Genomic DNA, 113,562 nt, shown 5'->3' on the forward strand with positions numbered 1-113,562 from the left:
ACTGCAGTCGCTCGCTGGTTCGACGGCCCAGCTCGACGTTTCCGTGGAGCGGCGCCCCTCGCTGGGAGCCCTGCAGGTAGACGAGCGCACGAGCCTTAAGGTGAGCAGCGCCGAATCCGCCTCCTCCGGCACGCTGACGGTGGATCTCACGAAGCCACTGCCCGTGGCGGGGCGCGTCGACGTCGCCACTCGCGTCATCTATCGCGACGAGGAAGCGGAGGAAGTGGTGCAGGATTCTTCTACATCTGTGGAGTTTCGCTAGCGCCGTCCTCGGCCACGCACGTCGGCGGCACCTGCTCCGGCGGAAGGGTGTTTTCGACGAGGACGCAGGCCCAGGACTTGCCGATCTTCCATGTGTTGTCCTCCCAGATGAACTCCACCTTGTCGGCGGTGGTCGGCTCCCGGTCCGGGGCGGTGATGCTCACGACGGCGAGCACCGAGTTCGGGCTGTAACCCGGCAGCACCGGGTCCACCACCTGCAGCTGTGCCCCGCTTTCCTGCTGAGAAGCCGTCAGCGCGTCGAATACAGACTGGTCAACGCCTTCGCCGCCTTCGACGGTGCGCCGCCGCTCCTCGATCGGCAGTTCCGGGTTCGCCGCGGTGGTGAGCACCTCATTGAGTTGCCCGGCCGTCGGCAGTTCCACCGTAGCGGCGGGCGCCGGGGCTGCTCCCGTGGTGCGGTCGGTCGGTGCGTCGGCGGCCTCACCGGCGTCGTTTCCGCATGCGACCAGCAACGCGCTGAGCCCTGCCGCAACGATGATGCCCCCCAGTTTGCGTGTCAACACTTTTCCTACCGACTCCTTCACTAGCTGTTTGGCAAGAATGATACACGTTACCGTTTTGTTATTGTGCTGTGGCAACGTAGGTTTCGTGATTTCCCTACTTACGACGGGCGGCACCATCGCGTGCACCCAGGTCGACGGGGCACTGGTCCCCACCCTCGGCGGCGCCGAACTGCTGGCCTCCGCCCACCGCGTGGCCGCGGACCTTCCCCCGACCCGCGTGACGGACCTCTCGCTCATTGACTCCTCGGCTATGGACTTCGCGCTGCTCGACACGGTGCTCGACGCCGTCGCCGCCGCTTTGGACGACTCCTCCGCGGTGGTCCTCACCCATGGCACCGACTCCCTGGAGGAGACCGCCCTGGCGATGGACCTGCTGGGCGGACCTATTGTCCTCACCGGCGCCCAGCGACCGGCTGACCATCCTCATCCCGACGGGCCCGGAAACCTCGCGGCGGCCCTCACCGCCGCTGCCAGCGTCGAGCGGGCCGCCATCGCCTTTGGCGGGCGCGTAATTCCCGCCCGCGGAGCGTACAAGACCGACACTCACGCGCTAGCGGCCTTCGCCAGCAACGATGCCCCTACCCGGGCTCCGGCACCACGAGCGCGACTTGGCACCGTCCGCATTCCCATCGTGGCGGCCTACCCGGGTGCGCCGGAGTGGATTATCGACGACGCCGTCCGACGCGGCGCCGACGGCCTCGTGGTCGAGGCACTGGGTTCCGGAAACATGTCGCCGGCCTGCGGTGACGCGGTGGCACGCGCGGCGGCATCGATTCCCGTGGTCATTGCCACCCGGGTGGCACGCGGCGGCGTCGCCCTCGCATACGGCGGGGCCGGTGGCGGGGCCACTTTGTCGGGGCACGGGGTGCTTAGCGCAGGTCGGCTCAGTGCCGGGCAGGCCCGCATCGCCTTAGCCTGGGCGGTCGCTGCCGGAGTGGACCCGGCCTCGCTACTCTAGGTTTTCCCAGGCCAGCGAGTCCAGCGGGTCGGCTGGGCTCAGCGCCGCGTCGTCGGCGGAGAACGTGCGCGCCACCCCGGGCCCCGTCGCCCGCGTTTCGAAACGGACCGTCACCACCCCGTGCCCGGCGCCCTGGACCCAGCCGTGTCCGTACTCCTCGTGCCGAACGTCCTGCGTGGCCCGCCACCCGCGGTGGGCAATGCTCAGCTGCGGCGGTTCGATGTCCACCGGGGCGTCGGCGCGGTCTAGCTCGGGGAAGAGTACGTCCTGGCGGGCGGCCTCCAACCCGGAGTAGCTCACCCCCACGAGGCGCACCGGCCCCACCTGTTCGGGATATCGCGTTACGCGGAAGGCGGTGGCGATGAGGACCTCGACGTCGTCGGTGGCGTAGGCGAGCGTGGCCGACCGGGATTCGATGTGGAAATCCGCCATCCGCAGCTTGACGGTCACCGTACGCGCCCCGCGCCCGTCGCGTTGCAGCCGGCGGTGGGCGTCGCGGGCCGCCCTCACGACGGCTGCTGCCACCTCGGACCGGGTGGTGAGGTCCTGCGGGTAGGTGTGCTCGGCGGACGTCTGCTTGGCTTCTGCTCGCGGTGCCACGACGCGATCGTCGATCCCGCGAGTTAGCTGCCACAGCCCCACCCCGACGGTGGCTCCCAGGGAGATCTCGACTTCGCGCTGGCTGAGTGCGGCGAGGTCGCCGATGGTTTCCACGCCGATAGCGTTGAGCTTGCTCTTGGTCACCGGCCCCACGCCCCAGAGCTCCCCCACGTCCATCGGATGAATCGTCTCCAGCAGCCTCTCCGCCGGGATGACGCACACCCCGTCGGGTTTCGCCACGCCGGAGGCGATCTTCGCGTATTGCTTGCCTGGGCCAGCACCTAGGGAGGACGGCAGCCCCGTTTCCTGTTTGATGAGGTGCCGGAGTTCATTCGCCCACTCCGTGACTTCATCGACGCTCGCCCCATATAGCTCAGTGGGTTCGAGATACGCCTCGTCGATGGACAATTGTTCGACCGCGTCCACTCGTTCGTGGATGATTCGCATCACCCGGCGCGACGCGGCCGAGTACACCTCCTTGCGGGGACTGACGAGCACCACACGCGGCCCGACGAGCCGCGCCGCCTGGGCGGTGGGCATAGCCGAGCGAGCACCAAACGCCCGCGCCTCGTAGGAAGCGCCGGCCACGACGCCGCGGCCGCTGACGCCGGCGACGAGGACCGGACGCCCTCTCAACGTCGGGCGGGTCAGTTGTTCGACGGACGCGAAAAACGCATCCATGTCGATATGGAGGACCCAACGCTGCATGGAAAATGAGTCTACCAGCACCATCACCCCCGCGATACCCCCGTGTAGGCGCCATGGTGTAGAGTGCCAGGTGATCGAACACATGGTCTAGCAATCGGGGTTTACCATGACGCTCATCCACGACCTTCCACTCCTGTCCACCGACGAACTCATCCACCACATCGCCGCCCATCTGCACACCAGCGACCTGGCCAAGGCTGCCGCGGTCCTCGCCGTCGGCGAGTACGGCAACCGGGCCCACACCAGGGCTGATGACATCGAGGATTGTACCGGCATGCTTATTCGCCATTGCGGACAATCGAAATCCTCTGCTAATGAGATGCTCCGCGTGGGAAAGATCCTGTTGCGTCATCCCGAGGCCGCCGAGGCCTTCCTCCGAGGTGCCTTCTCCTATTCCGCTGCCCGCATCCTCACCCGCTACCTCACCGCCGCCAACGTCGACGAACTCATTGCGCTAGCCCAGTCTCTGACGTGCGCCGAACTCGCCGATGAGCTCAGCGGCCGGGAGCGCCCCGACGCGGTACCCACGCCCGAGTCCGTGACGTGGCGGCGCAATGCCGATAACGGCACCACCACCTACACCATCGTCCTCAATGCCGAGAACGCTGCCGACTTCGAAGCGGCACTGAAACTCGGCCAGCTGTCATTCCTGCGCTCTCTCACTGCGGAGGACCGCACCAAGTCCCCCGCGGAGCTCGACGCCGCCATCGGCGATGCCACCTCCACCGAGCACTGCCCCGGCGTGCAGGAGAGCGAAGGAAAACCGGAGCTTCTACCGGCAATTTCCCGCTTCGGGGAGGCGGCGAAGAAGCATGCGCTCGCCGGACTGCTGGCCGTCATCAAGATGGTGCGGGCTAAGGGCCAGTCCACCCGTCGCAGCCCGGGGGCGCAGACTCACGTATTGATCGATACCGAACGCTTGGCCCGGCTCGCGTACCACCCAGAGGCCACGCCATCGCTGGTGGAGAACATGATCTTCAACTCGTCGGTGGTTTATCACCTGCTCGACGACGATGGGGTCACCCAGCTCATGACACGGCCTCGTCGGCTGTTCGACAACGCCCAGGCCACTGCATTGCTCGCGAAGTGGGGCTTCCAGTGCGCCATGCCCGGATGCAACCACTCGATGTTCATGCAATTCCATCACGTCAAGGACTACGCCGACGGCGGAGAGACCAGCATCGCCAACGGCTTGCCGTTGTGTTCTTACTGCCACTCGCTGGTCACGGACGGGACCATCACCATCCACGTGGACCCGGCCGACTCGGCGGTGGTGCATTTCCGCTTCCCGGGCGGGCGGTCCTTTAGTTCTTACTCGCGGCAGCGGCCTCGACGCAATCCCGACCTCGGCCCGGGGGATACCTACGATTCCGGCCCGGTCCCCCATGGTGACGAGTCCCACGATCCTCACCGGGAGGGAGACCATTTCGACGATTAGCGGCTACACGTGTAGCCGCTAGCGCCGCAGCGCCACCGCGCACACGACCAGCCCGATGCCAATCACCTCAGCCACGCTCAGCCACTGACCCAACGCCACGGCACCCACCACGGCCGCCACGACGGGCAGAATCGCCTGCAACAGCGCGAACACCGACGGCCCCGCAATCCTCAGCACCTTCTGATCCAGCGAATACGGGATAGCGGCGGATAGCAGCGCCAACCCGGCGATCATGCCGGCCATGCTCACCGTTGGGCTGAGGGCGCTCGGCCAGAGGGACCAGGCCAAGGGGGCAGTGAGCAACCCTGCCCAGAAGAACCCCACGCCGATGGGACTGCCGTTCGCCATCCGCGAGCCGAGCAGAATATAGGCTGCCCACGCCCCGCCGGCGGCCAGTGCACAGGCCACGCCCACCGCCGAGTCCGAGATGGCAGCGCCGCTGAGCGTGAGCACACCGACGCCGGCCAGCACGAGAGCTATCCAATCCCGCGCGCTTCGCGAACCCCAGGCCGCCACCAGCACCGGTCCCAAAAACTCGATGGCCACGACTGTGCCCATCGGGATCCTGGCGATGGCCTCGTAGAACGCGACGTTCATCGTCAGCGTCGCGAGACCGTACAGCGCCGCCCGCAACCCGGGCCGGCCAACGAAGGCGGCCGGCTTCGGGCGCGCAAGCAGCAACAGCATCACCGCTGCCCCGCTGACCCGGAACCAGGCAACAAGCGACGGCGGCAGTATCCCAAACAGGCCCACGGCCAGGGCCGCGCCTAGGTAGAGGGACACCCCCGAGGCCACCATGATTAGTGGCGCGCGCACCTTAGACTCGGGCCACCGTGGCAGTCACGCCCACGACGATGTCGTGCGCATCGGACAGCTCCTCGGTGACGACCTCGAAGCTGGTCGACAGCGTCTCGGCGGCGATGTGCTCCGCATGGCGCGCGGCCCACTCCTGCTTGTCCGCCGGGACGGACAGCACGGTGCGGATGCGGTCAGACACGTCGAAGTCTTCCTTCTTCCGGGCGTCCTGCAAGCCGCGGATGACATCGGCGGCCCACCCTTCGGCTTCGAGCTCCTCAGTGACGTTCGTGTCCAGGACCACGAGGCCGCCGAGGCCGTCGATGGCCGCAGTCGACGCCGGGTCTTCCGCAACGAGCCGCTGCGTGAACTCGCCCGGGTTGAGGACAATACCGCCCGCGACGACGGTGTCGCCCTCCCGGGTGTAGTCCCCGGACTTCACCGCGCGGATGACCGTCTGCACGTCACGACCGAGACGCGGTCCGGCCACCTTGGCGTTAACAACCACTTCGAAGCGGCCGACGGAGTCGACGTCGTCGGTGAGCACCACGTTCTTGACGTTGACCTCGTCGCCGATGACGGCGGCGAAGTCCGCGAGCCGGGCCGAGTTGGGCAGCGCCACCGTCAGGCTCGGCAGAGGCAGACGGTTGCGCAGCTTGTTCGACTTGCGCACGCTCGACGCCGAGGAGCACACCGCGCGGACGGCGTCCATGGCGGCGACCAGGTCGTCGTCGGCCGGAAGGGCGTCAGCCGTCGGGTAGTCCTCCAGGTGCACGGAGCGCCCGCCGGTCAGGCCGCGCCAGATGACCTCGGTGACGTAGGGCAGCAGCGGGGCGGTGACGCGGCAGAGGACCTCCAGCACGGTGTACAGGGTGTTGAAGGCCTCGGCGTGGGTGTCCTCACCGGCCCAGAAGCGGTCACGGGATCGGCGGACGTACCAGTTGGTCAGGGCGTCGGCGAACTGCCGTACCTCCTCGGTGGCCGCGGCGATGTCCGTGGCGTCGAGCGCCGCGGTGACGGTTTCGACGAGGTCGTGCAGCTTGGCGAGGATGTAGCGGTCGAGGACGTCGGTCGAGTCGACGCTCCACGTGGCGTCCTGAGACGCGTAAAGCTGCAAGAAGGTGTAGGCGTTCCAGATCGGCAGGATGGCCTGGCGCACACCCTCACGGATGCCCTGCTCGGTGACGATGAGGTTGCCGCCGCGCAGAATCGGCGAAGACATGAGGAACCAACGCATCGCATCGGAGCCGTCGCGGTCAAACACCTCGTTGACGTTCGGGTAGTTGCCCTTGGACTTGCTCATCTTCTGGCCGTCGTCGCCCAGCACGATGCCGTGGGCGACGACGCGCTTGAACGCCGGCCGATCGAAGAGGGCCACGGACAGCACGTGCAGCAGGTAGAACCAGCCGCGGGTCTGGCCGATGTACTCCACAATGAAGTCCGCCGGGTGGACGGATTCGAACCATTCCTTGTTTTCGAAGGGGTAGTGGAACTGGGCGAAGGGCATCGAGCCGGAATCGAACCAGACGTCGAGGACGTCGGAAACGCGGCGCATCGTCGAGGCACCGGTCGGATCGTCCGGGTTCGGGCGGGTGAGCTCGTCGATGTAGGGCCGGTGCAGGGACTTCGGGCGGACGCCGAAGTCTCGCTCCAGCTCATCAAGGGAACCGTACACGTCGACGCGCGGGTAGTCGTCGTTGTCGGAGATCCACACCGGGATCGGCGAGCCCCAGTAACGGCTACGAGAGATGTTCCAGTCGCGGGCGTTTTCCAGCCACTTACCGAACTGACCGTCGCGCACGTGGCCAGGGAGCCACTCGATGTCCTCGTGGTTGAGCTCCACCATGCGGTCGCGGATCTCGGTGACCTTGACGAACCAGCTCGGCAGCGCCATGTAGATGAGCGGCGCGCCGGAGCGCCACGAGTGCGGGTAGGAGTGCTCGATGGTGCGGTGCTGAACCACCCGGCCGGCAGCCTTGAGGTCGCGGATGATGTCCTTGTTGGCGTCGAACACCAGCTGACCCTCGTAATCCGGGACGAGGGAGGTGAACTTACCGTCCATATCCACCGGGATGACCAGCGGAATGTCATAGGCGTTCGTGGTATTCATATCGTCCTCACCGAAAGCCGGAGCCTGGTGGACGATGCCGGTGCCGTCCTCGGTGGTGACGTAGTCGGCGAGCAGGATCTGGAAGGAGTTGGGGTTGTCGGCGAAGTAACCGAAGACCGGCTCGTAGGTGAGCCCCTCCAGGTCACGGCCCGGAAGGGAGGAGACGAGCTCATACTCCCCCAGCTCCTTGCTGTAGGCGCCGAGCAGCGCCTCGGCGAGCAGCAGCTGCTGGCCGCTGCCTTCGGCGCGCACGACGACGTACGTGACGTCCGGGTGAACCGCCAGTGCCAGGTTCGACGGCAGCGTCCACGGGGTCGTCGTCCAGGCGATAGCCGCGGTGTCGGCAAGCTCCGGGTGAGCGGCCCAGGTGGCCTCACCGCGGGAGCCCTCACGTGCGCCCGTCAGCGGCATGGTCACCGTCAGAGTGGGGTCCTGGCGCATCTTGTACGAGTCGTCCAGGCGGGTCTCCTGGTTGGACAGCGGAGTGTGCTCTGCCCAGGAGTAGGGCAGGACGCGGAAGCCCTGGTAGATGAGGCCCTTGTCGTAGAGCTGCTTGAAGGCCCAGATGACGGACTCCATGTAGGTGGCGTCCATCGTCTTGTAGCCGTTATCGAAGTCCACCCACCGGGCCTGGCGAGTGACGTATTCCTTCCACTCCTGCGTGTACTTGAGCACGCTCGAGGCGCAGTATTCATTGAACTTTGCCAGACCCATCTCGTGGATTTGGCCCTTATCGGTGATGCCAAGCTGCTTCTCGGCCTCCAACTCGGCGGGCAGACCGTGGGTGTCCCAGCCGAAAACGCGCGGGACGTGGTAGCCGCGCATGGTCCTAAACCGGGGGATGATGTCCTTGACGTAGCCGGTCAGGAGGTGACCGTAGTGAGGAAGGCCGTTAGCGAAGGGCGGGCCATCGTAGAACACGTACTCTTCGGCGTCCTTGCGATTGTCCAAAGAGGCTTGGAAGGTCCCATCCTCCTGCCAAAACTTGAGGACCTTTTCTTCCATCTCGGGGAAGCGATTGGACCCTCCGGAAAGGTCCTTCTTGGGGTACACGGAACCAACGGACACGATGCTAGGTCTCACCTTCTACTCGTGCGGGGACGTGCCTTGGGCACGCGGTACCACCCCGCTTGAGCGTTGTGTGTGACGCTCCACTTCGTTTGTGTTGGGCCCGGTTCTAATGAGCGCCGGTAGGCGCCGTTCTTCCGGAAAGCTCCCCGGTGATGGCCGGATCATAGCCGTTACGAGACATGCAGTATACACCACGACCGCCGCATAGGCGACGGTCGTGGTGGTAGCGGAATCTAGTTGCCGCTCGGGGCGGACGTTCCGCGGGATTCCAGCTCGTCGAGCTGGGACTGCAGCATGGTCTTCATGCGGGTACGGTACTCGCGCTCGAAGGTGCGCAGCTCGGCGATGCGCTCCTCAAGGGCCGTCTGCTGCTTCTTAACCGTGGCCATAATCTCGGTGTGCTTGCGCTCGGCTTCGGCCTGCAGCTGTGCGGCCTTCTCTTCGGCGCGACGGATCTGCGTAGCGGCGCGGTTCTCGGCGTCGCGGGTGGTCTGGGCCGCCTGGGCCTCAGCGTCGGACACGAGCTTCTCCGCCTGACGACGAGCCTGCTCAACCTGCTGACGGGACTGGGTTTCGGCGTCAGCCAACTGCCGTTCGGCGGTGGAGCGCGCCTCGCTTAGCATGGTGCGGGACTCGTTCTGCGCGTCGGAAGCCAAACGGTCAGCCATCTCCTGGGCCAGGGCCAGGACGCGGGCGGCCTGCATGTGCGTATCGGCGGTGGCCACCTCAGGCGCCGGGGCCGCGGTAACGCGCTCGGAACGAACGGCCTCCGCCTCGGCGCGGGCGGCCTTGGCCTCCTCCTCGGCGCGCTTAATGGCACGACGGGCGTCAACTAGCTGCGCCTCATAGGAGCGACGCAGGTCCTCTTCCACCTCGCGGCGGATTCGAGACTCGTCGACAGCCGGGGCGGCTGCGGGGATCGGCTCAGCGGGCATCGAGCCAGCGCGGTCGAGCTCGGCGCGCAGGCGCTCGTTCTCATCCTGCAGCTGGGCGAGGGAATCCTCGACGAGGTCGAGGAACTGATCGACCTCGTCCTCGTTGTATCCGCGCTTTCCGATTGGCGGCTTGCTGAATGCAACGTTGTGAACGTCGGCGGGGGTCAGCTGCATGGTTTTCCCTTCGATAACTTAAGGCTTACGCCACCAACGACGTGGAAGCCCCGGAGGATCGTTGTTCTATATTCTGTTTTGCCGTCTCGGCCGCCCGACGCGGACAGCCACCTTTGTGTAGCAGTGTAACAATTTAGCTAAGAACGACGCTACATCAACCTCAAGCTTACCCCAAGGTTTGAGCGACGACGACCCGAATGACCTGGAGCAAGAAAAAGAGGACGAGGACGCTGAGGTCGATTCCCACCCCACCCGACTGCAGCGGAGGGATGAGCCGGCGGAAGAACTTCACGGGCGGATCCGTGACGACGAAGATGGGCTCCGCCACGTAGAAGAACCAGCTCGGGGGTCGGAAGTTGCGGGAGAAGGCCTGCACCATCTCGGTGATGAAACGGAAAATGAGCAGCAGGACGTAGAGATCAATGACGACAAGGATCGTCGCCGCAAGAACGCTCATCGGTTAGATGCCCACCGCCCGGCACAGTTCTTCCTCGGTGGCGTCGCACTCCGCGGGGATAATCGCGAACACTCGACGGTCGGTGTCCGCGTTCCGGCCGACCTTGAGCATCCGCCCCTTCAACGCAAAGCACAGGCCAGCGGCGAAGTCGATGAGCCGCTTAGAGGACGCGTTGTCCACGTGCGTGAGGTCAAAGGTGACGATGTCACCGTCCGCAAACGGCCGACCGATCTCCGGCGCGTCCTGGTACGTACGCGGCTCGACGGACACGATGGCCGCCTCGCGACGGATCGGCCGGACCGGTGCTGGTGCCGGCGCGGGAGCCGGCGCATAGGTCCGCTCCGGCTGGTAGCTGGGCCGGTAGTTCGACGCCGGGTAGGCGGGTTCGTCGTCGTAGTACATGTCGTCCCGCTCGTCGTCGAGCGGTGCGAGACCGAAGAATTCCTTAGCGCCCTTCAGAATGGACATCAGTGTCCCTCTCCGTTTTTTCGTTGCGTGCTAGTGTGCCTTTAACCTACTGGTCGCGGTCCCAGGATATCCGTTCCGACACGCACCAGATCGGAACCGGCCGCAATTGCCTGCACCAGATCCGCAGACATGCCGGCGGACAACGCCATCCCGGGCCCGAGGCCGTCGGCCAGTCGCCTCGCCTCGGCGAACACCCGGGCCGGATCGGCCCCAATCGGTGGAACCACCATGATCCCCACGAAGCGAAGGTGGTCGCTAGCGGCTATCGCCTCCGCGACTGCCTGCGGCTCCGCTGTGCCGCCACGGCGCGTGTCACCGTCGGCCGACCACTGCACGAAGCAATCAAGAACACCCTGCGTGCGCTCGCCTCGCTCCAAGGCCAACGCGACCCCACGGTTGAGTCCTTCCGCCAGGCGCACACTGTCCACGGAGTGGCACGCGGCCGCCCACCGGGCGACGGCGTTGGCCTTCTTCGTCTGCACTTGGCCGATCATGTGAAAGTCCATCTCCGGCACCGCGGCCGCCTTCGCGCGGGCTTCCTGCTCCCGGTTCTCCCCCACGGCCGTGACACCCAATTCGCTGAGCACGGCCACGTCCTCGGCCGGGTGGAACTTGGTCACGGGCAGCAGGGTCACGCTCCCCGGCGCCCGCCCGGCCGCCACTTCTGCCTCGCGGATGCGGGCTCGGACCCGTTCTAGCCGTTCGGAAATCTCCGTCGCCCGATTCACGCCGTCCTCCAGATCAGACCTGCCTGGCGACCGGTTTTGCCGTCGCGCCGGTAGGAAAAGAAAGACTCGTCCTCGATGGTGCAGCGAGGATCGGCATCGACGTGCGTGACACCCATGCTCAGCAGTTGCCGAACCAGCCCGGCCCGCACGTCGATGCCCGCGGTCCCCCGGTGAGTACGCGTGCGCGAGCCCGGCAGGTGCGCCTCGACGTCGGCAGCCATCTCCTCCGGCACCTCGTAGTTCTTCCCCGAAGCCGCAGGCCCCATGAGGACCTGGATGTTGTGGGCGGCGGCTCCCAATGACACCATCGTTTCGACGGTGTTGCGGACGATGCCATTTCGAGCGCCGAGGCGGCCGGCGTGAGCTGCGGCGACGACGCCGGCGTCGGCGTCGTGCAGCAGGACCGGAACGCAGTCCGCCACTAGCACCGCGAGCGCCAGGCCGGGCTCGGTAGTCACGAGGGCGTCGGTGGCCTCGACGGGTTGATCCTGCGGCGCAGAAACGACGGTGACGGTGTTGGTGTGCAGCTGCTCCATCCACACGATGCGCTCGAGATCGAGGCCCACCGCGTCCGCCAGGCGGCGGCGGTTAGCGGCCACCGCCGCCGGGTCATCGCCCACGTGGTGACCGAGGTTGAAGGATTCATAGGGAGCGACGGACGCCCCGCCGGCACGGGAGGTAAACACCATGCGGACGGGGCGGTCGGTGGGATTCATGGCCATGAGGCCAGTCTAACTAGCGCATGAAATCCGGGATGTCTAGGTCATCGTTGTCCCGGGGCTCCCGGGGCTCAGGCGCAGAGTAGGTGGACTCGGTGAACAGACCGGTGCTGCGGCGCTGCGGGCGCGGCGGGGTCGCGCGTTCCTCGAAGAGGGAACCGCGGGTGGAACGCTGCGGCTCCGGCGTCGGGTTCGTCTCCAGGGCGTGCTTCGGCTCCGGCTTCTTCTCGCCGTTGTCCAGCTCGAAACCGGTGGCGATGATGGTGACGCGGACCTCGTCGCCGAGGTTGTCGTCGATGATCGTGCCGAAGATGATGTTGGCGTCCTCGTCCGCCTGCTCCTCGACGATGCTCGCTGCCGAGTGAACCTCCTGCAGGCCCAGGTCGGAACCGCCGGCGACGGAGAGCAGGATGCCGGTAGCACCCTCCATGGTGGTCTCCAGCAGCGGGGAGTTGATCGCCTGAAGGGTGGCCTCCATGACGCGGTTGTCACCCCGGGAGGAGCCCACGCCCATGAGCGCGGACCCGGCGTCGGCCATGACGGAGCGGACGTCGGCAAAGTCGACGTTAATCATGCCCGGAATGGTGATGAGGTTCGTGATGCCCTGGACTCCGTTGTGGAGGACCTCGTCCGCGGCGCGGAAGGCTTCCATCATGGTGAGGTCCTGGTCTCCGAGTTGGAGGAGCCGGTCGTTCGGAATGACTATAACCGTGTCACACACCTGGCGAAGCTCGTCGATGCCGGCCAGAGCCTGGCGGGTACGGCGCTTGCCCTCGAAGGAGAAGGGGCGGGTGACGACGCCGATGGTCAGCGCACCCATCTTCTTCGCGATTCCCGCCACGACCGGGGCGGCGCCCGTTCCCGTTCCGCCGCCTTCGCCCGCGGTCACGAAGACCATGTCCGAGCCCTGCAGCGTCTCCTCGATCTCGCTCTTGTGCTCCTCGGCGGAGGTGCGGCCCACCTCAGGGTTGGCGCCGGCGCCGAGGCCACGGGTAGCTTCACGGCCGATGTCCAGCTTGGTGTCGGCATCGGAGAACAGCAGCGCCTGGGAGTCGGTGTTGACAGCGACGAACTCGACGCCCTTGAGGCCTTCCTCGATCATCCGGTTGACGGCGTTGACACCGCCGCCGCCAACACCGACGACCTTGATGACGGCGAGGTAGTTATTCGGGGAAGTCATAGTGGGATTATCTCGCCTTTCGGTTGTGAGAATTGTCGTGAACGGCTTGTGTTACATCTTGTCTAAAGGTGACGATTTTTGGGCGTTCATTTGCAGCGTGTCGGCACCTTCAAGTTTAACTTTAGAGTTTTGACCAGCGGTTTTAGCGCCGGGTAACCATCGTAGGGTCGGAGATGTTCCATTGGCCACTCTCCTGGCCCAGGAGGGTTTGCGCCGCGAGGGCTTTATTGCGATTGTCCTCCGGTGCACCCCAGATGAAGGTGGAGCCGTTACGGACGTGAAGCACAAATTCGGCCGGCCCATGGATGCTGAGGTGGTCGATGTGCTGGGCGACATCCTGCTCAGCCAGAGCAGCGATGACCTCGACAGCCTTGCTCAGTAGCTCCGCGTCGTCGGGCGCCACGCCCTCTATGCGCATCGCGTCGGGCGGCGGACCGGCGTCGATCGGGTCGGCAAAGGTCTCGCCGCGGTCGTCGACGAGCACCGTCGATCCGGTGTCGATCCACGCCACCACCTTTCGCTCCACCACGTCGATGGCGACGGTGCTCGGCAGGCGCCGCTTCACCGTCGCTTCCCGGACGCGCGGGATCTGGACAACCCGCTGCGCGATCCCCGCTGCGTCGAGACGAAGGAGGTTATCGCCCACCGGAACGCCCGCGGCATCGACGACCACCTGCTCGCTGAGGGTCGTCGTACCGCGAACGGTCACTTCGCGGACGGTGAACACGGGCGCAAACACGAGGATGACGCCGAGGAGCACCAGCACCACCACCGCGGCGGCGATCTTCTTAGCCATCGGCCGCGTTCGTCATCTCGTGATACAGCTCGCTGGCCAGCATCGTGACGGTGCCCGCGCCGACGGTGAGCACCAGGTCACCGGGGCGCGTGAGCTCCATGACGGTGGCCGCCGCGGCGGAGAAGTCCGGCTCGAAGCGCACCTCTGTGCGCGACGGGTCCATGCGATCGGTGATGATGCGGGACGTGACGCCTTCGACGGGAAGCTCCCGGGCACCGAAGATGTCGAGCACGACGGCGGCGTCGGCGAGCATGAGGGCGTCGGCGAACTCCTGCTGGAAATCGATGGTCCGGGAATACAGGTGCGGTTGGAAGCACGCGACGACCCGCGCCGTCGAGCCCTCGGCGGCTACCTTTTCGCGGGCGGCGGTGAGCACCGCGGTGACCTCCGTCGGGTGGTGTGCATAGTCGTCATAAACGCGCACCCCGGCGAAGGGCCCCTCCGCGATCGTGCCGTGGTATTCGAAGCGACGCCGCACACCCCCAAAGGAGCCGACGCCCTCAGCCACCCGGTGAGGCTCGCCACCGCAGAGAACCCCGGCCAGTACTGCCGCCGCGGAGTTGAGCACCATGTGGCTGCCGGGGATCTGCATGACGTACTCGACCTCCACGCCGCGAACGCGGGCGCGCACGGCGGTGCCGGACGCCGCCACCTCGGCAGAAAGTATCTCGACGCCCGTTTCGATGCTCGGATGCGCCGCGATCGCCTCGGAGAAACCGTAGCCAAGGGTGGGCACACCGGCTTCGACCGCCCGCTCACCCAAGGCGGCGGCGTGCGGGTCGTCGACGCACACCACCAGGTGCCCGCCGGGCTGGATCTTCCCCACGAAGTCGTCGAAGACCTGGAAGTAGGCCTCCGGCGTGCCGAAGAAGTCCAAGTGATCGGGCTCGATGTTCGTGACGATCGCCACGTTCGGCCGGTAGCGCAGCAACGAGGCATCGGACTCGTCGGCCTCCGCCACGAACACCTCTCCCCCACCGTGGTGGGCGTTAGTGCCGGCCTTGTTGAGCTGGCCGCCGATGGCGAAGGAAGGATCCTCGCCCGCGCCTTGCAGGCCGGCGACTGTCATCGAGGTCGTCGAGGTCTTGCCGTGCGTGCCGGCGATGAGCACCTGGGTGTAGCCCTCCATGAGCTCCCCGAGCAAGTCCGAGCGGCGAATAATGGGGATGCCGGCGGCGGTTGCTGCCGCCAACTCCGGGTTGTCCTTCGGAATGGCGGCGAAGGAGGTCACCACCACCGTCGGGAGCTGACCGGACAGGGTGAGGTTCTCCGCGGCGTGGCCCACGGCCACGGCGGCACCGGCGGCTTCGAGCACCCGAACCGGGCGCGAATCCTTGATGTCGGAACCCGACACCGTCGCACCCCGAGAGAGCAGAATGTGCGCCACCCCGGACATACCGGCCCCGCCAATTCCGACGAGGTGGACGCGACTGAGATCAATCATGGGCTACTTCTCCTTGCGAAGATCGCGGACAATGCGGTCGGCTAGCTGGGCAGCGACGTCGGAGGCGCCGGATTTGGCGAGGCTTCCGCGCATGGCGGCAAGGTCGGCGCGGCGGACCTCGGCGACGAGGCGGTCCCCGTCGAGCTCAGCGTCCGGCACCTGCACTGCCCCGCCGGCGTCGACAATGTGCTGGCTGTTGCGGCCCTGCTCGCCGTTTCCGTGCGGCAACGGCACGTAGATAGCGGGCAGCGTCGACGCGGACACCTCGGCCACGGTCATTGCGCCGGAGCGACACACCGTGAGATCCGCCACTGCCAGAGCTGCCGGCATGTCATCAATGTACGGCAGGCCAACGTAGTGCTCCATCTCCTCCGGCTGAGGGTTCTTTGGTCCATAGGCGTGCAGGATCTGCCAGCCGTCGGCGATGAGCCGTTCTCGCGCCGCGTTCACCGCAACGTTGAGGCTCACCGCCCCCTGAGAACCGCCGGTGACCAGCAACACCGGCCGATCGCTCAGGCCCCACTGTTCGCGGGCGCGGGTCGCCGCCTGGGGGTCGGAGAGGTTCGGACGCACCGGGATGCCCACGGTTTCCCCCGGCATGCCGGAGTTGTCCACCGCGTTGAAGCCCACCCCGCCCAGGCGCACGCCAAGCTTATTGGCAAGCCCTGCCAAGGCGTTGGTCTCCAGCACGTAGAAGGGAACCCCGAGGCTCTTGGCGGCCAGGTAGGCGGAGGCGGAAACATACCCGCCGGTGCCGAACACGGCGTCGGCGCCGGTTTTCTTCAGCACGGCGCGCGCCTGGCGCACCGAGGCGGCCACTTTCGCCGGCACGCCGATGAGCTTCAGCGGCTTCTTCCGCGGAATGGGAACCGGGTCGATCATGTGCAGGGAAAAGCCGCGGGCCGGGACGATGTCTTTCTCCAGGCCCTTCGGGGTGCCCAGCGCTTCAACCTGGGCGTCGTGGCGGTGGCGCAGGGCCTCCCCCACTGCGAGAGCCGGTTCAATGTGACCGGCGGTACCGCCGCCGGCGAGCAGGATAGTCAACGTGTCAGTCATCGGGATCATCGTCTCCTGGGATCGTCGTATCGGCCGCGCGGTGGAGTCCGCCGGGGAGTGTACATGCTAGCAGTGCCGTTTCGGGGCTGTTTCCGGGACGTCACCGGGGTGGTGTGGTTCGTTCGACGCCGCCGGACGTCGACGCGGCGGGGCGCGTTTTCCAACTGGGGTTCACCGATGCCGAACACCACGTCCAAAATGGGCCGGCCGTAGTTCTGCATCGCCGACACCGCCTCCGGCTCGTGGCGGGCAACGGAGGCGAGCAGGCCCATCGAGCCGATGGTGATGACGGCCGACGTTCCGCCGGCGGAAATCATCGGCAGCTGAATACCGGTGACGGGAAGCAGGCCCACCACGTAGCCGATGTTGACGAATGCCTGCGAGACGACGCCGAAGGTCAGCGAGATCGCCAACAATGCCTGGAACTGGTTTTGGGCCCGGCGCGCCGTGCGCATTCCCATCACACCGAGCGCCCCGAACGCGCAGATGACTAGGGCGGCACCGAGCAGACCCATCTCCTCGCCGATGATGGCGAAGATGAAGTCATTCTTCGCCTCCGGCAGGTAGAACCACTTGGCGCGGGACTGGCCGATGCCGACGCCGGTGAACGACCCTTCCGCCAGGGAAAGAAACCCCTGGTAAGCCTGGTAGTCCGCGCCCCGGGTGTCGGAGAAGTGGCCCGTGAGGGCGTCGAAGTAGGTAGTAAAGCGGGCGCTTCGATACGTGCCGCTGAAAAAGACCACCACGAGGCCCACCGCAACGGCGACAGCCGCGTACGCGATGAATCGGAAGCTGATGCCGGCAAAGATGAGGGTGATCGCCACGACCAAGCCGAAGGACAGCGCCATGCCCAGGTCACCCTGGCCGGCGATGAGGCCGAAACACAGGGCCGCGACGACGCTGTATCCCACGTAGTAGTTCTGCGTGAGGCTTCTGGCGGTGGTGGGCTTATCCGCCAGGAAGGCAGCTCCCCACACTGCGATGGCCACCTTGGCCAACTCCGAAGGCTGGATCTGCACCACTCCGAGAGAGATCCACGACTGGGATCCGACGGACTCACGGCCTGTACCAATGCCCGGGATGAGCACGGCGACGAGCAAGGCGATGGTCACGAGCATGAGGACCGGGGCGAGCTTGCGCACTGTCCGCATGGGCATCTTCAGCGCAATCCACAAGGCAACGACGCCGAGACCGACCATGATCGATTGGCGGAGGGCGGTGCTGAACACGCCGGCGCCCTCCGCGATGGACCAGGTCATCGAGGCCGAGAAGACCATGACCACGCCCAGACCAGACAGAAAGATCACCAGCGCCATAATCAGGTAGTAGTCAAGGACCGGTTTGTTGCCCAGGGATTCTAAGGTCCAGGCGCGCCGCTCAGCCGTCGGTGAACTCACGGCGCCTCCTGCGGGTCGACGGCCGCCGCTGCCGCGGCAAAAAGGTCTCCGCGCTGAGCCATTCCGGTGTACATGTCCAGGCTGGCGGCGGCCGGCGCCAGCAGCACGACGTCCGCCTCCTGCGACGCGGCGAAGGTTGCCAGCTCGGTCATCGCCGCTACCGGCTCGGTGTTGGCGGTGACGAAGAGCTCAGCGTGAGGCGCTAACCGGGCTACGGCCTCGGCAATGATTTCTCGATCGACGCCCAACACGCCGACGGCCGACAGGCGGTGAGCGTGGGTGGCGATGAGTTCCTCCACCTGGGCGCCCTTGAGCTGCCCGCCGGCGATCCACACGACGTTGGTCCCGGCCCCGGCCAACGCGGCATCCGCTGCGTGCGGGTTGGTGGCTTTGGAGTTGTCGATCCACGTCTTGCGGCCACGATGGACCGTCGCGCCCCGGTGTCCGGCGACGGTGAATCCGGCCAGGGCAGCTTCGATGATCCCGGGGGCGACGTCCTGGGTGCGGGCCACGGCCACCGCCGCCAGCGCATCGAGGACGCCGGCCGGCCCGGGCGGGTCGATGCCCTCTGCGGACATGATGTCCACGGGCTCTCCGGTGCGGTTATCGACGATTCGTCCGTCAACGATGCCCACCTGCCCCGGTTCGGGCTCGGCAACGGTGAAACCGATCACCGGCTTAGGGGGCTGTAACTGAGCCACCTCAGCGCGCACGGCTGGGTCGTCCACACCGGCGACGGGGTGCTCCGCGCGGAACACGCGCGCCTTGTCTGCCGCGTAGGCGGCCATGGAGCCGTGCCAGTCCAGGTGGTCCTCGGCGAGGTTGAGCAGCACGCCCGCGGCCGGGCGCAATGACGGCGCGTAGTGCAGCTGGAAGCTGGACAACTCGGCAACGAGGATATCGACCCGGAGGGGGTCGAGCAGCGCGTCGCTCACCGCGGTCCCGATGTTGCCCACCGCCTCAGCTCGCTGGCCTCGCTGCTGCGCCGCAGCCTGCATGATGGCGGCCAACATGGCGGTCGTCGTCGTCTTGCCATTGGTTCCTGTGACGACGAGCCACGTCCGGGGCTGGCCAAAGCGTCCCTGCTGGTCCAGGCGGTAGGCGAGTTCGACGTCTCCGATGACCTCGATGCCACGTGTTCGTGCCGCGGCGAACAGCGGGGTGTCCGGGCGCCAACCCGGGGAGGTGACCAGCAGATCAATCTCATTGAGGCGAGCCTCGGCCTCGGCCACCCGGCAGGCGTCAACGGCCGGGTTGTCATCCACCAGGATGACGTCCGTGCCCAGGGCGGCGAGTAGGCGGGCACTGCCCTGCCCGGACACGCCGGCGCCGGTAATCATGACTGTGCTCATGCCACTCCTAGGGGTGCGGAGGCCGTGAGAGCCTCAGAGTAGAACAGGGCCACGCCCAGCATGGCGGCCATGACGGCGATGAGCCAGAAGCGGATGACGACGGTGGTTTCCTTCCACCCGAGGGCCTCGAAGTGGTGGTGGAAAGGGGCCATCTTGAAGATGCGCCGCCCCGTCGACCGGAAGGACACCACCTGTAGGACCACCGACGCGGCCTCGATCACGAAGAGCGAACCGACAACAATCATGAGCAGCTCCGTGCGGCTGCCCACCGACAGGCCAGCCACCAAGCCGCCAAGCGCGAGCGAGCCAGTATCGCCCATGAAGATCTTGGCCGGTGAGGCGTTCCACCACAGGAAGCCCAGGCAAGCGGCGAGGCCGGCGGCCGCCAGCACGGCCAGGTCCAAGGGATCGCGCACCTGGTAGCAGCCCGGGGTGGGGTTCGTCGCCGGCATGCACGAGTTACGCATCTGCCAGTAGGTGATGAGCACGTAGGCGCCCATGACGATGGAGGTGGTGCCAGCCGCCAGACCGTCGAGTCCGTCGGTGAGGTTGACGGCGTTCGACCACGCGGCGATGAGGATGTAGATGAACAGCAGGAAGACGAGGATTCCGAGGATCCCACCACCCATGGCGATGTCCACCGTCTCGATGTCACGGATGAACGACAAGTTCGTCGAGCCCGGGGTCAGGCCCTGCTCGTCCGGGAACTGCAGCACGAGGATGCCGAAAACGATGGCGATACCCAGCTGGCTGATGAGCTTGGCCTTCTTGTTAAGGCCAAGGTTTCGGCCCATAAACAGCTTGATGAAGTCATCGGCGAAGCCCACTCCGCCGAGAGCCAGCGTGAGGCCGAGGACCAACAGACCCGTCGCGGAGAAGCCTCCTGTATCGGTCACCAGCGCATAGATCGACGACGCCAGGTAGGCGAACGTGATGCCGGCGAGGATGGCGATGCCGCCCATCGTCGGGGTTCCGCGCTTGCGCAGGTGCGAACGCGGCCCGTCCTCGCGGATCTCCTGGCCGAGGCCTTCGGCCGAGAAATAGCGGATGAGCAGCGGGGTCACGAAGATGGACACCAAAAAGGCGACCGTCGCAGCGATGATGATCTGAACCATTTACCTCAACCTTTATAGGATGCGCTCGGCTACACGCCATAGCTGCGCGGAATTGGAAGCTTTCACGAGTACCACATCGCGGACCTCGGGCCCGCCACGGCCTAGCAGTGAATTCACCACGTCCGCCGCCTCGCCGACGTCCGCGGCCTGGTACACGGTGAGACCGCGCTGGACAGCGACGTCGGCGGTGGCGTGGGTGAGCTCACCGGCACCCACGGTGACGAGGGTGTCGATGTGGAAAGTGGCGAGGTCCTCGCCGAGTTTCCGGTGGGCCTCGACGCCGTCACCGCCGAGCTCCCCCATCTCGCCGAGGACGGCAATGGACCGAGAACCCGGATGGGCGGTAGCCGTGTAGGCGAGCGCCGCGATAGCGGCTCGCATGGATTCGGGGTTCGCGTTGTACGAGTCGTTGATGACCGTCACTCCGTCGGCCCGCGTCTGCACATCCATGCGGTGCGCACTGGCCGCGGTGTGGCTGCTCAGCGCGGTGGCGACGGCGGCGGGATCGAGGCCGTGCTCGATGGCGGCCGCGGCGGCGGCCAGCGAGTTGGACACTTGGTGGGCGCCGAAGACCTTGAGGCTGACGCGCAGCGGTGCGAAGCCGGGCCCGTTGAGGGTGAAGGAGGCGCGCGCGACGTCGTCGAGTTCGACGTCCGTGGCCGTGTAATCCGCGTCCCGGTCACCCGCGGCCGAGAAGGTCACCACCCGGGCGGAGGTACGCGAGCGCATCGACAGGACCGCGTCGTCGTCGGCGTTGAGCACTGCCACGCCGTCGGCCGGCAACGCCTCGACGAGCTCGCCCTTGGCCAGCGCGATGTTCTCTCGGGAGCCGAACTCGCCCAAGTGAGCCGATCCCACGTTGAGGACCACGCCGATCTCCGGCCGAGCAATCGTGGCGAGGTGTGCGATGTGTCCCACCCCCCGCGCCGACATCTCGGCGACGAGGTAGCGGGTCGATTCCTCGCAGCGGAGCACGGTGTAGGGGTGGCCGAGTTCGTTGTTGAAGGATCCGGGTGGGGCTACCGTGGGGCCGGCCGCGGCGAACACCGCCGCGAGCAGGTCCTTGGTGGAGGTCTTGCCCGCGGAACCGGTCACGCCGATGATGGTCAGACCCTTACCTGCCAGCGTCTCGGAGACGTGGCGGGCCAGCGCGGAGAGGGCAGTGAGGACGGCGGCGGTGACGTCGGCATCGGAGTCGGAATCCGCCGGCACAACGATGGTCGGGGCATCGGTCTCGCGGGCCGCCAGCACCGCGACGGCGCCCTGCTCAACCGCAGACGCGGCGAAGCGGTGTCCGTCGACGCGTTCGCCTGGCAGCGCGACGAACAACCCTCCCGGGGTGATTTTGCGCGAATCGAATTCCACGAAACGGGTGACAACGGCGTCCGGGTCGGCGCCGCCGGCCAGCCGTCCGCCGGTGATCTCAGCGATCTCGGCGATGCTCAACGTAATCATGCGTTCTCCTTAGCGAGGGCGCGGCGAACTTCCTCGCGATCGTCGAAGTGGAGCACGGTGTCGCCCACGATCTGCCCGACCTCGTGTCCCTTTCCGACTACGACGACGGCGTCGCCGGAACCAGCCCACGCCACGGCTGCCTCGATCGCCTCCCGGCGGGAAGCATACTCGACAATCTCGGCGTTCGTCTCCGCCTCCCGGGCTCCGGCGACGACCGCCGCCCGAATGGCCGCGGGGTCCTCGGAACGGGGGTTATCGTCGGTGACGACGACGAAGTCGGCACCGCGGGCAGCCTCGGCACCCATGATTGGTCGTTTGGAGGCGTCGCGGTCTCCGCCGCACCCCACGACGACGCCGATGCGCCCATCGACCTGCGCGCGCAGCGTGGACAGCACCGCGGCGACCGCCGCCGGCTTGTGGGCGTAGTCAACCACGGCCAGGAAATCCTGGCCACAGTCGATGCGCTCCATCCGGCCAGGCACTCTCACGCGCGCTAACCCTTCGGCGACCCGTTCGAGGTCAACGCCCACGGCCTGGGCCAGCCCGACGGCGACGGCCGCGTTAGCAATGTTGAAGTCTCCGGGTAGGTGCAGCTCGAAGGAGACGGTGGTAGCCGCCTTTACTTCGACTACCTGCGCCCCAAGGGCGTCCTTGCTCACAGCCCGCGCCGTAATGGTCGCGTCCTGGCCGCGGGCGGCGACCGTCATCGGGTGCTCGGCCAGCTCGGCCATGCGCTCGCCCCAGGCGTCGTCTATGCAGATCACCGCCTTGTCGGCGGCCAGGGCGGAGGCTGGATCGAAGAAGCGGGCCTTCGCGGCGAAGTAATCCTCCATAGTGGGGTGGAAATCGAGGTGATCCTGCGAGAGGTTGGTGAACCCAGCGGCGTCGAAGTGGGAGGCGTTGACGCGGCCCAATTCCAGGGCGTGGGACGAGACCTCCATCACCACGTGGGTCACTCCGGCGTCGACCATCTGGCGGAACAACGCCTGCAGAGTCGGCGCCTCCGGCGTCGTGAGAGAGGTGGGCACCGCCTCGCCCGCAATACGGGTGCCGGTGGTGCCGATGAGACCCACCTTAAGGCCCGCGGCGGCTAGGCCCTGCTCCAGCAGGTAGCTGGTGGTGGTCTTGCCAGACGTGCCGGTGATGCCGATGAGGGTGAGCTCCGCCGAAGGATGGCCGTACACTTCCGCTGAGACGGCCCCAAGGATGGCTCTGACGTCGTCGACGACGAGCACCGGGCGACGCTCGTCCGTGCCCTGAATGATGGCGAAGCCGTCCTCATCGGTGAGGATGGCGCCGGCGGGGCTGTCGAAGGCGAACCGGGCGCCGTGGACCCGGGTTCCGGGAAGGGCCGCGAAGAGCGCTCCCGGGCTCAAGGTCGCGGTGTTGAGCCCGACCTCCGCCACGCGCAGCGTCTCGCCGCCGTATTCAATTCGGGCGCCGGCGATGTCGGCGAGTTTACGCAGGGTAGTCCCCTCAGCCATGTCCACTCTCCTTATCTTGTGAGTTCATCTTAAATCTAGCGCTGCAACACGAGCGGCTCGGCGGGCGGCGAGGGCGCAATGTTCTCCCGATCCAGCAACCAGCTGGCAATGTCGTGGAAGACCGGGGCAGCCGATTGCCCGCCGGCGCCGCCCGCTTCGGTGCCGCGCTCCGGGTCGTCGAGCATGATGGCGACCACAAAGCGAGGGTCGTCGGCCGGGGCAATGCCGGCGAAGGTGATCCAATAATCGCTGTGCGAGTAGGCGCCGGTCTGCGGGTCGACTTGCTGGGCTGTGCCCGTCTTGCCGGAGGTCTGGTACCCCTCGATCCCGGAGCCGGCTGCGGTACCCGACTGCTCGCCGTCGGCCTGCAGGGTTGCGCGGAACATGTTGAGCACCGTGCGGGCGGCCTCCGGGGAGACGACGCGGGTGCGCCGCCCGGGCTCTGCGGCGACGAGTTTGCCCTGCGGATCCCGGAAGGAATCGACAATGCGCGGCTCGATGCGCACACCGCCGTTGGCGATGGTCTGATAGACACTGGCCAGCTGCAACGAGGTCCAGCTCATACCCTGTCCGATCGGCAGGTTCGCGAAGGTGCCGCCGCCCCAGTCCTCAAAGTCGGGCCGAAGGCCCGGGGATTCGGCGGGAAGGTGGATATTCGTCGGCTGGCCGATGCCGAAGAGATCGAGGTAGTGGTCGTAGCGTTCCTCGCCCAGGCGCTGCGCCAGCATCAGGGTGCCGACGTTGGAGGACTTACCAAAGATGCCGGTGGTGGTGTACAGCGCGTCGCCGTGCTCCCAGGCGTCGCCGACGGTCACGCCCGCCATCTCGATGCTGCCCGGCACGGTATGCACCTCATCCGGAGTCGTGAGGCCGTCGTTGATGGCCGCGGCGGCGGTGATGATCTTGGCCACCGATCCAGGCTCATAGGGATGGGAGATCGACGAATTGTCGAAGTGTTTGCCGGCCTCCGCCTGCTTGGCGATGTCGCCATTGGGATCCATGGTGTCCGTGTTCGCCATGGCCAAGACGTGCCCAGTCTGGGCGTCGAGGACCACCGCTTCGGCATGCTCGGCCATGGAATTGCGCTTGGCGTCCTCCAGTTCGCGCTGGACGAAGGTCTGCAATTCCAGGTCAAGGGTGAGCTTGATGTCGGTTCCGTCCACGACATCAACCACATCGCGCAGGGTGCCGGGGATGGCAACACCGTCGGCGGAGACGTCCTCGGTGGACTGGCCATTGACTCCGGCCAGCGTCTCGTCAGCGGAGGCCTCCAGCCCGAACTGACCGATGCCGTCCATGGAGACCTTGCCGACGATGTTCTCCCCCACCATTCCGTTGGGGTACATCCGGATCGACTGGTGATCCGAGGCCACGCCGTGGAAGGTCGTGGCGATCTCGTGGGCCACCTCCGGGTCGACGTTGCGCACGAGCACCTCGTAGGAGCTGTCCTTCGCGAGCTTGTCGCGGATCTCCCGGGAGTTGACGTGGTCCGTGCTGGCGCCCGTGTCGGAGATCATCTTCGGAATCTCGGTAGCCATCTCGTTGAGGATCTCGGCTACCCCGTCCTTGACTTCCTGGGTATCCGTCTCCACGTTGAGGAGTTGACGCTGCTGCTCCGCGAGCTCCTTGCGCAGCATGTTCGGGGAGACGGTCAGCGACCGGGCCATCATTGTGTAGGCCAGCTCGGAGCCGTCGTGGTCGACGATGGCCCCGCGGCGAGCCGGCTCTGAATAGTACCGTGCTCGCTGCTCTTCTGCCTGCGAGGAGAACTCCGGACCCCAAATCAGCTGAACCAGCGCCAGGCGCCCAATAAGGACGACGACGATGGCGAAGAGGACCATGACCGCGATGCGGCTGCGGTGCTGCAACACCACCGCCTGCTTCGGTTCCGCGTGTGGCCGCTGGCGTGGCGTTCGATACGGCATATGGTGACCGCCACCCTTTCTTCTCTAATTTCCGCCGCTAGCGTACGGGGCTAGTCCAATGCTCGGAGGTTCTGGCGCTGCGGGCCGAATAGGTTGGGGATTGACGTCGCGAGTTTCCGCCGGATCGCTCGACGCCTGCTGCGGTTGCGGCACCGCCTCCGTGCCGCCAATCCTCACGGTATCGGGGGTGCCTTCCCTCGTGACCGTAGCGACGCCGGCGTCGTCCACGCTCAGGACGGCTGGCTGTTCGGGAATGACCATTCCCAGCTCCGTGGCCCGGCGGGTGATCGACGCCACCGAGGAAGCCTCCTGGACGTCTCGGTTGAGGGACTCCACTTCCCGGGCCAGCGCCCCCTCCTCGGCGACCAGCCGGTCAATGGCGAAGGTCTGGGAAGTGGCCAGACCGGTCAGCCACATGAGGAGCGCGATCCCGGCGAGGGCGACGGCGAAGGCCGTAGCCGTGAGCCGGGGGGCCATCGACGGCGCCCGGCCGGCCGACACCCGCCGGCCTCGTTCGGACACCACCTGGCGGGAGCCGATTCGGCTGCCGCGGCGACGGGTGATCGTGTCGTCATCGCGGCGAGGCCGGACCACACGTGGCGGCGGGGCGAGGGTGCCATCTGGCGAGGAAAAGTCCCGGCTCCGGCCGGACTGGCGCTCGGTGGTGCGTTCCTGACGCTGTCGAACAACGGTGGTAGCCATCAGTTCTCCTCGTTCGTAGCGATCCGCTCAATGACCCGAACCCGGACCGGGTTCGCTCGCGGGTTCTGCTCTATCTCGGCCTCACTGGCCCGTTCGGCGCCGCGGGTGACCAGCCGGAAGGCCGGGGCGGTGCCGGGCAGATCCATGGGCAAGCCGGGAGGGGTCGTGGACGTCGTGAGCTCCTTGAAGGCAGACTTGACGATCTTGTCCTCCAGGGACTGATAACTCATGTACACGGCCCGGCCGCCGACGCGCAGCCGGCTCGTGATCGCCGGGATGGAGGCCTCGACGGATTCCAATTCGCGATTGACCTCGACCCGCAGTGCCTGGAAGGTCCGCTTTGCGGGATGCCCGCCGGTACGCCTCGTGGCGGCCGGGATGGTCGCGTAGAGCAGCTCAACCAGCCGGTGGGAGGTGCTAAATGGCTCCTTCCGCCGTTCGGCGACGATCGCGGAGGCAATCTTGCCGGCGAAGCGTTCCTCGCCATAGGTCTTGAGAATCCGTGCGAGATCGCCGTGGCTGTAGGTGTTGAGGACGTCGGCAGCCGTCGGTCCCTGCGTGGGGTCCATGCGCATGTCGAGCGGTGCGTCGGCACGGTAGGCGAAACCCCGGTCCAGCTGATCTAGCTGCATGGAGGACACGCCAAGGTCGTAGAGGGCTCCGGCGATGCCGGCACGCCGCGCCAGGCCGGCCACGGGATGGTCGAGGGTGTCCACGGCGGTGACCAGGTCGTCGAAGCGGGCGTACACCCCGATGAAGCGCTCCGCGAAGGGCGCGAGCCGCTTGGTCGCGTTGGCGAGAGACGCCTGGTCCCGGTCGATGCCGATGACCTTGAGGTTTCCGAAGGTACGCAGCAGGTGTTCGGTGTGGCCACCGGCCCCGAGGGTGCCGTCGACGACGACGGCGTCGTCCCCGGCGGACGTAATCGCCGGAGCCAGCAGCTCGGTGACGCGATCGCGCAGGACAGGAACGTGGCCGTGATGGTCGGTGAGGTGGGTATCAGTCGAGTGTGCCACGCTGCACGTTCCCCCTTTGTGAGTCCTCGGGCGATGCGGGGCGCGCATAGAGCCCTGTCCGGGCGGGGGATCTGATGTCGGGGAAGTACACCAGATCTCACCCTCCCGGGCAGAGTTCTACCCGTACCCTGCTCTCCGGCCTATAGAAGGCCCGAAAGTATGTCGTCTGCGTCAGCCGCCGAGTAGGCAGCCTCCGTATCTTCTTGATATGCGGCCCAGGATTCGGCATCCCAGATTTCGAGAAAATCCACCGAGCCAATGACAACGCACGCCTTAGTCAGTCCGGCGTACGCGCGGTGCGCGGCTGACAAGGTGATACGCCCGTGGCCGTCCGGCCGTTGCTCATCCGCGCTCGCAGCGAGGTTACGGATGAAGGCGCGGGCCGCGGGATTGGTCCGTGATACCGCCGCGGCCTTGCGGGCGCGGGCGGCGAACTCCTCCCGGGGGTAGACGGCCAGCGAATGATCCTGACCTTTGGTCACCATCAGCCCGCCGGCGAGCTCCTCGCGGAACTTCGCCGGAAGCGTCAGGCGTCCTTTGTCATCGAGCTTGGGGGTGTAGGTGCCGAGAAACATCCCGGGCTTCCCCCTCTCGACGATCGGCAGGTGTCATCGCTTCGTGTCACGTGGTCTCAGATTCACTTCTCTCGCGGTTCCCCCTAAGGTTCGCCGCTTGCCCCACTTTAACCCACTTCCCCCCACTTCCACCACCCTTGGGAGCCTATAGCTCCGATAATGCCAAGGTATTCGCAGGTCAGACACACCTTGGGCGGTGGGGAATCTGCCCACATAAGCTCGCCCCATGCGTCACTTCTGCCCCTCTAATGCATATTGATGCACGTTTTTCACACCTCTCAGCACGGCCCGAGGGGCAACGTGGGGCAAAGTGGAGCACGGTGTGACGGCATGAGAAAACCGCGCGCCCCTGGTGGGGTCGCGCGGCAAAAGAGGGTTTTTAGCGCTCGAAGCGGCGGCGGAAATTCTCTTCCATCGTCGACGGACCGCGGGCGGCACGCCCACTCGACAGCGAGGCGTCAGAGCGAGCTGAGTTCCGGGCGCCGGCCGATGAGCTGCCGGACGATTTGAGAGCCCAGATCCCCGACAGGAACATGACGAGGAAGCCGGCGATACTCAGGGCAATGAACCACAGGCTGATCTGGGAGGCAGCCACGCCGCCAATAAGCATGAGCAGGCCAACCATGCCGATGGCGACAGCCTTCAACTTGACCTGGCCGCCGGAAACGGCGAAGGGCTCGACCGTTGATACGGAACGGCCAAATTTGGGGTCATCAGCAAAAAGCGACTGCTCAATCTCCCGCAGGGCTCGTTGCTCCTGCTCTGACAGCGACATAGCGTCCTCCCGACTCGGCGGTTACTACCCCTTTTAACGGTTAGCCTAACTGGTTTGTTCCCTACTCCCAAAGGATTCCGTTAAGCAGCCTCCCCCACCCCGTCACCCAGCTCAATCACCGTCAGGTAATGACGGGCTAAGGCCATCAGCTTGTCCACCTCCGCCCGCGGAGGAACTGAAATGACCCCGGAGCCGACGTGGCTGCGCAGCCTGGAGAAAGCCCGAAAGCTGCGCGCCCACTCGCGGGAGGCGGCATCGAGCAACTCGAGCTTGTCCCAGGCACTCGACGGCAACCGCCGGCGCCGCGTGAGCTGTGGAGCGCAGGTCAGCCGCGCCCCCGCCGCCCGCAATGCGGCCTGGTAGGCGTACTCCAGAGCCAGCCCGAGGTCCCCGACCCGGTAGGCCTGATCCGCCTGTTCAAGCAACGCGTGCGCCGCCCGAAGAAACCGCTCCTGCCGGCCGGCGGAGGGGTGAAACTTGTCTACCGCCGAAACCACATTTCCCATCAGCGCCTCCCATCTCTCACCTGCTCACCCTACGATCACGACCACACACCACCTCAGCAAATTAGAACATACGTTCCCGCTCTAGACTGGGTGACGTGACTGTGACTTACCGCCGTCTCACCCCCACCGATTTCTGCATCGTCGCCCCTCAGCTCATCGGCGTTCACCTCGCCGCCATGGCCTACCCGGCGAGCCTCGCCGGCCGGAAACTCGCGTCGTGGAAGGCCGACTCCCGCCAGCCTGGCTTCCGCGCCATCGCCGCGCTCACACCCGACCGCATAATCGGCATTGCCTATGGCTTCCTCGGATCCCAAGACACGTGGTGGGACCAGCAACTTCGACGAGCGATCGCCGATGCCGGCACCGACCCAGCCGTCGCCGAGCACTATTTCGAAGTCGCCGAGATACACGTCGCTCCCGGCTATCAGGGCCATGGTGTGGGTAGGACGCTGCTCATCGAGCTACTCCGCGGCGTTGCCGCTCCCCGCGCGTTGCTGTCGACCCCCGAGGTCCCCGGGGAGGCAAACGCGGCGTTCGCTCTCTACCGTCGTGCGGGGTTCACCGACGTCGCCCGCGACTTTCACTACCCGGGCGACGAGCGCGGCTTCGCCATTTTAGCCTGCCGGCTTCCCCTTGACGGGCCAGCCGACTAGTAGGGTACGAACCATGACATCCCTCGATGCGACCCGCCTGTCTCCCGGCGACATCCCCGCCGCGGTCGCCCACGTCCTAGAGGACTATCTCGCGTCCCGCCGGCCGGAGGTTGACGCCATCGGCGCACCGGCCACCGAGGCTGTGGCCCACCTGGAGAGCTTCGTCCTCGGCGGGGGCAAGCGCATTCGACCGTTGTGCGGCTGGCTCGGCTTCGTCGGCGGCGGCGGTCTCTCCGGCCCTGAGGACCCGAATGCCGTCCTGCGTGCGGTCAGCTCCCTAGAGTTTATTCAGGCCTGCGCCCTCATCCACGACGACATCCTCGATGCTTCGGATACTCGCCGCGGACAACCCACCGTCCACCGAGCGGTGGAACAGAGCCACCGAGACCGTGGCCACGAGGGCGACGCCGCCCACTTCGGTGAGTCCGTCGCTATCCTCGTCGGCGACCTGGCCTTGGCGTGGGCGGATGACCTGTTTTTCGACTCCGGTGTCTCCCCCGCCGCCCGAGATCGCGCCTACGCGCCCTGGCGGGCGATGCGCACTGAAGTCATCGGCGGCCAACTGCTCGATATTTCCCTTGAGGCTTCCGGGTCCGAGGACATCTCCCTGACGCGCTCGGTCAGCCGGTACAAGACCGCCGCCTACACCATCGAGCGCCCCCTACACATCGGCGCAAGCCTCGCCGGCGCCTCGCCGGACATCATTGAGGCCTTCCGGGGCTTCGGCGAGAACATTGGCATCGCCTTCCAGCTTCGCGATGACATCCTCGGCGTCTTTGGAGACCCGGCAGTAACCGGAAAGCCCGCCCGCGATGACCTCCGGGAAGGCAAGCGCACCGAACTGCTCGCCATCGCTCTGGCGCGGCTCGACGCCTCCGACCCGGCGGCCGCGAAGCACCTGCGCGCCGGCCTGCGCTCGGAGGACCCGCGAACCCTGGCTGACCTCGCCAACATCATCGCCGACAGCGGAGCCCCAGACATTATTGAAGATCGCATCCGCCAGCTCACCGCCACCGGGCTGGCCTTCCTCAAGGACGCCCCCGTCGACGACAGCGTCACGGCCCTGCTCAAAGACCTCGCCCGACGTGCGACGGAGCGGCGATTCTGATGAGCACGCCGACGGATACCCGCCCGCCGCTGCTCAGCCGCCAGGTGCTCGACTACACCCTCGAGCGCCTGCCAAACCCGATCCTGCTCGGCACGATAGGCACGACTCTCCTTGCGTTGTCCTCCCACGGCGCCGGCGCCACCCGCAACCGCGGCGGAGTCCTCGAATGGCTTGGCTGGGAGGCGTTGTCCTTCGGACGGGGAGCCACTCTCATGGCCATCGCCTTCGGGCTCGGGATGATCGTCGTCGTCTTCGCTTGGGCGCTACTCGGGCGCCGCGTCTTCGCCAATGACGGCGATCACACCGCGTCGGTACGACGAGCCCTGCTCGCCTGGTGCGCGCCGTTGCTGCTCGCGGCCCCCATCTTGTCGAGAGACGTCTATTCCTATCTCATGCAAGGCGCCATGGTCCGCGACGGCTTCGACCCTTACAGCCAGGGCGCCGCCGTGAACCCGGGACCGTATCTGCTCGAGGTCTCCCACGACTGGCGAAACACCACGACGCCCTACGGTCCGCTGCACCTGTGGATCGGCGAAATAATCACGACGCTGGTTGGCGACAATGTGACAGCAGGAGTCATCGCATACAAGGCCGTCTCCGTCGTCGGCTTCGCCGCCATTGCCTGGGGTGTTATCCGCATCGCCAGGCACCTCGACGGTGACCCGTCGGTTGCCCTATGGCTGGGTGTGGCAAACCCGGTGATGATCTTCCATATGGTCGGCGGGATGCACAACGAATCGGTCATGGTGGGGCTGGTTTCCGTCGGATTGGTGCTGTGCCTGCGCCGGCGCTTCCTCGGCGGGGTAGCGCTCATCGCCGTCGCCGTCTCGCTCAAGGCCACCGCGGCCATCACGCTCCCCTTCGTCGTGTGGATGATGACCTACCACTACGCGCCGCAGCCCAAGCCGTTCCGACGTCGGGCCATCGCCTTCCTTGCCTCCGGCACAGCGGGGGTCATCACGACCGTTGCCGTCGTTGCTGGGGTGACGTGGGCGTCGGGCTCCTCCTGGGGATGGCTGTCCGAGATCACCGGCAACTCTAAAGTCATCAATCCGCTCGCTGCTCCCACTCTGGTCACCGAGTTCGTCACCCCGTTCGTGCAGCTCTTCGATCCCCACTTCGACTACAACGTCGTGCTCTACGCGCTCCGGCCGGTGTTTGCCGTCCTCATGCTCGTCGGCCTCGTCGTCGTCTGGTGGCTCATGCGCGGCGGCGATCGCCGCAGCGTCCAGGGGTCCGTTGTCGCCTACCTCACGGCCTTCGCGCTCAGCTCCGTCGTCCTGCCCTGGTATTACGCCTCTGCTATCTCGATCCTGGGGACGGCGCGGCCGCCGCGGTGGGTGCTGCGCCTTGCCATCATCGCGTCCATTGTCGTGGCGTTGGCGTTCAAGGGCAGCGGCAATCACCAGCTGTATCAGGTGCCGTGGATGACGGCCGCCGCGCTCGGGGCGTGGGCGCTTTTCGCGCTGGTCGTGGCGCCGCCTGCTAGTAGCCCATCGCCTGCGCGCGGCGAATAACCTCGCGGGCGCCGTGGCCGTGCAGTGCGTCGATCGGCCGGCCGGGTAGCGTCTCATCCTCGGTGAAAAGGTACGCGAGGATCTCCTCGTCGTCGTAGCCGCCGTCGATCAGGACCGTGATGGCACCGGCGACGAACTTGCTCAGGCGCCCCTCGGCTAACAGCGCGGCCGGGATATACCGGCGGCCATCAATGGTGACTGCCGCGAGCTTGTGCGCGTTCAGCACGTCCCCCACCTTCGTCACTGGCACGCTGAGGCGTTCGGCCACTTCGCCAAGGGTCAGGAGTTCTTCATCGGCCAACACGGCCGTTATCTTCGTCGTCACGGGAGAAGAGTGTACTAACACCACGAGGGGGGAATCGGCCATACTGGGGGGCATGACAGAATTCGCCATCGGAGACGTGCTCGAAGGCCGCTACCGGATCGATCACCCGATCGCTCGCGGCGGCATGGCAACGGTCTACCGCTGCGTGGATCTCCGCCTGGGTCGCGCCGTCGCGGTGAAGGTCATGCGCGACCACGTCGCCAACGACCCCGCCTCCCGCTCCCGCTTCCGCCGGGAGGCGCGCGCCATGGCACAGCTCAAGCACCCCAACCTGGTGGATGTGTACGACTTCTCCTCCGAAGAAGGCGTCTCCTTCCTCGTCATGGAGTTGATTACCGGAGGCACGCTGCGGGAACTGCTCGCCGAACGCGGGCCGATGCCGCCGCACGCGGCTGCCGCCGTCATGCGCTCGGTGCTCACGGGCTTGTCGGTCGCCCACGACCAAGGCATGGTTCATCGAGACATCAAGCCGGACAATATCCTCATCAACACCGACCATCAGGTGAAGGTGACAGACTTCGGCCTCGTGCGGGCGATGCGCCATGACTCCCACACCACCACGGAGATCATCGGCACGGCGGCCTACCTCAGTCCCGAGCAGGTTGACGGTTCGCCGATCTCGCCCGCTTCCGACGTGTATTCGGCAGGCATCGTCCTCTTTGAACTTCTCACAGGCAGCGTCCCCTTCAGCGGCGACACGGCCCTCGCCCACGCCTATCAGCGGCTAAGCCGGGACGTCCCGGCGCCGTCGGTGCGTATCGACGGCGTGCCGCCGCTCTTCGATGAGCTGGTGGCCACCGCCACCGCCCGCCGCCCCGAGGATCGCTTCGCTCATGCCGGGGAGTTCCTCGACGCCCTCGAAGACGTGGTGGCCGATCTTCAACTGCCCCGCTATGTGGTCCCCGTGCCGACCAACTCCGCCGCGCATCGGGCGGCGTCGGTGCCGACCGATACCAGCGGGCTTTTCGAGACCAACGTCTTCGGATCCACGGCAGCGACGGAGATGCTACCGCCCACGACGCCACCGGCCAGGCAGGAATCAGAGACCCGGGTTTTCGACGCTCCCGCGCCTGCTCCTGCCCCAGTCCCTGCTCCCGCCCCAGTCCCTGCTCCTGCCCCAGTCCCTGCCCCCGCTCCCGCACCCGCACCCGCACCGCGCCCCCAACCCGCGCCGCCGGTAACCAACCGCTCGGGTTTGAGGCTTTCGTTCGGCCTCGTCCTCGCCGGACTGGCGATTATCGCGGTCCTCATTGGTGCCTGGTGGTTTGGCTCGGGCCGTTACGGCGAGATTCCGCCGGTGATCGGGATGAGCTCCGCCGACGCCGTCGAGATGGTTGCCGCCGCCGGATTCGAGGCCGACACCTCCACCGAGTACCACGACGATGTCCCCCGCGACGCCGTCATCACCACCGACCCACCGTCGAAAGCGCTGCCCGGCTCCCTGGTGACCGTCGTCGTATCAGCGGGAAAACCGGAGGTACCGCCGATACCAGAGGGAATATCAATAGACGACTACCGCACTATCGCCGGTGAGCGCACCTTAACGGTCGCCACCGGTGATTCGGTTTATTCGGACTCCGCGCCCTCGGGGAGCATCGCCGAAACCACCCCCAAGCCGGGAACCGTGCTGCCGGTGGGCAGCACGGTGAAGGTTCATCTGTCCAAGGGGCCAAAGCCTATTACGGTTCCCGAGCTTCGAGGGGTAGCACTGGCCGACGCCCGACGCTCCCTTGGCGATGCCGGTCTCCGGGTGGGCGAGGTCATCGAGGTGTTCGACGCCGCGGTCGACGGCGACAGCGTCGTCGAGACCAATCCCGGACCGGGCACCTCCCTGCGCGCCGGAGACACGGTGAACCTGGTGGTGTCCACGGCCCTGACTATCCCCGATGTGACGGGATTAACTGCCGACGACGCTGAGCAGCGGCTGGAAGACGCCGGGTTTGACGTCACCGAGACCGTCGAACCGGGCTACACAGGCAAAACCGAGGACACCGTGGTCGACACCTCGCCCGCGCCCGGCGAACGGGTCCGACCGGAGGACACGACAGAGGTGACGCTCATTCTTCCCGGCGCCATTAGCGTGCCGGATGTCACGGGCATGACGGTGCGAGACGCCCGAGGGTTGTTGCGCGACATCGGGTTGCGCATCGATGCGTCGCTGTTCGATGGAGACAAAGTCATCGAGCGACAGCTCGACGCACCCGGTTCCGCCCTCCCCCCAGGCGGCCGGGTGCGGGTAATCGCGAGCTAGCGGACGCGGCGGGTGCCCGCCGACGGGGACACCAGGTGGAAGGTGCACTTGCCGAGGCCGGCTTCGTCGCACGCGGCGGCGATCTCACCGGCGACGACGACGGCGTCGTCCTTGCGCACCAACGCGATTGCGCTGCCACCGAATCCACCGCCGGTGATGCGGGCGCCGAGGGCTCCCTGCGCCAGGGCGGTATCGACGATGAGGTCGATCTTCTTAGTCGAGACTTCGTAGAGGTCCCGCAGGGACACGTGGGAGTCCACCATGAGGCGGCCGAACTCCTCGAAGTCCGCAGCCTCTAGCGCGGCGGCAGCCGCGGCGGCGCGGTCGGTTTCCTGACGGACGTGGCGGACGCGACGCACCACGACGTCGTCGTCCTCCTCGGACGGCATGGCCAGCGCGACGGCCTCGACGTCCTCGATGGCCCTAAATGACGGGGCACCGGAGAACTCGGTAACGGCATCGATGATCCCGCGGCGAGACGCATACTGACCATCGACGAGCTGGTGCGCGCTGTTGCTGTCGATGACCAGCAGGGCCAGATCGTGCTTGGCGAACTCGCAGGAAACCAGGCGGTGGCTGCCGTCGGAGAAGTCGAGTGCCAAGGCGTGATCGGCGGCGCCGAGGAGGCTGCACGTTTGGTCGAGGCCGCCGGTGGAGGCACCGACCACATCGTTCTCGGCGCGGATCGTCGGCGCGATGAGCTGCTCCCGAACCGCGTTCACGTCGCCGCCGAGCAATTCCACGGCAGCGGCAGCGCTCGCACACTCCAGGGCAGCCGAGGAGGACAGGCCGGAACCGACGGGGACGTCAGACACGATCGCCAGGTCCATGCCCAGGCTGGTCGAGGGGTCAAGCTCCAGCAGGCCAGCCTCGGCCGCCGCCCAGATCGAGCCGACGGCGTAGCCTGCCCAGGAGGCAGGGTTACCCGGGCCGACCTCGCCGGTGGCGATCTCGGCTTCGTGGGTCTCGCCGTCGAACTCGCTGACCAGCCGGTAGGTGCCCTTGTCATTGAGGCGGGCGGCGACGAACGTGTTGTGCGGCAGGGCGAAGGGAACGCTGATACCGGCGGCGTAGTCGACGTGCTCGCCGATGAGGTTCACGCGCCCGGGTGATGCCCACACGCCCTGCGGGGCGTAACCGAAGTGGCTCATAAAGAGCGCGGTAGCGTCCTCGGCGCCGGTGGCGTCGTCGCGCGGGGTGGTCCAGTAGTTAGTCATTCCAAATCTCCCGGTAGCGCTCGGCAATCTTCTCCGGCGTGGTGTCCGAGATCCAGGCGGACTGGCCCGACTCACTGCCGGCGAGGTACTTCATCTTGTCCGGGGAGCGCATCAGCGAGAACAGCTGCAGGTGCAGGCGGCCGTACTGACGGTCCTCCCCCACCGGCGCCTGGTTCCAGGCAGAGATGTACGGGGTTCGTTCAACACCCGGGAAGTAGCGATCCGTGGCCCGCAGCAGTCGCAGATACATGCTGGTCAGCTCGGCCTTTTCCTCGTCGCTTAGGTCGGCGAGGTCCGGTGCCGGGCGGTTGGCCATGATCATCGCCTCGACCGGCCACTTCGCGGCCGCCGGGACGAAGGTGGTGAAGTACTCGCCCTCTTCCAGGATGCGCGAGCCGGCGCGCTCGGCAGCAAGGATAGCGTCGAAGAGATCTTCGCCGGTCTTCTCGCGGTAGGCGGCGGCGTTGTCGCGGATGGACTGGGCACGCGTAGGCAGGTAGGGGTAGGAGTAGATCTGCCCGTGCGGGTGCTGCAGCGTCACGCCAATCTCCTTCCCGCGGTTCTCGAAGGGGAAGACCAGCTTGACGCCGTCGATTTCGCTGAGTTCCCGGGTGCGGTGCGCCCAGGCCTCAACGACGGTGCGGGCCCGATGCTCGGACAGGTCACGGAAGGACCCATTCGATTCCGGGGTGAAGCAGACGACCTCGCAGCGGGCGAGCGCCGGACGGCGCTCGAACAGCGGCTGGCCTTCCACCTGGTAGGCGTAGTCTTCCGGAACTTCCATGCGCATGGACAGCGAAGGGAAGCGGTTCTCGAAGACGACCACGTTGTAGTCGTCGGACGGGATCTCCGTGGGCAGCTCGCCGGGTCGGGTCGGAGCCAGCGGGTTCTCGTTCGCCGGCGGCATGAAGGTGCGGTTCATGCGGTGCGCGGCGTAGACGTTGAACTCTCCGGTCAGCGGGTCGCGCCGGATCTCGCACTCCGCGTGCGCCTGCGGCAGCTCGCGGGAGTCCACGGCGTCGCGGGTGCGCTCGCCGGAGACGTAGGCGGGATCGTCGTCGAAGTAGAGCAGTTCACGCCCGTCGGCCATGTCGGCCCGGGTGACTCGGAACTCATGCGGCATTGGTCGGCTCCTCGACGATGATCGGGCGGGCCTTCGCCCACGCGATCATGCCCAGACCGACGACAAGCATGCCCAGCCCGGCCCAGAGGTTGTAGATGGATTCCTTGGCCATGCCGGTCTCGACGTTGACGCCCGGATCCAGCAGGAAGTGGGACGCGACGAGGACCAGGCCGTAGATGCCGAGCAGGATTCCGATGACGTTGCGGATATCGAACGCACCAGCGGAGTGGCTGTTCTTAGGGCTCATGACAAGTTCTCCTAACTAGGCGAAGATCACGTTGAGGATGATGACCATGACCATGCACAGGACGCCGAGCGGGACGGTGCGCTGGTACCAGGGCAGGGACGCCTCGGTCTCGTCGACGAGGTGCTCCTTGGGGGTGACGGACTTGACGAAGCCCACCAGCTCGTGGTCCGGCTTCGGCGTGGTGAACATGGAGACGGCGATACTGACGATGATGTCCACCACGAAGGCGATGGACGCAGCGACGAACGCCGTGCCCTGGCCCGGGAGGTTGAAGAAGGAGATGTCCGTGCCGCCGAAGGTGGCGATGACCCAGTAGATGATGGCGGCAAGAGTACCGGAGACGAGGCCCGACCAACCGGCGTGGGGGGTCATGCGCTTCCAGAACATACCGAGGATGAAGGTGGCGAACAGCGGAGCGTTGAAGAAGCCGAACAGCGTCTGCAGGTAGTCCATGACGTTGCCGAAGTTCGCGGCGATGAGGGCCGTGAAGATGGCGATGATCGTGGCGGCGACGGTCGCAAGGCGGCCGAAGCTGGTGTAGTAGGAGTCCGGCTTGTTCTTCTGGACGTAGGTCTGCCAGATGTCGTAGCTCATAACCGTGTTGAACGCGGAGATGTTAGCAGCCATGCCGGCCATGAAGGCGGCGAGCAGGCCCGCGATGGCGACGCCGAGGAGGCCGTTCGGCAGGAGGTCGCGCATGAGGTACAGGATCGCGTCGTTCGGCTTAGCCGTCTCATCCATGATCGGGGTGACGGTGGCGCCGGCGACCATACCGGGGATAACGACCAGGAACGGGATGAACATCTTCGGGAAGGCGCCGATGATCGGGGTCTTGCGGGCGGCGGACATGGAGTCGGCAGCCATGGAGCGCTGGACCTCCACGAAGTTAGTGGTCCAGTAACCGAAGGAGAGCACGAAGCCGAGGCCGAAGACGAGGCCGATGATGGAGACAACCGGGTGCTCGAAGCCGGAGATTTCAGTGCCCGGCCAGGTGTGGAAGTGCGACGGAGCGTCGACCTTCTCCTTGAGGCCGGACCAGCCGCCGACGGTGTGCAGGCCGATGACGGTCAGCGGCAGCAGCGCGGCGATGATGACGAAGAACTGCAGCACCTCGTTGTAGATGGCGGCCGACAGGCCACCCAGGGTGATGTAGGACAAAACGATGACGGCGGCGATGACCAGGGTGATCCACAGCGGCCAACCGAGCAGCGCGTTGACGACCTTGGCCAGCAGGAGCAGGTTAACGCCGGCGATGAGCAGCTGAGCGACGGCGAAGGAGATCGCGTTGACCAGGTGCGCGGCCGGGCCGAAGCGCTTAAGCATGAACTCCGGGACGCTTCGGACCTTAGAGCCGTAGTAGAAGGGCATCATGACGATGCCGAGGAAGACCATCGCCGGGACGGCGCCGATCCAGAAGTAGTGCATGGTCTCGAAGCCGTAGACCACACCGTTGGCGGAGTGGCCCACGATCTCCACCGCGCCGAGGTTGGCGGAGATGAAGGCCAAGCCGGTGACCCAGGCGGGAAGGGACCGGCCGGACAGGAAGAAGTCAATGGAGCTCGAAACCTTCGAGCGAGCCGCCCAGCCGATGCCAAGCACGAAGAGGAAGTACAGGGCGACGAGAGAGTAGTCGACCCATGTCGCGTCGAGCCTCAGGGCACCAGTGTCCATGAGGATGCCTCCTTAAAGGGAAAGGATAGAAAGGGTGAGATGGAAGTCCCGGCGTTCGCCAGGCTCAAGAATGATGAGGTCGGTTCCGGACCGCAGCGCGTCCGGCGGGCAGGTCATGGGTTCCACGGCGACGACCCGGCCGATACCCGGCGAGTCCGGGTCGGTGTAGATCTGTGCCCACGTGAAGGAACCATCGGCACGAAGGCGAACCCCGGTGCCTCCGTTGGTGGGGCGGAGTTCGGCGTCGAATCCGGCCGCACCGATGCGCACCGCGTGGTCCAACCACACATCACGCATCGGAGCCGACGAATGGAAGTCAGGGACGCCGGCCTCCGCCGGGGTGCTCAGGGGGCCGGCCGGAAGGTTACGGCCCGGATCGAGTGGAAGTACAGCGTCGACGTCGAGCCGGAGCTCGCAGTTGTCCAGAGCTTCGGTGCCAGCCCGCAGGTAGGGATGGAAGCCCAACCCGAAGGGCGCCGGATCCTCGGCTCGGTTGATGACTGTGTACGTGGCGCTGAGCCCATCCTCGGCGTCCAACCGCCAGGTGACCGAATGGTCCAGCGGCCAGGGGTAACCATTATGAGGAGTGTCGGAGAGGGTCAGCGTGAGAGATGTTCCATTGTGTTCGCTTTCCCAGGCCTGGTTTCCAACGAAGCCGTGGATCGCGTTGTCGCGCTCCGGCTCGGTCAGGTCCAGGTGGTAGAGCTCGCCCCGATGGATGTAGCGGCCGTCCGCGGTTCGGTTCGGCCACGGTGCCAGCCAGATCCCGCCAGAGTGGATAGGTGCACCACCCACGGGATACTCCGTGACCAACGGTTGGTCTCGATGGTAGAAGGCCCGCACGCCACCACCGAGGGCGGAAATCTCTGCCCGGTAGTCGCCAGCGGTGAGAGTGAGAGATGACATGTGCACCAGCCTTGGAGGAAGCAGGGTCTAAGCTGTTAAAAGCCAGCATATCGGCCTGGCCGGTCTTCCCCTAGATGTTTCGCACATTTTCTCACACCACGCCGAGGGTGAACTACTTTTCGCAGGTAACAGACTTATCGCCGGAAAACAATGGCTCATCACTAGCCCCCAGTCGGGGCTAGTGGCACCCCCTCCCTAGCCCATCGACCGGGCTGGATACAGTTGCTCTCATAGTCATCAGCCAACGCCATGGGAAGGAACGCTCGCCCGACGTGCCCCGCAAACCCCGCGCCCCGAAGCGGCGGATCGAGGGCAGCTATCCCATAGACACCGGAACCGCCACCATCGTGGCACTCCCGGAACGCGATGGCGCCTACCTCCTCGAAGTCAACTCCGTCCCCTCTACACAACTCGTCATCGACGCTCCCCGAGTCCTCGACTTTGACTACATGCGGTGGATCGCCACTGCCCTACGCTGCTGGATTCCGGAGGACGCGGCACCCGACGTCGTTCATCTTGGCGGTGCCGGCTGCGCCCTGCCCCGCTTCGTCGCCGACGTCTGGCCGCGCTCGCACAACCTCGTCGCTGAGCTCGACGGGGCACTCGGCCGACTGGTCCGCGACGTCTTCGACATTCCCCCACCGCCGAGGGTCGACATCGTCGCCGTCGAAGCCCGAAAACTCACCCACGCCCTCTCCCCCGGCGCGACCGACGCCATCATCCGCGACGTCTTCTTCGGCAATACGACCCCAGCCGCGCTGAGCGCACCCGGCTTTTATCGCGCCGCGAGCCGTGCTCTGCGTCCGGGCGGGCTCTATCTTGCCAACGTCGGAGATCGGGCAGAGCTCAGCAGCGTCCACGCCGAACTCACCGCGGCCAGCAGTTCTTTCACGCACGTCGCGGCGTTCGTTCCCCGAGATTTCACCTACGGCAACACGGTTGTCGCCGCGTCCGACCGACCACTGACAGCGCTCGTCGCGGCGCTTGGCGAACTGGGACTGCGCTGCGTCGGCGTAGACTGCTAGACCATGCTCGTCAGTGTTCTGCTCGCAACCACCTTCGGCTGCGGCGTTTTCATCGCCGCCGCCCATGTCATCAACCGTCGCTTCCTCGCCCCCGTATACGACGTCGTGGCCAACCTGTTGGCCTTCGCCTGCGCGACCGGGTCCTCCGCGCTGATGGGTGAATGGGTCGCCGCCGGGTTTGCGGCGGTGGCCGTCGCCTGCTGGCTGTTCCTCGGGCTACGGACCTACCGGGCTATTCACCGTAGTGTGCCCTTGACCGGCCAGACGAATAACGCCTAGCGCAAATACTGGGCGGAGCGCACGCCGATGAGCATCTCCTCGTCGATGGGCACGCCCTCCTTGAGCACTGACAGGTCACCAGTGGGTTCGAGGATCACGGCGGCCACCTCGCTCCGGCTGCCGATACCTGCACGACGCAGCCGCGATCGAATCTCGCCTTCGGTGATATGACACCGCTGCAGTTCGCGCTCGATGTACTCCCCGTGGGCGAGCAGCAGAATGGGCGGGTTGTTGACGACGGCGGCGAACCGTCCGCGCCGAGCAATCGTGCCGACGATGACTTCCAGCACGATGAGGGTACACAGCGCCAACAGTCCCGACGCCAACGTCGGCACCCAGCCGATCATGGTGCGCCCGATAAGCGCGCCCATGACGATGACGATGAGCAGGTCATAGCCGGACAGCTTCGCCAGCACCCGCTGGCCGAGCAGCCGGCTCATGACGATGAAGACGGCATACATGGCAATCGTCGAGATGACGACACCGACCGCCGCCATCGGCGGCATGCCCAGGTAGTAGAGAATCTCTTCCATGCGCCTTATGCTAGGCGGCCCCGAGGTGAAGACGGAGCCAACAGCAGGCTAATTGCGCAGCATCTCCGCGACGAGGAACGCCAGCTCCAGCGATTGCTGGGTGTTCAGGCGCGGGTCGCAGGCGGACTCGTACCGGCCCGGCAGGTCGACGTCCGTGATGTCCATGGCGCCGCCGAGGCACTCCGTGACGTCCTCGCCGGTGAGCTCGATGTGCACCCCGCCCGGGTGGGTCCCCAGGGCGCGATGGACCTCGAAGAAGCCCTGAACCTCGTCAATCACCTTGTCGAAGTGCCGCGTCTTGTAGCCGTTCGACGCCGTCACGGTGTTGCCGTGCATGGGATCGGATTGCCAGATAACCCGGTGACCGGCGGCCTCCACCGCCTCAATGACCGGCGGCAGCACTTCCCGAACCTTGTCGTACCCCATGCGCGCCACCATCGTCAGCCGGCCCGGCTCCCGCTCAGGGTCGAGGCGCTCGGCGTAGGCGACCGCCTCGTCCGGCGTGACGGTCGGGCCGATCTTCAAGCCGATGGGGTTAGCGATCATCGCGGCGAAGTTGACATGGAAGTCCTCCAGGCCGCGGGTGCGCTCACCGATCCACAGCTGGTGGGCGGAGAGATCGTACAGCCGGGTGACACCGTCTTCGTCTTCGTGCAGGCGCAGCAGCGCGCGCTCGTAGTCGACGAGCAGCGCCTCGTGGGAGGCGAACACGTCGGCCTGGCGGAGGGACTCGTCGTGAACGCCACACGCCTCCATGAACTTTAGGCCGGAGGAAATCTCGTTGGCCAGGGCCTGGTACCGGGCCCCGGCCGGGGAATTCGCGACGAACTCCCGGTTCCACTCGTGCAACCGGTACAAGTCTGCCGTCCCAGACCCAGTCAGCGCCCGAACCAGGTTCATGGCAGCGCCGGCATTAGCGTAGGCGCGGATCATTCGGGCGGGATCGTGCGCTCGGGCTTCCGGAGTCGGGTCCACACCGTTGACGATGTCACCGCGGTAATTGGGCAGACCCTGGGAGTCAAGGTCCGATGACCGCGGCTTAGCGTACTGCCCAGCGATGCGGGCTAGCTTAACGACCGGGGTCGACGCACCGTAGGTGAGCACGACGGCCATCTGCAGCAAGGTTCTGATGTTTGCGCGGATGTGCGGTTCCGTGTTCGATTCGAAGGTTTCGGCGCAGTCACCGCCTTGGAGCAGGAAGGCCTCCCCGTTGGCGACGGACGCCAGCTGCTTCTTAAGATTCCGAATTTCCGGCGCCACCACGATGGGGGGAACCGATTCGAGAATCTTGCGGACGTTTTCTGCCTTAACTAGATCCCACGTTGGCTGTTGCTTGGCGTCGCGGGCGAGCACATCCTGCCAGCGTTCGTTCATCTCACCAGGCAACGGGGGGAGATCCGGGAGTACATTCTTCGGAATATCGATCGTCCAACTCATACCCCCTTTTCTATCACGGGGGGTTAGCGAGCTACCCTATTCCCCCTGTCCAAAGGCAGGATTTCGGCGATAATACGAAACTTCTCCGCATTGAAACGGGCGTCCACAAGGGCGTCGTGATTGCCTCGCGGAGCGCTCGGGAGCTTAGGTTTACCAGCCATGTGCCAGTACTGCTTGAGCTCGTTGGTGTAGCGAGGCAGCTGGCGAGGAAGGGCCGTCATATCGCCGAAGATCTGGGCGAGCACAATGTGGTCGTAGGCCCCCACCCAGGCCCACAGGTCCACCTGCCCGGCGCCAGCGGTGAGAAAGCCGAGCACCTCGGTGCGGATGGTGTCCGTGGACTTCCACGCCGGATCGTTGGGGCTAGGTAGCTTTCCGAGCACGTTGTCACGCACCCACGGGCCCGCCTTGGCGGCGTCGAAATCCGTCGACACAGCGTAGTACTCACGACCGTCCTCAGCGACGATGCCAATGGACACGAGATCGATCGTCGAGCCGTCCTCAATGAATTCGGTGTCGTAGAAGTAACGCACGTCGGTCCTCTCCGCCGGGGTGAGATCGAGGCCAAGCATATCGCGTGAGCCGCTACGGTATTCATGGTGACCCTCATTGTTCCCATCGTCATCGGTTTAGTGGCACTGTCGCCGTGGCTTTTCAGCAGCTACCACCTCGATACCGACGTGTACCGCCAGGGTGCGCAGGCCTTCCTCGCCGGCGAGGATCTCTACACCCAGCTCTATTCCGTCGACTCCGCTACCTTGCCCTTTACCTACCCACCGTTCGCGGCCCTGGTGTTCACCCCCTTGGCCGTGGCGCCGCTCTGGCTCGGTGGGCTGCTGTTGTCGGCCGCCTCGCTCGGTTGCTTGTGGTGGGTGATCTACGTCGCCGTCGGCCGACGCGCGCGTCTGACATCGTGGGTGTTCGCCCTCGCCTGTGTTCTCGAGCCGGTGCGGGACACGATCTCCTTCGGGCAGGTCAATCTCATCCTCATGGCCCTAGTCGTTACCGACCTGCTGTGTCTGCGAACGTCTCGTTGGCACGGAGCGTTGGCTGGTGTCGCCGCGGCGATCAAGCTCACGCCGGCGGTCTTTATCGTGGCGCTGCTCGTGCAGCGACGGTGGCGCGCGGCCGGCACAATGGTGGCGTCCGCCGTCGCGGCGACGCTTGTTGCGGGCGCACTCGCCCCCACATCTACGCTGACTTACCTCACCGAGGCATTGGGCGACCCCGGACGCATCGGTGGTCTGAGCTATGCCACTAACCAATCGCTCAGCGGAGTGCTCGAAAGGCTAGCTATTGAACTGCCGGGTCTTTGGGAGGCAGGGTGCGTAGTGGTCATCGCCGGCGTCATCGCCGCGGCTTGGCGCTGGCGAGCCGATCCCCTCATGGTGTGTGCCCTCGTGAGCGTGATCGCACTGCTGTGTTCGCCCGTGTCCTGGTCGCATCACTGGGTGTGGCTTATCGTCGTAGCGCTCGCCTGGTTGCCCAATAGCGCGGGGGTGGCGGCACTCGTCGCCGCGGCGTCGCTCATCGCCCCGCATCGGCTGCTCCCGCACGGCAGCGGATTCGAGATGCAGTGGCCGTGGTGGGCCGACGTGATCGGCAACGCTTACGTGTTACTGGCAGCCGGGATCGTCGTCCTTGCGGCCGCGTGCGGGCCGGAGTTCTTCTCCCGTCGGATAAGCGACGGCGGCGCGAGGCACCAGCCCAAGACCGGAATTCGGGATATGGCGTAGAACACCGCCCCGCCGAGCAAGCAGATGCCCAGGCCGATGGCTACCCACGTTTCCGTTGCCTGGGTCCAGGCTTCAGCCTCCGGGGAGATGAGGATCTCAAAACGGAAGACCGGGATGTGATAGAGCAAGGTAAGGGCGATGGGATGCCCAAGGTACAGCGGAAGCGTGTGGCGCCCAATCGCCTGGAGAAGGGGAGACACCACGGGAACCTTGGACAGCAACACCGCCCCGGTGAGCCCGGCACCAATCATGAGCAGGTGGGCCGAAAGCCGGACGAGAAGTTCGATCTCCGGCACGCCCATCGTCTCCATTCCGGGGCCGTACCACGGGATGACGATGGGCCCGCTGGCAATGAGGTGGCGCCACACCATCACCGCCACCAGGCCGAGTCCGTAGAGTGCAACGGTCGCTGTGAGAAACAGTGGTTCCAGGCAACGCTGGGTGTAGGTGGCAATGACGGGCTTGAGGTGAGCACCCATGAAAAACAGCGGAAGATACAAGATGGCCTTGCCGACCATGTGGTATTCCTGGTGCAGCGACAGGGCCAGGATCGGGGTGAAACTCATCGCCATCGCCACCAACGGGGGCAGCCGTCGGGTCAGCCACAGTGCGATGTTGAAGGTAACCAGGGCGTAGAGAAACCAGGCCATGTTCACTCCGATGGCCATGTTCCGCACATAGGTGACAAAGACCGGCATCGGTTCACCGAGAATGAGTCCCCGCTCTACGCCCTTTAGGTACTGCTCTATCGGCACCCAGATCAGGTAAGGGACCAGCAAGAACCACAGGCGCTTGAGGAACAACTCTCGGAAGGTGAAATGGAAGATCTTCGGAGCGAAGAATCCCGAGATGAGGAAAAACAGCGGCATACGGATGGGATCAAGCGCCGCGTTGGCCACCGCGAGCGGCGTGTCCATGCCGCCTGGAACTTCCAGGGTGACGTGAAGGACGATAACGCCGAGGATGGACAGTCCCTTGGCAACGTCCGGCCATGGCAGACGTCTCGACGTAGCACCCACTATCGTTCCTATCTAGTCAGCCCCGAGCTAAGAAGCACAACATTCTCACCATAATCGATGCTGGGAGAATGCTGCTAACAGGTGCTAGAACGTCTGCTCCGCGGATCCCCCGGGTTCGGTGCCCTCCGGGTAGCCCTCCCCCGCAGCCAGCGCCGACTTTACTTCCGTGGCATACACGTCAACGTAGGGCTGGCCGGATAGCTTGGCCATGGTGCGCATGAAGTAGTCAGTGAAGGGGCGCATCACCTCCCGAGAGGTGGGGTCAAAGCCGTTCTCCGCCGCCCACTGGTGGGGGTTGATGGGCTCGCCGATCTTGATGCCCACCTTCGCCGGGCGCGGAATCCATGAGCCGATGGGGTTGGCCGCCCGAGTGTTAATCATGGCCACCGGGATGACATCGTGCCCCGTGTCCATGGCTACGCGGGCCATGCCGGTACGTCCGCGGTACAACCGGCCGTCCGGGGAGCGGGTCCCTTCCGGGTAAATGCCAAAGAGCTCTCCCTGGTCCAGGACGCTATGGGCCGCTTTGAGGAGGTCCGCGCCGGCATCCTCCGAGTTTCGGTACATGGGAATCTGGCCGACGGCGGTGAAGAAGAACTTCTGGAACCGGCCCACCAAGCCCGGAGTGGTGAAGTACTCGCTCTTGGCGGGGAAGGTGAGCTGCCGGCTCACCATGAGCGGCAGGTAGAAGGAGTCCATGACCGCCTGGTGGTTCGACGCCAAAATAGCCGCGCCCTCAGCGGGGATGTGTTCCGCGCCCTCGATGGTCGGCCGGTTATAGACGCGGAGCCCGGGGCCCAGGATGGCCTTGAAAAGGGAATACCACTTATTCTTCATGTCCGGGCCTCGATTCGGGGTTAGGAATATAGTTCTCTGGCGATATCTGCCACGCCGATTATACCGGCCTGCCCTCCCAATTCGGCGCATTCCACTCTGGGTATCGGGCGGTAGCCACTGCCCACCATCGAGTCGGACATTGTGGTGCGCGCCCGATCGAGGAAGAGATCCGCGTCCGTGGCTACCCCGCCCCCCACAACGATCAACTCGGGATCGAGGATGTCTGCCACGAAGGTCAGGCCTAGCCCCATCCAGCCGCCAAAATCCCGCAGGACCGCCAATCCGAGGGCGTCGCCCTCCCGGGCTGCCAACACTACGTCGTGGCCCGTGACGTCCAGCCCAGTGCCTAGGTCGTCCGCCAGCGTCGTCATGGGGTATTTGCCGGCGAGGTCCCGGGCGGTGTCGACGAGCGCAGTCCCCGAGGCATAGCGTTCCAGGCAACCGGACTTGCCACAGGAGCACTTGCGGGCATGCTCCCCATGGACCACAGACAGGTGACCAAATTCGGGGGCGGTACCGAAAGCTCCCCGGTAGATGGTGCCATCCACCATGAGGGTGGCGCCGATTCCGGTACCCACCGCGAAGAACACCCACGTGTGTGCCCCCTGGGCGGCGCCAAACCGGTACTCGCCCCACGCGGCGGAGTTCGCGTCGTGCTCCAGCACCACGGGGAGGTTGAGACGCGACTCAAGCGTCGCCCGCAGCGGGGCGTCGCGCCACGGCAGGTGGGGCGCGAAACGGATCCGCTCGCATTCAGGATCCAAGAAGCCGGCGACGGCCAGGCCGACGCCCGACACGTCATACTCGGCGCGCAACCGGGCGACCATATCAACGATGACCCGCTCGGCCGACTCGGCATGACGCGGCGTGCGTTGGCTCAGGGTGGCGAGCACACGCCCGGAGCTATCGACGACGCCAGCGCGCAGGTTCGTCCCTCCGATGTCGAAGCCGATGGTCACATCTGACATGGCACTCCCTGGGGTGGGCGGATTTATGACAAGTTTCAACTTTATACCCGTCGTTCACCAACACCTAGATAGTGCCGCCCGACTGGAGCGCATCACTCAACCGCTCTCCCAACACCTTCCAACTGTGGTTTTCTTGCACAAACTGCCGACCCCTACGCCCCGCCTCCGCACGTCGGGCTGCGTCGTCGAGGTAGCTGATGATCTCCTTCGCGATTGCGCGACGGTCACGACCATCGACAACAACGCCGGCCCCGGGTCCCACGGCCTCTGGGGCGCCGCCCGAATCCCCGGCCACGACAGGCACGCCGCAGGCCTGCGCCTCCAGGTAGACGATTCCGAGACCCTCGACGTCGAAGCCTCCCAGACGCGTCCGTGCCGGCATCGCCATGACGTCAGAGGCCGCGACCACATCCCGCATAGCAGCCCTGGGCAGCTCGGCGGCAAAGACGACGCCGTCGCCCGCCCGGCGTTTGAGTTCGGCCTCGGCCGGGCCGGAACCGACGATGACCAACACCGCACCCGGGTGGGCTACGCGAATCTCCGGAAGGGCGTCGATGAGCCGATCTTGGCCCTTTCGCGCGACGAGGCGGGACACACACGTGATGACTGGCCGATCACCCCATCCCCAAGCTTGCCTGGTGAGGTGACGCTGTTCCGGGCTAGCCGGGGAGAAGAAATCCGTATCCACGCCCGAGGGAAGGCGCACCGCTTTCGGCCGACTACCGAATGCGCCAGCCAACCGAGATTGCGTGTAATCACTGATGTAGGTCACCACGTCCGCGGAGTTCCCGATACGTCGCAGCGCTGCGCGCCCGGGCAGAGTCTTTGCCCAACCAACTTCGTGCCCGTGGGTGGAGACGACGATGCGCTGTGCGCCAGCACGGCGGGCGGCGGATGCCATGAGCCCCAGGGGCGCTGAGGCGCCAAACCACACGGTGTCGATCTCACACTCGCGGATAACCCAGCTCATAGCCTCCGCGGTGGCGGGGGTGGGTAGCATGATCGACCGCGGCCAGCGCACCGTTCGATAGGGCGCGCCGGCGTCCAATTCCCGCGCTGCCTGAGGGTCCTGAGTGGAGGCGAAGACTACCATCGCCGAAGGGTCTTGGGTGGCAACAAAGTCGTGGAGGTACGACTGGATGCCGCCGACAGTCGGCGGGAAATCATTGGTTACCAGCAAGGTCGTCATGGTCACTGACAGTAGTTGCTGGCATAACAAAACGCCGCCTAGCACCACGAGATGTGGGAATAAGGCGGCGTTAGTAAACGGCGAATGCTTAGAAGCGGACGCCGTACTGAGCCGGCATGTAGTGCAGGTCGCGTTCCTGGACCGGCACGCCCTGGTTCATGGCGTCGATGATCCGGCCACTGCCCACGTAGATGCCCACGTGGGAAGCGCCGGCGTAGTAGACCACGATGTCGCCGGGCTGCAGGGCGTCGAGCGAGACGCGCTGGCCCTGGGCGGCCTGCGCCTGGGAGGTACGCGGGATGGTCTTGCCAGCCTGTGCGTAGGCCCAGCTGGTCAGGCCGGAGCAATCGAAAGCGTTCGGGCCGGCGGCGCCCCACACGTACGGGGAACCGATGCGGGAGCGGGCGGCAGAGACAACCTGCTGGCCAGCTGCAGGCGCAGAGACCTTCGGCGTGTGAATCTGGTTCGCGGAGGCAGCAACGTCAGCCACCGGCAGGACTCCGGCCTCGAAGCCAGCCGCGGAGGACATCTCCTCGACGACGTCGCCGCCGAAGAAGTTGCTGGCGGAGCTCATGCCGATGAGCTCATCGATCGTGTCGGCGCTGGCGACGGCCGGGGTAAGGGTGGATGCTGCGGCAAAAGCGGCGGTGGCGGCGGCGGCGCGACGGGCGATCTTGTTCATAGCCACGATGTGAATTCTCCAAATCTTGTGTGTTCGTGCCAGCTGCGGGATACTGCCCTCAGCGAGGCTTCGTCCGGTCTTCGGTTATCCATCGAATCCCGGCACCCTCGTGGCTGGCGCCAACGGAGGATCAACGTTCAATGGTCTTCAGTTCGAGCTGCGGGCCGATGTGGCTATCCGCTTTGTCTCAATCAGGTTACAAAACGGTCACGCTCCCTGTCTAGCCATTGAGTCGTTATCGCCTCGTTATCAAACGGTGACCAAAGCTTGAGGCGTCCGACGCGCGCCGGCAGGCCTCCCTCCCCCGCGCCATCCTCCCCCGCCAGCCACTGTTCTACCTGCCACTATGAACGGCTGATTATCTATCGAAGCGAGTCGCCGCTCTCCATCCTGGGAGCTGCTGACCATGTTTCTCAGGCTGTGTGATCTTGAACACATCTCCTAGTTCACGCTCAAAGAACCCCGCCCACCGAGCCCAGAACCAAACCCCCACCCTTCGACAGGGTGGGGGTTGTGACGCGACGGCGTCCGAGCCGCGTCAGCGAGGCCGAGCGCGTGCCTCACCGACGGGATTTCAACTAGGAGTCGAGACCCCTCTCGCGGTCAGCGTCACGGTTGACGCGGTTGAGGTTCTCGAACATCTGGTGCTCCTCGTGCGCGTTCTCGGCCGCGATCTGATTCTTCTTGCGGACGATCTCGGCCGGGTCGGAAGAGAACGCACCACCGTGGTTAGTCGAGTCCGCGTAACCCAGCTCGTTGAGCTGCTTCGGCACCTTCGCGCCCGCGTACTCCAACGGAATGGCGTGGCCATGCTCGTCGACGCCACCCAGCGGCTGGTGCACCTCAACGAAGGCACCATTCGGCAGCATCCGGATGTGACCGGTCTCGATGCCGTGCTCCAGGACCTCGCGGTCGCTGCGCTGCAGGGAAACACAGATCCGGTAGGTGATGAAGTAGGCCAGCGGCGGCAAGATCACGGAGCCAATGCGGCCAACCCAGGTCATGGCGTTCAGCGAGATCTCGAAGAAGTGGGCGATGTGGTCGTTACCACCCGAGATCGTCTGCAGCATGAAGAAGGTAATAGCCATGGCGCCGAGACCGGAGCGGGCCGGAACGTCGCGCGGACGCTGCAGCAGGTTGTGGTGCGCGTCGTCGCCCGTCGCCGCCTTCTCAATCCACGGGTAAGCCATGAGCAGGCCAACCATCACCATGGCGACCATAGCCACCCAGAACACGCCGGGGATGGTGTAGTTGCCGATGTAGATCTCCCACGCCGGCATGACACGGGCCAGGCCATCCGTCCACAACATGTACACGTCAGGCTGCGAGCCGGCGGACACGTGCGAAGGATTATAAGGACCGAAGTTCCAAATCTGGTTGATCGAGAACAGACCGGCCATCAGCGCCAGCACACCAGCGGTCATCATGCCCATGCCGATCGCCTTCGTGGCGAACACCGGCATGATACGCACGCCCACCACGTTGTTCTCGGCGCGCCCCGGACCCGGGAACTGGGTGTGCTTCTGGTACCACACCAGCAGCAGGTGAGCCGCGATGAGCGCCAAGATAATGCCCGGGATAACAAGCACGTGGAGGATGTAGAAGCGGTCGAGCATGAGGTCCGACGGGAAGTCCCCACCGAAAATGGCCCAGTGCATCCAGGTGCCAATGATCGGCATACCCACAATGATGGCGGACATGATGCGCAGGCCGGTGCCGGAGAGCAGCTCGTCGGGCAGGGAGTAGCCGAGGAAGCCCTCGACCATGCCGAGCAGAATAAGGGTGCAGCCGATGATCCAGTTGGCCTCACGCGGGCGGCGGAACGCGCCGGTGAAGAAGATGCGCAGCATGTGCGCGATCATCGCCATCATGAACATCAGGGCTGCCCAGTGGTGCATCTGCCGGACGAAGAGGCCGCCGCGGACCTCGAAGGAGAGGTTCAGCGCGGTCTCGTAGGCGCGAGACATCTCGACACCGTTAAGCGGCAGGTAGGCGCCGTCGTAGATGACCTTGGTGATCGACGGATCGAAGAACAAGGTCAGGTAAACACCGGTCAGCAGCAGGATGATGAAGCTGTAGAGGGCAATCTCACCCAGCATGAAGGACCAGTGCGTCGGGAACACCTTGTTCAGCTGCGGACGCAGAACGCCCGCGATGGTGTAGCGGGAGTCGACGTTGTTCGCGACCTCGCCGAGGTGGTTTTTAGTCTTGGTGCTCATTAGGACTTACGCTCCCAGAATGCCGGGCCGACGGGCTCATGGAAATTACCCGCGGCGATGAGGTAGCCTTCCTCGTCCACCGTGATCGGCAGCTGCGGCAGCGCGCGGGCGGCGGGACCGAAGACCGGCTTGCCGTACTGGAGCGCGTCGAACTGAGACTGGTGGCAGGGGCACAGGATTCGGTGAGTCTGCGCCTCGTAGAGCGAGGTCGGGCAACCCACGTGAGTGCAGATCTTGGAGTAGGCGTAGTAGTCGCCGAAGTGGAAGTCCTCCTGGCCCTCGCGCTCGACGACCTTAGCGGCGTCGGCCGGGCGCAGGCGGATCAGCATGACGGCGTTACGCGGACCGTGAATGGAGTGCATGTGGTTTTCGTACACAACCGCGTTGGGGTTGTAGCGATCACCGTCGTTGACATCCGATTCCGCCAGCGGGAAGACGGTCTCCATGCCGGCGGCAGAAAGATCCTCCGGGCGCATGCGCACGAGGCGGGACAGACCCTGGGTGGTGAAGTGCGTGCCGGTGTCGCCTTCGTGCTTCTCGGCGATGGTGCCGAGGTCACGACCGAGGTAGAGCTTGACGCCCTTCTCGTGCAGGGTCCAGCCGGAGGTCCACAGAGTGCCATCACCGAAGTAGTTGAGCTCGTGCTTCTTCCACGGATTCTTAATCATGCCACCCAGCGGGGCGATGACGACGAGACCGAAGAGGACGCCGGCGCCGCCGAGCATGCCCATGAGGGTCTTGCGGCGACCCAAGGTGGAGGTGGTCCACGCGTCGTTGAGCAGCGCCGTGGTGGTGCGGCGGTCGAGCTCACTCGACGGGCCGTCGTGACGGCGCTGGACCGAGATCTCCTCGGGGATGAACTTCTTGACGTACAAGACGATGGAGACGCCCAGGCCGATGATCGCCAGGCCCGAGGTCAGGCCCAGCAGCGGCGTGTACAGCGTGTGGAGGAACTTACCCTCCGCCCCCAGCGGGACGTACTGCCACGGCCAGAACAGGTAAATCGCAAGGAAGCCGAGCGCCATAAGAATGGACACGGCCAGCCACACAATGATGCCTGCCTGAGCCCGCTTCTCTGCCGGGTCGTTGGCGAGCGGGAAGCGCTCCTTACGGAAGGCGACGGTGACGTCGTCCAATTCCGTTCCCAGCGCGGCCAGCTCTGCCGGCGACATGGCGGCGAGCTCCTGCTCGGTGTAGTTCTTCTTCAGGTCGTTACTCATTGGCGCGATCCAATCCACATTGCAGCGCCCAGCAGGGCGGTGATTCCGACAGCCCACATGGCGATGCCCTCAGACACCGGGCCAAGACCACCAAGCGCCCAACCACCCGGGCTCGGCGTCTCCTTCGAGGCCTTGATGAAGGCGATGATGTCCTTCTTCTCATCAGCCGACAGCTGACGATCGGAGAACTTCGGCATGTTCTGCGGACCGGTCAACATGGCCTGGTAGATCTCCTGCTCGTTGGCAGGATCCAGACCCGGTGCGTACTTACCGGAGGACAGCGCACCGCCACGACCGGTGAAGTTGTGGCACGACGCACAGTTGAGGCGGAACAGCTCCGAGCCGCGGGCGATGTCCGCGGGCTGAATCTGGCCGTCGTAGTCCTTGCCACGCAGCTCTTCGAGTGCGATGGAGCCGTCCTCGTTGGTGACGAGGCCCGGGCCGCCACCGTTGGACTGCACGTAGGCCGCCAGGGCGAGCGTCTGCTGCTCGGTGTAGCGGGGACGCTTGCGTTCCGCCTGGGCATCGTTCGACATCATCGGCATGCGGCCGGAGTGAACCTGGAAGTACACCGAGCCGGCACCCACGCCGTTGAGGGCGGGGCCACGATCTTCAACGCCCTGGAGGTTGGCTCCGTGGCAGGTGATGCAGGCGACATCGTAGATGTCCTTGCCCTCTTGGATGAGCGCTTGGTCCTCTAGCTGTGCGGTGGCAACCTGGGCATCCGGCGTGAGGGCCGCGGCCAGAACACCGGTACCAGTCAGGCCGACGGTCAGTGCGGCGGCGCTGGCGGCGGTCTTCCGAAGCTTGCGGCGGCGCCGGGACTGCTTCGCGCCGTCCGGGGTTAAGGCCCCGGAGGAAGCGGAGTTGGAATTCTTATCCATCGGATTCCCTTGTGTCTTCGATTTCTCAGAAACTTACTGGATGATGTACAGGATGGTGAACACACCAAGCCAAATGATGTCCACGAAGTGCCAGTAGTAGGACACCGCCATGGCCGCGGTCGCCTGGGCCGGCGTGAACTTCGACTTGCCGATGCGCAACATAATGACCACGAAGCTCAAAATGCCGGCCAGCACGTGGGCCATGTGGAACCCGGTGATGATGTAGAACACCGAGCCGTACACCGAGGACTGAATGGTCACACCGTGGTGAATCATCTCGTAGTACTCAAAGGCCACCATGCCGAGGAATACGACACCGAGAAGGATTGTCACCACATACCATTTGCGGAGACCGTAAACGTCACCCCTTTCTGCGGAGAAGACGCCGAACTGCGAGGTCACGGAGGACGCCACCAGGATGAGGGTGATGATCGACCCGTAGACCACGTTGAGGTGGGCGGTCTGATCATCCCAGGTCCCGCTGGTGAGCCCGTTCGCACGCGACGTGAAGTACATCGCGAACAGTCCGGCGAAGAACATCAATTCCTGCGCCAGGAACACGATGGTGCCGACACTGACCACATTGGGGCGGTTCAGGGCCGGGACACGTGCTGCTGTCGCCATACCTTGGTTAGAAACTGCGCTCGTCACATGTATCAGTATGGACGCTCACAGCCCCAAAGTCACCTTGACTACCCCCGCGAAACAGCGCCCAGAAACGCCCCAACCAGCAGTTTTATCGGGCGCCCTCATCCACCGAAAGTTTTAGACATCCTCCGGGAACTTTCCAAGCCCGGGAACCGACGGAGGGTACGGGCAGGGTTTCTGCAGGTCTGGCCGTTGCGCCGGGAGCGCGGTAGAGCGGCGCCGATTCGCGGGTCAATGTTACCCGACTGCCAGGTTGCGCCGAGCCGCTTTTCAGCGCGTGGATTTGAGACCTATGTCACAGGTGTTGGGGGCGATTTCTCGCTGGAGCATACTTTCGGTTGACCCCTTCACCGGCATCCTCGCCTCAGACAACGGCGAAACCCGGCAGTGAGTGTTTTATCACTCACCGCCGGGTCTCAGTCTAAGTGTGTGCACGCTCCGGACCGGCTCACGCCGATATTAGTGCTTCTCCTTCGGCAGGCCGTACTGCAGCGACAGCATGGTGGTTGCCCAGATCAGCATGACCGCTCCCAGGGCGATCATCCAGTAGTACATGTAGATAATGCCGAAGCCGAGAACCGCGATCGATACCGACATCGCGAACGGCCAAATGGAGCTCGGCGAGAAGAAGCCATAAGCGCCGGCGGCGTCGCCGATTTCCGCTTCCTCGTAATCCTCCGGAAGGAGATCCTGCCGGCTTTCTACGAACTGCAGGTAACCGCCGAGCATGAGACACAGCAGGGTCGCCAGGACCATGGCCACAGATCCGGCCCACTCAACGCCGAAGGTTTCCATCAGGTAACCGTCGTCTTCAACGTACGCCGTCGAGACGATGTACACCACAGTGCACACAGTCAGGAACAGCGCCAGGAAGAACATGATTTTCGCACCAGCACGCATTTCGTTTCTCCTTAGTCTCTCGCCGGTGTCCTGCTAGACGTTCTCGCGAGCGTTGTGATCGTAATCGTTGTCACCATCACGGGTCCCAGTGCGCGAGGAGTTGAACGGCTGGGTGGTAACGGCATAGGGCTCTTCGCCAATGGCACGCAGCGCATCCGAGTTGGGGGCCTCCGGGTTGTCCATCCGGAACTGCATGTACTCGGTGAACTTCTCCGGCGAAACAACCCGCAGCTCGAAGTTCATCATCGCGTGGTAGGTGCCGCACATCTCGCTGCATCGGCCGACGTAGGCGCCTTCCTCGATGCTCTCGATCTGGAAGGAGCGCTGCTGCTGGTTATTCTCCGGGTGAGCGTAGACGTCACGCTTGAAGAGGAACTCGGGAACCCAGAAGCCGTGAGACACGTCGCCGGAAGCCAGGTCGAACTGAACCGGGGTATTGGCGGGAAGCACCAGCACCGGAACCTCTTCGGTAGTGCCCAGGGTCTCGATCTCGTTGAAACGGAGGTAAGACTGGTCGCCCATGGACTTGCCGTGGATCGGGTTGGGGTTCTTGGTGCCCTCCGGGTCAACGGAGGTTTCCTCGGCAAGGCGAGTGCGCTCCTCGTCGATACCCTGGTACTCCTGACCGTCCGGGGTCAGCGAGCCGGCAACGGTGTTGTAGCCGAACTTCCAGTTCCACTGGAACGCGGTAACGTCGACGGTCACCTCGGGATTCTTGTCCAGGGCGACCACCTTCTGCTGGGCCTCCACCGTGAAGAAGAACAGGCCCATGACGATGACCACCGGGATGACGGTGAGCAGCAGCTCCAACGGGACGTTGTACTGCAGCTGCTTCGGGAACTCGCCATAGCCCTTCTTCTCACCGGCCTTCCGGTTCCAGGCGACGATCGCCGTGATCATGAGGCTCCACATGATGATGCCGATGATCCAGGCGGTGACCCACACCCACACCCAGAAGTTATAGAGCCCCTGCCCCTCCGGAGTTACCGGATCGGGCCAGCCCATGTCCAAGACGTTTGCCAGTGCCTCCGGCGGAGCAACGTCACACCCCACCAGTGCGGTCGCGCCAAGCACGAGCGCTGCACCGAGCCCAGCCTTCCGGGCAACACCGCGCTTCATTCGCTGTTCCACGTGCGCCTGCCTTCCTGTCCACACAAATCTATGAATGTTCATTCACAACATTCCTATCTAAGGAGAATAGTGGATCACCCGTGAGTCGCCGTTTCGTTTGCCGACGAGCGAAAAAGGCACGTCGACGCGCAGAATCACGGACGCGCCGGTTTCACAGCTGCGACGCAGGTCGCGCGCCCTCCGAGCACAGCAACCCCCTGCATTTAGTGACTCGGACCACAAACGGGTAGCTGGAATCTTCAACCGAAAGTTTGCACCTATTCGGGGATCGGGCTAACCCTGGGTGCCCCATTCGTCGCCGTGGCGCCCGCGCCCCTAAAGTGGAGTGATATCCCGAGGCCGGTGCGCCACCGAGGCTGGCCACCACCGTCGGCCTCGGCACCGACCTTATATATTTAAGGAGAAGATCAACAAGATGTGCGGCCTTCTAGCCATGCTCACCACCACCGGTAACGCCGCCGCGTACGTCGACGCCGTCGAAGCCGCTCTGCCTTGCATGCGCCACCGGGGTCCCGACGCGGCCGGCACCTGGCACGATAACAAGGCCCTGTTCGGCTTCAACCGGCTCGCCATTATCGACCTCGAGCATTCGCACCAGCCCCTGCGTTGGGGTCCGGCGGAGAGCCCCGACCGCTACGCCATGACCTTCAACGGCGAAATCTACAACTACGTTGAGCTGCGCGAAGAGCTTCAGGCCGCCGGGTACACCTTCAACACGTCCGGTGACTCGGAGACCATCGTCGTCGGTTACCACCACTGGGGTGCCGACGTCGTCGAGCACCTCCGCGGCATGTTCGCCTTCGTCATCTGGGACACCGACGCCGACGTCATGTTCGCTGCCCGGGACCAGTTCGGCATCAAGCCGCTGTTCTACGCCACCACCGACGCCGGTACCGTGTTTGCCTCTGAGAAGAAATCCATCCTTGAGTTGGCGGACGCGATTGGCCTTCCCCTCGACCTTGATCGCCGAGCCATCGAACACTACGTCGACCTTCAGTACACCCCGGAGCCGGAGACCCTGCACGCCGGGATCCGCCGCGTCGAATCGGGGTGCACGGTGACCCTCTCCCCCGGCGGCGTTGTCGAGTCCCGTCGTTACTTCAAGCCCTCCTTCGCCGTGAAGCCGGTGGCCACCGGCGAGGAGCAGAAGCTCTTTGACCGCATTGCCGAGGTCCTCGAAGACTCGGTCGCTAAGCACATGCGCGCCGACGTAACGGTCGGATCGTTCCTCTCGGGTGGCATCGATTCCACGGCTATCGCGGCTCTGGCCAAGCGTCACAACCCGGATCTGCTCACCTTTACTACTGGATTCGAGCGGGAAGGCTACTCGGAGATCGATGTGGCCGCCGAGTCCGCAGCGGCCATCGGCGCTGAACACATCGTCAAGGTCGTCTCCCCGGAGGAGTACGCCGACGCTATTCCCAAGATCATGTGGTACCTCGACGACCCGGTGGCCGACCCCTCCCTGGTCCCCCTCTACTTCGTCGCGGAGACCGCACGCAAGCACGTCAAGGTGGTGCTCTCCGGCGAAGGAGCCGACGAGCTCTTCGGCGGCTACACCATCTACAAGGAGCCGCTCTCACTCGCCCCCTTTGAGAAGTTCCCCCAACCGCTGCTCAAGGGCCTGCGCCACCTCGGGACCATGCTGCCCGACGGAATGAAGGGCAAGTCCCTGCTTGACCGCGGCACCGTGCCGATGGAGACCCGCTACTACGGCAATGCCCGGAACTTCAATTTCGACCAGCTCAGCCGTGTGCTGCCGTGGGCGCAGCGCGATTGGGATCACCGGGAGGTGACCGCACCGATCTACGAGGTCTCTCGCGATCTCGGGATGGATCCGGTCGCTCGAATGCAGCACCTGGACCTGTTCACCTGGATGCGGGGCGACATCCTCGTCAAGGCGGACAAAATCAACATGGCCAACTCCCTGGAGTTGCGCGTTCCCTTCCTCGACAAGGAGGTCTTCGAGCTGGCCCAGACCATCCCGCACGACCTCAAGATCTCCCACGGCACGACCAAATACGCACTGCGTAAGGCTCTGGAGCAGATTGTTCCGCCGCACGTCCTGCACCGCCGCAAGCTCGGCTTCCCGGTGCCGATGCGTCACTGGTTGGCTGGCGACGAACTGTTTGGATGGGCTCAGGACACCATCACGCAGTCCCAGACCGAGGACATCTTCGATAAGAAGGCCGTGCTCGAGATGCTCAAGGAGCACCGCGACGGTATCTCCGATCACTCCCGCCGGCTGTGGACGGTGTTGTGCTTCATGGTGTGGCACGGCATCTTCGTGGAAAAGCGGATCGACCCGCAGATCGAGCAGCGCGACTACCCGGTCCGGCTCTAAGCCAAAGGCAGCGCCGCCCCGAGTCACTGTTGACCTCGGGGCGGCGCTGCCCTGACTTAACGTTCGCCTTAGTTGAAGGAGTCACCGCACGCGCAAGCGCTGCCCGCGTTCGGGTTGTCGATGGTGAACCCCTGGGCTTCGATGGTGTCCGAGAAGTCGATGGTGGCGCCCATGAGGTAGGGAACGCTCATCTTGTCCACCACGAGGTTGACGCCGCCGACGGTGTCCACCTTGTCCCCGTCGAGCGAGCGGTCATCGAAGTAGAGCTGGTAGCGCAGGCCAGCGCAGCCACCGGGCTGGACAGCGATGCGCAGCGAAAGGTCATCTCGGCCCTCCTGCTCCAGCAGTGCCTTCGCCTTTGCGGCAGCGGCTTCGGTGAGGGTCACGCCAGTGGAAGTAGCGGGAGCGGTCATAATCGTCTAGTTCTCCTAACATCGTCGAGCGTCGTCCCTCTCCGTAGGTGGGACTGCTGTGTGTAACGTCATCCTAGGCCCCAGTATTCCAAGAAGCCAGGACCGGGCGGTAACCTAGGTCCTTGTGAAACGTCCTAGGCAGAATTCCTCCCCGTCCTCTGATTCGGCTTCCGGCTCCACCGCGGCCTCCGCCCAGGTTGACGAGGCGACGACGGAGCGCGCTGAGCAGCAACACCGGCCCGGCTACACCCCGCCGAAGGGCAAGGCAACGCCGAAGCGCCGGGATCAGGAGATCAAGCGCGGCGTCCGGCGTGACCCTCACGCGCTGAGCACGGCGCAGGCCTCGCAGCGGCGTAAAGAGCTCAAGAAGTCCATGTCCAAGGAAGAATGGAAAGAGTTCAAGCGCAAGGAGCGCGAAGAAACCCGCGAGCGCAACCGTCACTACCGGGAACGGATGGACGCCGGTGACGAGCGCTACCTGCTCGACCGTGACAAGGGCAAGGTGCGCGGATGGGTCCGTGACTGGGTGGATTCGCGCCGCTTCCTCAGTAACCTCTTCATGCCGTTGGCCGTCGTGATGCTGGTCGTCATGCTCTTCGCCAATGTCTTCCCGCCAGCAGTGCTCAACGCCACGATGATCGTGCTGTGGGTGGTGATCGCGGTGTTCTTCATCGACGCCATTGTCCTCGGCCGGCGTGCCAATAAGGCCGCGGCGGAGAAGTTCCCCGGATCTGCGGAGACCGGTTTCCGCCTCGGCTCCTATGCGGTGTCCCGCGCCACGCAGCCGCGCCGCTGGCGCACCCCGCGGCCGCGGGTGGAGCTCGGCGCCGACGTTTAAACCTCAACACCCTCATCGACCCCGGTTTTCGAGAAAGGTTCTCACGGCCGTGTCCGAACTCACCGTCCCCTCCCCCGACCAGCTCAGTGCCGACCGGATGACGGAGCTGCTCGCGTCGACGCCGCGCGGAGTGGGGCTTGGACGCCTGGCCGGCATTGCCTCCTCCCTCGCCGCCTGGCAGCACCAGGTTCCCCCGGCGCCCATCGATCGCCCCCGAGTGGTTGTTTTCGCCGGTGACCACGGCATCGCCGAGCGCGGCATCTCCGCTTATGCGCCCCAGGCCAGCGTCGAGCAGTACGAGGAGCTTCGCACGGGGGGCGGGCCAGCGCAGACCCTCGCCCGGGTGTGCGCCGCGTCGGTTCGCATCGTGGACATCAGCCTCGACCACGAGGCCTGGGGAGACGAACGAGTATCGAAGTCTTGCCCTGCCATCGACGTCTCCGACGCGATGACGGAAAGTGAGATGACCCGCGCGCTGGAGATCGGGCGACGTATCGCCGATCAGGAGATCGACGGTGGCGCGGACCTGCTGCTTCCGGGGCATATCGGGGTGGCGGCGTCGACGTCGGTGGCGGCCGTCGTGGGGACGCTCACCGCCACCGAGCCGGTGGCCATTGTCGGGCCGGGCTCGGGGATCACCGACGAGATGTGGAAGCGGAAGGTCAGCGTGTTGCGTGACGCCATGTTCCGGGCCCGCGCGGTGAAGGGCGACGCTCGGGAAGTGGTGCGCACCGTCGGCTCGCCGGAATTTGCCGCCCTGGTCGGTTTCATCGCCCAGGCCGCGTCGCGGCGGACCCCCGTGTTGCTCGACGGCGCTATCGTATCCGCCGCCGCCTTCGTTGCCGACCAGGTCTGCCCCGGTGTCCGGCATTGGCTTCTGGCCAGCCAGCTGTCCGGCGAACCGGCGCACCTCGTAGCCGTGCAGCAACTGGGGTTGACGCCGCTGCTCGCGCTGGATCTCAACCTTGGCCAGGGTGCGGGCAGCGTGCTGGCGCTGTCGCTCATCTCAGCCGCGTGCGCACTAGCGGTCGACGAGGCCGTCGTCGCCTCGCAGGCGCGCAGCAGCGACGCCGGTTAAGCCTTCGCGACGAGCGGGTACACCCAGCCGTGGGTGTCCTCGATGCGGCCCTGTTGGATGGCGGTGAGGCGCTCGCGCAGGGCCATCGTGATCTCGCCGGGTTCGTTGTTGTTGACGACGAAGTCAGTGTCGGTGCCCATGACGTGACCGACCGGGGTGAGCACCGCCGCGGTTCCGCAGGCCAGTGCCTCCGTCATGGCTCCGGAAGCGACGTCCTCGCGCCACTCGTCAACGGTGATCTTGCGCTCCTCCGTGGCGTAGCCGAGGTCCTCGGCCACCGTGAGCAGCGAATCCCGCGTCACGCCAGGAAGCAGGGAACCGGACAACGCGGGTGTGACCACCCGGGCGTCGGCACCGGAACCGTAGACGAACATGAGGTTCATGCCGCCCATTTCCTCGATGTACGTGCGGTCAATGGCGTCGAGCCACACGACCTGATCGCAGCCCTTCTCCTCAGCCTGAGCTTGGGCGATGAGGGAAGCCGCGTAGTTGCCGGCGAACTTTGCCGCCCCGGTTCCGCCTGGGGCGGCGCGAACGTAATCCTCGCCGAGCCAGACCGACACCGGGGTGATGCCGCCGCTGAAGTAAGCCCCCACCGGGGAGGCGATGACGTAGTAACGGTAGCTACTCGACGGGTGAACCCCCAGCGATACCTCGGTGGAGATCATGAACGGACGCAGGTAGAGGCTCTCCTCCCCGCCGGGAGCGGGGACCCAGTCCTGGTCGATGTCCACCAACTGGCGCAGGGACTCGATGAACACCTCGACCGGCAGCTCCGGCATGGCCAACCTTTCGGCGGAGCGCTGGAGGCGCTGTCCATTCTGGTCCGGGCGGAAGGTGACGATAGTGCCGTCGGCGTGGCGGTAGGCCTTGATGCCTTCGAAGATCGCCTGGCCGTAGTGGAGAACCGAGGTAGCCGGGTCCATGACGATGGGACCGTAGGGCTGGACCTGGGCGTTGTGCCAGCCCTTGTCCGCGGTCCAATCAATAGTGACCATGTGGTCCGTGAAGTTCTTGCCGAAGGCCGGCTGGGCCAGTATGGCCGCCCGCTCCTCGGCGGTCGCGGGGTTCGGATTGCGGTGGATCGTGAACTCAAGGGAAGTCATGGGTTCAAACCTACCCTGGTACACCCGCCCGATTTTGTGAACCCCGTCGCTTAAGGTGGGGCGAGAGACTATTTCCTACTTAAAGGAGACCCCGTGTCCACATCGCACGATTGTCCTGCGCTGCCCGCCGTCGGCCGCTATCCGGCCGTGACGGCCGTCGACGCCGCCCCCTCCGGGGTGGGAACCATCCTGGTTGGGCTGTTTGCTGACGAAGACTGCCCCGAGCTTCCGGCCTCCAGCCTCCTCAGCGAGGACCAGACTCGGCAGGTGTATGAGGACCTAGCTGCCGTCGGTGCCAAGGGCACGCACGGCGAGCTCACCCGCATTCCTGCCCCCGTGTCGGCGGACGCGGCGGTCATCCTGGCGGTGGGCCTTGGCGAGGCTGAGGACATGGACGACGAGCGGCTGCGGCGGGCAGCCGGCATTGCCGCGCGCTCGCTGCGCGCCGACGAGTCCGTCGCCACCACCCTCACAGACCTTGGCGCGGAGGCCGTGGCCGAGGGCTTGGTGTTGGGCGGCTACTCCTACCCGGGTATCCACGGCACTGCAGCGCCGGCGCAGGACAAGGCCGGGGCGGCAAGCGTCGCGCTCGTCGGCGTGGCTCCGGAGTCCGTTGCTGCCGCGCTGGAGACCTCAGCCACGGTCAACTTCGTGCGCGACCTGGTCAACACCCCGGCCAACCTGCTTTACCCGGAGTCCTATGCCGCGCTGGTGGCTGAGCACGCGAAGAAGGCCGGCCTGGAGGTGGAGGTCCTCGACGAGCAGCAGCTGGCGGAGCAGGGCTTCGGCGGGATCCTCGCCGTCGGCCAGGGCTCGGCGCGTCCGCCGCGTCTTGTTCGCTTGACCTGGACGGGCAGCGAGTCGGGACCGTTCTACGCGCTGGTGGGTAAGGGCATTACCTTCGATACCGGCGGTATCTCCCTCAAGCCGGCGTCGAAGATGGAGAACATGATCTCCGACATGGGTGGGTCCGCGGCCGTCGTGGGCGCCGCCCTCACCGCCGCCCGGTTGCAGCTACCTATCAAGCTCACGGCGACGATCGCCCTGGCCGAGAACATGCCCTCCGGGTCCGCCACCCGCCCGGGCGACGTGGTTACGCACTATGGCGGCGTGACCACCGAGGTCATTAACACCGACGCGGAAGGCCGGCTGGTGCTTGGCGACGCCATGGCGCGCGCGTGCGAAGACAACCCCGACTTCCTCATCGACACGGCAACGCTCACCGGAGCCCAGATCGTCGCCCTCGGCGAACGCACCGCCGGTGTCATGGGCACCGCGCGCTTCCGAGACGCCGTCGCGGCCGCTGGCCGAGAGGTCGGTGAGCAGGCCTGGGCCATGCCGATGTTGGAAGAGCACGAGAAGGAGCTGAAGAGCTTCATCGCGGATATTCGCAACGTCCACAACTCCCGGTCCGGTGGCATGGAGTACGCGGCGTCGTATCTTTCCACCTTTGTCGCGGAGGGCATCGAGTGGGCGCACGTCGACGTCGCCGGGCCGTCGTGGAACGATGCCGCGCCGCACGGTTATACCCCGAAGAGGGCAACTGGCGCGCCCATGCGCACCATCGTCAAGGTGCTTCGGGACGCAGTTTCCTAGGGATATGGACGCCTGTCGGAGGCAGGTGCAACCTCCGACGGGTTCGTCCTCTACGCTCGGGGGTAGAACCGTAACGCCTATCCTCGGATGAACGATGCACCAGCTTCACACGCCCGCCACTGCCACCTTGCGTGGCCGCCTGTCGTCGGCAGGCTTCATCGTGGTGCTCGTGTGCCTCGCGGTGGCGACGGTGTGGGTGATCGCCGGCAACCTCCAGCCCGAGCTCCTTCGTCCCAGCCAAGGCGATTACGTGATGGATCACCTCACTGGCGAGTTCGGCCGCCGGCCCGACGAATTCTCCCTGTTCGGGCTGCCCATGGACTTCATGTGCTACTGGATGGCCGGCCGCTCTTTGCTCTCAGGCCACGACGTGTGGGAAACCGCCTATCACGTCTACAACGGCAACGGCGTCATCCTCGAACTGCCCTTTACCTACCCGCCTATCGCCGCGCTGTTCTTCGCGCTGTGGGCGCTCATCCCGCTGGAGATCTCATCGACACTGTGGCAGGTGGTGTCACTGCTGCTGTGGGGGTGGATCGTCTACGCCAGCCTGGGGCTTATGCGGCTCAGCGAAGCTCGACGCCTCGTCGTGACCCCGCTGGTTACGGTGGCGTCCTTCCTGCTGTTTCCCGTGTGGGGAAGCTTCTACTGGGGGCAGGTCAATGTCGCAATCATGGCGTTGATTCTTGTTGATTTCTACCGCCCGGCGCATCGCGAGTCCCGCTTCGCCGGCGTCGGCGTCGGCCTGGCCGCGGCCATTAAGCTGCACCCGGCCTTCTTCGGGCTGTTATTCCTCGCCCAAAAACGCTACCGGGCCGCCGTCACCTCCGCCGTGACTTTCTTCGCCGTGTCCATCGTCAGCTCTCTTGTTGTTCCTGGCGGCTTGCGGTACTGGGTCGATATCATGCTCGATACCAATCGGTTCGACGGCATCAAAAACGCCACGTCACAATCCATTCTCGTGGTGCTCAAACGCGACTACGGGATGCAGTCGCCGACCTTGTGGCTCGTGCTGTCGGCTGTGCTCACACTGCTGTGCTTCTTCGCGTTGCGGGTTCTCGTTAAGCGCGGGCAGATCGTGGCGGCCTGTGCCCTGACAGGGCTCGTGATGTGTCTGGTTTCTCCCTTCGCGTGGTACCACTACTACTTGTGGCTCCTGCCGCTGGCTATCGCCGTCGTGGGGGCGGCACTCATGAGCTTCGAGCGGCGGGTCACCGGGGAGCGCCCGCTTCTTTTGGCCGCCGGAGCACTGGCGATTCTCACAGCGTCGTTGGCAATCCTTTTGCCCTATATGGGGGCAGATTATGGCTTGTCTGTGGACCTGCACGATCAGATCCGGGTGGACAGCCCGGAGGAAAACACCGGACTGTGGACGTGGTGGTCGCTGGCGCTGGCAGTGGGGGTGAGCGTCGGGTCTATCGCTTTTCCGCCTATCCGGGCCCCGCGGCGGTAGTAACGGGTGCCCTACGGGTGGGGGCGGAGTGAAACGCGTCGCTCACTTTGACGGTAGGCTCTCTGGCAGAAACTTACCGCTTTAAGACAATCGAGGAGTCTGAACACATGGCCTACTCCGTTGAGATGCCGGAACTTGGCGAGTCCGTCACCGAGGGCACCATCACCCAGTGGCTGAAGGAGGTGGGCGACACCGTTGAGGTCGATGAGCCGTTGCTCGAAGTCTCCACCGACAAGGTCGACACGGAAATCCCTTCGCCGGCGGCGGGCGTCCTTCTCGAGATAAAGGCTGAGGAGGACGACGAGGTCGAAATCGGCGCCGTCATCGCCATCATTGGCGAGGAAGGCGAGAAGGTTGATTCCGCTGCCCAGGAGGCAGACAGCGCCGACGAGCCGGCAGCCGACGAGCCCACCGAGGCTCCGGCTGAGAAGGCGGAAACCAAGTCCGCTCCGGCCGCTTCCAGCGACGCCACCGACGTCTCCATGCCCGAACTCGGCGAATCCGTCACCGAAGGCACCATCACCCAGTGGCTCAAGTCCGTCGGCGACACCATCGAGGTCGACGAACCCCTGCTCGAAGTCTCCACCGACAAGGTCGACACCGAAGTCCCCTCCCCCGTCGCCGGCACCCTCCTCGAGATCCTCTTCGACGAAGACGACGAAGTAGAAATCGGCGCCGTCATCGCCCGCATCGGCGACCCCAACGCCGCCCCCAGCACCGACGAGGCCGACGAGGCTGACGAGGCTGACGTTCCCAGCGAGGAGGCCATTAGGGAGGCCGAGACCAAGCAGGAAAACGCGACTGTCGACGACGCGAAGAAGGCCGCTCCGGCCGCTTCCGGCGATGCCACCGACGTCTCCATGCCCGAACTCGGCGAATCCGTCACCGAAGGCACCATCACCCAGTGGCTCAAGTCCGTCGGCGACACCGTCGAGGTCGACGAACCCCTGCTCGAAGTCTCCACCGACAAGGTCGACACCGAAGTCCCCTCCCCCGTCGCCGGTACCCTCCTCGAGATCCTCTTCGACGAAGACGACGAAGTAGAAATCGGCGCCGTCATCGCCCGCATCGGCGACCCCAACGCCGCCCCGAGCACCGACGAGGCCGCGAAGACCGACGAGGCCGAAGCTGAGCCGGAGGTTCAGGAGTCCGCCGCCGAGGAGGAGCCGAAGCAGGATAAAGCCCCGGAGGCCCAGCCGAAGGAGGAGCCGAAGCAGGCCGTCGCGTCCGCGAAGGTCAACACTTCCGGCAAGATCCCCTACGTCACCCCGCTGGTGCGCAAGCTCGCCGATAAGCACGGCGTGGACCTCGCCACCGTCGAGGGCACCGGCGTCGGCGGCCGCATCCGCAAGCAGGACATCCTGGCCGCCGCGGAGGCTGCTCAGGCGAAGTCCGCTGAGCCCGCCGCAGAGCCGGCCCCGGCCGCTGAGAAGGCCCCGGCGCCGGAGGGCCCGCGCGCAAACTGGGCCACCAAGGGTGTCGACCCGGCGAAGGCCGAGTTGATTGGCACGACGCAGAAGGTTTCTCGCATCCGCCAGATCACCGCTGCCAAGATGGTCGAGGCACTCAATATCGCGGCCCAGCTCACTCACGTCCAGGAAGTCGACATGACCCGGGTGTGGGATCTTCGCAAGGCCACGAAGAAGGCCTTCGTGGACAAGCACGGCGCTAACCCGACGTTCCTGGGCTTCATCGTCAAGGCCACCGCCGAGGCCTTGGTGTCTCACCCGAACGTCAACGCCTCCTACGACGCGGCTGCCAAGTCCATCACGTACCACGCGGACGTCAACATCGGCATCGCCGTGGACACCCCGCACGGTCTGCTCGTGCCGGTCATCAAGAAGGCCCAGGATAAGACGCTGGTGGACATCGTCAAGGAGATCGCCGAGCTGGCCGAGAAGGCCCGGAACAAGAAGCTGAGCCCGGATGATCTTTCTGGTGCCACGTTCACGGTGACCAACATCGGTTCCGCGGGCGCCCTGCTCGATACTCCGGTGCTCACCCCGCCGCAGGCCGGCATCCTCGGCACCGCGGTGATCGAAAAGCGCCCGGTCGTCAAGACCGTCGAAGGTAACGACGTCATCGCTATCCGCCAGATGTGCTACCTGCCGTTTACCTACGATCACCAGCTCATCGATGGTGCGGACGCGGGTCGTTTCGTCCAGACCATCAAGGATCGCCTGGAAACGGCCAACTTTGAGTCCGACCTGGACCTCTAAGACCCGTTCCTAGCGGTTGAGCTTCGCGCACTCCACGCCCAGCGTGGGGTGCGCGTTGGTGTATCCGGGGGTTGGTGGTGTAGTTCAAGCCCGAATAGGGGGTGTCGCGCCCATGGCCGAACGTCCGTGATGTGACGATCGTCATCTATAATGAATTCGGAAATACACGACACTATTTCGTCCCCCGTACTAGGAGGTTAGTTCCTTTATGGCACTCTCTTCGACCCCGACGGCGTACGTCGCCCGCCACCTTGGGCCCGACGCTGCCGAGACGGCCACACTGCTCGCTGCCGTCGGTTACGAATCTCTGGAGGCGCTCGTCGACGCTGCCCTTCCCCAGGCGATCCGCACCACCGAGCCGCTCGACCTGCCGCAGGCGATGACCGAGTTCGAGGCTCAGTCCCGGCTGCGTGAGCTTGGCGCCAAGAACGTCGTGACCAAGGCGTTCTACGGTCAGGGGTTCTCGGACACCATTACCCCGCCGGTGATCCGTCGAGGGGTGATTGAGGACGCCGGTTGGTACACCGCTTATACCCCTTATCAGCCGGAGATCTCCCAGGGCCGGTTGGAGGCGCTGCTCAACTTCCAGACGATGATCGAGGAGCTCACGGGCCTGCCCATCGCGAACGCGTCGCTGCTCGACGAGGCCACCGCCGTCGCCGAGGCTATTGGGCTCATGTCCCGCGCCGTGAAGAAGGGCCGCCGGGTGGTGCTCGACGCACGCCTGCACCCGCAGGTGCTGGCCGTCGCCGCCGAGCGCGCCCGCGCATTGGACATCGAAGTAGAGATCACCGACGTCACCCAAGGGCTCGTCGGCGAGGACTTGGTGGGCGTCGTGGTGGCCTACCCGGGCACTGAGGGCGACATCGTCGACCCGTCCCCGGTCATCGAGGCGATCCACGCCCGCGGTGGCCTGGCTGCGGTCGCCGCTGATCCGCTGGCGCTCATGCTCCTTGAGTCGCCCGGCGCGCTAGGTGCCGATATCGCTATCGGCACCACCCAGCGCTTCGGCGTGCCGCTGTTCTTCGGCGGCCCGCACGCCGCCTACATGGCGGTGACGGACAAGCTCAAGCGTCAGATCCCGGGCCGCATTGTCGGTGTGTCGGTTGACGCCGAGGGCCGGCCGGCGTACCGCCTCGCGCTGCAGACGCGCGAGCAGCACATTCGCCGCGAGCGTGCCACCAGCAACATCTGTACCGCGCAGGCGCTGCTCGCCGTAGCCGCGTCGATGTACGCCGTGTACCACGGCTCCGCCGGCCTGCGGGCCATCGCCGAGCGCATTCATTCCCAGGCTTCCCGCTTCGCCGCCTCAGTCGGCGCGGTCAAGCACGAGGCGTTCTTTGATACCGTCGCGGTGCCCGTCGAGGGTAAGGCGCAGGCCATCGTCGACGCGGCTGCGGACGCCGGTTACCTGCTGCGCAAGCTCGACGAGGATACGGTGATCGTCTCCTTCGGCGAGTCCGCATCCGAGGAAGACATCGCCGCGCTGACGGCCTTCTTCGACGCCGAGGTCGCCCCCGAGGCCGATTCCGCACTGCCCGAGGCGCTTCTTCGTGCCGAACTGCCGCTGACCCACCCGATCTTCAATTCCCTGCACTCCGAGACCCAGATGATGCGCTACATCCGCACCCTTGGGGACAAGGATCTGGCTCTGGACCGGACGATGATTCCGCTGGGTTCGTGCACGATGAAGCTCAACCCCACCGCGGGCGTCGAGGCCATCACCTGGCCGGAGTTCGCCGCCATTCACCCGTACGCCCCGGACTCACACACCGTCGGCTGGCGGGAGCTCATTGCCGAAACCGAGACCTGGCTGGCTGAGGTCACCGGCTACGCCAAGGTCTCGCTGCAGCCCAACTCCGGCGCCATGGGTGAGCTCTCGGGTCTTTTGGCCATCCGGCGCTACCACGAGGCGCAGGGCAATGGTCACCGCGACGTCGTGCTCATCCCCGCCTCCGCCCACGGCACCAACGCGGCGTCGGCGGTGCTAGCCAAGCTACGGGTGGTAGTCATCAAGACCGCCGCCGACGGCTCCATCGACGTCGCGGACCTGGACGATAAGCTCGCCACCTATGGTGAGCAGCTCGCCGCCGTGATGATCACCTACCCGTCTACCCACGGCGTGTTCGAGGACACGGTCCGCGAGGTGTGCCAGAAGGTGCACGACGCCGGCGGCCAGGTGTACCTGGACGGCGCCAACATGAACGCCATGACCGGCCTGGCGCAGCCGGGTCGTTTCGGTGGCGACGTCAGCCACCTGAACCTGCACAAGACCTTCACGATTCCTCACGGCGGTGGCGGCCCGGGTGTTGGCCCGATCGGCGTCGCCGAGCACCTCATCCCCTTCCTGCCTGCGGATCCGTTGTCCACCGACCCCACCTCCCCGGTCCCCACGGGCCAGGGCGTGCCGGTGGCCTCCGCCCGCTTTGGCTCTGCCGGCGTGCTGCAGATTCCGTGGGCCTACCTCGCCATGACCGGCGCCGAGGGGCAGGCCCAGGCCACCGCCCATGCGATCCTGGCGGCGAACTACGTCGCCCGGCAGCTCCACGACGAGTTCCCGGTACTGTACACCGGCAAGAATGACCTGGTTGGCCACGAGTGCATCCTCGACCTGCGGCCGCTCACCGACGCCTCCGGGGTCACGGCGGCGGACGTGTGCAAGCGCCTCGTGGACTACGGCTTCCACGCCCCGACGCTGGCCTTCCCGGTGGCCGGAACGTTGATGGTGGAGCCCACCGAGTCGGAGGACTTGGGCGAGCTGGATCGCTTCATCGCCGCGATGAAGTCGATCCGCGCAGAAATCCAGGAGATCATCGACGGCACCATCGCCTACGAGAACTCCGTCATCCACCACGCGCCGTACACCGCCAGCAGTGTTTCTGCCGACGAGTGGCCCTACGAGTTCAGCCGCACGCAGGCGGCGTGGCCGGTGCCGTCGCTGCGCGCCCGGAAGTACTTCCCGCCGGTGCGCCGCATCGACGAGGCCTACGGTGACCGCAACCTCGTCTGCTCGTGCCCGCCGCCCGAAGCCTTCGCTATCGAGGACTAATCAAACCCACCGTCAATGACAGGAGGACGTTCATGACCGAACTGCTCGCTTCCCCACTGCACAGCGTCCACGAGGACCTCGGTGCCACCTTCACCCCCTTCGGCGCCTGGAACATGCCGCTGAAGTACGGCAAGGAGCTCGACGAACACCGCGCGGTACGCTCCCGCGTCGGCTTGTTTGACCTTTCCCACATGGGCGAGATCCGGGTCACCGGCGCCGACGCCGGCGCGTACCTGGACTATGTGCTCATCTCCATGCTGTCGACCGCCGCGGTCGGCCAGGCCAAGTACTCCATGATCGCGGCCGAAGACGGCGGCATCATCGATGACCTCATCTCCTACCGACTGGGTGACGAGGAGTTCCTCGTCGTGCCGAACGCGTCGAATACCGACGTCGTCTGGCAGGCGATGAACGAGCGCCTCGGGGACTTCGATGTCACTATCGCCAACGAGTCCACCTCCACCGCCTTGGTCGCCGTGCAGGGCCCGGACGCGGAGGCAACCCTGCTCAAGATCGTCGACGCCGACGACCACGCTGCCATCACCGACATGCGCTACTACCGCTGCGCCCCCGTGGTCGTAGCCGGAGTGAAGGCGCTCGTGGCCCGGACCGGCTACACCGGCGAGGACGGCTTCGAGATCTTCGTGCCGAACGCCGACGCGGCCACCGTCTGGCACGCCGCAGCTGAGGCGGGTGCCGAGTTCGACATCATCCCGTGTGGGCTGGCCGCCCGGGACTCCCTGCGTCTGGAGGCGGCCATGCCGCTGTATGGCAACGAACTCGGCCTCGACATCACCCCGCTCGACGCTGGAATGGGCCGGGCCTTCGCAAAGAAGGAAGCGGACTTCGTCGGCAAGGCCGCGCTGGCCGGCAAGGAGCAGGAATTCGACATCGTGCCCCTGGCCTCCGAGCAGCGTCGCGCTGCCCGCGCCGGCGCCGAGGTCTTCGTCGGCGAAGAAAAGGTCGGCGTGGTCACCTCTGGCCTGCCGTCGCCGACGTTGGGTCACCCGATCGCTCTGGTGCGGGCCCCCTTCGGGCGACTGGCAGAGGGCGACGCGGTGGAGGTAGATATCCGCGGTAAGCGCTACCCGTTCACGGTGGTGCCCCGCCCGTTCTACTCTCGCTCCAAGTAACGGGGCCACCTCCGGGCCCTTATACTTTCCTCAATAACCATCACACAAGAAAGGGTTTATCCATGGCACAGCTGCCCGCTGACTTCCTGTACTCCGAGGACCACGAGTGGATCAGCACCAACGACTCTGACCTGGTCGGCAAGACCGTGCGCATCGGCATCACCTCCGTCGCCGCGGACCGCCTGGGCGAGGTCGTCTTCGCCGAGCTGCCCGAGGTTGGCGACACCGTCACCCACGGCGAGAGCTGCGGCGAGGTGGAGTCCACCAAGTCCGTCTCCGACCTCTTCGCCCCGGTTTCCGGCACCGTTACCGCCGTCAACGAGGACATCCACGACGACTACTCGGTGGTGAACTCCGACCCCTTCGGCGACGGCTGGCTCTTCGAGGTGGAGGTCTCCGAGGCTGGAGAGCTGCTCTCCGCCGAGGACTATGCCGCCGACAACGGCGTGGAGGCCTAAACCTTCACGTCACCCCCGGCGGGTAGGATGGGCGGCATTATGACTGCTCCCCGCGATCCTTTCTTCCCCGCCGATCAGTCCATCAGGGCCGATTCTGACCGCGATCTTGAGATCCGGCAGATCGGCCTTGTTGATTATCAACAGGCCTGGGCTCTCCAGGCAGAGCTCGCCCGCGCCCGGGCGGCCGGGGAGGTCGGCGACACGATCGTCGTCGTCGAACACCCCAATGTGTACACTGCCGGCAAGCGCACCCAGCCGGAGGACCGGCCGACGAACGGCCTGCCCGTCATCGACGTGGACCGCGGGGGCCGTATCACCTGGCACGGCGAGGGGCAGCTGGTCATCTATCCGATCATTAAGCTCGCGGAGCCGGTAGATGTGGTGGACTACGTTCGGCGCCTGGAGGAAGCGGTGATCCATGTGGTGCGCGGCTTCGGCGTGCACACCGCCGGGCGCATCGACGGCCGCTCTGGGGTGTGGGTGCCGTCAACGACTACACCCGCGTCGGCTGACGCCCCCCGGCGCGACCGGAAGATCGCCGCCCTCGGTATTCGCATCACCCGCGGCGTGACCATGCACGGGCTGGCCCTGAACTGCTCGAACACCCTGGAGTACTACCAGCACATCGTGGCCTGCGGCATCGACGACGCCGATGTCACAACCCTCAGCTTGGAACTGGGGCGCGAGGTGGACGTCGCCGATGCCACTGAACCGATGCTCAGTGCCCTCGACGAGGTGCTCTCCGGGCGAATGACGGTGGCCGACCACACCTTCGGTTCCGCCCCGGACCCCTCAAAAGGGTTAGGCAGGAAGAGGCGTCGGTCCTAGTGTGTTGACACCAGGTACTAGCCCGATAACCCCCACGAGTGAAGGACAGATACGGTTACATCGTGACTATCGCACCTGAAGGACGCAAGCTCCTACGCATCGAGAAGCGCAACGCCCAGACCCCCATCGAGTCCAAGCCACGGTGGATCCGCAACGCAGTGCGAACGGGCCCGCAATATGAGGACATGAAGAAGCGCGTCAAGGGCGCGAACCTGCACACCGTGTGTCAGGAAGCCGGGTGTCCGAACATTCACGAATGCTGGGAATCCCGGGAGGCTACCTTCCTCATCGGCGGCGACGTCTGCTCGCGTCGGTGCGATTTCTGCGATATTAAGTCCGGCCGCCCCACGCCCTTAGACGTCGACGAGCCCGCCCGCGTGGCCGCGAACATCCGGGACATGAACCTCAACTACGCCACCATCACCGGCGTCACCCGCGACGACCTCGACGACGAAGGCGCCTGGCTTTATGCCGAAGTCGTCCGCAAGACCCACGAGCTTAACCCGAATACCGGCGTGGAGAACCTCACCCCGGACTTCTCTGGCAATCCGGAGCTGCTTGAGATTGTCTTCGAGGCGCGCCCGGAGGTCTTCGCCCACAACCTGGAGACGGTGCCGCGCATCTTCAAGCGAATCCGTCCGGCGTTCCGCTACGACCGTTCCCTGGATGTTATCCGCCAGGCCAACGAGTATGGGCTCATTACGAAGTCCAACCTCATCCTCGGCATGGGCGAGGAGCGCGCAGAGATTCTCGACGCGTTGCGCGACATGCGCGAGGCGGGCCTGGACATCATCACGATCACCCAGTACCTGCGGCCCGGGCCGCTGTACCACCCCATTGAGCGGTGGGTGAGGCCCGAGGAGTTCATCGAGTACAAGGACTACGCCGAGGAGCTGGGCATGACCGTTATGGCTGGCCCGCTCGTGCGCTCCTCTTACCGGGCGGGGCGTCTCTACGTGGAGGCCATGCGCAAGCGCGGCCGGGACATTCCGGCGCACCTGCTCCACCTCGCGGAAACCTCGAAGGGGGCGACCGACCAGGAGGCCACCACCCTGCTGAGCAAGTATGGCCCCTCCACCGAACACCCGGTGGGCGCGCCGCGACGCTAGCGGATCGTCGCCCAGACTAGGTGATGGTCGCTCGTGCGCTCCGGGGTCATGAGCTCGGCTAAGGGCTCGCCCTTAGCCGGCCAGAAGACCCCGGAATCCGTGACGGTGAACCCCGCAGAGGGCAGTACATAATCGACGCGGAGGTTTCCGGGCTTCGGCTCACTAAAGTCCGCGGTATCCGTCTTAGCGGGGGTGCGGTGCACGCCGGGGCCCTGTTCATTGGACTGCTCCGCCCCGACCGACGTCGGCTGCGGGTCCTGCAGAGCGGGCAGCGTGAGCAGCTGGTCGATCCCGGTGGCCCCGGAATTGTCGCCGTCGTGCGGGTCGGAATTCATATCCCCGAAGACAACGAAGCGGGCGCCGTCGGCCAGGCCGCCGCGCACGCCGGCGTCGTCGACGATCCACTCGGCGCGCTCACCGCCGGAGACGTAGTCGGCCAGCAGGCGGATCTCATCGCCGTTGCGACGGGTGTTGCGCTGCTCCGGGCCCTCGAACGCCGGGGGCGTGGGATGCGCGACGATCAGGTGGATGCTCTCGCCGGCCACCGTCACCGGCACATCCCAGTGCGACTTGCTAGAAAGCCGCAGCTGGTGGGCGTTGTCACCGTAGTAGTCATAGGGCAGCCGATTGTTGGGCATGGAATGCCACCTCAACTGCTGCAGTGTCCGCACCTTCTCCGTATCGATGGGGTACTTCGACAGCACCGCCATGCCGTATTGGCCTGGGAAGAGACCGAAGCCATAGGCGTCATTTCCCTCCCCGAGTACCCCATTGCCGTCGAGGTCAAGGCCCGAATCAACCCCGGTGTTCACCTGTGCCGAGAAGGTGTAGGGGTAGGCCACCGGCTGTTGGCCGTGCTGGGGCTGGCCCAGGTAGTTCGCCTGGAAGTCGGCAAGCGCCTGACCGGTCGGGTCATAGTCGAACTCGTTGAGGATGAGGATGTCCGGGTTGGCAGCCTGGATGACGGCGGCGATGTTGCGCGCCTGCTCATCGGTGCCGGCAGCCATGTCCGCGGCCAGCTGACCGGCTTTGGGCCGATTGAGCGCGGTGTTGTAAGTAGCAACGGTCACGCCGGTGTCCTGCTTCTGCGCGGTGCTCGATAACCCGGCGTGTGACGACAACTGGCCGGCGATCTCGGGGACAGCCGAGGACAGATCCTCCACGGCTGAGCTGAAGGGGGCAAGAATTGTGGTAACTGCGGCAACAGCCGCGCCAAGTCTCATCATGACGTTCAGACTATGGCACGCGCGGCGTCGGCGCCCGCCCGACATTTTCGAGGTCGTAAATGCCTGCTCTAAGGTGGTAGGCATGGCGAACGACGCAAAGAAGAAATCCGAGGCAGCCAAGGCCGCCCGTAAGGAAGAGCGCCAGGCAAAGCGCGCCCAGCGCACCCAGACGTTGAAGCAGCTGTGGCAGGCCTTCAACATGCTGCGCAAGCAGGATAAGATGCTCATCCCGCTCATGCTCATTTGCGTGCTCGGGACCGCGCTCATCATGTTCCTCATCGGGCTGCTCTGGAACGGTCAGTGGTTCATGCTGTTCTCGGGCATTCTGCTCGGCATCGTCCTGGCGATGTTCGTGTTCACCCGGCGTCTTGAGTCGTCGATGTATGACCGCATTGAGGATCAGACCGGCGCCGCCGCATGGGCTCTAGAGAACATGCGCAACTCCATGGGTGTCGTATGGATCACCAAGACGGGGATTGCCGGCACCACCCAGATGGATGTGGTCCACCGGGTGGTGGGAAACCCGGGTGTCGTTCTCGTCGGCGAGGGTTCGCCCCACCGCCTCAAGCCGCTCATGAAGCAGCAGTCCAAGAAGGTCAACCGGCTCGTGGCCGGCGTGCCCATCCACGAGGTGTACGTCGGCGAGGACGAGGCGGCCGGTCAGGTTCCGCTGAAGAAGCTCCAGCGCAGCCTGCTCAAGCTTCCGCGCAACTACGGCAAGGATGAGGTCTACTCCCTGGCGTCCAAGATCGACGCGCTGGACAACGTTCGCGGCGGCCAGGGAGCCGGGGTGCCCAAGGGTCCACTGCCGAAGCAGGCGCGCTCCATGGCGGGGATGAACCGGCGCATGCGCCGCGCCCAAAACCGCGGCCGCTAAACCGCTAAACCGCTAGGAGCGGATCACCACGGTGCCGGTGCCGCGGTCGTGCATGCCGCGGCCATCCGCGTCGACGAGCGCGGCCGGGAGCACGACGGCGGTGAGCAGCGTGCGCACCGCCGCGCGCCATAGTCCCACCTTTGCGCCGGGGACGTCGACGCGAGCCACGCCCATCCCTAGCAGCGCCATCCCGGGGGTGCGGGCGAAGAGCCAGCCACACACGATGCCGAGCAGGATCCACAGGAGATAGCGCAGGGTGGGACCGTCGCCAAGGGCGTCGGTGGTGGAAACGATGATCTGCGCGATGCCCATGCACAGCACCCAGTCGATGGCGACGGCGACGGCCCGCCGACCCACCGAGGCCATGGACCCGGCGCCGCTCTTCGGCAGCCCTAGCTTCTCACCAGGCCACTTCGAGAGGTCTCCGGCCCCGTCTCGCTCGGCCGGGATGTGCGGACCATCCAGCCAGCTCCGCTTCGATTTTTCCATGGTCATGAGCCTACTAGGCGCTCCCAGGTGGCTGGAATCGCCCAATTCGGGGGCCGCTATCGTTCGAGCAATAGAAACTCGCTACACTATAAGAGTTTGCATCTTCGACAGCGACAGTAGATCCCCAACCACAGGAGCTAAAGCCGTGGCCTTTGAGACCATCCAAGACATCGTCGAATTTATCGACAAAGAAGACATCAAATTCGTCGATGTGCGCTTCACCGACGTCCCCGGCCAGGAGCACCACTTCTCCATCCCGGCGAGCGAGTTCACCGTCGAAGCCGCCGCGGAAGGCCTGGCGTTCGACGGCTCATCCATCCGCGGGTTCACCACCATCGACGAGTCGGACATGACCCTGCTGCCCGACGTGGACTCGGCCTATGTCGACCCGTTCCGCACCGCCAAGACGCTCAACATTCAGTTCAGCGTCAACGATCCTTTCACGCACGAGGCGTTCTCGCGCGATCCGCGCAACGTCGCCAAGAAGGCCGAGGAGTACCTGGCCGCCACGGGCATCGCCGATTCAGCCTCCTTTGGCATGGAAGCGGAGTTCTACCTCTTTGACTCGGTGTCCTACAACACCGACGTTCACGAATCCTTCTACCGCGTGGACTCCAACGAGGGCTGGTGGAACCGGGGGCTTGCTACCAACCTGGACGGCACCCCGAACACCGGCTTCAAGACCCGGGTCAAGGGAGGCTACTTCCCCACCGCACCGGTAGACCAAAGCGTTGAGGTCCGCGATGCCATGGTCGCCCGCCTGGAGGCGGCCGGCTTCGTCATCGAGCGCTTCCACCACGAGGTGGGCACCGGCGGCCAGCAGGAGATCAACTACCGCTTCGACACGCTGCGCCGCGCAGCGGACATGCTCCAGACCTTCAAGTACATCATCAAGAACACGGCAGCCGAATACGGCAAATCCGCCACGTTCATGCCCAAGCCGCTGGCCGGCGACAATGGCTCCGGTATGCACGCCCACATGTCCCTGTGGGCCGACGGCAAGCCGCTGTTCTACGACGAGTCCGGCTACGGCGGACTCTCCGACACGGCCCGCTACTACATCGGCGGCCTGCTCCACCACGCTCCGGCAGTCCTGGCGTTTACCAACCCGACGCTGAACTCCTACCACCGCCTGGTGCCCGGATTCGAAGCCCCGATCAACCTCGTGTACTCCCAGCGCAACCGTTCCGCCGCCATTCGCATCCCCATCACGGGTGCCAACCCGAAGGCCAAGCGCGTTGAGTTCCGCGCACCGGACCCCTCGGGCAACCCGTACCTGGGCATGGCCGCCATGCTCATGGCCGGCATCGACGGCATCAAGAACCGCATCGAGCCGCACGCCCCGGTGGACAAGGACCTCTACGAGCTGCCGCCGGAGGAGGCCAAGTCCATCCCGCAGGCTCCGACCTCTCTGGAGGCCGCCATCGAGGCACTGCGCGCTGACAATGAGTTCCTCCTGGAAGGCGATGTCTTCACCGAGGATCTCATCGAGACCTACATCAACCTCAAGATCGACACCGAGATCATGCCGACGCGCCTTCGCCCGACGCCGCTTGAGTTCGAGATGTACTACGACTGCTAGATTCTCCGGGGATTTCGGACTACCGACCTCGATTGTTCGGAAAACCCGGCACAAAGAACGCCGCCCACCTCCCCCACCGGGAGATGGGCAGTTTCTGCTTTTGGGACACCGTTTTCGCGCCCCGCCGGCCGGTTCCGTGCCGCATAATCGGCCCGAAAACGCGGCCCCGGAAGCACCCGTAGACCGTGCCCGAAACGGGGACGGTCGAAGCTTCGTTTACGCGGCCAACGGCGGCGCATTGGGCACCGCAGCGGCCTCATCGAACCCGCTTTCGTGGCGCGGTATCGGCGACGGCGGAACCGGTGCGCCGCCGGTTGTCCCACCGCGGCCGTCGTCGCCGCGCCAGCCGTCGAGCATGGCGACGACACCGGCGTCATCGACGATGCGGGCGGCACGCGCGATGCGCGCTCCATCGACGCGGTCGATCATCACCGGGTCCATGTCGGTTCACCTCCTCCCATTGCCGGTGCGCGCGGCCTACTTCACGACCGACAGACGTGCGCCGGTCGTGCCGTCCGGGCGGCGGCGCAGCCATTGCCGTACTTCCAGCGCCGTGTGGCCGGGGACGTTGTTCGTCCACCGCTCGAAGTGCTTGAGGCTGGACAGGCCGGCGGCCTCGGTCAGTGCGGTGGCGGGAATCTCGGCGTAGATGTGGCCGACGATCCATGTCGTGCGCATGCGCCGGATATCGGGCCGAAACCCGGCCACCGGCGTGGTCTCCTTGAGCAGGTTGTGGACCGCCGAGGTCGAGTCGGTGGGACGGCCGGGCAGGAACACGCGGTCATCGGGACCGAGCCCGGCGATCTCGGCGCGCAGGGTATCCTCCCAGCGCGAGCACGGGCACGTCGCGCAGACCCGCGTCCCGGTAGCCGGACGGCCGGACGATGATGCCGTCGTCGCCGTCGTCGAACACGTTGCGCACCCGCAGCGTGCCCATCTCCCCCGCACGCAGGCCCGCGCCGAGTCCCAGGGCGAGCACCAGCGAGCAGGCGTGGCGGCGATGGGCCGTAGGCTGCCCGAACGCCCAGTCCCGGAACAGCGCGAGCTCGGCGTCGGTGTAGGGAGCCAGCGGCACCTGGTAGCCGTACTGGGGACCCTCGGCGGGACCGTTCCAGACGGGGTTGGACGTGCGGGCCATGCGCAGCAGGATCGACCGCGAGCGGCCGCGCGTGCGCTGCGACAGATCGGACAGTTCGTGGGCGACGAACATCTCGATCAACTCGTGATCGAGCACATGCGTCGCATCGAGCGGGTGACCGTGGACGATGTGAACCCACTCGGCCAGCCGGGCCAGCAGGCCGGTGGCGTTGCGCACGGCCACAAGTGAGTCGTCGTCGGTGTAGGACTCGGCGACGGTGGCGCGGATGAAGCCGGACACGACCGCCCACCGGTCGACGGTGATTTTCCTCGGTTCGTAGGTGGCGATGAGGTCCATGGCGGACTCCGTTTTTCGACAGGCGCCCGCTGCCGTTCCCCCATAGTGACGTGCGTCCATCGGAGGATTTGAGCCGCGAGCGCGGTTCTTTATTTCACCGACGACTATGACATTCGTCGCGGATTTGCGGTTCTTTCTTTCACCGTCCGGTGGCGTTACACCCGCCCCCACCTGCGGTTTCGTTGTCCCCGGGGGTACATTTTCAGCATGTCCCGCGCTTCGAGAACGCCGCCGCGCCAGCGGTACCACGGTTGGCCCAACAACCGCGTCGGCGATCCCATCTACGAGCGACTGCGCCTGTTCGTCGCCGGTCTCGACGAGTTCATCACCGCCGAGATCGACGCCGGTCGCGTCGTGTCGCGCCGCGCCTTCGCCGAGGCCGCGGGCCTTCCGCATTCGACGCTGACCAAGCTCATCAACGGCGACGCCGTCCCCGACGGGCTGACCATCGCCGCGTTGGAGGTCGCGTGCGGGAAGTCCCTGTGGCCGTCGCATCATCGCGCGGAGTCCAGCCTCAAGGGCGAGTGACCCTTTTCGGGGGTTTTCCTTCATGCTTCCAGCGTGAGCGCCGCGAATCCCAAAGCGGTAACGGGCTGGACAAATGGTTTTTTCTTTCACCAATGCAGGTCACATGGCCTGTCCCCGCTTTGGGGCGGGTGAGGTTACCAGGTTGGGCGTGCGGGGAATCGCAACCGTAGGATTAGTGAGACATTTGCCTTTGAGCCCAGGAGAACTACGTGGCCCCGACCCAGGCGCAGCTCGACCACGCCCGCAAGACCACCTACACCGCCGTGTGGGACACCGCAGACAAGTATTTGCGCAACGTGGTCGAGCCGGAGGAGTACGGCGACTTCATCATTCCTTTCGTCGTCCTCCGCCGCCTTGAGTGCATCCTCGCCGACTCGAAGCCGGAGGTTCTCGCGCTCATTGCCGAGCGGACCAAGGACGGCACTGTCGAGGTGTCGCCGACCCTGATGGACCTGTGGATTCGCACCTCTTTCGGGCTGCACTTCTACAACACGTCGCCGCTCGACCTGACCACCATCGGCGGCACTGACGATTCGGTGGCCGAGTCGCTCAACGCGTACGTCGCCGCGTTCTCCTCGTCGATCTCCGACATCTGGGACTCGTTCAAGTTCAACGACAAGGTCGCCACGCTGGCCCGCGCAGGACGCCTCTACGGCGTGGTCAATCACTTCGCGGGCATCGACCTGCACCCCGACACGATGCCCGACACCGCCATGGGGTTACCCTCGAGTAGTGGACACCTGATAAGGATGGGCCACAGGCCTGTCAGGAAGGATGTCTGTCACTATGGCAACGAGGAAGACCTACACCCCGGAATACCGGCGCGAAGCCGCCCGATTGGTTCTTGATACCGGCCGCCCGATCTCGGTGGTAGCCAAGGAACTCAACATCAACGCCTCCCTGTTGAGCCGGTGGGTGAAGAAAGAACGCCAGCCCAGCGACCCAGCCACACACCAGGCTGAGGTACTCGACGCCGACGAACGCGCAGAACTGCTACGCCTGCGTAAACAGGTCGCCGAGCTCAAGCTTGATAACGAGTTTTTGGGAAAAGCAGCAGCCTTCTTCGCGTCGAAGCAACAAAAGTAGAACGCTTCCAGCTGATGGCGCAGGAGAAGGCCAACTACAGCATCTGCCGCATGGCCAGGCTTTTGCAGGTCTCCCGCTCGGGCTACTACAAGTGGGCGAGCCAGCAAAGGCTCAAAGCTGCCGGTGATGACCCTCGTGACATGCAGCGCGCCGCGCTTGATGCCAGCGTGCTGAGGTCCTGGACCCAGTCCCACCAGACCTACGGAGCACCGCGGATCACCGCTGATCTACGTGGCATGGGCCTGGTGGTGGATAAGAAAACGGTAGCCAAGTCGATGCGCAGGCTGGGCATTGAAGGCATCTCACCGCGATCGTGGACTCCGGCTCGGCGAGTACCCGGTGTAGCACGGCACCAGATCCCAGATCGGGTGGAACGAGTCTTTGACACCGGGGAACTGAATAAGGTGTGGATCTCCGATATCACGTATCTGCGTACCGGGGAGGGTTGGCTGTATCTGTGTGCGGTCCGTGATGGGTGTTCTCGCCGGGTCTTAGGGTGGGCGATGGACGCGCACCAGAGCACTGACCTGGTGGAACGGGCCCTTCGGATGGCGCACACCTTGCGTGGCGAGGTGGCTGAGGGTGTGGTGTTTCACGCTGATCGTGGCACGCAGTTCACCAGTGATCAGCTGTACCGTGTGTGCCAGGAACTCGGGATCGCTCAGTCGGTGGGACGTACTGGGGTGTGTTTTGATAACGCGATGGCTGAATCGTTTTGGGCGACGCTAAAAACGGAGTTCTACCAGCGGCGACGGTGGCGTACCCGGGATCAAGCTCGTCGTGCGGTGGCGGGTTGGATCGAGGGGTTTTACAACCGGCAACGGCGTCATTCGTCGTTGGGTGGTCTCCCACCTGTCAGTTTCGAAAATAATTACCACTTGGAGAAGGAGTCGGCCTCAGGCCGCGCTGCTTAATCGAACTGTCCACGATTTGCGGGCAACCCCAGCCATGGGCGATTTGTTCGAGGACGTCATGTACCGGGCGTTCAACACCAAGGGAAAGAGCGCCGGTGCGTTCTACACCCCGCGCGATGCCATCGAACTGATGGTGAGCATCCTGCTGTCCTCCGACGACGAAGGACTGCAGGGGGCGGCACCGTCGCGCACGATCTACGATCCGGCCGCCGGTACCGGCGGCATGCTTCTGGTGGCGAAGCGTGCGCTTGAAGAATTGAACGCAAATATGCAGGTGTCCCTGCATGGCCAGGAACTGATGGACTTCTCCTACGGCATCGGCAAGGCCGACCTGCTCATTCAGGGCGGAAAGCCCGATTCGATCCGTCACGGCAACACACTGTCCGACGACAAGTACGCCGGGCAGACCTTCGACTACATCATCACCAACCCGCCGTACGGCTCCGACTGGTCGGCAGACTACGCCGCGGTCGTCGAGGAGGCCGGCATCGAAGGCTCGCGATTCTCCCACGGACTTCCGTCCAAGTCGGACGGCCAGATGCTGTTCCTGTCGCACGTCGCGCACAAGCTCACCCCGGCCCACGGGGAAACCGGTGGCGGTCGCGCCGGCGTGGTCATGAATGGGTCGCCCTTGTTCACGGGTGCGCCTGGGTCCGGGCCGGATTCGATTCGCCGGTGGTTGCTTAACGACGACCTCGTCGACGCCATCATCGCCCTGCCCACGGACATGTTCTACGGCACCGGCATCGCCACCTACATCTGGATTCTCGACACGAACAAGGAACCGCGCCGCCGAGGAAAGGTTCAGCTGATCGACGCCACCGCCAAGTGGGAACCCATGCGCAAGGGCATGGGCATGAAGCGCCGGGAACTGACCCCGGAAAAGCGCCTCGAGATTGCCGACGCCTACGCGGCCTTCGAGGATTCGGACATCTCCCGCATCCTCACCCCCGACGACCTGGGCTTCCGCGACGTCCCGGTCTACCGGCAGCGTCGTCTGGCGGTTCAGGTCACCGACGAGGCCGTCACTGCCGCGATGAACCACCGCTCGGCGACGCCGGAGCATGAGGCGGTCATCTGGGCCGTGGACGGCACCGAGTACAACGACCTGCCGAACTCGCTCAAGTTCGAGGCGACGAAGGCCAAGCTCAAAATGCCGGTGGGCCTCATCGACGCGATCATGGCGGCCGTGGGCGTCGATGATCCGGACGCCCCACCGTCGGTCGACCGCAAGGGCAACCCGGTGATCGTTCCCGGGTCTGACATGGTCGAACGCATCCCGCTGACCGAGGACGTCGACGAGCATATGGCCCGCGAGGTACTGCCGTTTGCCCCGGAGGCGATTTGGGACCGCGACAAAGAGAAGATCGGCTATGAGATTCCCTTCACCCGCATCTTCTACGTGCCCGAACCCGTCCGGTCACTGGAGGAGATCGACGCCGACGTCGCGAAAGTGATGGACGAGCTGGCCGCGATGTTCAAGGAGGTGCGAGAGTGAACGCTGAATACGCACGTCCTTCTTGCCATGGCTGGCAATATGCGCCTTTGGGGGCGGTAGGGATCGTTACTCTCGGAAAGATGCTCAGCCCGTCCCCGAAGTCACCCTCGGACTCGACACGGCCATACCTCCGCGCTGCGCACATTCAACCGCAAGGCCGACTCGATTTCGACGTTACAGAGAAGACAATGTGGTTCTCAGAAGCCGAGGTTGATAGCCTTGACCTACAAGAGGGAGATATTGTCATCGTTGAAGGCGGCGCAGGATACGGCCGCTCAGCACTTATCAACAAACCCCTTGACGGTTGGGGATTTCAGAACTCCATCGTTCGAGTTCGCCCCAACATAAGGAAAGGTCATTCGCCTTACATTCGCTATGCACTGCAGCTCGGATACGATTCGAAAATGATCGAACTCGAATGCTTTACCGCGACGCTTCCGCATTTCACCGCCGAAAAGGTCAGCCGTTTCCGAATCCCCCTCCCCGACCTCCCCACGCAGCGCCGCATCGCCGACTACCTGGACCGCGAGACCGCACAGATTGGCGCGATGGCCGAAGCGCTCGATGGGCTCGTGGCGCGGCTTGAGGAGCGGCGACGAGGGCTGTTCAAAACTGCCACAGGAGACACGAGGCAAGCTTCACTTGCAGTTATTTCGAGAATCACTCTCGGAAAAATGCTCGACGGAAAGAAGAACAAGGGAATACCGACGCCGTATATACGCGCCGCAAACGTAGAGAGGACGGGAAAAATCGACACAGACGACCTGAAGCTAATGAAGGTCACTCCCGCGGAAAACGCAACGTATAGCCTGCGCGCCGACGACATCATAATGGTAGAGGGTGGCGACGCCGGCCGCGTCGGTTACGTTAATCAAGATCTTCCGGGGATCGCATTTCAGAAGACAGTGATGCGCATTAGGTGCCACACTAAATATTCATTTCCGAGGTATGTCTATTACGCTCTCGATGACGCACATAAATCAGGTCGTATAAGTCTGGACTACAGCCTCTCGACGATCCCCCATTTCCCTGCCGAAAAAGCGGCAAGGTTGGAGATTCCCCTCCCTCCCCTCGATGAGCAGCGCCGCATCGCCGCCCACCTCGACGCCGAAACCGCCAAGATCGACGCGATGATCGCCAAGGCCGGCGAGCTCCGCGCCCTGCTCGACGAGCGCCGCAGCGCACTCATCACCGCCACCGTCACCGGACAGCACCCCGTCCCCGAGGAGCCCTAACCCATGACCACCGCCGCCGCCAAGACCCTCGAGTACGGCTTCGAGGACGCCATCTGCCGCCAGCTCGCCGAACGCGGGTGGCTCTACGAACCCGACGCCGGTTCCACCGGGTTCAACCCACGCCTGGCCCTCCACACCGCCGACGCCCTCTGGTGGCTGCGGACCCGCTTCCCCGACGAATACGTCAAGGCCGTCCCCGAACACCTCTCCGAGGTCGAACGCGCCCTGGCCGAAAAGTCCCTCATCGACGGGCTGGTCCGCTCACTGGACCGCAAGCCGGTGGCCGACCGGACCAAGGGCGGCTCCCGCGGCGGCCTCATAGGCACGCTGCGCAACGGCTTCTCCCACAAGTCGATGGCCGTGGGCACCACGGCGACCTTCGACGGCATGGTCTCCTTCCCGCCGGCCAACCCGGTCGTCGGCACCGTCGCCAAGCACGCGGAGATGAATCGGCTGCGCGTCATCCGCCAGGTGCGTTTCGACACGAAGACGAACCAGACCATCGACATCGTGCTGCTCGTCAACGGCGTGCCCGTGGTGACGATGGAGCTGAAAACGGACAACACCCAGACCATCGACGATGCCGAAACCCAATACAAGGTCGACCGCGAACCGTCGCGCACCCGCCCGCTGCTGGCCCCTGGCCGGTGCCTGGTCCACTTCGCCGTGTCCAACTCGGAAGTCCGCATGACCACGAAGTTGGACGGCAAGAACACCCGCTTCCTGCCCTTCAACCAAGGCAACGACGGCCACGCCGGCAACCCGCCGTGTGACGACGGCTCGGAAACGTCTTACCTGTGGCGCGAGGTCCTGGAACGTGACCAGTTCCTGCGCATCCTGCAATCCTTCGCGGTGTGGAAGCCCGGCTCGGGCCGCGGCCGCAAGGCCAGCCCCGGCACGCTCATCTTCCCGCGCTACCACCAGATGCGCGCCGTCGAAGCCGTCACCGCCGACATCGCCGCCAAGGGCGCCGGGAGCCGCTACCTCATCCAGCACTCGGCCGGGTCCGGCAAGACCATGACCATTTCGTGGCTGGCCCACCGGCTGGTACGCCACTACACCGGGACGGCCAAGACTTTCAATTCGGTCATCGTCATCTCCGACCGCACGGTTCTCGACCGCAACCTGCGTGAGGACATCGCGATGCTGCCGGCCTCCAAGGGATTGTTCGTCCCCGTGGGTACGACCGGCGGGGCGAAGTCGCCGGTGCTGGCCCAGGCGTTGGCCGACGGCGGGCACATCATCACCTGCACCCTGCAGACCTTCCCCGAGGTCATCCGGCGCATCGGCGGCGACGACAAACTCGCCGCCCGCAAGTGGTGCGTCATCGCCGACGAGGCCCACTCCTCTCAGACCGGCAGCTCGGCTGCCGCTCTGCGCCGCCTGCTGGCGATGTCCGTGCCCACCGGCGAGGACGACGAGGACATCGACGCCGACGACCTGCTCGCCGCCACCGACGCGGCGGTGTCCACGGCGGCGAACATCACCTTCGTAGCCTTCACCGCCACCCCGAAGGCCAAGACGGTCCGGTTGTTCGGCACGAAGGTCGACGGTGAGGACCGCTGGGTGCCCTTTGACGAGTACACGATGGCCCAGGCTATCGAGGAGGGCTTCATTCTCGACGTCCTGACCAACTACTCGACCTACGACATGTTCATCAAGGTCAAAGACGCCATGGGCCGCGAGGACATGGTCGACAAGGGCGACGTCGTCGGCGAGATCGTCCGTTACGCCAAGGCACATGAAACCTCCATTGCCCAGAAGGTCGCCGTCGTCGTCGAGCATTTCCGCGCCAACGTCGCCCACCTGCTCGGCGGGCAGGCACGGGCAATGGTGGTGACCTCGTCGCGCAAGGAGGCGTACCGCTGGGCGGTGGAGATGTCGAAGTACATCGAGCACAAGGGCTGGGCCGATGAGTTCCAGACGCTCGTTGCATTTTCCGGGTCGCTGTCCGTGCCCGGCGTTGGTGAAGTCACCGAAGTGTCGATGAACGGGCTGTCCGACGTGGAGACCGCGTTTAAGGACAGCGACGCCGATTACCGGGTGCTCCTCGTCGCCTCGAAGTTCCAGACCGGGTTCGACGAGCCGCGCCTGTGCGCCATGTACGTCGACAAGGTCCTCTCCGGCGTTGCCGCTGTACAGACCCTGTCCCGGCTCAATCGCATCTACCCGGGCAAATCCGCGCCGATGGTCGTCGACTTCGTCAACAACCCCGCCGGCATCCTCGACTCGTTCAAGACGTACTACAAGACCGCGGAACTGGCCGGGGAGGTCGACCCCAACGCCCTGTTCGACCTGGCCGATTCCCTCGATGGCGCCGGCTTCTACGACGAAGACGACCTCGACGCCGTAGCCGCGGCCTACACCGCCGACGACGACATCATCGACCACGAAGCGTTCCGCGCGCTCATCTCCCCCATCGTCGACGAATGGTCGTCCCAGATGCGACAGGCCCGCATCGACGACGACGCGGACGCGGTCGGGGCGTTGCTCGACTTCCGCGCCGAACTGCGCACCTACGTCAAGACCTGGGAGTTCCTGTCGCAGATCGTCAACTTCGGGGATACCACCCTGCATAAGCGGGCAATCCTGGCGACGTACCTCATGCGCAACCTCCACGAGGAGGGAAAGTCCATCGTCGACATCAGCGGCGTGGACGTCATCGGCGTGGCGACCAGCCCGGCCGAGGTCGAGGTGAACCTGGGCCTGGCCGACGGACAAGGCGAGCTCGACGTCCCGACGTTTACTGGCGCGTCGGCCGGCGAAGGCACGGCCACGACTGCGGCGTTCAACGAGGCCGTTGATGAGGCCAACGACATCTTGGCCCGCGCCGGCATTCACGTTTCTGATGCGGCGACCCGTGGGTTCGTCTATCGGGTGTGGGGTTCCATTGCGCCCAACGCCTCGGTCGGCGCGCTGGCCGCCGAGAACACGCCCGATCAGATCGCCGCTGCCCCGGCCTTCACCGAGGCCATCGAGGAGGCCATCGTCACGGTGATGGAGGAGGATCGCTCGATTGAGGAGTTCTTCCTGGTCAATCAGGGTTCGATGGACGCGCTGCGTGCTGTCCTGGCGCACCTCGCCCACGCGGCGGCCCGCGAGCCCGCCCGGTCCTAAAGCTCCAACGGCCCGACGTCGGAAGGCGCGGGGGATTTTCCCCGCACCGCGAGGGGATCGGGTTCCCCGGACGTCGGCCCTGCGGCAGGCCAGCAGGTTTTCCGAAAGCCCCTCTCCGTGACCTTCGGGTAACCCTCCCCTAGCACTCACCCCGCCGGCATTTCTTCCGAATGGCTGGCGGGGTGAGTGTATTGGTCGCCTTGACATCCCCTCGCGGCCTGCGATCCGAGCTTTGCGGGCGCCACGAGCCGTGCGGCCCCGGGGATGGTCCATGGTCACTGGTGTGCCGTTAGCCAAATGCTGCAAGCGCTCGCGCCGCTTTCGCGGCCGATTCATAGAGCGGCTCGCGCGCTTTCAGGTGTTAGGACTTGGGACGCAGAATCGGGTGTCCGCTAGCGATGGAGATCCGGTTGAAGGTGTTGATCGTGATGATCGACCATTCCACAGCGGCGAGTTGCTCCTGTGTAAAGACCTCCGAGCCGTGTTCATCGCGGATGTCAACGCTGGCACTGTCCAACACGTGGGTGTTCGCAGCCGGTACGGTCAAAGCCTCGGCAAGGGCAAGGGCGACACGTTCCTCAGCGCTGTAAATATCAGCGTTGCGCCACGACGGTAGCGCCATGATCTTCTCCGGCTTTACGCCTGCCTGCTCAGCGGAAGGAACGTGCACGCTCAAACAGGTAGGGCACCCGTTGAGTTGGGAAACCCGGACATTGACCAGCTCCAGTAAAGCCCGCGGTACTCCCGCCTTCGCCGCGGTTTTACGCACTAGCTTCGCCACAGTGCTCATCGCCTGGTAAATGTCCTCGTTAGTCTTATCGAGGAAGGGACGCGGCTTCTTATCAGCAACCATAAGTGTGTTCCTTGAAACGAGTATGAAGGATAAATCCTCGGCCTACATACCTAGGATTTGGTTGAGGTACGCAATGTCTGCAGGGGTAGGCTTACGGAAACTCCCGCCAGCCTGGACATATTCCTCACCATAGGTGTCCAGGTAGTGCTTAACCACCGGGCAAACGGCAACGACGGTAACCGAGCCTTCCTCCCGGGTGTCCTTCAGAGCTTGATCGACGAGGATACCCGCCAGGCCGCGCCCGCCGTACTCCTTCGGCACCTCCGTATGAAAGAAGATGCGGTCGGTGCCGGAGTCGGCTGGGAGATCAAGATAGTAGGTCTGTCCCACGACGGCGCCTTTCTCCTTGAGGTAGATAGCGTAGGCGGCCGGCGCCGCAGGGTCGGCCTCGGCGGGTGCTGGCAGTTTCACGACGACAACCGCGGCGCCGGCCTTATCTCGTAGGTTCGAGTCCGGGGAGTTGATCCCTTGAGGGGTATTCATGATCGCAGTTCAGACTTTCTAGTAGTAGCGATCAGATCGTACGGAATATGCCATATGGTTGAGGAATAATCCGGCATTTAATCCTTTCGGCGATAATTTTCACCGCCATTTATTCCGTATCTCAATGACATCACTCATAACAACGGTTTGGTACTAGACGATATTCCGCCACCCCCAAGCTGGGCCAGCCGCCTCCGACGCGCTCGCTTGGACCAGGGGCACCCAACTGCCAGGCCACACACATCTGAAGCTATAAAAACACTGCCGGAACCGGCTACACCTGTAGGCGCTCGCGAGGGGTGGCCTAAATCCTTTGGCGCCAACCGGCGCCGCTAACGCCACCGTTGGGTCAAGTTCTAACGGGTGGTGTAGCGGGCCTTTCGTAATCACAGTGGTGAGACAGGCAGCGCCGTGAGCTAACTCGAGACTGTGGTGGCCGGTAGCAGCGCCGATAGCAGCGTGCCCCCATCAAACGTCAGACTCCTGTAGCGGATCCGCTGGGACCAATCGCCATACCGTTGGGCAGGCTCTGCCCCGACCAAACGGACGATAGCGTTACGGCCGGGAAGGATCCCTATGTTGTCGTTACGCCGCCCGAACTCCCGGTTGGGTGGCTGACACTGGGCGCCCCTCGATCTGCCTTCACGAACCTCCAACTACCAGGGCTTCGCTGGCTGGATACCGCCCTGTCTCGGCATCTAGTGAGCGGTTGCGCACCTGCTCGATCATGCGGAATCTATACGGCCACGGAGTCGGCGAGCGAGGCCCGCCTAAGGCCGGTTTTCACCATGGCCACTACCACATTATTGGTGCCATGTCAGCAGTGGTAGTGTGAGAGCGCACAAGAGAAGCCTCCAGAGTTTCCGAGGCCATCGCTACGCCTCGCCGGTGCAGTTTCTAGGAAGGAAATCAATGGTTTCCCAGGTTTATCGGACCCTTGCCGCGATTGTTGGCGCGGTCCTCATCGTTGTGGGTGGCCTCGCCCTATGGGCTGGAGCTTTCGCCGATGACTTCATCGGCGAGCAGATGGCTCAGCAGCAAATCACCATGCCGTCGGAGCAGTCCATCGACGAGCAGGTCAAGGGTGGGATGATCAGCGAAGAGACCGCCGAGGACCTTCGTCCCTTCGCGGACCAGCCCATGAGCAACGGCACGCACGCTCGTGCGTACAGCCAGTACATCAACGATCACATGCAGAGCTCCGCCAAGTTCGCCGGTGTTCCGGAGGAGTACCGCTCCTACAACGGTCTCGGCAAGGTGATCGCGGATAAGGAAGCAGAGCTCAAGGAGGAGCTGGCCAAGGATAACCCGAAGGCCTCCGAAGAAGAGCTCGAGTACTTGATGACCAAGGAGTCGGAGAACCCGAAGACCAAGTACCAGGCGGCCCGCGAGCACGCCGAGCTAAAGAGCCTGGTCAATGACATGTTCTTCGATGGCAACATGCTCAAGGGCACGCTGCTCAACGTCTACGGCTGGGGCCTGGTGGGCTCCATTGCCACCATCGCCGGCTGGGCGCTGCTGATTGTCGGCATCCTCATGGTGGCCGGTGGTCTGCTCCTCGGCCGCAAGCGCGCGGAGAAGTAGCACTACTTCTCCCGGCCTCCTCTTCGCCCCGACCTTCTAAAGGGTCGGGGCGTTTGCGTTACCCGCCTCCGCGCGTTGCTCGCTGAGAGCTCTTGCCATAGCTCAAGTTACCCAGTAATTTACTCCGTAGGTTACCCACTAACCTCCCAGTGAAGGAATCACTACCCGCCATGAGTATCAAGCACTGTCTCCTCGCCCTTCTCTCCGAGGAACCCAGAACCGCTGCCGGGCTCAAACGCGCCTTCGATGACGCTACGGATTCGATCTGGCCACTCAACATCGGCCAAGTCACCCAGACCCTCGCGCGCTTAGAACGCGACGGGCTCATCTCCGGCGCCGGCGAAGTAACCGGCGGAAATGGCCGCCCAACGCCCATCTACACCCCTACCACCGCAGGCCACGACGAGCTGTCCTCCTGGTGGCACAGCCCGACCGCCGCCCAGCGCGCCGACCGCGATGAGCTCGTGTTGAAAATCAGCCTTGCCGCCGTCACGCGAGCCGAACACATCCTCCCGCTGCTCGACATCCAACGGCACGCGACCATGAACCAGCTGCGCGAGCTCAACCGCCAGCTGGGCACCACAGTCACCGCCCACACTCTGTCTATCGAAAAGCGCATCTACGACTTAGAGGCCGAGTCCCGCTGGCTCGATCGCGTCGAAATGCTCATCCACACCACCACCGAGGAGGACCAATGACCACTCCTACCCTGCGACTTCAGGACCTAAAGGTGACGTTCGGCACCGGCCCTCGGGCCGTGACCGCCCTCAACGACGTCACCCTTGAGCTCGCTCCTGGTGAACTCGTGGCGGTCATGGGCCCATCGGGCGTCGGCAAGACGACGCTGCTCAACGCCGCCGCGCTTCTTCTCACGCCCTCCAGCGGCGAGGTCTTCATCGACGGTCAGCCCACCGGCGGTCTCTCCCCCGCCGACGCAGCGGAACTGCGCCGCCGCAAACTCGGCGTGGTGTTCCAACGATATAACCTGCTGTCCACACTCTCTGTCGCCGAGAATGTGGCCCTGCCGCTGGAGCTCGACAACCGTCGGCCGGCCGAATGCCGTGAGCTCGCCCTCGCCGCCTTGGCCGAGGTTGGGCTCGAGGACATCGCAGACCGCTTCCCGGAGAGCATCTCGGGTGGCCAGGCCCAGCGCGCCGCCATTGCGCGGGCACTCATTGGCTCGCGCCAGATCATCTTGGCCGATGAGCCCACCGGCGCCCTCGACAGCGCTACATCTGACACCGTCATGCGTGTCCTGCGCCGTAGGATCACCGACGGGGCGAGCGGCATCATCGTCACCCACGAGCCGCGGCTGGCCGCGTTCGCGGATCGCCTCGTCCTGCTCCGCGACGGCCGACTGAGCGAGGGGCAGCGATGAGAGCTCTTGCTGCCGTCATCCGCCCCAGCGTTCGCGACGCCGTTCGCCACCCGTTGAAGCTTCTCTTTGCTGTGCTGATGGTCGCACTACCCGCGTTCGTCTTAAGCGTCGCGGCGACCATCACGCAGTCGGAAAGCCATCCGAACGTGATGAGCACCGCGCCAGTCGAGGTCCGATTCTCCGGGAACACCTGCGTCCAAAACCCTTATGACTTTGAGTATCGGTGTACCCCCGTGGATCCGGAGGCGAAGCCGACCAGCCAACTCGACAGGCTCCAGCGGGCCCTTCCCGCCGGCTGGACCGCCGAAACCTCGGCCTTCCTATACCCCGAGCTCACCTTCGGCAACGTCAGCATACCGACCACGGTGACGCAGTTGACGCCGGCCGCCCTCGCCGAGCGACTGCCCTTCACCCTGCACGCCGGGGAGATCGTCCTTGCCCACTACGAGGCGGAGACGCTGGGCGTCAGCGTAGGCGACACCGTCACGGCGACCCTCGACGGGCGCAAGCCAGTAGACCTCACCGTGGTGGCCTTAAGCCCCAACATCGAAACGATTGTCGCGGAGCCATCCCTCGTTGATCCCTCACACATCACCACGTCCGAAGACTTCGACGATGAGTTAAGCTTCGGGCTTTTCGGCGGCACCGACCTGACCTACGAAGAGTTCCAGGCCCTCAACAACGCCGGTTTCGCCGTCGTTTTACCCGTAGAGGTCACCGACGCTCCGGGCCTCGACGAGCTGCCACCGGGCGTTCCTCGCTCCGAAAACGCCGCGTGGCCAATCATCTCAGCCGTCGAAACGGTGTTCCTAATGCTGCTCGCGGCGATGATCCCACTGTCCTTCGGCATCGTGCTCACCGCCATCATCATCCCGGTATTCAGCGCGACCGCCGCCAGGCGCGCCCAGGACTTCGCCCTCATGATCTCCCAGGGTGCGCGCCGATGGCACATCCACGTTGCGGTGATGACGTACGGCGTCGTCGTCGGTCTTACCGCGGCCGTCCTGGCCATTCCGAGCGGCACCGCCGTCGGAGTGTGGCGCTTTAACTCCGAGAATCCTGGATGGCCGCCAGCGATTGACTGGTGGGGACTCGTGGGCATCTTCGCCCTCTGCGTAGGCGGGTCGCTCATCGCCTCGCTCCTGCCGGCCTACCTCGCCACCCGGGGCGCCACGAGCGCCACCATCGAGGGCAGCCGGCCGGATCGCCTCCTGCGGTTCCGCGCGCCTATGCTCGTCGGCCCGATTGTAACGATCGCCGCGGTGGCCGGGTTCGCCGTCTCGGCGCTCACACCGGCCTCGACCATCGTCGGAAACCTGTCGCTGGTCCGGTTCTTCCTCGTTGTGCTGGTGCTTTTGGGGCTGCTCGCCTCCGGCCCGCTGGTCGTCTTTGCCCTTTCGCGGTTGACGGCCCGCGCAAAGTTGGCCCCGCGGTTGGCGGCCCGCGAAGCCTCGCGTAACGCGTTGCGCACGGCGCCGGCAGTGTCCGCGGTGATGGCCGTCGCCTTCTTTGCCACGTGGCTTACCGGAGCTGCTGAGACTCTGGCGGTCCGCGACGCGCACACCGTTGGCAGGGTCATCCCGTCGAACGTCCTCGTCGTCGAAGGCGAGCTGAGCGCTGCGCAGCGCGACCTTATATCTGAGCATCTCGGCGAGGTCACCCCCGTTCCACTCACCGGAATCGCGGCGTCCGATGACAACGGTGATCCACAGATCATCAGCGTTCCACAACCGGTGGACCCCGACTACTATCCCCTGGATTCAGGGGCGCTTCTCCTCGGTTCCGCAATCATTGGTACCGATGACGTCGTCAATGCCCTCGCCTTCCCCACAGAACTTGATCGAGAAGGCGCCCGGGCTGCGCTGGACACCGGTGGGATCGTCGTCGCGGAAGGCGCGTCGAATGGCGAGAACACCGTGGAGTTTTATGTCAGCAACGGTGAGCACATGCCGCCGCCACGCAGCGCAGACGCTCCAGTCGCCCCGGTGGGAGCCGCCAACCTGGGCACACCGATCATCTCCGAGGAGCTAGCGCGTGCGCTCGACGCCAAGGTTGTGGACCTCGGCACCGCTTTCATCGCCAGCGAGCCCATCAGCGAAGCTGACTACCGGGCGTTGAAGGCTGCCGGAATCCCCGGCACCACCAGTGCCGCCATCGGTCTGCCCAGCACGATAGTCGGTTTCCTCCTCGCTGCCGTGGTCGCCTTTATCACTATCGTGCTCATGTGGCTGTCCCGCGAGCAGATCCGCGACGATCTCGGTCTCATGGCCGCAGTCGGGGCCTCGCCGTCACTGGGATCGCGGCTCGGGGCGTACTACGGCGCTGGAATCGCCGCGGTAGGCGGGGCCATCGGCTGGCTGGTGGCCACCGCCGCCGGGGCGCTCAACCTGGAGCCCGACGTCGTCGTTAATGAGGTAACGGTATACACGGGCCAGGGCGGATTTTTCCGGCCTGATTGGGCGCTGGCGGTGGGCCTCGTCGTCGTGGCGCCGGCGGCGGCAGCGGTCGCTGGTTGGCTTATGTATCGCCGGCTACCTGCCATTTGCACCACTCGACAGAGGGGAGAATAGTATCACCTTGGTCTAAAACCGGGATTCGTGCTTGGGAGGCATCGATGGTTATCAACGCGGGAAATCCACACCGCCACTACAGCCGTAACCGCATTTTGGCCGTCATGCTCATCGCTTTGTCCATGGCGCTGGTCCAGGTCAGCTCGGTCAACGTCGCGTTGAGCTCGATGCAAAACTCCCTCGGCGCCACCCCGGGCCAGCTGCAATGGGTGCTGTCTGGCTACGCCCTCGCCATCGGCGTGTTCCTCGTTCCTTCGGGGCGCATGGGTGATCTATTTGGCCGCTCGGAGGTGTTCGCCGTTGGGCTCGTCGGCTTCACACTCTTTTCCCTGCTGTGTAGCTTCGCCACCGACGCCACTGCCCTCAACCTGCTGCGCCTGGCCCAGGGGGCGTCGTCGGGCATCCTTTCTCCCCAGATCACCGGCATCGTCCAGCAGTACTTCCGCGGCCAAGCCCGAGCCCGCGCCTATGCGCTCTTCGGTTTTGTCGTGAGCGTGTCCGTCGCTTTCGGCCCCGTCGTCACCGGCGTGCTCATCTCCACCTTCGGCCCAGAGATCGGCTGGCGGCTGTCCTTCGGCCTCAATGTCCCCTTGGGGTTGATCGGCATCATTGCCACGTGGCGTTGGTTACCTTTCGGCGACCGGCCGTCGGCCACCGAGCGAGGCCGGATCGACGTGGATCCGGTGGGGGTGTTGCTCCTGGTCATCGCCGTCGTCGGCATCATGCTGCCCTTCGTCTCCCACAACAACCCATGGATGTGGATCGCGCTGCCGCTGGCGGTCGTTATCGCGGCGGCCTGGATCCTGTGGGAACGGGCGTACCGGGACCGAGGCCACGCCCCCATGGTGGACCTTCGGCTCTTCGAGCTGCACTCTTTCTCCTGGTGTCTGGGCATCTCGGCGCTGCAGTTTTTGAGCATCACCTCGGTGTTCGCCACCGTCGCCATCTACGTCCAAAACGGCCTCGGCTCCTCGGCCATGGCCGCAGCACTCATCGGCCTGCCCAACGCCGTTGCCTCCGCGGTGGCGTCGCTGTGGGCCGGTCGGTATTCGATCTCCCACGGCCGTGGCCTGCAGGTGGCGGCTGTGGCCGCGATGGCGTTGGGGATCGGATCCGCGGCCGTCGTCGTGCTCTTCGTCCCTGCCGGGCTGAGCCTCTGGTGGCTGTCCATCAGCTTCCTCGTCCAGGGAATCGGGCAGGGGGCGATGGGGTCGGTCAACCAGACACAGGCGATGCTCGACGTCCCTGCTTCCCGTGGCGGTGTTGCTGGTGGTGTCACGCAGACGGTCCAGCGGATTACCACTGCCATCGGCAACGCGATGCTCACCGGTGTTCTCTTTGGCGTGGTCGGACAGCGCACCGGGGCGGCCGCCTGGTCGCAGGCGCTCGGTGTCACCTACGGCGTCATCACCGCTGTCATGTGCGCCTGCCTGGTGGCGGCCATCGGCTACTGGCGTCGAGGCGCAGCGACGGTATCAACCGATTGATTTACCCCGCTCGTGGGCTGGGACATTCGCCCACGAAGGCCGCGGACTAGCTTTATGACTCATGATCGACGACGCAGAACTCGCCCGGACTGTGGAGGCAGAGATCGCCCGCTCACTGAACTGGGTGGATGACTTGGTGGGCCAGGAGGTGGCCGCGGTGGAGGACCCGATGCAGCGTTTCCTCCCAGTGATCTTCGCCGCGGTAGCGGCTCTATTCGCACTGTCCACCGCTATTTCGGTGGCCGCCGTGCTGTTTATTTAGGCCACGTTGAAGAGCAAACCCAGGCCATAAGTCACGGCCAACCCGGCGGCGCCGCCGAGGAGCAGGCGCACCGTCGCCCGCGCCGTGGAGCCGCCGGACAGGTGTCCGGAGATGACACCGGTAATGGCCAGAGCCAGCATCGTCACGGCCGTGACAACCAGCCCCGACGCCCCACCGGAGGCCAGAACCGCTGCCGCCAGGGGCAGCACCGCCCCGAGGACGAACGAGGCCGCCGAGGCCCCGGCAGCTACCCACGGATTCGTGAGGTCCTCCTCGTCGATCCCCAGCTCTAGCTGAAGGTGGGCGCTCAACGGATCCGCCTCCGCGATCTCTTTTACCGCCCGGTCAGCAGTGGCGCGCTGCAAACCAAAACCCTCGAGGATCCCCACGAGCTCCTCGTGTTCCTCCCTCGGGAAGTGCAGCAATTCGGCGCGCTCCTTAGCAATCAATTCGCGCTCGGTATCCCGCTGGGAGGACACGGACACGTACTCACCCAGTGCCATAGACACCGCGCCGGCAATGGTGGCGGCGGCTCCCGAGAGCAGGATTGCCCGGGGCGACATGCCGGCAGCAATGACACCGAGGAGAAGCGCGGCTACGGAAATAATGCCGTCGTTGGCGCCGAGCACTCCGGCGCGGAGGGCGTTAGTTTTTTGTGAAACGTTATCTGCGTGGGGTTCGAATTCAAGCTGAGTCGCGACCATGACATCTATTTAAACCGGTAACGAACCCCGCTACAACGAAGTAAAACCTACCCTCACCTGCACATATCCAGCCGAGGCTATCCTTGGTTACCGCTGTCGTTTATGGAATCCGAGGCGCGGAACAAAGGTCTGTGGGTGCTTGCGCTGAGCTACCGCGTCGGCGATGGCCATCCGCATTCGCGGCTTGTCCACCGGAAGGTGGGTGACGGGGAACCATCCCACATCGGTGGACTCATCGTCGCCAACCACCGGGGTATCGTCGCCCACGACGCTCAGCCGCATCACCACGGACAGATACGTGGCCACGTCACCGTTGACGTGGGTGATCGTGTCAGTAGCCCCCACCCCGACGAGCGCCTCCACGGTGGCGGTCAGGCCGGTTTCCTCCGCTACTTCCCGCACCGCGGTGACGTCCGGATCCTCGCCAGGCTCGCTGATTCCGGTCACCGGTGTCCACGCTCCGTTGTCGGATCGGCGCACCAGCAGCACCTCTGGGGCGGCCCACACGGAATCGGTGGTGGAGTCGCGCAGCACGACGGCCGTCACCCCGGGTAACCACAGCGGATCGTGGCCGATCTTGGAACGAATTTCGGTGATGAACTCGGGCACCGGCATGGGGCACTCCTTAGTGACTGGGGGCGGTGGGGACCAACTGGGCGTCGGGCACCACCTCACGGATAGTGTCCAGGATAACGGCCATGGGTACGTAGGCGACCTGGATTCCGGCTGGGTCGTCGCCGGTGCAGGTCCCCCCGGCGGTGATACCTGACACGAGCCCGACGACCACCTGGCGGTCATCGAGCGTACCGACCACCGGGCCACCGGAGTCACCGGTTTGGGCGCACAGCAGCGCGGTGTCGCCCCGCGATAGCAGCTCTTGCCCGGTGCCCGGGTGGGTCATGCGGTAGGGCTGTTCCCGCATCCCCGCTTCGCCGCAGGTCCATCCCGTCGTCGCGCCCACCTTGCACAGGCCGGCCTCGCCGGGACCCTCGTGCAGCAGGGTCTCCCCCAGCGCGCCGGAGGCAGGCGCCATGTAGCTGCCGGCGTCGGTCAGCTTGATAATGCCCACGTCGGCGGCGTACCCATCGGCGCCGGGGTCGTCGAGCCCGGAGTAAATGACCCGGCCGGCTTCGTAGGAGAAGTCGAACTCCGTCCGTGCGTCGGCCGGCCACACCAGTTCGTCCACGTGCCCGCAGTGCGACGCCGTCACCGCATAGCCCTGACCGGCGGCGTCGGTGAAGGTAAACGCCACGGTGCACGTGGTCTTATCGAAGGCGATGCCCGGCACCGGGTACTCCTCGGTGAGGGTGATAATCGTCCCCGGGATCCACGGCGAGTTCGCCGGCACCACTACCTCGTTCGGTGGCGGGGCCGCCGGCGAGCTGGTGGTTGACGGCGACGTCGCCGGCAGCGCAGATCCCCACAGCTCGCCCTGGTGCTGCAAGAAGGCTGCGCTAGCCAGTCCGCCGAGCCCTACGAGCAGGGCGACGGCGCTGAGGCATCCGAGTGGAGCGGGGTGTGGCTTTGTGGGCACGGGCCTAGACGTCGCGCGTGGCCTGGTTATCGACGATGAAGCGCTTGACGGCCTCGGCGTCATTGGGCATGTCGGTCACGTACCGGTCGCCGGACTCAATGCCGGCGAAGCGGGCCGGCGTCTCCGGGAAGGACCCGATGGCCTCGGTGATGGTTTCGGCGAACTTCACCGGCAGGGCGGTCTCCAGAACCACGACGGGGGTGGCCACCTCGTCCAGCAACTCCCGGGCGACGACGACGCCGTCGGCGGTGTGCGGGTCGATGAGATAACCCAGCTCCTCAGAGCGGCGGATCTCGGCGAGCCGGTCGGCGTGGGTGGATTTACCCGCGAGGAAGCCGAAGTCGGCAGCGGTGGCGAAAGCGGCGTCGCCGGCGAGAGAAAAGCCGCCGGCGGGCACCTGGGTACCGAAAAGCTCGGCGATGCGCTCGGGGTCTCGCCCCATGAGGTCGTAGACGAAGCGCTCGAAGTTCGACGGCCGCGAAATGTCCATGGACGGCGACGAGGTCTTCACCGACGCGCCGTTGCCCTTACGCAGGTAGTTTCCGGTGGCGAAGAAGTCATCCATCGCATCGTTTTCGTTGTTGGCGACGATGAGCCGGTCCACGGGAAGGCCCATCTGGCGGGCGACGTGCCCGGCGTACACGTTGCCGAAGTTACCCGTGGGAACGGCGAAGGAGATGCGCTCGTCGTCGCTGTTCGTGGCCCGGAAGTAAAGAGCGAAGTAGTACGCCACCTGTGCCAAGATGCGGGCGAAGTTGATGGAGTTCACCGCGCCAATGGAGTAGGTCTTCTTAAACTCGGCGTCGGAGTTGACCGCCTTGACCACGTCCTGACAATCGTCGAAGGTGCCGTCGAGGGCAATGTTGTGGATATTGGCGTCATCCAGCGAAAACATCTGTGCCTGCTGGAAGGGCGTCATCCGCCCCGCCGGAGTGAGCATGAACACGGAAATATTGTCCCGACCGCGCATGGCGTACTCCGCCGAGGAACCGGTGTCGCCGGACGTGGCGCCAAGGATGTTCATCGTCGCGCCGCGGCGAGTGAGCTCATATTCGAAGAGCTCGCCCAGCAACTGCATGGCCATGTCCTTAAACGCAGCGGTCGGCCCGGCGGAGATGTGGCCGATGAGCAGGCGCTCGTCGTACCTGCTCACGGAGACGATCTCCTCGGTGCCGAAGGCCTCCGCGGTGTAGGCGCGGGCGGCCAGTTCGGCGAGAGTGTCGGCCGGGATGTCGTCAATGTACAGGGCCAGGATCTCCGCCACGAGGGCCGCATACCCCCGCTTAGCGAGGATGTCGCGCAGCTCCCCCAGGCGATCGGTGACGTCCGGGTAGGCGGCTGGGAGGAACAACCCACCGTCGGCAGCCAAGCCGGACATGAGGATATCCGTAAATTTACACGGCTGAGCTGAGCGGTCGCGCGTCGAAATGTAATCCATGAGCTACGAGTGTAGCGCCCGCCCTCTTGCGCACTAGCCGTCGATGACAAAGCGGACAACGTCCTCGGGGGCGTCGAGGAATTCCCGCATGGCCGCCACGGATTCCACCTCGTCGAAAGCGACGGGCACCAAGCCGGCCTCGGTGATCTCCAGCACCGTGGCGCCCGGCAGAGCGGGCAAGACCGGAGAATGGGTGCAGATGAGAAACTGGGCGCCGAGCTCGGCAGCCTGGGCGATCTCGGCGAGCAGCGCCAATTGGCGGACCACGGACAGGCCAGCCTCGGGCTCGTCGAGCAAATAGATGCCTTCGCCTCGGATGTACTCGCCCAGCAGGTCGAGCACCGCCTCCCCGTGAGAGCGGCGCCGGACGTCGTGCGTAAGTTCGGTGCGCCCGGCGCGCCCGACGGCGCTTTCGGCGTAGAAGGCGAGGTCAAGATGCGTCTCCGACCGCAGGTAGAACCCACCCACCACGTCCGGGCGGCGCAGCCTGGCCCGCAGCAGGAAGGACAGAGCAGATTCAGTTCCGGTGCCGGCTCGCTGCGTTGTGCCGTCGAAGCCGCCGCGTGGGCCGCCGACGCCGTCGAAGCCCAGTTTCAAGGCGATGGCCTCTAAAAGGGTGGATTTTCCCGAGCCGTTGTCGCCGGTGAGGATCGTCACGCGGCTGGTGAACGCAAGCCCGGCGCCGCGGGCCAGTGCGCGCACGGCAGGCAATGCGGCAACGTAGGGTTCCAACTTACCGCGCTCAACCGCGTCCGCCAGCGCACTGATTCCACTCACCGAGACCCGCTGCAACGGCAACGGGCGAGGCGGCATCACCGGCGCCACTCGTTAGGAGCGGTTCTCGCCCAGCAGGTGGGCGATGAACTTCAGCGCGGCGTCGGCGCCGACCTCCTGGCCGCGAGCCGGCGGCTGCGGCTGAGCCTCGGAGGGCGTCGGCGCCGAGGCGGGGTGGGAGCTGGTGGCGGGGCCTTCGACGCTCACCACTAAGTCGCTGCCGTCCAGGGCGACTTGGGTGGTGGTGGAGGCGCCGGCGACGCGGGCGGCGGCAACAACGGCTTCCAGGTCGGCGAAGGTGGCGTTGGCTAGGTCTACTCGCAACATGACGGCCATGGCTGGTGATCCTTTCGTGTTTAGTGTTCGTACTCGTGGGAGGCGGATTCTCCCCAGAACACTTCGTCCACCACGTTACGTGCGCGGCGGGTGAGTTTGAGGTAGTTGTCCAAGAAGTCGGCATACTTCGACGCACCCCAGCCGGCGGCACCTGAGACTTTGGCCAGTTCGGGGCCGGGCTGCGGGAGCTGGTCCTTGCGCTTGCCGCGCACGAGGACGATGGCGTTGCGGGCCCGGGTGGCCAGCAGCCATGCGTCGCTGAGCGTGTGTACCTGCGCCGCTGAGATGACGGCCGGGTCATCGTGTTCGGCCAGGGCCGCCAGGGCGTCGAGGGTGGAAGTGGTGTGCAGACCGGGGATTTCGTGGGCGTGTTCCAGCGTAATCAGCTGGACTGTCCACTCGATGTCCGTCAACGCCCCACGCCCGAGCTTGGTGTGCGTAGCGCGGTCGGCGCCGCGCGGCAGACGCTCGTTATCCACCCGGGCCTTCATCCGGCGGACGTCGCGCACCTGCTGCGCGCTCGCCCCGCGCGCTGGGTATCGCAGGGGGTCGATGGCGCGCAGGAAGCGCTGGCCCACCTCTTCGTCGCCGGCGGCGTGGGCGGCGCGTTGCAGGGCCTGGATCTCCCAGGTCTCGCCCCACTGTTGGTAGTAGCGCTCATAACTGGCGATCGTGCGCACGATAGGCCCTGAGCGGCCTTCGGGACGCAGCCCGAGGTCGACGTCCAGAGCCGGATCATCCGAAGGTGTGGACAGTCGCTTACGCATCCGTTCGATGACCCCGATGGCCCACGCCACGGCGTCGCTGTCCGCCACGCCCTCAGCGGGTTCCGCCACCACCATGACGTCGGCGTCGGAACCGTAGCCCAGCTCGCGCCCGCCGAGCCGGCCCATGCCGATCACCGCGATGCGCGCCGGGGGGTGGGAGTACTCCCCGCTGTCCAGGCTGGCGCGCACCTCTGCCCGCAATGCGGCCTCGAGCACCGCCAGCCATACAACGGAGAGCTCCTCGCAGACCTGGGCGGTGTCCATGAACCCCAACAGGTCCGCGGAGGCGATGCGGGCGAGCTCCAGGCGCCGCAGCTCCCGGGCGCGGCTCACGGCCTTATCCGGGTCCTTGTGTCGCTTCGACGCCGCGATGAGCGCCCGGTACACCCACTGCGCCTCGTTCTGCAGCAGCTTCGGGCCCGTCGCACCGTCGGAGAACTGCTTGATGGCGTCCGGGGCGGAGATGAGCAGATCGGCCGTGTACGGGCTGGTCCCCAGGATGAACATGAGCCGCTGGGCGACAACGCCTTCGTCGCGGAGCATCCGCAGGAACCACGTCCGGTCAAAGGCCGCCTCGCTGAGTTTGCGGTAGTTGAGCAGGCCCGCATCCGGGTCCGCCGTTGACGCCAGGTACTCCATGAGCGTCGGCAGCAGAATGGCCTGCAGCTTCGCCTTCCGGGAATTGCCCGACGCCAGCGCCGTGAGGTGCTCGAAGGCCCGGTCCGGGAAACGGTAGCCCAGCGCTGCGAGCTGATTCTGGGCGGCGGCCTGGGACAGGCGGAGCTCGGCGACGCTCATGGTCACCACGGAGTTGAGCAGCGGGCGGTAGAACAGCTGCTTGTGGAGACCGGACACCTGGCGGTGGAGGGCTTTGAGGTCGCGGTAGAGGTGCTCCACGGCGGAGGCGTCCGGATCGGGCCGGTACCCCGAGGCGTTGGCCAGCCACTCCCAGGCCTTGTGGTCCTCGTCCTCCGGCAGAGCATGAGTGCGCCGCAGCCGTGTGAGCTGCAACCGGTGTTCCAACAGGCGCAGCTGCTCGTAGGCGCGGATGAGCGCCTGGCCGTCCTCGCGGCCGACGTAGCCGCCGTTGATGAGCGTGCCCAGCGCCTCGGTGGTGGGGCGCACGCGCAGGGACTCGTCGGAGCGGCCGTGGACCAGTTGGAGCAGCTGGACGGCGAACTCGACGTCGCGCAGCCCGCCTCGGCCCAGTTTGAGCTCCCGGTGGCGTAGCTCCGCCGGGACGTTGTCCACTACCCGGGTGCGCATGGCCTGGACGTCCTCCACGAAGGATTCCCGCTGGGAGGCGGCCCACACCAGCGGGGCTAGCTGCTCGACGTAGTCTGCGCCAAGGTTGAGGTCCCCCGTCATCGGCCGCGCTTTGAGCAGTGCCTGGAACTCCCAGGTCTGGGCCCACCGGCGGTAGTAGGCGACGTGGGAGTCCAGGGTGCGGGTCAGCGCCCCGGAACGCCCCTCGGGCCGGAGGTTGGCGTCGACCTCGAAGAAGCACGCAGAGCCCAGCCGCATAAGCTCCGAGGCGACCCTCGTGATCCGCGAGGTGACCGGCTCGGAGACGAAGACGACGTCGACGTCGGAAATGTAATTGAGCTCGGTGGCGCCGCATTTGCCCAAGGCGAGAACGGCCAATCGGGAATCGGGGGTGTCGTCGCCATACACGCTGCGCACGGCGACGGCCAGCGCCGCGGTGAGCGCCGCGTCGGCCAACGCGCTGAGCAGGCTGGTCACCTTGGGGTAGCCGAGCATCGGCTCGTTGGCGCCGTAGCCACGCCGGGAGGCGAAGGTCCCCGCCAGGTCGGCGGCGGCAATGCGCATGAGCAGCGTCCGGTAGGTCCGCTTGAGCGCGGCCTGAGCCGCCTGGCCGGTGATCGCCGCCCGGTAGGTACCCGGGGTGCTCAGCTCGGTGGAGGCGGAAGCGTCGCAGGGTTGGGCGTCGACGGCGCCGAGCAGGGAGCGCATGAGCTCCTCGGGCTCGGGGATCGCCTCGGCGAGGAGGCGCCACTGTCCGGGATTGGCCACGAGGTGATCCCCGAGAGCCGTCGAGCCTCCGAGCAGCGCCAACAGCCGTACCCGCAGCGTCTCGTCGGCGCGTAGGGCGGCGTCGAAATCATCACGGTCGGTGCCGAGCGCCTCGCTGAGCCGGCGCATCGTGTTGAGCGCGAGGTCGGGGTCCCCCGCGCCGGCGAGGGTCCACAACAACGGTAGGGAGTCGAGATTATCCCATCCCAGCCAGGCTAAGTCCTCGGCGGCGTGGGCGCCGGAGAGCCGCAGCTGGGCGGTGGAGGGCACGGTGCGACGAATGCGGGCGGCCATGGTGCTACAGCTCCAGGGTGGATCGGATTTCGAAGGGGGTGATCTGGTCCGTGTACGCGTGCCACTCATTCCACTTCGACCGGAGGAAGAACTCGAAGACGTGCTCGCCTAAGACCTCCGCGAGGAACTCGGATTTCTCCATGTAGCGCAGGGCCTCGTCGAGCCCGCGCGGCAGGTCCCGGTAGCCCATGGCCCGGCGTTCCCGGCGGGTGAGTAAGGTGACGTCCTCCTCCGCCGGGTCATCGAGGTCAAAGCCCTCGGCAATGCCACGCAGGCCCGCCGCCAGCACCACCGCGTACCCGAGGTAGGGGTTCGTGCCGGAATCGAGCGAGCGGAGCTCCACCCGGCGCGACGCCGCCTTGTGCAGGCGGTAGGTAGGAATGCGGATAAGGGCGGAGCGGTTGGACACGCCCCAGGTGATAGCCGTCGGCGCCTCGTTGCCGAATTGCAGCCGCTTGTACGAGTTCACCCACTGGTTCGTCACCGCCGAAATCTCGTTGGCGTAATGCAGGATGCCGGCGATGAAGCCCCGCGCGGTGGCGGAGAGCGAATATTCATCGTCCGGGTCGTGGAAGGCGTTGGACTCGCCTTCGAAGAGGGAGAAGTGGGTGTGCATGGCGGAGCCGGCGTACTCCCGAAAGGGCTTGGGCATGAACGTGGCGCGCACCCCGTTGCGCTGGGCGACGGTCTTCAGCAGGTAGCGGAAGGACATGATGTTGTCGGCCATGGTGAGGACGTCGGCGTGGCGCAAGTCGATCTCCTGCTGCCCCGGGGAGGTTTCGTGGTGCGAAAACTCGGTGGCGATGCCCATGTGTTCGAGGGCTTGCATGGCCTCCCGCCGGAATTTCGGGACCACGGAGTGGGCCGCCTGGTCAAAGTAGCCGCCGTGGTCCGTGGGGGTCATGGCGAAGGGGAAGCCGTCGTCGTTGACGATGTAGAACTCGATCTCCGGCGAGACCTGGCAGGTAAAGCCCTCGTCAGCGGCCGCTTTGACCTGGCGGCGCAGGATGTTGCGGGGATCGGCCATGGAGGGGGTGCCGTCGGGCATGACGATGTCGCAGAACATCCGCGCGGTGCGCAGGTCGGGTTCGTCGTCGTCGAAGGGCATGATTTGGAACGTCGACGGGTCCGGCAGCAGCAGCGTGTCCGATTCCGACACCCGGGAGAAGCCTTCGATAGCGGAGCCGTCGAAGCCTGCACCCTCCTCGAAGGCGCCTTCGAGCTCGCCCGGCGACATCATCACGGCTTTGAGCTGACCGGCAATGTCCGTGAACCAGAGGCGAATGAATCGTATTCCGCGTTCCTCGACGGCGTTGAGGACGAACTCGTGTTGGCTGTTCATACGCTCCGATTCTACGGAGCCTCGCAGCGGCCATCGTCCTCCTACGCCCGGCGCGGCGTCGGTAGTCTGGGCCTAAAGAAGGCGTGACGAGTGTGAAAGGTTTTGCTGACATGGCGATTGAGAAGTTCCTTGAGGTGGAGGCGAAGTTCGCCGTCGACGGCACCACCGTAGTCCCCGAGCTCACCCAGCTTCCCGGCGTCCACGCCGTCGCGGGAACGCAGGTCCACCACCTTTCCGCCATTTATTACGACACCGCCGATCTCCGCCTCACCCGGGCGAAGGTGACGTTGCGCCGGCGAAGCGGCGGCAAGGACGACGGCTGGCACCTCAAGCTTCCCGGCGACGGCGGCCGCCTAGAGCTCAGCGCCGAGCTCGCTCCCCCCACGCAGGGGCAGTATGAGGTGCCGGAGGAGTTGCTCAGCCAGGTGAGGGCCCTGGTTCGCGACGAAGAGCTCATTCCCATCGCGCAGGTGGACAATGAGCGCACCGAGTCCCTGCTCGTCGGGGAGGATGGCACGGGCGTTGCGGAGTTCTGCGATGACCGGGTCACCGCCTGGTCGCTGCTTCCGGGTGGGACGCAGAAGCAGTGGCGGGAGTGGGAGCTGGAGCTGTCCGGTGGCGTCGCCGGCACGGAGACTGGTGCGGAGGTGCTGGCAGCGGCGACCACGGTGCTCATCGGGGCTGGGGCGCGTAAGTCCGCCTCCCCGTCGAAGCTGGTGGCCGCCCTGGGGGACTCGCTGGCCGAGGCTCCCCTGCCCACTTACCTCAGCGTCGATCCCGACCCGGAGACCGCGGCCGGGGCCGTCGTCCTCGCGCTCATGGCCAACCGGGCCAAGCTCGTCGCCTACGACCCCAAGGTGCGCCGCGATGAATGGGACTCGGTGCATCAGATGCGGGTGGCGACCCGGGAGCTGCGCTCGCATCTGCAGACCTTCGACGGCATCGTCGCCGGCGAGCAGGTGGATCATTTGCTCAGCGAGCTCAAGGTGCTGGCCGGGATGCTCGGCTCCGCGCGCGACGCCGAGGTGGTCGCCGAACGTTTCGAGTGGCTCATCAGCAGCGAGGACTCCGGGCTCATCAGCGCCGAGGATCAGGCGCGGATCATGTCCACCATCGAGGAGGAGTACCAGCGAGCCCACCGGCGCATCGTTCGCGCCCTCGACTCGGACCGGTACCTGGAGCTGCTCGACGCCCTCGACGAGCTGCTCGCCCACCCGCCGGTGGCGGTGAAGGACGAAACCGAGTCCATCACGGCCGTGATGGAGTCCCACCTTGACGAGGCCTACCGAAAGCTGGTCAAGCGCCACAAGAAGGCGGTGGCGAATTGGGACAACCCGGAGCTCAGTCTGCATGAGCGGGAGGACTACTACCACGACATGCGCAAGGCGGCGAAGAAGCTGCGGTACGCGGCCGAGGCCGTCGGCTCCGCCACTGGGCTGAAGACGAAGCGCATCGTCAAGGCGTGCAAGACGATGCAAACGGTGCTGGGCGACTTCCAGGACTCGGTGACCAGCCGCACCAAGCTGGAGCGGATGGCCCACACGGCTCGACGCCATCAGCACGACACCTTCAGCCTGGGTCTGCTGTATCAGCGCGAGCGTGCCATCGGGCTGGCGTCGCTGGATCAGTACCAGCAGGCCTACGACGACATCGTCGCCGCCTACCGGCGGTTGAAGAAGAATCGCTAGTTGACCTCGTCGTCGTCCTCGGCGGCGTCATAGGCGTCGGCGGCGTCGTTACGCTGCGCTGCGAGGTTGAGGGCGTTTTCCGCCTCCTCGCGGCTAGCGTAGGGCCCCATCCGGCGGTCCCAGCCTTTCTGCTTGCCCTGCGACACACTGCGTGTTGTGGGGTCGAAATACCATGAGGTGTCAGTCATAGCGCCCAGCGTATCGCGGGCGTCGGCTGACCTTCGTCTCAACCACGACCTTCCAGGAGCCTCCATGTCCCCCGTGTCTCCCGCTGAGCTGGTGTCGGCTGCCTTCGCCGCCGACTATCCTCATGCCGGCTCGCCGGTCGCCGCGGCCGTGAGCCCGGCGACGTGTGCCCTGCTCGGCGAGGATGCCGACTACTTCGGCGGCGTAGCCGTCATGGCAGTGGGCTCACGAGAATGCGCGGTGGCTATCGGGCCCAACGACGACGGCGTCCTGCGCGTTCGCCTCCACCACGCCGACACCTCCGGCGTCCTCTCCCCCGACGTCGTGGCAGCTGAGACGGACTCCGAGGAGGCCGCCGACCTAGCCGGTGTGCACACCCCCGGGGTCGACGCCGACGGCCGCGTCATCAACGCGCCGTGGCCCACCGGGGGCCTGGCCGAACGATTGTCCGGGCTGCGCTGGTGCCTCACCCACCGGCAACTCGCGTCGCGGGACACCACCGGGCTCAACGTCAGCGTAGTCACCACCATCCCCCCGGCTTCAGGGTTGGGCTTTAGCACCTCCCTCGACGCGGCGTTCGCCCTGGCAGTCTCCGGCAGCCATGTCGACGACGATACCGACGACGTATCCCTGCGCGCCCGACTCGCGGACGTGTGTGGCCAGTCCGCCGGGCTCTTCTCCGCCGAACCGGTGGCCACGGTGCGCTACGTCACCGCGCTGCGCGGCCTTGTCGACGCTTTGACCGCCTTCGACGCCGCCGACGGATCCGCGCTTCCCGTCGTCCACCCCGCTGCGTCCTCCGGCGCGAGGTGGCGCCTGCTAGGCGTCGTCACCACTCATCACCCGGATCGGGTGCCAGCCGAGCAGGCCCGGCGTCGCTTCCTCGACGACGCCTGCCGCGCCTTTGGCACCTCATCATTGCGCAGCCTGCCCTACGCCACCGACCGGGTCCTGCAGTGGCTGGAGGCGGTTCACGACCTGCAGCCCGAGACCCAGCCCGCGGCGGTCGACGACGCCCGGCGCTGGCTCGTGGCCTACCAGCAGGAAGTAGAGCGCGCTCGGCAGGCGGTGTTTGCGCTGCGGTCCCAGCGATTCCCGGACGTGTGGCGGCTGATGAACGAATCCGAGGCTGGGTGCGCGGCCCTCACCGAGCAGCCGACAGCTGTGGTCGCGGCCTGTCTGCGCGCCGGAGCCGTGGCCGCGCGCAGCTGCGGCGGCGACGCCGTGATAGCCGTGGTCCCGGCCGACCGGGTGGCCGACGTCGCCGCGCTGCGCTCCCGCGCCGACGTCGCGGACGTCATCGACTTCGCCCCGGGTACCCCGGCGCGTCTGCTGGACGTGAGCTAGAAGCGCGATTGAGCCGGCGTGTAAGCCGGATTCTGTGCCGCTTCGCCCGCCGAGGCGAGCGGTCGCGGCGGTGACCATCCATCTGGACGCACCATCGCTGGGCGCCTCAAGCGGCTACCTTTAGACTCAGGCGGGCCGCCCTCAAACGTCTAATCGGGCAGCGCGAAACCCGCGCCGCCGTGATGCCTTGCTCCGAGTGGGGTTTACCTGGCCGGGACAGTCACCTGCCCCGCCGGTGCGCTCTTACCGCACCCTTTCACCCTTACCCCGTGGTCCGAAGACTTCCGGGGCGGTCTACTTTCTGTTGCACATCTGCCCTCGGGTTGCCCCGGGTTGCCGTTAGCAACCACTCTGCCCTGCGGAGTCCGGACTTTCCTCGACCCCCGCCTAGCCAGAACACTGGCTGGTTCGGGACCTCGGCCGCGGTCACCCGGCCGGCTCAATCGCGGACTCGATCCTAGCCCGAACCCGCCGCCGTACGGTAACTGGGCTGGGAACGCGCAGGCTTAACGCGCGCCGTCCTCGTTGAGGGAGCGCAGCTGCATGGGCATCGCGGCCTCGGGTCCGAGCACGTCGACGACGCTCACCGACGCCAGGGCGAGCATCAGCCGGGCGAACACGGCCGGGCCGGACCCCAGGGCCATGGCAATAACGGCCTTGATGGGGTTGACGTGGCTGACGATCACGACGGTCTGGCCCCGGTGACGGTCGGCGATCTCGTGCACTGCGGCGCTGACCCGGGCGAACACCTGCGCGAAGGACTCACCCCCGGGCGGGGCCACAGTGGCGTCGGCGAGCCAGCGAGCATGGGCGTGCGAGTGCTGCTCATGGGCTTCGGCGAAGGTCAATCCTTCAAACTCGCCGAAGTCGCATTCGATGAGATCCTCGGCCACTTCAACGGTTGAGCCCGTGGCTTCTGCGAGGTAGTCGGCAGTCTGGCGGCACCGTGCCAGCGGGGAGGTGTAGATCGCGTCGACCGCGTGACCACTGGCTACTCGGCGAGCAGTAGCGTGCGCCTGCTCATGGCCGAGGTCACTAAGGGGGACGTCGCTGTGCCCGGCGTATTGATGGGCGGCGGACATCGCGGTTTGCCCGTGGCGGACGAGGACAAGCCGGGTAGGTGGGGTGTCGTCCCCACACCAGCTGGGAGCCTGCGGGGCCGCGGGAGCGTCGAAGGACAGCTCCGCCTGCTCCGGTTCGGCTGGCTCTGGAGCTGCTGGTTCCGGTTCGGCTGGCTTCGACGCGGTGGCGGTGACCGGCAGGATCGACTTCTCCTCGACGATGCCGCTTTCGCCGCGAGCGGCGGCGTCCATGGCGACGTTGGACAGGGCGTCGGCGCGCTTGTTTTTCTCTCGGGGCACCCACGTGTAGGCGATGCGCTCGAAGCCGTCTGCCAGCTCCTTGGCCTCAAGGGCCAGCGCCTTCATGTCCGGATGCTTGATTTTCCAGCGCCCGGTCATCTGCTCCACGACGAGTTTGGAGTCCATGAACACGTAGGCTTCCCGAGCCCCGAGCTCGGCAGCGGCGCGTAGCCCCTCGATCAGCCCCCGATACTCGGCGACATTGTTGGAGGCCGCCTGGCCGAAGGCGTAGACGATCTCCGCCACCGTGTCCTTTGTCGCTGCGTCGTAGACCACCGATCCCGAGCCGGCGACGCCGGGGTTGCCGCGGGATCCGCCGTCGGAAAAGATGTGAACCTTATCTACCATAAATTACCCCTTATACTTCTCGGCGGATCAACAGACTCCCGCATTCGGGGCACTCCTCCACCCGGGCGGGCGACGCCTTGGCATATCCCTGCCGAAACGCCGGCGGCAGAACCACGAAGCACCCTCCGCAGCTACGCCCGTTGAACTCGGCCGCGCCGACGGCGTTGTCCTCGCGGCGAGCGTCATACTCAGCCAGCACCTCCGGCGGCAGCCCTTGGCGAAGCGCGTCGACGCCCTCGCCGGCGGGTTCGGCCACCACCGGGGCGGCCGCGGCGGCGCGGTGGGCGGCGTCGACCCGCCGCGACAGCTCCGCCAGTTCGGACTCGTGGCGGTCCCGGTTGTTGCGCAACGCGTGGATCTCGTTGTGTGCCTCCTTGAGCTCGTAGTAGAGATCCGCCAGGCGGGACTTCACCGTGTACCGGTCGTGTTCGAGGTCGCGGCGACGCTCCCGGTCCAGCTCAGCAGCGAGCTGTTCCCGGTCATCACGATCGCGCCGCTTGAGCTTGCGCTCGTCTTCTTGAATGCGCAGGATTTCGCTCTCCATGTCGGCGACCGCCAACTGCGCGGACGCGGTGGCCTCCCGCTGCCGCTTCAGTTCGCTGCGTAAGCGCTCGTAGGTCGCCTGCTCTTCACTCACCGGGCTGGCCGCTGCCTCGCGACTGGCGTCTCGGATGTCCGCCGCGCGCTGCGCGGTGGCCAGCTTGAGCAGCTGAATCTGGTGTTCCCTCGCTAGTTTCATGAGTTCAGTTGTACCTGGTGGTCTCAGGCGTCGGCCTCGCGCGGGTGGGCGGAGACCGTCCACGGGTCCGTGCGCAGCTCAATGATCGAGGTCGTCAGGCCGAGGGCGTCGCGCACCACCTGCGACGCCTGACGTGTCCAGGGGAATTCGCTCGCCCAATGTGCGGTGTCAATGATGGCCGGCCCGCCGGCGCGCAACGCTTCATCGACCGGGTGGTGGCGCAGATCCGACGTGACGTAGGCGTCGACGCCAAGCCGGCGAACGTCGTCGAGGAAACCATCGCCGGACCCCGAGGACACGGCGACGGTGCGAATAATCCGATCCGGGTCACCGGCGGCACGCACTCCCCACGCGGTAGCTGGGAGGGCATCGGCGACCTGTTGGGTGAACTCCCGCAGGGTCATCGGCTGGGGCAGCTCGCCGACCCGCCCGAGGCCCGTAGCGTGCGCAAGGTCTGTGTCTTCAGCCATCTCGGTGATGTCGAAGGCCGGTTCTTCATAAGGATGCGCCTCGCGCACGGCGTCGATGATGGCGCGCCGACGGGAGCGGGGAGCAACGAACTCGACCCGCTTCTCCGGAGAGCGGTGCAGCTGCCCGACGACGCCATCGACGGGCTGGGCTCCTGGCTCGGGCCGGAACTGCCCCTGGCCGTCAAGGGTGTAGGCACAGTGGGAGTAATCGCTGATCTCCCCGGCTCCGGCGGCAAAGACGGCGTCGAGCACGGCGTCGACGTGCCCGGCTGGCACATGGACGCCCCAGTGGTCCTTGGCCATGAGCCCCACCGGCCGGATCGGACGACCCGGGGTAATGCCCACGAGTTCGGCGAGCACGTCGCTCACCCCAGGGCGAGCGGAGTCGGCATTAGTGTGGGCGGCAAAAAGAGCGCATCCACCAGTGATGAGGGTGTGGATGACCCTGCCCTTCGGGGTGTTCGCGGCCACCGAGGTCACGCCCCGCAGCAGCAGTGGGTGGTGGACGACGAGCAGGTCGGCGCCGTCAGCAACTGCCTGCTCAGCCACGTCAAGGGTGCAGTCCAGCGCGAAGTGAACGGTGCGCACCGCAGCGGAAGGATCACCGCAGATCAGCCCCACGGCATCCCAGCTCTCCGCGAGATGAGGCGGGTAGGCGGCGTCGAGCACCGCGACGACATCGGCAACGGTCACGGCTGCCGAGGTGCCGTCGGCACCGCCGTTTTTGGGTGAGGGTTCGTTGTAAGAAGCCATACTCGACCACCTTAGGCGGGGGTGATCGATGTGGCAGACTGGCCTTATGACCACGCTCCCCGACGGCCGCCGCATCTTGTTCTTCGACGTCGACGGCACGCTCATCGACTCCTTCCCCGCTATCAAGGCCAGCTTCCTCCACGCCCTAGATGAAGTGGGAATCCCCCGCCCCGATGCGGGCTTCATCGCCTCGATAGCCGGGCCGCCGATGGAGACCACCCTGGGCCGGCTTAACACGGACCCGGCGGTGGTAACCGCTGCGATGGAGGCCTACCTCGCTCATCAGGCTCACGCTGCGGTGGGCGAGACCCGCGCCTTCGACGGCGTCGGCGAGCTGCTCGACGAGCTTCGAGCCGAAGGCTTCTATCTCTCCACCGCCACGAGCAAGGGCGAAGGGATCTGCCGGCGGGTCCTCAGCCACCTGGGCCTGTTGGACAAGCTGGACTTCATCGCCGCGGCCGAAGAGTTCGGTGGCGCCCGGCGCACCAAGGAGCAGGTAATCGCCTTCGCGTTGGACAGCCTGGGGCTGCGCGAGCGCACGGCGGATATTCTCATGATCGGCGACCGCCGCCACGACATCGTCGGCGCCGCCGAATTCGCCATCCCCACCTGCGCAGTGACGTGGGGCTACGGCACCGCCGAGGAATGGGATTCGGCCGCGTGGAAGGCCGACACCACCGCCGAGTTAAAGGAGATCATCCATGACTTCGCCCGCTAGCCTGAGCATCGAATTCGTCTGCCTGGGTAATATCTGCCGCTCCCCCATGGCG

Annotated in this window: 103 protein-coding genes, 1 other RNA gene and 1 pseudogene (2 of these 105 only partly in view); 39 read left to right on the top strand and 66 right to left on the bottom strand. The window is 65.5% G+C overall.

All coding sequences use genetic code 11. The features are described 5' to 3' along the window. Positions 1-262, top strand: partial view of a hypothetical protein gene (locus CUTER_RS07150; RefSeq protein WP_047259855.1) — the end only. The gene continues 608 nt to the left of window position 1, outside the view; the window shows 262 of its 870 coding nt (coding positions 609-870); the start codon falls outside the window, past its left edge; the stop codon is at positions 260-262. Here the strand turns inward: CUTER_RS07150 and CUTER_RS11730 are convergent. Further along, positions 240-785 carry a hypothetical protein gene (locus tag CUTER_RS11730; protein ID WP_047259856.1) on the bottom strand — a complete coding sequence of 182 codons (546 nt, stop codon included), beginning with the start codon at positions 783-785 and terminating at the stop codon, positions 240-242. The genes CUTER_RS07150 and CUTER_RS11730 overlap by 23 nt on opposite strands. Before the next feature lie 85 nt (positions 786-870). Here CUTER_RS11730 and CUTER_RS07160 point away from each other — a divergent pair, with 85 nt between their 5' ends. Then, positions 871-1,743, top strand: a complete 873-nt coding sequence (locus CUTER_RS07160; protein ID WP_236684693.1) for an asparaginase domain-containing protein — start codon at positions 871-873, stop codon at positions 1,741-1,743. Here the strand turns inward: CUTER_RS07160 and CUTER_RS07165 are convergent. Beyond that, positions 1,735-3,051, bottom strand: coding sequence for a DNA polymerase IV (locus tag CUTER_RS07165; RefSeq protein WP_047259858.1), 1,317 nt, complete (start codon positions 3,049-3,051; stop codon positions 1,735-1,737). The genes CUTER_RS07160 and CUTER_RS07165 overlap by 9 nt on opposite strands. A gap of 106 nt (positions 3,052-3,157) precedes the next feature. On the opposite strand from CUTER_RS07165, the gene CUTER_RS07175 reads away from it, so the two are divergent. Next, positions 3,158-4,489 (top strand): HNH endonuclease signature motif containing protein, encoded by a 1,332-nt coding sequence (locus tag CUTER_RS07175; protein ID WP_052844068.1) that lies wholly within the window; start codon positions 3,158-3,160, stop codon positions 4,487-4,489. 18 nt (positions 4,490-4,507) lie between these two features. Here the strand turns inward: CUTER_RS07175 and CUTER_RS07180 are convergent, their stop codons facing one another. The 22 genes from CUTER_RS07180 to CUTER_RS07285 form a co-directional block, all read right to left on the bottom strand. After that, positions 4,508-5,287 (bottom strand): EamA family transporter, encoded by a 780-nt coding sequence (locus CUTER_RS07180; protein WP_047259861.1) that lies wholly within the window; start codon positions 5,285-5,287, stop codon positions 4,508-4,510. 19 nt (positions 5,288-5,306) lie between these two features. Then, a complete protein-coding gene (gene ileS / locus CUTER_RS07185; RefSeq protein ID WP_236684694.1) occupies positions 5,307-8,462 on the bottom strand; it encodes an isoleucine--tRNA ligase in 3,156 nt (1,051 codons plus the stop codon). A 236-nt stretch (positions 8,463-8,698) separates the two neighbouring features. Continuing rightward, positions 8,699-9,574, bottom strand: coding sequence for a DivIVA-like cell division protein Wag31 (wag31, locus tag CUTER_RS07190; protein ID WP_047259862.1), 876 nt, complete (start codon positions 9,572-9,574; stop codon positions 8,699-8,701). A gap of 166 nt (positions 9,575-9,740) precedes the next feature. After that, on the bottom strand, positions 9,741-10,031 hold the full coding sequence (locus CUTER_RS07195; RefSeq protein ID WP_047259863.1) for a YggT family protein: 291 nt from the start codon (positions 10,029-10,031) through the stop codon (positions 9,741-9,743). A 3-nt stretch (positions 10,032-10,034) separates the two neighbouring features. Beyond that, positions 10,035-10,499 (bottom strand): cell division protein SepF, encoded by a 465-nt coding sequence (locus tag CUTER_RS07200; protein ID WP_047259864.1) that lies wholly within the window; start codon positions 10,497-10,499, stop codon positions 10,035-10,037. A 41-nt stretch (positions 10,500-10,540) separates the two neighbouring features. Then, positions 10,541-11,227: a YggS family pyridoxal phosphate-dependent enzyme gene (locus tag CUTER_RS07205; protein WP_047259865.1), complete on the bottom strand. Its 687-nt coding sequence runs from the start codon at positions 11,225-11,227 to the stop codon at positions 10,541-10,543. Beyond that, a complete protein-coding gene (pgeF, locus tag CUTER_RS07210) occupies positions 11,224-11,949 on the bottom strand; it encodes a peptidoglycan editing factor PgeF (RefSeq protein ID WP_047259866.1) in 726 nt (241 codons plus the stop codon). Before pgeF ends, CUTER_RS07205 begins: the two co-directional genes overlap by 4 nt. 13 nt (positions 11,950-11,962) lie before the next feature. Beyond that, positions 11,963-13,126 (bottom strand): cell division protein FtsZ, encoded by a 1,164-nt coding sequence (ftsZ, locus tag CUTER_RS07215; RefSeq protein WP_047259867.1) that lies wholly within the window; start codon positions 13,124-13,126, stop codon positions 11,963-11,965. Positions 13,127-13,268: 142 nt separating this feature from the next. Beyond that, positions 13,269-13,922: a cell division protein FtsQ/DivIB gene (locus CUTER_RS07220; protein ID WP_047259868.1), complete on the bottom strand. Its 654-nt coding sequence runs from the start codon at positions 13,920-13,922 to the stop codon at positions 13,269-13,271. Then, positions 13,915-15,366 carry a UDP-N-acetylmuramate--L-alanine ligase gene (murC, locus tag CUTER_RS07225; protein WP_047259869.1) on the bottom strand — a complete coding sequence of 484 codons (1,452 nt, stop codon included), beginning with the start codon at positions 15,364-15,366 and terminating at the stop codon, positions 13,915-13,917. The genes CUTER_RS07220 and murC overlap by 8 nt, the downstream gene beginning before the upstream one ends. A 3-nt stretch (positions 15,367-15,369) precedes the next feature. Further along, positions 15,370-16,422: a UDP-N-acetylglucosamine--N-acetylmuramyl-(pentapeptide) pyrophosphoryl-undecaprenol N-acetylglucosamine transferase gene (locus tag CUTER_RS07230; protein WP_047260680.1), complete on the bottom strand. Its 1,053-nt coding sequence runs from the start codon at positions 16,420-16,422 to the stop codon at positions 15,370-15,372. Between the two features lie 5 nt (positions 16,423-16,427). After that, entirely contained in the window at positions 16,428-17,819 is a 1,392-nt protein-coding gene (locus tag CUTER_RS07235; RefSeq protein ID WP_047259870.1) for an FtsW/RodA/SpoVE family cell cycle protein, read from the bottom strand. Beyond that, complete coding sequence (gene murD, locus CUTER_RS07240; RefSeq protein WP_047259871.1) at positions 17,816-19,171, bottom strand: UDP-N-acetylmuramoyl-L-alanine--D-glutamate ligase; 1,356 nt, start codon at positions 19,169-19,171, stop codon at positions 17,816-17,818. The genes CUTER_RS07235 and murD overlap by 4 nt, the downstream gene beginning before the upstream one ends. Next, complete coding sequence (gene mraY, locus CUTER_RS07245) at positions 19,168-20,286, bottom strand: phospho-N-acetylmuramoyl-pentapeptide-transferase (protein WP_047259872.1); 1,119 nt, start codon at positions 20,284-20,286, stop codon at positions 19,168-19,170. The genes murD and mraY overlap by 4 nt, the downstream gene beginning before the upstream one ends. Before the next feature lie 12 nt (positions 20,287-20,298). Beyond that, positions 20,299-21,741, bottom strand: coding sequence for a UDP-N-acetylmuramoyl-tripeptide--D-alanyl-D-alanine ligase (locus CUTER_RS07250; protein WP_047259873.1), 1,443 nt, complete (start codon positions 21,739-21,741; stop codon positions 20,299-20,301). Beyond that, positions 21,738-23,225 (bottom strand): UDP-N-acetylmuramoyl-L-alanyl-D-glutamate--2,6-diaminopimelate ligase, encoded by a 1,488-nt coding sequence (locus CUTER_RS07255; RefSeq protein WP_047259874.1) that lies wholly within the window; start codon positions 23,223-23,225, stop codon positions 21,738-21,740. The genes CUTER_RS07250 and CUTER_RS07255 overlap by 4 nt, the downstream gene beginning before the upstream one ends. Before the next feature lie 35 nt (positions 23,226-23,260). Continuing rightward, entirely contained in the window at positions 23,261-25,150 is a 1,890-nt protein-coding gene (locus CUTER_RS07260; RefSeq protein WP_047259875.1) for a peptidoglycan D,D-transpeptidase FtsI family protein, read from the bottom strand. A gap of 24 nt (positions 25,151-25,174) precedes the next feature. Next, the gene (locus CUTER_RS07265; protein WP_047259876.1) at positions 25,175-25,852 is read right to left on the bottom strand and encodes a hypothetical protein; all 678 of its coding nucleotides are present in this window, start codon (positions 25,850-25,852) and stop codon (positions 25,175-25,177) included. Then, entirely contained in the window at positions 25,852-26,868 is a 1,017-nt protein-coding gene (gene rsmH / locus CUTER_RS07270) for a 16S rRNA (cytosine(1402)-N(4))-methyltransferase RsmH (protein ID WP_047259877.1), read from the bottom strand. Before rsmH ends, CUTER_RS07265 begins: the two co-directional genes overlap by 1 nt. 140 nt (positions 26,869-27,008) lie before the next feature. Then, entirely contained in the window at positions 27,009-27,443 is a 435-nt protein-coding gene (gene mraZ, locus CUTER_RS07275; RefSeq protein WP_047259878.1) for a division/cell wall cluster transcriptional repressor MraZ, read from the bottom strand. A gap of 379 nt (positions 27,444-27,822) precedes the next feature. Further along, the gene (locus CUTER_RS07280) at positions 27,823-28,218 is read right to left on the bottom strand and encodes a DUF3040 domain-containing protein (RefSeq protein ID WP_047259879.1); all 396 of its coding nucleotides are present in this window, start codon (positions 28,216-28,218) and stop codon (positions 27,823-27,825) included. An 80-nt stretch (positions 28,219-28,298) separates the two neighbouring features. Next, positions 28,299-28,724, bottom strand: coding sequence for an SAV_6107 family HEPN domain-containing protein (locus CUTER_RS07285; RefSeq protein WP_047259880.1), 426 nt, complete (start codon positions 28,722-28,724; stop codon positions 28,299-28,301). A 95-nt stretch (positions 28,725-28,819) separates the two neighbouring features. Between CUTER_RS07285 and CUTER_RS07290 the strand changes: the two genes are divergently transcribed. The 3 genes from CUTER_RS07290 to CUTER_RS07300 are packed head-to-tail and all read left to right on the top strand — an operon-like array spanning position 28,820 to position 32,002. After that, a complete protein-coding gene (locus CUTER_RS07290) occupies positions 28,820-29,377 on the top strand; it encodes a GNAT family N-acetyltransferase (RefSeq protein ID WP_047259881.1) in 558 nt (185 codons plus the stop codon). A gap of 13 nt (positions 29,378-29,390) precedes the next feature. Beyond that, complete coding sequence (locus CUTER_RS07295) at positions 29,391-30,485, top strand: polyprenyl synthetase family protein (RefSeq protein ID WP_047259882.1); 1,095 nt, start codon at positions 29,391-29,393, stop codon at positions 30,483-30,485. After that, positions 30,485-32,002: an alpha-(1->6)-mannopyranosyltransferase A gene (locus tag CUTER_RS07300; RefSeq protein WP_082121308.1), complete on the top strand. Its 1,518-nt coding sequence runs from the start codon at positions 30,485-30,487 to the stop codon at positions 32,000-32,002. The genes CUTER_RS07295 and CUTER_RS07300 overlap by 1 nt, the downstream gene beginning before the upstream one ends. Here the strand turns inward: CUTER_RS07300 and CUTER_RS07305 are convergent. After that, positions 31,971-32,327 (bottom strand): Rv2175c family DNA-binding protein, encoded by a 357-nt coding sequence (locus CUTER_RS07305; protein WP_144412284.1) that lies wholly within the window; start codon positions 32,325-32,327, stop codon positions 31,971-31,973. The two genes, CUTER_RS07300 and CUTER_RS07305, sit on opposite strands and share 32 nt — an antisense overlap. A gap of 52 nt (positions 32,328-32,379) precedes the next feature. Here CUTER_RS07305 and pknB point away from each other — a divergent pair, with 52 nt between their 5' ends. Continuing rightward, positions 32,380-34,578 carry a Stk1 family PASTA domain-containing Ser/Thr kinase gene (pknB, locus tag CUTER_RS07310; RefSeq protein ID WP_047259884.1) on the top strand — a complete coding sequence of 733 codons (2,199 nt, stop codon included), beginning with the start codon at positions 32,380-32,382 and terminating at the stop codon, positions 34,576-34,578. Here the strand turns inward: pknB and galK are convergent. Genes galK through CUTER_RS07335 form a run of 5 tightly spaced genes read right to left on the bottom strand, consistent with a single transcriptional unit; the run spans position 34,575 to position 39,742 of the window. Further along, positions 34,575-35,795 carry a galactokinase gene (gene galK, locus CUTER_RS07315; RefSeq protein ID WP_047259885.1) on the bottom strand — a complete coding sequence of 407 codons (1,221 nt, stop codon included), beginning with the start codon at positions 35,793-35,795 and terminating at the stop codon, positions 34,575-34,577. The two genes, pknB and galK, sit on opposite strands and share 4 nt — an antisense overlap. Continuing rightward, positions 35,788-36,918 (bottom strand): galactose-1-phosphate uridylyltransferase, encoded by a 1,131-nt coding sequence (gene galT, locus CUTER_RS07320; RefSeq protein ID WP_047259886.1) that lies wholly within the window; start codon positions 36,916-36,918, stop codon positions 35,788-35,790. The genes galK and galT overlap by 8 nt, the downstream gene beginning before the upstream one ends. Continuing rightward, positions 36,908-37,165, bottom strand: a complete 258-nt coding sequence (locus CUTER_RS07325) for a hypothetical protein (protein WP_047259887.1) — start codon at positions 37,163-37,165, stop codon at positions 36,908-36,910. Before CUTER_RS07325 ends, galT begins: the two co-directional genes overlap by 11 nt. A 15-nt stretch (positions 37,166-37,180) precedes the next feature. Then, the gene (locus CUTER_RS07330) at positions 37,181-38,836 is read right to left on the bottom strand and encodes a sodium:solute symporter family protein (protein ID WP_047259888.1); all 1,656 of its coding nucleotides are present in this window, start codon (positions 38,834-38,836) and stop codon (positions 37,181-37,183) included. A 12-nt stretch (positions 38,837-38,848) separates the two neighbouring features. Then, complete coding sequence (locus CUTER_RS07335) at positions 38,849-39,742, bottom strand: aldose epimerase family protein (protein WP_047259889.1); 894 nt, start codon at positions 39,740-39,742, stop codon at positions 38,849-38,851. Positions 39,743-40,014: 272 nt separating this feature from the next. On the opposite strand from CUTER_RS07335, the gene CUTER_RS07340 reads away from it, so the two are divergent. Both CUTER_RS07340 and CUTER_RS07345 read left to right on the top strand, forming a co-directional pair. Then, positions 40,015-40,767, top strand: coding sequence for a spermidine synthase (locus CUTER_RS07340; RefSeq protein WP_047259890.1), 753 nt, complete (start codon positions 40,015-40,017; stop codon positions 40,765-40,767). A 3-nt stretch (positions 40,768-40,770) separates the two neighbouring features. After that, positions 40,771-41,046 carry a hypothetical protein gene (locus CUTER_RS07345; RefSeq protein WP_047259891.1) on the top strand — a complete coding sequence of 92 codons (276 nt, stop codon included), beginning with the start codon at positions 40,771-40,773 and terminating at the stop codon, positions 41,044-41,046. On the opposite strand, the gene CUTER_RS07350 is transcribed toward CUTER_RS07345, so the two are convergent. Genes CUTER_RS07350 through CUTER_RS07360 form a run of 3 tightly spaced genes read right to left on the bottom strand, consistent with a single transcriptional unit; the run spans position 41,043 to position 43,549 of the window. Further along, complete coding sequence (locus tag CUTER_RS07350) at positions 41,043-41,579, bottom strand: DUF421 domain-containing protein (RefSeq protein ID WP_047259892.1); 537 nt, start codon at positions 41,577-41,579, stop codon at positions 41,043-41,045. The two genes, CUTER_RS07345 and CUTER_RS07350, sit on opposite strands and share 4 nt — an antisense overlap. A gap of 48 nt (positions 41,580-41,627) precedes the next feature. Beyond that, entirely contained in the window at positions 41,628-43,016 is a 1,389-nt protein-coding gene (locus tag CUTER_RS07355) for a class II 3-deoxy-7-phosphoheptulonate synthase (protein ID WP_047259893.1), read from the bottom strand. 23 nt (positions 43,017-43,039) lie between these two features. Beyond that, positions 43,040-43,549, bottom strand: coding sequence for a polyadenylate-specific 3'-exoribonuclease AS (locus tag CUTER_RS07360; protein ID WP_047260682.1), 510 nt, complete (start codon positions 43,547-43,549; stop codon positions 43,040-43,042). Positions 43,550-43,612: 63 nt separating this feature from the next. Between CUTER_RS07360 and CUTER_RS11900 the strand changes: the two are divergent. After that, positions 43,613-44,434: pseudogene (locus tag CUTER_RS11900) on the top strand (glycosyltransferase 87 family protein); the annotation flags it as partial. A 191-nt stretch (positions 44,435-44,625) separates the two neighbouring features. Here the strand turns inward: CUTER_RS11900 and CUTER_RS07365 are convergent. The 11 genes from CUTER_RS07365 to ctaC all read right to left on the bottom strand — a co-directional run bounded on the left by CUTER_RS07365 (position 44,626) and on the right by ctaC (position 56,449). Beyond that, on the bottom strand, positions 44,626-45,771 hold the full coding sequence (locus CUTER_RS07365) for an acyltransferase family protein (protein WP_052844069.1): 1,146 nt from the start codon (positions 45,769-45,771) through the stop codon (positions 44,626-44,628). Between the two features lie 84 nt (positions 45,772-45,855). Continuing rightward, on the bottom strand, positions 45,856-46,608 hold the full coding sequence (locus CUTER_RS07370; RefSeq protein ID WP_047259895.1) for a lysophospholipid acyltransferase family protein: 753 nt from the start codon (positions 46,606-46,608) through the stop codon (positions 45,856-45,858). Between the two features lie 20 nt (positions 46,609-46,628). Further along, entirely contained in the window at positions 46,629-47,576 is a 948-nt protein-coding gene (locus tag CUTER_RS07375; RefSeq protein ID WP_047259896.1) for an ROK family protein, read from the bottom strand. A 64-nt stretch (positions 47,577-47,640) separates the two neighbouring features. Next, positions 47,641-48,765 carry a glycosyltransferase family 4 protein gene (locus tag CUTER_RS07380; RefSeq protein ID WP_047260683.1) on the bottom strand — a complete coding sequence of 375 codons (1,125 nt, stop codon included), beginning with the start codon at positions 48,763-48,765 and terminating at the stop codon, positions 47,641-47,643. Positions 48,766-48,853: 88 nt separating this feature from the next. Continuing rightward, positions 48,854-49,447: a C40 family peptidase gene (locus CUTER_RS07385; protein ID WP_047259897.1), complete on the bottom strand. Its 594-nt coding sequence runs from the start codon at positions 49,445-49,447 to the stop codon at positions 48,854-48,856. 578 nt (positions 49,448-50,025) lie between these two features. After that, positions 50,026-51,666 (bottom strand): cytochrome bc1 complex cytochrome b subunit, encoded by a 1,641-nt coding sequence (gene qcrB, locus CUTER_RS07390; RefSeq protein ID WP_047259898.1) that lies wholly within the window; start codon positions 51,664-51,666, stop codon positions 50,026-50,028. After that, the gene (gene qcrA / locus CUTER_RS07395) at positions 51,666-52,886 is read right to left on the bottom strand and encodes a cytochrome bc1 complex Rieske iron-sulfur subunit (protein WP_047259899.1); all 1,221 of its coding nucleotides are present in this window, start codon (positions 52,884-52,886) and stop codon (positions 51,666-51,668) included. Before qcrA ends, qcrB begins: the two co-directional genes overlap by 1 nt. Further along, positions 52,883-53,770, bottom strand: coding sequence for a cytochrome bc1 complex diheme cytochrome c subunit (qcrC, locus tag CUTER_RS07400; protein ID WP_047259900.1), 888 nt, complete (start codon positions 53,768-53,770; stop codon positions 52,883-52,885). The genes qcrA and qcrC overlap by 4 nt, the downstream gene beginning before the upstream one ends. Before the next feature lie 33 nt (positions 53,771-53,803). Then, complete coding sequence (ctaE, locus tag CUTER_RS07405; protein WP_082121311.1) at positions 53,804-54,421, bottom strand: aa3-type cytochrome oxidase subunit III; 618 nt, start codon at positions 54,419-54,421, stop codon at positions 53,804-53,806. A 456-nt stretch (positions 54,422-54,877) separates the two neighbouring features. Beyond that, on the bottom strand, positions 54,878-55,318 hold the full coding sequence (ctaF, locus tag CUTER_RS07410; RefSeq protein WP_047259902.1) for an aa3-type cytochrome oxidase subunit IV: 441 nt from the start codon (positions 55,316-55,318) through the stop codon (positions 54,878-54,880). 33 nt (positions 55,319-55,351) lie between these two features. Then, positions 55,352-56,449 (bottom strand): aa3-type cytochrome oxidase subunit II, encoded by a 1,098-nt coding sequence (gene ctaC / locus CUTER_RS07415; RefSeq protein ID WP_047259903.1) that lies wholly within the window; start codon positions 56,447-56,449, stop codon positions 55,352-55,354. Positions 56,450-56,864: 415 nt separating this feature from the next. Here ctaC and asnB point away from each other — a divergent pair, with 415 nt between their 5' ends. After that, positions 56,865-58,793, top strand: a complete 1,929-nt coding sequence (gene asnB / locus CUTER_RS07420) for an asparagine synthase (glutamine-hydrolyzing) (protein ID WP_047259904.1) — start codon at positions 56,865-56,867, stop codon at positions 58,791-58,793. Between the two features lie 68 nt (positions 58,794-58,861). Here asnB and CUTER_RS07425 read toward each other — a convergent pair whose 3' ends face one another. After that, complete coding sequence (locus CUTER_RS07425) at positions 58,862-59,206, bottom strand: HesB/IscA family protein (RefSeq protein WP_047259905.1); 345 nt, start codon at positions 59,204-59,206, stop codon at positions 58,862-58,864. Positions 59,207-59,330: 124 nt separating this feature from the next. Here CUTER_RS07425 and CUTER_RS07430 point away from each other — a divergent pair, with 124 nt between their 5' ends. Together CUTER_RS07430 and CUTER_RS07435 are read left to right on the top strand one after the other, a co-directional pair. Continuing rightward, positions 59,331-60,044 carry a DUF3043 domain-containing protein gene (locus tag CUTER_RS07430; protein WP_047259906.1) on the top strand — a complete coding sequence of 238 codons (714 nt, stop codon included), beginning with the start codon at positions 59,331-59,333 and terminating at the stop codon, positions 60,042-60,044. A gap of 49 nt (positions 60,045-60,093) precedes the next feature. After that, the gene (locus CUTER_RS07435; protein ID WP_052844070.1) at positions 60,094-61,122 is read left to right on the top strand and encodes a nicotinate-nucleotide--dimethylbenzimidazole phosphoribosyltransferase; all 1,029 of its coding nucleotides are present in this window, start codon (positions 60,094-60,096) and stop codon (positions 61,120-61,122) included. On the opposite strand, the gene CUTER_RS07440 is transcribed toward CUTER_RS07435, so the two are convergent. Next, entirely contained in the window at positions 61,119-62,228 is a 1,110-nt protein-coding gene (locus tag CUTER_RS07440; protein WP_047259907.1) for a branched-chain amino acid aminotransferase, read from the bottom strand. The genes CUTER_RS07435 and CUTER_RS07440 overlap by 4 nt on opposite strands. Positions 62,229-62,321: 93 nt before the next feature. On the opposite strand from CUTER_RS07440, the gene CUTER_RS07445 reads away from it, so the two are divergent. The 8 genes from CUTER_RS07445 (at position 62,322) to lipA (ending at position 74,073) form a co-directional block, all read left to right on the top strand. Continuing rightward, positions 62,322-63,824, top strand: a complete 1,503-nt coding sequence (locus tag CUTER_RS07445) for a leucyl aminopeptidase (RefSeq protein WP_330217679.1) — start codon at positions 62,322-62,324, stop codon at positions 63,822-63,824. Positions 63,825-63,918: 94 nt separating this feature from the next. Then, on the top strand, positions 63,919-65,277 hold the full coding sequence (locus CUTER_RS07450) for a glycosyltransferase 87 family protein (RefSeq protein WP_047259908.1): 1,359 nt from the start codon (positions 63,919-63,921) through the stop codon (positions 65,275-65,277). A gap of 107 nt (positions 65,278-65,384) precedes the next feature. Then, a complete protein-coding gene (gene sucB, locus CUTER_RS07455) occupies positions 65,385-67,496 on the top strand; it encodes a 2-oxoglutarate dehydrogenase, E2 component, dihydrolipoamide succinyltransferase (protein WP_047259909.1) in 2,112 nt (703 codons plus the stop codon). Positions 67,497-67,704: 208 nt separating this feature from the next. Further along, a complete protein-coding gene (gene gcvP, locus CUTER_RS07460) occupies positions 67,705-70,545 on the top strand; it encodes an aminomethyl-transferring glycine dehydrogenase (protein WP_047259910.1) in 2,841 nt (946 codons plus the stop codon). Between the two features lie 32 nt (positions 70,546-70,577). Continuing rightward, positions 70,578-71,678 carry a glycine cleavage system aminomethyltransferase GcvT gene (gcvT, locus tag CUTER_RS07465; RefSeq protein ID WP_047259911.1) on the top strand — a complete coding sequence of 367 codons (1,101 nt, stop codon included), beginning with the start codon at positions 70,578-70,580 and terminating at the stop codon, positions 71,676-71,678. 62 nt (positions 71,679-71,740) lie between these two features. Continuing rightward, positions 71,741-72,136 (top strand): glycine cleavage system protein GcvH, encoded by a 396-nt coding sequence (gcvH, locus tag CUTER_RS07470; protein WP_047259912.1) that lies wholly within the window; start codon positions 71,741-71,743, stop codon positions 72,134-72,136. Between the two features lie 39 nt (positions 72,137-72,175). Then, positions 72,176-72,964, top strand: a complete 789-nt coding sequence (gene lipB / locus CUTER_RS07475; protein ID WP_047259913.1) for a lipoyl(octanoyl) transferase LipB — start codon at positions 72,176-72,178, stop codon at positions 72,962-72,964. Between the two features lie 62 nt (positions 72,965-73,026). Further along, positions 73,027-74,073, top strand: a complete 1,047-nt coding sequence (lipA, locus tag CUTER_RS07480; RefSeq protein WP_047260686.1) for a lipoyl synthase — start codon at positions 73,027-73,029, stop codon at positions 74,071-74,073. On the opposite strand, the gene CUTER_RS07485 is transcribed toward lipA, so the two are convergent. After that, the gene (locus CUTER_RS07485; RefSeq protein ID WP_236684695.1) at positions 74,070-75,299 is read right to left on the bottom strand and encodes an endonuclease/exonuclease/phosphatase family protein; all 1,230 of its coding nucleotides are present in this window, start codon (positions 75,297-75,299) and stop codon (positions 74,070-74,072) included. The genes lipA and CUTER_RS07485 overlap by 4 nt on opposite strands. A gap of 82 nt (positions 75,300-75,381) precedes the next feature. Between CUTER_RS07485 and CUTER_RS07490 the strand changes: the two genes are divergently transcribed. Further along, complete coding sequence (locus CUTER_RS07490; RefSeq protein WP_047259914.1) at positions 75,382-76,176, top strand: DUF4191 domain-containing protein; 795 nt, start codon at positions 75,382-75,384, stop codon at positions 76,174-76,176. A gap of 12 nt (positions 76,177-76,188) precedes the next feature. Here CUTER_RS07490 and CUTER_RS07495 read toward each other — a convergent pair whose 3' ends face one another. Beyond that, on the bottom strand, positions 76,189-76,665 hold the full coding sequence (locus CUTER_RS07495; protein WP_047260688.1) for an RDD family protein: 477 nt from the start codon (positions 76,663-76,665) through the stop codon (positions 76,189-76,191). 145 nt (positions 76,666-76,810) lie between these two features. Between CUTER_RS07495 and glnA the strand changes: the two genes are divergently transcribed. Continuing rightward, positions 76,811-78,247 carry a type I glutamate--ammonia ligase gene (glnA, locus tag CUTER_RS07500; RefSeq protein WP_047259915.1) on the top strand — a complete coding sequence of 479 codons (1,437 nt, stop codon included), beginning with the start codon at positions 76,811-76,813 and terminating at the stop codon, positions 78,245-78,247. A 216-nt stretch (positions 78,248-78,463) separates the two neighbouring features. On the opposite strand, the gene CUTER_RS07505 is transcribed toward glnA, so the two are convergent. Genes CUTER_RS07505 through CUTER_RS11090 form a run of 3 tightly spaced genes read right to left on the bottom strand, consistent with a single transcriptional unit; the run spans position 78,464 to position 79,742 of the window. After that, positions 78,464-78,688, bottom strand: coding sequence for a hypothetical protein (locus CUTER_RS07505; RefSeq protein ID WP_047259916.1), 225 nt, complete (start codon positions 78,686-78,688; stop codon positions 78,464-78,466). Positions 78,689-78,724: 36 nt separating this feature from the next. Then, complete coding sequence (locus tag CUTER_RS11085; RefSeq protein WP_052844072.1) at positions 78,725-79,024, bottom strand: hypothetical protein; 300 nt, start codon at positions 79,022-79,024, stop codon at positions 78,725-78,727. 4 nt (positions 79,025-79,028) lie between these two features. Then, positions 79,029-79,742 (bottom strand): site-specific integrase, encoded by a 714-nt coding sequence (locus CUTER_RS11090; RefSeq protein WP_144412286.1) that lies wholly within the window; start codon positions 79,740-79,742, stop codon positions 79,029-79,031. A 147-nt stretch (positions 79,743-79,889) separates the two neighbouring features. Between CUTER_RS11090 and CUTER_RS07515 the strand changes: the two genes are divergently transcribed. From CUTER_RS07515 to CUTER_RS07545, 6 genes are all read left to right on the top strand, one after another. Beyond that, the gene (locus tag CUTER_RS07515) at positions 79,890-80,210 is read left to right on the top strand and encodes a helix-turn-helix domain-containing protein (protein ID WP_047259917.1); all 321 of its coding nucleotides are present in this window, start codon (positions 79,890-79,892) and stop codon (positions 80,208-80,210) included. A gap of 209 nt (positions 80,211-80,419) precedes the next feature. Next, on the top strand, positions 80,420-81,058 hold the full coding sequence (locus tag CUTER_RS07520) for a type I restriction-modification system subunit M N-terminal domain-containing protein (RefSeq protein WP_047259918.1): 639 nt from the start codon (positions 80,420-80,422) through the stop codon (positions 81,056-81,058). Further along, positions 80,985-82,210, top strand: a protein-coding gene (locus tag CUTER_RS07530; RefSeq protein WP_144412218.1) for an IS3 family transposase whose coding sequence is annotated in 2 segments (ribosomal slippage) — positions 80,985-81,252 and positions 81,252-82,210 — 1,227 coding nt in all. Because the reading frame shifts where the segments join, the coding sequence is not laid out codon by codon here. The genes CUTER_RS07520 and CUTER_RS07530 overlap by 74 nt, the downstream gene beginning before the upstream one ends. A gap of 34 nt (positions 82,211-82,244) precedes the next feature. Beyond that, positions 82,245-83,708, top strand: a complete 1,464-nt coding sequence (locus CUTER_RS07535; protein ID WP_047259919.1) for an HsdM family class I SAM-dependent methyltransferase — start codon at positions 82,245-82,247, stop codon at positions 83,706-83,708. After that, on the top strand, positions 83,705-84,943 hold the full coding sequence (locus CUTER_RS07540; RefSeq protein ID WP_082121313.1) for a restriction endonuclease subunit S: 1,239 nt from the start codon (positions 83,705-83,707) through the stop codon (positions 84,941-84,943). Before CUTER_RS07535 ends, CUTER_RS07540 begins: the two co-directional genes overlap by 4 nt. 3 nt (positions 84,944-84,946) lie before the next feature. Continuing rightward, entirely contained in the window at positions 84,947-88,060 is a 3,114-nt protein-coding gene (locus tag CUTER_RS07545; RefSeq protein WP_047259920.1) for a type I restriction endonuclease subunit R, read from the top strand. A gap of 361 nt (positions 88,061-88,421) precedes the next feature. On the opposite strand, the gene CUTER_RS07550 is transcribed toward CUTER_RS07545, so the two are convergent. Further along, positions 88,422-88,913 carry a carboxymuconolactone decarboxylase family protein gene (locus tag CUTER_RS07550; RefSeq protein ID WP_047259921.1) on the bottom strand — a complete coding sequence of 164 codons (492 nt, stop codon included), beginning with the start codon at positions 88,911-88,913 and terminating at the stop codon, positions 88,422-88,424. 42 nt (positions 88,914-88,955) lie between these two features. Then, positions 88,956-89,396, bottom strand: coding sequence for a GNAT family N-acetyltransferase (locus CUTER_RS07555; RefSeq protein ID WP_052844075.1), 441 nt, complete (start codon positions 89,394-89,396; stop codon positions 88,956-88,958). 912 nt (positions 89,397-90,308) lie between these two features. Between CUTER_RS07555 and CUTER_RS07560 the strand changes: the two genes are divergently transcribed. From CUTER_RS07560 to CUTER_RS07585, 6 genes are all read left to right on the top strand, one after another. Next, positions 90,309-90,980, top strand: a complete 672-nt coding sequence (locus tag CUTER_RS07560; RefSeq protein WP_047259922.1) for a hypothetical protein — start codon at positions 90,309-90,311, stop codon at positions 90,978-90,980. Between the two features lie 170 nt (positions 90,981-91,150). Continuing rightward, on the top strand, positions 91,151-91,678 hold the full coding sequence (locus CUTER_RS07565) for a PadR family transcriptional regulator (protein WP_047259923.1): 528 nt from the start codon (positions 91,151-91,153) through the stop codon (positions 91,676-91,678). Then, positions 91,675-92,358, top strand: a complete 684-nt coding sequence (locus CUTER_RS07570; protein WP_047259924.1) for an ABC transporter ATP-binding protein — start codon at positions 91,675-91,677, stop codon at positions 92,356-92,358. The genes CUTER_RS07565 and CUTER_RS07570 overlap by 4 nt, the downstream gene beginning before the upstream one ends. Further along, positions 92,355-94,928, top strand: a complete 2,574-nt coding sequence (locus CUTER_RS07575; protein WP_047259925.1) for an ABC transporter permease — start codon at positions 92,355-92,357, stop codon at positions 94,926-94,928. The genes CUTER_RS07570 and CUTER_RS07575 overlap by 4 nt, the downstream gene beginning before the upstream one ends. Before the next feature lie 44 nt (positions 94,929-94,972). After that, positions 94,973-96,415 (top strand): MFS transporter, encoded by a 1,443-nt coding sequence (locus tag CUTER_RS07580; protein ID WP_047259926.1) that lies wholly within the window; start codon positions 94,973-94,975, stop codon positions 96,413-96,415. Positions 96,416-96,476: 61 nt separating this feature from the next. Next, a complete protein-coding gene (locus CUTER_RS07585) occupies positions 96,477-96,677 on the top strand; it encodes a hypothetical protein (RefSeq protein ID WP_047259927.1) in 201 nt (66 codons plus the stop codon). Here CUTER_RS07585 and CUTER_RS07590 read toward each other — a convergent pair. The 8 genes from CUTER_RS07590 to CUTER_RS07625 all read right to left on the bottom strand — a co-directional run bounded on the left by CUTER_RS07590 (position 96,674) and on the right by CUTER_RS07625 (position 105,900). Further along, a complete protein-coding gene (locus CUTER_RS07590) occupies positions 96,674-97,381 on the bottom strand; it encodes a VIT1/CCC1 transporter family protein (RefSeq protein ID WP_047259928.1) in 708 nt (235 codons plus the stop codon). The two genes, CUTER_RS07585 and CUTER_RS07590, sit on opposite strands and share 4 nt — an antisense overlap. Positions 97,382-97,468: 87 nt before the next feature. After that, on the bottom strand, positions 97,469-97,996 hold the full coding sequence (locus tag CUTER_RS07595; RefSeq protein WP_047259929.1) for an NUDIX hydrolase: 528 nt from the start codon (positions 97,994-97,996) through the stop codon (positions 97,469-97,471). A gap of 10 nt (positions 97,997-98,006) precedes the next feature. After that, positions 98,007-98,915, bottom strand: coding sequence for a trypsin-like serine protease (locus CUTER_RS07600; protein WP_158408121.1), 909 nt, complete (start codon positions 98,913-98,915; stop codon positions 98,007-98,009). Positions 98,916-98,919: 4 nt separating this feature from the next. Then, positions 98,920-100,353, bottom strand: a complete 1,434-nt coding sequence (gene thrC, locus CUTER_RS07605; RefSeq protein WP_047259930.1) for a threonine synthase — start codon at positions 100,351-100,353, stop codon at positions 98,920-98,922. A 33-nt stretch (positions 100,354-100,386) separates the two neighbouring features. Then, entirely contained in the window at positions 100,387-101,130 is a 744-nt protein-coding gene (locus CUTER_RS07610; RefSeq protein WP_052844154.1) for an AAA family ATPase, read from the bottom strand. Positions 101,131-101,181: 51 nt separating this feature from the next. Further along, positions 101,182-101,463 (bottom strand): hypothetical protein, encoded by a 282-nt coding sequence (locus CUTER_RS07615; protein ID WP_047259931.1) that lies wholly within the window; start codon positions 101,461-101,463, stop codon positions 101,182-101,184. 20 nt (positions 101,464-101,483) lie between these two features. Next, positions 101,484-104,558 carry a bifunctional [glutamine synthetase] adenylyltransferase/[glutamine synthetase]-adenylyl-L-tyrosine phosphorylase gene (locus CUTER_RS07620; RefSeq protein WP_144412288.1) on the bottom strand — a complete coding sequence of 1,025 codons (3,075 nt, stop codon included), beginning with the start codon at positions 104,556-104,558 and terminating at the stop codon, positions 101,484-101,486. A gap of 4 nt (positions 104,559-104,562) precedes the next feature. Next, positions 104,563-105,900 carry a glutamine synthetase family protein gene (locus CUTER_RS07625; RefSeq protein ID WP_047259932.1) on the bottom strand — a complete coding sequence of 446 codons (1,338 nt, stop codon included), beginning with the start codon at positions 105,898-105,900 and terminating at the stop codon, positions 104,563-104,565. Positions 105,901-106,010: 110 nt separating this feature from the next. On the opposite strand from CUTER_RS07625, the gene CUTER_RS07630 reads away from it, so the two are divergent. Beyond that, on the top strand, positions 106,011-107,588 hold the full coding sequence (locus CUTER_RS07630; RefSeq protein ID WP_047259933.1) for a CYTH and CHAD domain-containing protein: 1,578 nt from the start codon (positions 106,011-106,013) through the stop codon (positions 107,586-107,588). Here CUTER_RS07630 and CUTER_RS07635 read toward each other — a convergent pair. After that, complete coding sequence (locus tag CUTER_RS07635) at positions 107,585-107,776, bottom strand: hypothetical protein (RefSeq protein WP_047259934.1); 192 nt, start codon at positions 107,774-107,776, stop codon at positions 107,585-107,587. The two genes, CUTER_RS07630 and CUTER_RS07635, sit on opposite strands and share 4 nt — an antisense overlap. 64 nt (positions 107,777-107,840) lie before the next feature. Between CUTER_RS07635 and CUTER_RS07640 the strand changes: the two genes are divergently transcribed. Beyond that, on the top strand, positions 107,841-109,121 hold the full coding sequence (locus CUTER_RS07640) for a hypothetical protein (RefSeq protein WP_052844077.1): 1,281 nt from the start codon (positions 107,841-107,843) through the stop codon (positions 109,119-109,121). Between the two features lie 5 nt (positions 109,122-109,126). Here CUTER_RS07640 and rnpB read toward each other — a convergent pair. The 4 genes from rnpB to CUTER_RS07655 all read right to left on the bottom strand — a co-directional run bounded on the left by rnpB (position 109,127) and on the right by CUTER_RS07655 (position 112,792). After that, an RNA gene (rnpB, locus tag CUTER_RS11160) (RNase P RNA component class A) lies at positions 109,127-109,563 on the bottom strand. Between the two features lie 64 nt (positions 109,564-109,627). After that, complete coding sequence (locus CUTER_RS07645) at positions 109,628-110,830, bottom strand: bifunctional RNase H/acid phosphatase (protein WP_047259935.1); 1,203 nt, start codon at positions 110,828-110,830, stop codon at positions 109,628-109,630. Positions 110,831-110,840: 10 nt separating this feature from the next. Continuing rightward, positions 110,841-111,569 carry a Zn-ribbon protein gene (locus CUTER_RS07650; protein WP_047259936.1) on the bottom strand — a complete coding sequence of 243 codons (729 nt, stop codon included), beginning with the start codon at positions 111,567-111,569 and terminating at the stop codon, positions 110,841-110,843. Between the two features lie 23 nt (positions 111,570-111,592). Continuing rightward, positions 111,593-112,792: a Nif3-like dinuclear metal center hexameric protein gene (locus tag CUTER_RS07655; protein WP_047259937.1), complete on the bottom strand. Its 1,200-nt coding sequence runs from the start codon at positions 112,790-112,792 to the stop codon at positions 111,593-111,595. 46 nt (positions 112,793-112,838) lie between these two features. Here CUTER_RS07655 and CUTER_RS07660 point away from each other — a divergent pair, with 46 nt between their 5' ends. Then, a complete protein-coding gene (locus tag CUTER_RS07660) occupies positions 112,839-113,510 on the top strand; it encodes an HAD hydrolase-like protein (RefSeq protein ID WP_047260695.1) in 672 nt (223 codons plus the stop codon). Continuing rightward, positions 113,494-113,562: the 5' portion of a low molecular weight protein-tyrosine-phosphatase gene (locus CUTER_RS07665; RefSeq protein WP_047259938.1), read on the top strand. 414 nt of this gene lie beyond the right edge of the window; only the first 69 of its 483 coding nucleotides appear in the window; it begins with the start codon at positions 113,494-113,496; the stop codon falls past the right edge of the window. Before CUTER_RS07660 ends, CUTER_RS07665 begins: the two co-directional genes overlap by 17 nt.

It is taken from the genome of Corynebacterium uterequi, assembly GCF_001021065.1.
In the GTDB taxonomy this organism is placed as follows: Bacteria; Actinomycetota; Actinomycetes; order Mycobacteriales; family Mycobacteriaceae; genus Corynebacterium; species Corynebacterium uterequi.

What these genes read in the sequence shown, in the direction of transcription:
- CUTER_RS07165 (WP_047259858.1), bottom strand. Translation starts at nt 3,051, where the DNA reads ATGCAGCGTTGGGTCCTCCATATCGACATGGATGCGTTTTTCGCGTCC.
- CUTER_RS07175 (WP_052844068.1), top strand. Translation starts at nt 3,158, where the DNA reads ATGACGCTCATCCACGACCTTCCACTCCTGTCCACCGACGAACTCATC.
- CUTER_RS07180 (WP_047259861.1), bottom strand. Translation starts at nt 5,287, where the DNA reads ATGGTGGCCTCGGGGGTGTCCCTCTACCTAGGCGCGGCCCTGGCCGTG.
- wag31 (WP_047259862.1), bottom strand. Translation starts at nt 9,574, where the DNA reads ATGCAGCTGACCCCCGCCGACGTTCACAACGTTGCATTCAGCAAGCCG.
- CUTER_RS07195 (WP_047259863.1), bottom strand. Translation starts at nt 10,031, where the DNA reads ATGAGCGTTCTTGCGGCGACGATCCTTGTCGTCATTGATCTCTACGTC.
- CUTER_RS07200 (WP_047259864.1), bottom strand. Translation starts at nt 10,499, where the DNA reads ATGTCCATTCTGAAGGGCGCTAAGGAATTCTTCGGTCTCGCACCGCTC.
- pgeF (WP_047259866.1), bottom strand. Translation starts at nt 11,949, where the DNA reads ATGGCCATGAATCCCACCGACCGCCCCGTCCGCATGGTGTTTACCTCC.
- ftsZ (WP_047259867.1), bottom strand. Translation starts at nt 13,126, where the DNA reads ATGACTTCCCCGAATAACTACCTCGCCGTCATCAAGGTCGTCGGTGTT.
- CUTER_RS07220 (WP_047259868.1), bottom strand. Translation starts at nt 13,922, where the DNA reads ATGGCTAAGAAGATCGCCGCCGCGGTGGTGGTGCTGGTGCTCCTCGGC.
- murC (WP_047259869.1), bottom strand. Translation starts at nt 15,366, where the DNA reads ATGATTGATCTCAGTCGCGTCCACCTCGTCGGAATTGGCGGGGCCGGT.
- CUTER_RS07230 (WP_047260680.1), bottom strand. Translation starts at nt 16,422, where the DNA reads ATGACTGACACGTTGACTATCCTGCTCGCCGGCGGCGGTACCGCCGGT.
- murD (WP_047259871.1), bottom strand. Translation starts at nt 19,171, where the DNA reads ATGAGCACAGTCATGATTACCGGCGCCGGCGTGTCCGGGCAGGGCAGT.
- mraY (WP_047259872.1), bottom strand. Translation starts at nt 20,286, where the DNA reads ATGGTTCAGATCATCATCGCTGCGACGGTCGCCTTTTTGGTGTCCATC.
- CUTER_RS07250 (WP_047259873.1), bottom strand. Translation starts at nt 21,741, where the DNA reads ATGATTACGTTGAGCATCGCCGAGATCGCTGAGATCACCGGCGGACGG.
- CUTER_RS07255 (WP_047259874.1), bottom strand. Translation starts at nt 23,225, where the DNA reads ATGGCTGAGGGGACTACCCTGCGTAAACTCGCCGACATCGCCGGCGCC.
- CUTER_RS07260 (WP_047259875.1), bottom strand. Translation starts at nt 25,150, where the DNA reads ATGCCGTATCGAACGCCACGCCAGCGGCCACACGCGGAACCGAAGCAG.
- CUTER_RS07265 (WP_047259876.1), bottom strand. Translation starts at nt 25,852, where the DNA reads ATGGCTACCACCGTTGTTCGACAGCGTCAGGAACGCACCACCGAGCGC.
- mraZ (WP_047259878.1), bottom strand. Translation starts at nt 27,443, where the DNA reads ATGTTTCTCGGCACCTACACCCCCAAGCTCGATGACAAAGGACGCCTG.
- CUTER_RS07280 (WP_047259879.1), bottom strand. Translation starts at nt 28,218, where the DNA reads ATGTCGCTGTCAGAGCAGGAGCAACGAGCCCTGCGGGAGATTGAGCAG.
- CUTER_RS07285 (WP_047259880.1), bottom strand. Translation starts at nt 28,724, where the DNA reads ATGGGAAATGTGGTTTCGGCGGTAGACAAGTTTCACCCCTCCGCCGGC.
- CUTER_RS07295 (WP_047259882.1), top strand. Translation starts at nt 29,391, where the DNA reads ATGACATCCCTCGATGCGACCCGCCTGTCTCCCGGCGACATCCCCGCC.
- CUTER_RS07300 (WP_082121308.1), top strand. Translation starts at nt 30,485, where the DNA reads ATGAGCACGCCGACGGATACCCGCCCGCCGCTGCTCAGCCGCCAGGTG.
- pknB (WP_047259884.1), top strand. Translation starts at nt 32,380, where the DNA reads ATGACAGAATTCGCCATCGGAGACGTGCTCGAAGGCCGCTACCGGATC.
- galK (WP_047259885.1), bottom strand. Translation starts at nt 35,795, where the DNA reads ATGACTAACTACTGGACCACCCCGCGCGACGACGCCACCGGCGCCGAG.
- galT (WP_047259886.1), bottom strand. Translation starts at nt 36,918, where the DNA reads ATGCCGCATGAGTTCCGAGTCACCCGGGCCGACATGGCCGACGGGCGT.
- CUTER_RS07325 (WP_047259887.1), bottom strand. Translation starts at nt 37,165, where the DNA reads ATGAGCCCTAAGAACAGCCACTCCGCTGGTGCGTTCGATATCCGCAAC.
- CUTER_RS07330 (WP_047259888.1), bottom strand. Translation starts at nt 38,836, where the DNA reads ATGGACACTGGTGCCCTGAGGCTCGACGCGACATGGGTCGACTACTCT.
- CUTER_RS07335 (WP_047259889.1), bottom strand. Translation starts at nt 39,742, where the DNA reads ATGTCATCTCTCACTCTCACCGCTGGCGACTACCGGGCAGAGATTTCC.
- CUTER_RS07345 (WP_047259891.1), top strand. Translation starts at nt 40,771, where the DNA reads ATGCTCGTCAGTGTTCTGCTCGCAACCACCTTCGGCTGCGGCGTTTTC.
- CUTER_RS07350 (WP_047259892.1), bottom strand. Translation starts at nt 41,579, where the DNA reads ATGGAAGAGATTCTCTACTACCTGGGCATGCCGCCGATGGCGGCGGTC.
- CUTER_RS07355 (WP_047259893.1), bottom strand. Translation starts at nt 43,016, where the DNA reads ATGAGTTGGACGATCGATATTCCGAAGAATGTACTCCCGGATCTCCCC.
- CUTER_RS07370 (WP_047259895.1), bottom strand. Translation starts at nt 46,608, where the DNA reads ATGAAGAATAAGTGGTATTCCCTTTTCAAGGCCATCCTGGGCCCCGGG.
- CUTER_RS07375 (WP_047259896.1), bottom strand. Translation starts at nt 47,576, where the DNA reads ATGTCAGATGTGACCATCGGCTTCGACATCGGAGGGACGAACCTGCGC.
- CUTER_RS07380 (WP_047260683.1), bottom strand. Translation starts at nt 48,765, where the DNA reads ATGACGACCTTGCTGGTAACCAATGATTTCCCGCCGACTGTCGGCGGC.
- CUTER_RS07385 (WP_047259897.1), bottom strand. Translation starts at nt 49,447, where the DNA reads ATGAACAAGATCGCCCGTCGCGCCGCCGCCGCCACCGCCGCTTTTGCC.
- qcrB (WP_047259898.1), bottom strand. Translation starts at nt 51,666, where the DNA reads ATGAGCACCAAGACTAAAAACCACCTCGGCGAGGTCGCGAACAACGTC.
- qcrA (WP_047259899.1), bottom strand. Translation starts at nt 52,886, where the DNA reads ATGAGTAACGACCTGAAGAAGAACTACACCGAGCAGGAGCTCGCCGCC.
- qcrC (WP_047259900.1), bottom strand. Translation starts at nt 53,770, where the DNA reads ATGGATAAGAATTCCAACTCCGCTTCCTCCGGGGCCTTAACCCCGGAC.
- ctaF (WP_047259902.1), bottom strand. Translation starts at nt 55,318, where the DNA reads ATGCGTGCTGGTGCGAAAATCATGTTCTTCCTGGCGCTGTTCCTGACT.
- asnB (WP_047259904.1), top strand. Translation starts at nt 56,865, where the DNA reads ATGTGCGGCCTTCTAGCCATGCTCACCACCACCGGTAACGCCGCCGCG.
- CUTER_RS07425 (WP_047259905.1), bottom strand. Translation starts at nt 59,206, where the DNA reads ATGACCGCTCCCGCTACTTCCACTGGCGTGACCCTCACCGAAGCCGCT.
- CUTER_RS07440 (WP_047259907.1), bottom strand. Translation starts at nt 62,228, where the DNA reads ATGACTTCCCTTGAGTTCACGATCCACCGCAATCCGAACCCCGCGACC.
- CUTER_RS07450 (WP_047259908.1), top strand. Translation starts at nt 63,919, where the DNA reads ATGCACCAGCTTCACACGCCCGCCACTGCCACCTTGCGTGGCCGCCTG.
- sucB (WP_047259909.1), top strand. Translation starts at nt 65,385, where the DNA reads ATGGCCTACTCCGTTGAGATGCCGGAACTTGGCGAGTCCGTCACCGAG.
- gcvP (WP_047259910.1), top strand. Translation starts at nt 67,705, where the DNA reads ATGGCACTCTCTTCGACCCCGACGGCGTACGTCGCCCGCCACCTTGGG.
- gcvT (WP_047259911.1), top strand. Translation starts at nt 70,578, where the DNA reads ATGACCGAACTGCTCGCTTCCCCACTGCACAGCGTCCACGAGGACCTC.
- gcvH (WP_047259912.1), top strand. Translation starts at nt 71,741, where the DNA reads ATGGCACAGCTGCCCGCTGACTTCCTGTACTCCGAGGACCACGAGTGG.
- lipB (WP_047259913.1), top strand. Translation starts at nt 72,176, where the DNA reads ATGACTGCTCCCCGCGATCCTTTCTTCCCCGCCGATCAGTCCATCAGG.
- CUTER_RS07485 (WP_236684695.1), bottom strand. Translation starts at nt 75,299, where the DNA reads ATGATGAGACTTGGCGCGGCTGTTGCCGCAGTTACCACAATTCTTGCC.
- CUTER_RS07490 (WP_047259914.1), top strand. Translation starts at nt 75,382, where the DNA reads ATGGCGAACGACGCAAAGAAGAAATCCGAGGCAGCCAAGGCCGCCCGT.
- CUTER_RS07495 (WP_047260688.1), bottom strand. Translation starts at nt 76,665, where the DNA reads ATGGAAAAATCGAAGCGGAGCTGGCTGGATGGTCCGCACATCCCGGCC.
- CUTER_RS07505 (WP_047259916.1), bottom strand. Translation starts at nt 78,688, where the DNA reads ATGGACCCGGTGATGATCGACCGCGTCGATGGAGCGCGCATCGCGCGT.
- CUTER_RS11090 (WP_144412286.1), bottom strand. Translation starts at nt 79,742, where the DNA reads ATGGACGCACGTCACTATGGGGGAACGGCAGCGGGCGCCTGTCGAAAA.
- CUTER_RS07515 (WP_047259917.1), top strand. Translation starts at nt 79,890, where the DNA reads ATGTCCCGCGCTTCGAGAACGCCGCCGCGCCAGCGGTACCACGGTTGG.
- CUTER_RS07535 (WP_047259919.1), top strand. Translation starts at nt 82,245, where the DNA reads ATGGGCGATTTGTTCGAGGACGTCATGTACCGGGCGTTCAACACCAAG.
- CUTER_RS07545 (WP_047259920.1), top strand. Translation starts at nt 84,947, where the DNA reads ATGACCACCGCCGCCGCCAAGACCCTCGAGTACGGCTTCGAGGACGCC.
- CUTER_RS07550 (WP_047259921.1), bottom strand. Translation starts at nt 88,913, where the DNA reads ATGGTTGCTGATAAGAAGCCGCGTCCCTTCCTCGATAAGACTAACGAG.
- CUTER_RS07555 (WP_052844075.1), bottom strand. Translation starts at nt 89,396, where the DNA reads ATGAATACCCCTCAAGGGATCAACTCCCCGGACTCGAACCTACGAGAT.
- CUTER_RS07560 (WP_047259922.1), top strand. Translation starts at nt 90,309, where the DNA reads ATGGTTTCCCAGGTTTATCGGACCCTTGCCGCGATTGTTGGCGCGGTC.
- CUTER_RS07565 (WP_047259923.1), top strand. Translation starts at nt 91,151, where the DNA reads ATGAGTATCAAGCACTGTCTCCTCGCCCTTCTCTCCGAGGAACCCAGA.
- CUTER_RS07570 (WP_047259924.1), top strand. Translation starts at nt 91,675, where the DNA reads ATGACCACTCCTACCCTGCGACTTCAGGACCTAAAGGTGACGTTCGGC.
- CUTER_RS07575 (WP_047259925.1), top strand. Translation starts at nt 92,355, where the DNA reads ATGAGAGCTCTTGCTGCCGTCATCCGCCCCAGCGTTCGCGACGCCGTT.
- CUTER_RS07580 (WP_047259926.1), top strand. Translation starts at nt 94,973, where the DNA reads ATGGTTATCAACGCGGGAAATCCACACCGCCACTACAGCCGTAACCGC.
- CUTER_RS07585 (WP_047259927.1), top strand. Translation starts at nt 96,477, where the DNA reads ATGATCGACGACGCAGAACTCGCCCGGACTGTGGAGGCAGAGATCGCC.
- CUTER_RS07590 (WP_047259928.1), bottom strand. Translation starts at nt 97,381, where the DNA reads ATGGTCGCGACTCAGCTTGAATTCGAACCCCACGCAGATAACGTTTCA.
- CUTER_RS07595 (WP_047259929.1), bottom strand. Translation starts at nt 97,996, where the DNA reads ATGCCGGTGCCCGAGTTCATCACCGAAATTCGTTCCAAGATCGGCCAC.
- thrC (WP_047259930.1), bottom strand. Translation starts at nt 100,353, where the DNA reads ATGGATTACATTTCGACGCGCGACCGCTCAGCTCAGCCGTGTAAATTT.
- CUTER_RS07615 (WP_047259931.1), bottom strand. Translation starts at nt 101,463, where the DNA reads ATGGCCGTCATGTTGCGAGTAGACCTAGCCAACGCCACCTTCGCCGAC.
- CUTER_RS07620 (WP_144412288.1), bottom strand. Translation starts at nt 104,558, where the DNA reads ATGGCCGCCCGCATTCGTCGCACCGTGCCCTCCACCGCCCAGCTGCGG.
- CUTER_RS07625 (WP_047259932.1), bottom strand. Translation starts at nt 105,900, where the DNA reads ATGAACAGCCAACACGAGTTCGTCCTCAACGCCGTCGAGGAACGCGGA.
- CUTER_RS07630 (WP_047259933.1), top strand. Translation starts at nt 106,011, where the DNA reads ATGGCGATTGAGAAGTTCCTTGAGGTGGAGGCGAAGTTCGCCGTCGAC.
- CUTER_RS07635 (WP_047259934.1), bottom strand. Translation starts at nt 107,776, where the DNA reads ATGACTGACACCTCATGGTATTTCGACCCCACAACACGCAGTGTGTCG.
- CUTER_RS07640 (WP_052844077.1), top strand. Translation starts at nt 107,841, where the DNA reads ATGTCCCCCGTGTCTCCCGCTGAGCTGGTGTCGGCTGCCTTCGCCGCC.
- CUTER_RS07645 (WP_047259935.1), bottom strand. Translation starts at nt 110,830, where the DNA reads ATGGTAGATAAGGTTCACATCTTTTCCGACGGCGGATCCCGCGGCAAC.
- CUTER_RS07650 (WP_047259936.1), bottom strand. Translation starts at nt 111,569, where the DNA reads ATGAAACTAGCGAGGGAACACCAGATTCAGCTGCTCAAGCTGGCCACC.
- CUTER_RS07655 (WP_047259937.1), bottom strand. Translation starts at nt 112,792, where the DNA reads ATGGCTTCTTACAACGAACCCTCACCCAAAAACGGCGGTGCCGACGGC.
- CUTER_RS07660 (WP_047260695.1), top strand. Translation starts at nt 112,839, where the DNA reads ATGACCACGCTCCCCGACGGCCGCCGCATCTTGTTCTTCGACGTCGAC.